The organism is Shinella sp. JR1-6 (assembly GCF_004284735.1).
In the GTDB taxonomy this organism is placed as follows: domain Bacteria; phylum Pseudomonadota; class Alphaproteobacteria; order Rhizobiales; family Rhizobiaceae; genus Shinella.
Genome location: NZ_SHMI01000008.1, coordinates 110,831 through 224,683, shown reverse-complemented (window position 1 = coordinate 224,683; position 113,853 = coordinate 110,831). Strand labels below are relative to the sequence as shown.

The 113,853-nt window shown below is 64.0% G+C and carries 104 protein-coding genes, 1 tRNA gene and 2 riboswitches (2 of these 107 only partly in view); of the genes, 51 read left to right on the top strand and 54 right to left on the bottom strand.

What is annotated here, in order from left to right:
• Positions 1–215: the 3' portion of a sensor histidine kinase gene (locus EXZ48_RS16865; protein ID WP_130517169.1), read on the top strand. It extends 1,177 nt beyond the left edge of the window; only the last 215 of its 1,392 coding nucleotides appear in the window; the start codon falls outside the window, past its left edge; the stop codon is at positions 213–215.
• 134 nt (positions 216–349) lie between these two features.
• Here the strand turns inward: EXZ48_RS16865 and EXZ48_RS34905 are convergent, their stop codons facing one another.
• Positions 350–511: a hypothetical protein gene (locus tag EXZ48_RS34905; protein ID WP_165909366.1), complete on the bottom strand. Its 162-nt coding sequence runs from the start codon at positions 509–511 to the stop codon at positions 350–352.
• On the opposite strand from EXZ48_RS34905, the gene EXZ48_RS16860 reads away from it, so the two are divergent.
• Entirely contained in the window at positions 510–995 is a 486-nt protein-coding gene (locus EXZ48_RS16860) for a MarR family winged helix-turn-helix transcriptional regulator (protein ID WP_023517325.1), read from the top strand. The genes EXZ48_RS34905 and EXZ48_RS16860 overlap by 2 nt on opposite strands.
• Positions 992–2,209 carry a multidrug effflux MFS transporter gene (locus EXZ48_RS16855; protein ID WP_023517326.1) on the top strand — a complete coding sequence of 406 codons (1,218 nt, stop codon included), beginning with the start codon at positions 992–994 and terminating at the stop codon, positions 2,207–2,209. The genes EXZ48_RS16860 and EXZ48_RS16855 overlap by 4 nt, the downstream gene beginning before the upstream one ends.
• A gap of 72 nt (positions 2,210–2,281) precedes the next feature.
• Here EXZ48_RS16855 and EXZ48_RS16850 read toward each other — a convergent pair whose 3' ends face one another.
• Positions 2,282–3,505, bottom strand: coding sequence for an argininosuccinate synthase (locus EXZ48_RS16850; protein ID WP_024271254.1), 1,224 nt, complete (start codon positions 3,503–3,505; stop codon positions 2,282–2,284).
• 186 nt (positions 3,506–3,691) lie between these two features.
• Between EXZ48_RS16850 and EXZ48_RS16845 the strand changes: the two genes are divergently transcribed.
• Both EXZ48_RS16845 and EXZ48_RS16840 read left to right on the top strand, forming a co-directional pair.
• Complete coding sequence (locus tag EXZ48_RS16845) at positions 3,692–4,543, top strand: SDR family NAD(P)-dependent oxidoreductase (protein ID WP_130517167.1); 852 nt, start codon at positions 3,692–3,694, stop codon at positions 4,541–4,543.
• Positions 4,544–4,710: 167 nt separating this feature from the next.
• The gene (locus EXZ48_RS16840) at positions 4,711–5,352 is read left to right on the top strand and encodes a LysE family translocator (RefSeq protein ID WP_023511976.1); all 642 of its coding nucleotides are present in this window, start codon (positions 4,711–4,713) and stop codon (positions 5,350–5,352) included.
• Between the two features lie 6 nt (positions 5,353–5,358).
• On the opposite strand, the gene EXZ48_RS16835 is transcribed toward EXZ48_RS16840, so the two are convergent.
• The 10 genes from EXZ48_RS16835 to EXZ48_RS16790 form a co-directional block, all read right to left on the bottom strand.
• Complete coding sequence (locus EXZ48_RS16835) at positions 5,359–5,970, bottom strand: DUF1287 domain-containing protein (RefSeq protein ID WP_050746110.1); 612 nt, start codon at positions 5,968–5,970, stop codon at positions 5,359–5,361.
• Between the two features lie 59 nt (positions 5,971–6,029).
• Entirely contained in the window at positions 6,030–6,824 is a 795-nt protein-coding gene (locus tag EXZ48_RS16830; RefSeq protein ID WP_023511978.1) for an ABC transporter ATP-binding protein, read from the bottom strand.
• Positions 6,824–7,702 (bottom strand): ABC transporter permease, encoded by an 879-nt coding sequence (locus EXZ48_RS16825; RefSeq protein ID WP_024271255.1) that lies wholly within the window; start codon positions 7,700–7,702, stop codon positions 6,824–6,826. The genes EXZ48_RS16830 and EXZ48_RS16825 overlap by 1 nt, the downstream gene beginning before the upstream one ends.
• Before the next feature lie 129 nt (positions 7,703–7,831).
• On the bottom strand, positions 7,832–8,785 hold the full coding sequence (locus EXZ48_RS16820; RefSeq protein WP_023511980.1) for an ABC transporter substrate-binding protein: 954 nt from the start codon (positions 8,783–8,785) through the stop codon (positions 7,832–7,834).
• 118 nt (positions 8,786–8,903) lie between these two features.
• Positions 8,904–10,133, bottom strand: a complete 1,230-nt coding sequence (rlmN, locus tag EXZ48_RS16815; protein WP_050746124.1) for a 23S rRNA (adenine(2503)-C(2))-methyltransferase RlmN — start codon at positions 10,131–10,133, stop codon at positions 8,904–8,906.
• 239 nt (positions 10,134–10,372) lie between these two features.
• Positions 10,373–10,876: an invasion associated locus B family protein gene (locus tag EXZ48_RS16810; RefSeq protein ID WP_024271256.1), complete on the bottom strand. Its 504-nt coding sequence runs from the start codon at positions 10,874–10,876 to the stop codon at positions 10,373–10,375.
• A 419-nt stretch (positions 10,877–11,295) separates the two neighbouring features.
• Positions 11,296–11,685: a YkvA family protein gene (locus tag EXZ48_RS16805; RefSeq protein ID WP_023511983.1), complete on the bottom strand. Its 390-nt coding sequence runs from the start codon at positions 11,683–11,685 to the stop codon at positions 11,296–11,298.
• A 71-nt stretch (positions 11,686–11,756) separates the two neighbouring features.
• Complete coding sequence (locus EXZ48_RS16800; protein ID WP_023511984.1) at positions 11,757–12,065, bottom strand: 4a-hydroxytetrahydrobiopterin dehydratase; 309 nt, start codon at positions 12,063–12,065, stop codon at positions 11,757–11,759.
• Positions 12,066–12,142: 77 nt separating this feature from the next.
• The gene (locus EXZ48_RS16795) at positions 12,143–12,868 is read right to left on the bottom strand and encodes a beta-ketoacyl-ACP reductase (protein ID WP_023511985.1); all 726 of its coding nucleotides are present in this window, start codon (positions 12,866–12,868) and stop codon (positions 12,143–12,145) included.
• A gap of 86 nt (positions 12,869–12,954) precedes the next feature.
• Complete coding sequence (locus tag EXZ48_RS16790; protein WP_130517165.1) at positions 12,955–14,136, bottom strand: acetyl-CoA C-acetyltransferase; 1,182 nt, start codon at positions 14,134–14,136, stop codon at positions 12,955–12,957.
• A 291-nt stretch (positions 14,137–14,427) separates the two neighbouring features.
• On the opposite strand from EXZ48_RS16790, the gene phaR reads away from it, so the two are divergent.
• Positions 14,428–15,006: a polyhydroxyalkanoate synthesis repressor PhaR gene (gene phaR / locus EXZ48_RS16785; protein ID WP_024271257.1), complete on the top strand. Its 579-nt coding sequence runs from the start codon at positions 14,428–14,430 to the stop codon at positions 15,004–15,006.
• Positions 15,007–15,039: 33 nt separating this feature from the next.
• Here the strand turns inward: phaR and EXZ48_RS16780 are convergent, their stop codons facing one another.
• The 4 genes from EXZ48_RS16780 to mtgA all read right to left on the bottom strand — a co-directional run bounded on the left by EXZ48_RS16780 (position 15,040) and on the right by mtgA (position 17,429).
• Positions 15,040–15,447, bottom strand: a complete 408-nt coding sequence (locus EXZ48_RS16780) for a hypothetical protein (RefSeq protein ID WP_024271258.1) — start codon at positions 15,445–15,447, stop codon at positions 15,040–15,042.
• A 171-nt stretch (positions 15,448–15,618) separates the two neighbouring features.
• The gene (rpmF, locus tag EXZ48_RS16775) at positions 15,619–15,804 is read right to left on the bottom strand and encodes a 50S ribosomal protein L32 (RefSeq protein WP_024271259.1); all 186 of its coding nucleotides are present in this window, start codon (positions 15,802–15,804) and stop codon (positions 15,619–15,621) included.
• A 147-nt stretch (positions 15,805–15,951) separates the two neighbouring features.
• A complete protein-coding gene (locus tag EXZ48_RS16770) occupies positions 15,952–16,599 on the bottom strand; it encodes a glutathione S-transferase family protein (RefSeq protein WP_130517163.1) in 648 nt (215 codons plus the stop codon).
• 74 nt (positions 16,600–16,673) lie between these two features.
• Positions 16,674–17,429 (bottom strand): monofunctional biosynthetic peptidoglycan transglycosylase, encoded by a 756-nt coding sequence (mtgA, locus tag EXZ48_RS16765; RefSeq protein WP_371687662.1) that lies wholly within the window; start codon positions 17,427–17,429, stop codon positions 16,674–16,676.
• Between the two features lie 135 nt (positions 17,430–17,564).
• On the opposite strand from mtgA, the gene EXZ48_RS16760 reads away from it, so the two are divergent.
• The 3 genes from EXZ48_RS16760 (at position 17,565) to EXZ48_RS16750 (ending at position 20,298) form a co-directional block, all read left to right on the top strand.
• On the top strand, positions 17,565–18,482 hold the full coding sequence (locus tag EXZ48_RS16760; RefSeq protein WP_130517161.1) for a polyprenyl synthetase family protein: 918 nt from the start codon (positions 17,565–17,567) through the stop codon (positions 18,480–18,482).
• 4 nt (positions 18,483–18,486) lie between these two features.
• Positions 18,487–19,542: a histidinol-phosphate transaminase gene (gene hisC / locus EXZ48_RS16755; RefSeq protein WP_130517159.1), complete on the top strand. Its 1,056-nt coding sequence runs from the start codon at positions 18,487–18,489 to the stop codon at positions 19,540–19,542.
• Between the two features lie 111 nt (positions 19,543–19,653).
• Positions 19,654–20,298, top strand: coding sequence for a LysE family translocator (locus EXZ48_RS16750; protein WP_023514624.1), 645 nt, complete (start codon positions 19,654–19,656; stop codon positions 20,296–20,298).
• Between the two features lie 19 nt (positions 20,299–20,317).
• Here EXZ48_RS16750 and ispG read toward each other — a convergent pair whose 3' ends face one another.
• From ispG to EXZ48_RS16710, 8 genes are all read right to left on the bottom strand, one after another.
• Positions 20,318–21,571 (bottom strand): flavodoxin-dependent (E)-4-hydroxy-3-methylbut-2-enyl-diphosphate synthase, encoded by a 1,254-nt coding sequence (gene ispG / locus EXZ48_RS16745; protein ID WP_130517157.1) that lies wholly within the window; start codon positions 21,569–21,571, stop codon positions 20,318–20,320.
• 137 nt (positions 21,572–21,708) lie between these two features.
• Complete coding sequence (locus EXZ48_RS16740) at positions 21,709–22,902, bottom strand: MFS transporter (RefSeq protein WP_130517156.1); 1,194 nt, start codon at positions 22,900–22,902, stop codon at positions 21,709–21,711.
• Positions 22,903–22,935: 33 nt separating this feature from the next.
• Positions 22,936–23,709, bottom strand: coding sequence for a DeoR/GlpR family DNA-binding transcription regulator (locus tag EXZ48_RS16735; RefSeq protein WP_130517154.1), 774 nt, complete (start codon positions 23,707–23,709; stop codon positions 22,936–22,938).
• Between the two features lie 155 nt (positions 23,710–23,864).
• Positions 23,865–24,725: an RNA polymerase factor sigma-32 gene (locus EXZ48_RS16730; RefSeq protein ID WP_023514620.1), complete on the bottom strand. Its 861-nt coding sequence runs from the start codon at positions 24,723–24,725 to the stop codon at positions 23,865–23,867.
• 262 nt (positions 24,726–24,987) lie between these two features.
• Complete coding sequence (locus EXZ48_RS16725) at positions 24,988–25,557, bottom strand: CarD family transcriptional regulator (protein WP_024271261.1); 570 nt, start codon at positions 25,555–25,557, stop codon at positions 24,988–24,990.
• A 369-nt stretch (positions 25,558–25,926) separates the two neighbouring features.
• Positions 25,927–26,265: a ferredoxin FdxA gene (gene fdxA / locus EXZ48_RS16720; protein ID WP_037408747.1), complete on the bottom strand. Its 339-nt coding sequence runs from the start codon at positions 26,263–26,265 to the stop codon at positions 25,927–25,929.
• A 192-nt stretch (positions 26,266–26,457) separates the two neighbouring features.
• The gene (locus EXZ48_RS16715) at positions 26,458–26,877 is read right to left on the bottom strand and encodes an RNA-binding S4 domain-containing protein (RefSeq protein WP_023516900.1); all 420 of its coding nucleotides are present in this window, start codon (positions 26,875–26,877) and stop codon (positions 26,458–26,460) included.
• A gap of 4 nt (positions 26,878–26,881) precedes the next feature.
• On the bottom strand, positions 26,882–29,932 hold the full coding sequence (locus tag EXZ48_RS16710) for a helicase-related protein (protein WP_165909365.1): 3,051 nt from the start codon (positions 29,930–29,932) through the stop codon (positions 26,882–26,884).
• A gap of 376 nt (positions 29,933–30,308) precedes the next feature.
• Between EXZ48_RS16710 and EXZ48_RS16705 the strand changes: the two genes are divergently transcribed.
• Positions 30,309–30,629 (top strand): low molecular weight protein tyrosine phosphatase family protein, encoded by a 321-nt coding sequence (locus tag EXZ48_RS16705; RefSeq protein ID WP_024271263.1) that lies wholly within the window; start codon positions 30,309–30,311, stop codon positions 30,627–30,629.
• Positions 30,630–30,725: 96 nt separating this feature from the next.
• Here EXZ48_RS16705 and thpR read toward each other — a convergent pair whose 3' ends face one another.
• Entirely contained in the window at positions 30,726–31,307 is a 582-nt protein-coding gene (gene thpR, locus EXZ48_RS16700) for an RNA 2',3'-cyclic phosphodiesterase (RefSeq protein ID WP_024271264.1), read from the bottom strand.
• Positions 31,308–31,389: 82 nt separating this feature from the next.
• On the bottom strand, positions 31,390–32,034 hold the full coding sequence (locus tag EXZ48_RS16695; protein ID WP_130517149.1) for an arylesterase: 645 nt from the start codon (positions 32,032–32,034) through the stop codon (positions 31,390–31,392).
• Positions 32,035–32,093: 59 nt separating this feature from the next.
• On the opposite strand from EXZ48_RS16695, the gene EXZ48_RS16690 reads away from it, so the two are divergent.
• From EXZ48_RS16690 to EXZ48_RS16680, 3 genes are all read left to right on the top strand, one after another.
• Positions 32,094–32,810 (top strand): ABC transporter ATP-binding protein, encoded by a 717-nt coding sequence (locus tag EXZ48_RS16690; RefSeq protein WP_130517147.1) that lies wholly within the window; start codon positions 32,094–32,096, stop codon positions 32,808–32,810.
• A complete protein-coding gene (locus tag EXZ48_RS16685) occupies positions 32,807–35,359 on the top strand; it encodes an ABC transporter permease (RefSeq protein ID WP_130517145.1) in 2,553 nt (850 codons plus the stop codon). The genes EXZ48_RS16690 and EXZ48_RS16685 overlap by 4 nt, the downstream gene beginning before the upstream one ends.
• Positions 35,360–35,538: 179 nt before the next feature.
• Positions 35,539–36,282, top strand: coding sequence for a Bax inhibitor-1/YccA family protein (locus EXZ48_RS16680; protein WP_024271266.1), 744 nt, complete (start codon positions 35,539–35,541; stop codon positions 36,280–36,282).
• A 72-nt stretch (positions 36,283–36,354) separates the two neighbouring features.
• On the opposite strand, the gene EXZ48_RS16675 is transcribed toward EXZ48_RS16680, so the two are convergent.
• From EXZ48_RS16675 to EXZ48_RS16650, 6 genes are all read right to left on the bottom strand, one after another.
• Positions 36,355–37,791: a M48 family metalloprotease gene (locus EXZ48_RS16675; protein WP_245290249.1), complete on the bottom strand. Its 1,437-nt coding sequence runs from the start codon at positions 37,789–37,791 to the stop codon at positions 36,355–36,357.
• A gap of 232 nt (positions 37,792–38,023) precedes the next feature.
• Positions 38,024–38,743 carry a thiamine ABC transporter ATP-binding protein gene (thiQ, locus tag EXZ48_RS16670; protein ID WP_130517141.1) on the bottom strand — a complete coding sequence of 240 codons (720 nt, stop codon included), beginning with the start codon at positions 38,741–38,743 and terminating at the stop codon, positions 38,024–38,026.
• A complete protein-coding gene (gene thiP / locus EXZ48_RS16665; RefSeq protein WP_371687663.1) occupies positions 38,736–40,358 on the bottom strand; it encodes a thiamine/thiamine pyrophosphate ABC transporter permease in 1,623 nt (540 codons plus the stop codon). The genes thiQ and thiP overlap by 8 nt, the downstream gene beginning before the upstream one ends.
• 4 nt (positions 40,359–40,362) lie before the next feature.
• On the bottom strand, positions 40,363–41,370 hold the full coding sequence (thiB, locus tag EXZ48_RS16660; protein WP_130517139.1) for a thiamine ABC transporter substrate binding subunit: 1,008 nt from the start codon (positions 41,368–41,370) through the stop codon (positions 40,363–40,365).
• A 38-nt stretch (positions 41,371–41,408) separates the two neighbouring features.
• Positions 41,409–41,523, bottom strand: a riboswitch (TPP riboswitch).
• 91 nt (positions 41,524–41,614) lie between these two features.
• Positions 41,615–42,922: an FAD-binding oxidoreductase gene (locus EXZ48_RS16655; protein WP_130517136.1), complete on the bottom strand. Its 1,308-nt coding sequence runs from the start codon at positions 42,920–42,922 to the stop codon at positions 41,615–41,617.
• Positions 42,922–44,271, bottom strand: coding sequence for a glutamine synthetase family protein (locus EXZ48_RS16650; protein ID WP_023516110.1), 1,350 nt, complete (start codon positions 44,269–44,271; stop codon positions 42,922–42,924). Before EXZ48_RS16650 ends, EXZ48_RS16655 begins: the two co-directional genes overlap by 1 nt.
• Positions 44,272–44,448: 177 nt before the next feature.
• Between EXZ48_RS16650 and EXZ48_RS16645 the strand changes: the two genes are divergently transcribed.
• Both EXZ48_RS16645 and EXZ48_RS16640 read left to right on the top strand, forming a co-directional pair.
• Entirely contained in the window at positions 44,449–45,102 is a 654-nt protein-coding gene (locus tag EXZ48_RS16645) for a GntR family transcriptional regulator (protein WP_050746122.1), read from the top strand.
• A 76-nt stretch (positions 45,103–45,178) separates the two neighbouring features.
• A complete protein-coding gene (locus EXZ48_RS16640; protein WP_130517134.1) occupies positions 45,179–46,432 on the top strand; it encodes an FAD-binding oxidoreductase in 1,254 nt (417 codons plus the stop codon).
• Between the two features lie 132 nt (positions 46,433–46,564).
• On the opposite strand, the gene EXZ48_RS16635 is transcribed toward EXZ48_RS16640, so the two are convergent.
• Positions 46,565–47,005 (bottom strand): Lrp/AsnC family transcriptional regulator, encoded by a 441-nt coding sequence (locus EXZ48_RS16635; protein WP_165909364.1) that lies wholly within the window; start codon positions 47,003–47,005, stop codon positions 46,565–46,567.
• Positions 47,006–47,117: 112 nt separating this feature from the next.
• Between EXZ48_RS16635 and EXZ48_RS16630 the strand changes: the two genes are divergently transcribed.
• Positions 47,118–48,218, top strand: coding sequence for a saccharopine dehydrogenase family protein (locus EXZ48_RS16630; protein ID WP_023517112.1), 1,101 nt, complete (start codon positions 47,118–47,120; stop codon positions 48,216–48,218).
• A 155-nt stretch (positions 48,219–48,373) separates the two neighbouring features.
• Here the strand turns inward: EXZ48_RS16630 and EXZ48_RS16625 are convergent, their stop codons facing one another.
• Genes EXZ48_RS16625 through EXZ48_RS16610 form a run of 4 tightly spaced genes read right to left on the bottom strand, consistent with a single transcriptional unit; the run spans position 48,374 to position 53,986 of the window.
• Positions 48,374–49,606 (bottom strand): pyridoxal phosphate-dependent aminotransferase, encoded by a 1,233-nt coding sequence (locus EXZ48_RS16625; protein WP_130517132.1) that lies wholly within the window; start codon positions 49,604–49,606, stop codon positions 48,374–48,376.
• 6 nt (positions 49,607–49,612) lie between these two features.
• Positions 49,613–51,136, bottom strand: a complete 1,524-nt coding sequence (locus EXZ48_RS16620; protein ID WP_050746091.1) for an aldehyde dehydrogenase family protein — start codon at positions 51,134–51,136, stop codon at positions 49,613–49,615.
• Between the two features lie 22 nt (positions 51,137–51,158).
• Positions 51,159–52,577, bottom strand: coding sequence for an FAD-binding oxidoreductase (locus tag EXZ48_RS16615; RefSeq protein WP_130517130.1), 1,419 nt, complete (start codon positions 52,575–52,577; stop codon positions 51,159–51,161).
• Between the two features lie 11 nt (positions 52,578–52,588).
• Positions 52,589–53,986 carry a VOC family protein gene (locus EXZ48_RS16610; RefSeq protein WP_050746089.1) on the bottom strand — a complete coding sequence of 466 codons (1,398 nt, stop codon included), beginning with the start codon at positions 53,984–53,986 and terminating at the stop codon, positions 52,589–52,591.
• A 168-nt stretch (positions 53,987–54,154) separates the two neighbouring features.
• Here EXZ48_RS16610 and EXZ48_RS16605 point away from each other — a divergent pair, with 168 nt between their 5' ends.
• The 3 genes from EXZ48_RS16605 (at position 54,155) to EXZ48_RS34900 (ending at position 56,749) form a co-directional block, all read left to right on the top strand.
• Positions 54,155–55,051, top strand: coding sequence for a LysR family transcriptional regulator (locus tag EXZ48_RS16605; protein WP_024271269.1), 897 nt, complete (start codon positions 54,155–54,157; stop codon positions 55,049–55,051).
• Between the two features lie 122 nt (positions 55,052–55,173).
• Positions 55,174–56,457: an FAD-binding oxidoreductase gene (locus tag EXZ48_RS16600; protein ID WP_130517128.1), complete on the top strand. Its 1,284-nt coding sequence runs from the start codon at positions 55,174–55,176 to the stop codon at positions 56,455–56,457.
• A 115-nt stretch (positions 56,458–56,572) separates the two neighbouring features.
• Positions 56,573–56,749: a hypothetical protein gene (locus EXZ48_RS34900; protein WP_156334041.1), complete on the top strand. Its 177-nt coding sequence runs from the start codon at positions 56,573–56,575 to the stop codon at positions 56,747–56,749.
• 69 nt (positions 56,750–56,818) lie between these two features.
• Here EXZ48_RS34900 and EXZ48_RS16595 read toward each other — a convergent pair whose 3' ends face one another.
• Positions 56,819–57,982 carry a GTP-binding protein gene (locus tag EXZ48_RS16595; protein ID WP_130517126.1) on the bottom strand — a complete coding sequence of 388 codons (1,164 nt, stop codon included), beginning with the start codon at positions 57,980–57,982 and terminating at the stop codon, positions 56,819–56,821.
• 66 nt (positions 57,983–58,048) lie between these two features.
• Positions 58,049–59,164 (bottom strand): D-alanyl-D-alanine carboxypeptidase family protein, encoded by a 1,116-nt coding sequence (locus tag EXZ48_RS16590; protein ID WP_050746086.1) that lies wholly within the window; start codon positions 59,162–59,164, stop codon positions 58,049–58,051.
• Between the two features lie 131 nt (positions 59,165–59,295).
• On the opposite strand from EXZ48_RS16590, the gene EXZ48_RS16585 reads away from it, so the two are divergent.
• The gene (locus tag EXZ48_RS16585; protein WP_130517124.1) at positions 59,296–60,456 is read left to right on the top strand and encodes a M20 aminoacylase family protein; all 1,161 of its coding nucleotides are present in this window, start codon (positions 59,296–59,298) and stop codon (positions 60,454–60,456) included.
• A 46-nt stretch (positions 60,457–60,502) separates the two neighbouring features.
• Positions 60,503–60,579 (top strand) — tRNA-Arg (locus tag EXZ48_RS16580).
• A gap of 443 nt (positions 60,580–61,022) precedes the next feature.
• Here EXZ48_RS16580 and EXZ48_RS16575 read toward each other — a convergent pair.
• Both EXZ48_RS16575 and EXZ48_RS35485 read right to left on the bottom strand, forming a co-directional pair.
• Positions 61,023–61,403 (bottom strand): hypothetical protein, encoded by a 381-nt coding sequence (locus EXZ48_RS16575; protein WP_023512680.1) that lies wholly within the window; start codon positions 61,401–61,403, stop codon positions 61,023–61,025.
• Positions 61,404–61,432: 29 nt separating this feature from the next.
• Positions 61,433–62,149, bottom strand: coding sequence for an META domain-containing protein (locus tag EXZ48_RS35485; protein WP_023512681.1), 717 nt, complete (start codon positions 62,147–62,149; stop codon positions 61,433–61,435).
• Positions 62,150–62,339: 190 nt separating this feature from the next.
• Between EXZ48_RS35485 and dxr the strand changes: the two genes are divergently transcribed.
• Positions 62,340–63,515, top strand: coding sequence for a 1-deoxy-D-xylulose-5-phosphate reductoisomerase (gene dxr / locus EXZ48_RS16565; protein ID WP_130517120.1), 1,176 nt, complete (start codon positions 62,340–62,342; stop codon positions 63,513–63,515).
• A 20-nt stretch (positions 63,516–63,535) separates the two neighbouring features.
• Here the strand turns inward: dxr and hemA are convergent, their stop codons facing one another.
• The 4 genes from hemA to EXZ48_RS16545 all read right to left on the bottom strand — a co-directional run bounded on the left by hemA (position 63,536) and on the right by EXZ48_RS16545 (position 68,753).
• Positions 63,536–64,750: a 5-aminolevulinate synthase gene (hemA, locus tag EXZ48_RS16560; RefSeq protein WP_023512683.1), complete on the bottom strand. Its 1,215-nt coding sequence runs from the start codon at positions 64,748–64,750 to the stop codon at positions 63,536–63,538.
• A gap of 242 nt (positions 64,751–64,992) precedes the next feature.
• Positions 64,993–65,790, bottom strand: coding sequence for a xanthine dehydrogenase family protein subunit M (locus EXZ48_RS16555; RefSeq protein ID WP_130517118.1), 798 nt, complete (start codon positions 65,788–65,790; stop codon positions 64,993–64,995).
• Between the two features lie 11 nt (positions 65,791–65,801).
• A complete protein-coding gene (locus EXZ48_RS16550; RefSeq protein ID WP_130517116.1) occupies positions 65,802–68,153 on the bottom strand; it encodes a xanthine dehydrogenase family protein molybdopterin-binding subunit in 2,352 nt (783 codons plus the stop codon).
• 108 nt (positions 68,154–68,261) lie between these two features.
• On the bottom strand, positions 68,262–68,753 hold the full coding sequence (locus EXZ48_RS16545) for a (2Fe-2S)-binding protein (protein ID WP_024271108.1): 492 nt from the start codon (positions 68,751–68,753) through the stop codon (positions 68,262–68,264).
• Between the two features lie 464 nt (positions 68,754–69,217).
• Between EXZ48_RS16545 and EXZ48_RS16540 the strand changes: the two genes are divergently transcribed.
• The 5 genes from EXZ48_RS16540 (at position 69,218) to EXZ48_RS16520 (ending at position 78,803) form a co-directional block, all read left to right on the top strand.
• Positions 69,218–69,481 (top strand): YMGG-like glycine zipper-containing protein, encoded by a 264-nt coding sequence (locus EXZ48_RS16540; protein ID WP_024271109.1) that lies wholly within the window; start codon positions 69,218–69,220, stop codon positions 69,479–69,481.
• A gap of 266 nt (positions 69,482–69,747) precedes the next feature.
• Positions 69,748–71,673 (top strand): autotransporter assembly complex family protein, encoded by a 1,926-nt coding sequence (locus EXZ48_RS16535; protein ID WP_130517114.1) that lies wholly within the window; start codon positions 69,748–69,750, stop codon positions 71,671–71,673.
• Positions 71,674–71,777: 104 nt separating this feature from the next.
• Complete coding sequence (locus tag EXZ48_RS16530; protein WP_130517112.1) at positions 71,778–75,947, top strand: translocation/assembly module TamB domain-containing protein; 4,170 nt, start codon at positions 71,778–71,780, stop codon at positions 75,945–75,947.
• Between the two features lie 207 nt (positions 75,948–76,154).
• Positions 76,155–76,631 (top strand): chemotaxis protein CheW, encoded by a 477-nt coding sequence (locus EXZ48_RS16525; protein ID WP_024271110.1) that lies wholly within the window; start codon positions 76,155–76,157, stop codon positions 76,629–76,631.
• Positions 76,632–77,033: 402 nt separating this feature from the next.
• Entirely contained in the window at positions 77,034–78,803 is a 1,770-nt protein-coding gene (locus EXZ48_RS16520; RefSeq protein ID WP_130517110.1) for a PAS domain-containing methyl-accepting chemotaxis protein, read from the top strand.
• A 60-nt stretch (positions 78,804–78,863) separates the two neighbouring features.
• Here the strand turns inward: EXZ48_RS16520 and EXZ48_RS16515 are convergent, their stop codons facing one another.
• The 7 genes from EXZ48_RS16515 to EXZ48_RS16485 all read right to left on the bottom strand — a co-directional run bounded on the left by EXZ48_RS16515 (position 78,864) and on the right by EXZ48_RS16485 (position 86,240).
• On the bottom strand, positions 78,864–79,133 hold the full coding sequence (locus EXZ48_RS16515) for a formate dehydrogenase subunit delta (RefSeq protein WP_130517108.1): 270 nt from the start codon (positions 79,131–79,133) through the stop codon (positions 78,864–78,866).
• 9 nt (positions 79,134–79,142) lie between these two features.
• Positions 79,143–79,976 carry a formate dehydrogenase accessory sulfurtransferase FdhD gene (gene fdhD / locus EXZ48_RS16510; protein ID WP_130517105.1) on the bottom strand — a complete coding sequence of 278 codons (834 nt, stop codon included), beginning with the start codon at positions 79,974–79,976 and terminating at the stop codon, positions 79,143–79,145.
• Between the two features lie 9 nt (positions 79,977–79,985).
• Positions 79,986–82,865, bottom strand: coding sequence for a formate dehydrogenase subunit alpha (fdhF, locus tag EXZ48_RS16505; protein WP_050746075.1), 2,880 nt, complete (start codon positions 82,863–82,865; stop codon positions 79,986–79,988).
• A 54-nt stretch (positions 82,866–82,919) separates the two neighbouring features.
• Positions 82,920–83,135: a DUF4287 domain-containing protein gene (locus EXZ48_RS16500; protein WP_130517104.1), complete on the bottom strand. Its 216-nt coding sequence runs from the start codon at positions 83,133–83,135 to the stop codon at positions 82,920–82,922.
• Positions 83,132–84,688, bottom strand: a complete 1,557-nt coding sequence (locus EXZ48_RS16495) for an NADH-quinone oxidoreductase subunit NuoF (protein ID WP_130517102.1) — start codon at positions 84,686–84,688, stop codon at positions 83,132–83,134. Before EXZ48_RS16495 ends, EXZ48_RS16500 begins: the two co-directional genes overlap by 4 nt.
• On the bottom strand, positions 84,685–85,164 hold the full coding sequence (locus EXZ48_RS16490; protein WP_130517099.1) for a formate dehydrogenase subunit gamma: 480 nt from the start codon (positions 85,162–85,164) through the stop codon (positions 84,685–84,687). The genes EXZ48_RS16495 and EXZ48_RS16490 overlap by 4 nt, the downstream gene beginning before the upstream one ends.
• Positions 85,165–85,346: 182 nt before the next feature.
• Positions 85,347–86,240, bottom strand: a complete 894-nt coding sequence (locus tag EXZ48_RS16485; RefSeq protein ID WP_023515337.1) for a LysR family transcriptional regulator — start codon at positions 86,238–86,240, stop codon at positions 85,347–85,349.
• Between the two features lie 96 nt (positions 86,241–86,336).
• Here EXZ48_RS16485 and EXZ48_RS16480 point away from each other — a divergent pair, with 96 nt between their 5' ends.
• The gene (locus EXZ48_RS16480) at positions 86,337–87,332 is read left to right on the top strand and encodes an MDR family oxidoreductase (protein WP_130517097.1); all 996 of its coding nucleotides are present in this window, start codon (positions 86,337–86,339) and stop codon (positions 87,330–87,332) included.
• 23 nt (positions 87,333–87,355) lie between these two features.
• Here EXZ48_RS16480 and EXZ48_RS16475 read toward each other — a convergent pair whose 3' ends face one another.
• A complete protein-coding gene (locus EXZ48_RS16475) occupies positions 87,356–88,126 on the bottom strand; it encodes an SDR family NAD(P)-dependent oxidoreductase (protein WP_130517095.1) in 771 nt (256 codons plus the stop codon).
• Between the two features lie 146 nt (positions 88,127–88,272).
• Between EXZ48_RS16475 and EXZ48_RS16470 the strand changes: the two genes are divergently transcribed.
• The 8 genes from EXZ48_RS16470 to EXZ48_RS16435 all read left to right on the top strand — a co-directional run bounded on the left by EXZ48_RS16470 (position 88,273) and on the right by EXZ48_RS16435 (position 96,855).
• Positions 88,273–89,043: a DeoR/GlpR family DNA-binding transcription regulator gene (locus tag EXZ48_RS16470; protein ID WP_024271114.1), complete on the top strand. Its 771-nt coding sequence runs from the start codon at positions 88,273–88,275 to the stop codon at positions 89,041–89,043.
• 113 nt (positions 89,044–89,156) lie between these two features.
• Positions 89,157–90,674, top strand: coding sequence for a glycerol-3-phosphate dehydrogenase (gene glpD, locus EXZ48_RS16465; RefSeq protein ID WP_023512859.1), 1,518 nt, complete (start codon positions 89,157–89,159; stop codon positions 90,672–90,674).
• 40 nt (positions 90,675–90,714) lie between these two features.
• Complete coding sequence (locus tag EXZ48_RS16460) at positions 90,715–91,797, top strand: ABC transporter ATP-binding protein (RefSeq protein ID WP_130517093.1); 1,083 nt, start codon at positions 90,715–90,717, stop codon at positions 91,795–91,797.
• A 10-nt stretch (positions 91,798–91,807) separates the two neighbouring features.
• Positions 91,808–92,878 carry an ABC transporter ATP-binding protein gene (locus EXZ48_RS16455; protein WP_130517091.1) on the top strand — a complete coding sequence of 357 codons (1,071 nt, stop codon included), beginning with the start codon at positions 91,808–91,810 and terminating at the stop codon, positions 92,876–92,878.
• 2 nt (positions 92,879–92,880) lie between these two features.
• A complete protein-coding gene (locus EXZ48_RS16450) occupies positions 92,881–93,747 on the top strand; it encodes a carbohydrate ABC transporter permease (protein ID WP_023512856.1) in 867 nt (288 codons plus the stop codon).
• An 11-nt stretch (positions 93,748–93,758) separates the two neighbouring features.
• Positions 93,759–94,640: a carbohydrate ABC transporter permease gene (locus EXZ48_RS16445; RefSeq protein ID WP_023512855.1), complete on the top strand. Its 882-nt coding sequence runs from the start codon at positions 93,759–93,761 to the stop codon at positions 94,638–94,640.
• On the top strand, positions 94,640–95,059 hold the full coding sequence (locus EXZ48_RS16440; RefSeq protein ID WP_023512854.1) for a DUF2160 domain-containing protein: 420 nt from the start codon (positions 94,640–94,642) through the stop codon (positions 95,057–95,059). Before EXZ48_RS16445 ends, EXZ48_RS16440 begins: the two co-directional genes overlap by 1 nt.
• Positions 95,060–95,133: 74 nt before the next feature.
• Positions 95,134–96,855 (top strand): ABC transporter substrate-binding protein, encoded by a 1,722-nt coding sequence (locus EXZ48_RS16435; protein WP_024271115.1) that lies wholly within the window; start codon positions 95,134–95,136, stop codon positions 96,853–96,855.
• A gap of 143 nt (positions 96,856–96,998) precedes the next feature.
• On the opposite strand, the gene EXZ48_RS16430 is transcribed toward EXZ48_RS16435, so the two are convergent.
• On the bottom strand, positions 96,999–97,628 hold the full coding sequence (locus tag EXZ48_RS16430; protein WP_130517089.1) for a TetR/AcrR family transcriptional regulator: 630 nt from the start codon (positions 97,626–97,628) through the stop codon (positions 96,999–97,001).
• A gap of 150 nt (positions 97,629–97,778) precedes the next feature.
• Between EXZ48_RS16430 and EXZ48_RS35265 the strand changes: the two genes are divergently transcribed.
• From EXZ48_RS35265 to EXZ48_RS16355, 15 genes are all read left to right on the top strand, one after another.
• Positions 97,779–98,288 (top strand): SDR family NAD(P)-dependent oxidoreductase, encoded by a 510-nt coding sequence (locus EXZ48_RS35265; RefSeq protein WP_207900436.1) that lies wholly within the window; start codon positions 97,779–97,781, stop codon positions 98,286–98,288.
• 72 nt (positions 98,289–98,360) lie between these two features.
• Positions 98,361–98,687 (top strand): hypothetical protein, encoded by a 327-nt coding sequence (locus EXZ48_RS35260; protein WP_207900434.1) that lies wholly within the window; start codon positions 98,361–98,363, stop codon positions 98,685–98,687.
• Complete coding sequence (locus EXZ48_RS16420; protein ID WP_130517087.1) at positions 98,684–99,250, top strand: class I SAM-dependent methyltransferase; 567 nt, start codon at positions 98,684–98,686, stop codon at positions 99,248–99,250. The genes EXZ48_RS35260 and EXZ48_RS16420 overlap by 4 nt, the downstream gene beginning before the upstream one ends.
• Positions 99,251–99,368: 118 nt before the next feature.
• Positions 99,369–100,643 carry an aspartate kinase gene (locus EXZ48_RS16415; protein ID WP_023513159.1) on the top strand — a complete coding sequence of 425 codons (1,275 nt, stop codon included), beginning with the start codon at positions 99,369–99,371 and terminating at the stop codon, positions 100,641–100,643.
• 86 nt (positions 100,644–100,729) lie between these two features.
• Positions 100,730–102,997, top strand: coding sequence for a phosphoenolpyruvate--protein phosphotransferase (gene ptsP / locus EXZ48_RS16410; RefSeq protein WP_050746067.1), 2,268 nt, complete (start codon positions 100,730–100,732; stop codon positions 102,995–102,997).
• 23 nt (positions 102,998–103,020) lie between these two features.
• Positions 103,021–104,103, top strand: coding sequence for a peptide chain release factor 1 (gene prfA / locus EXZ48_RS16405; protein WP_130517085.1), 1,083 nt, complete (start codon positions 103,021–103,023; stop codon positions 104,101–104,103).
• Positions 104,100–104,972 carry a peptide chain release factor N(5)-glutamine methyltransferase gene (gene prmC / locus EXZ48_RS16400; protein WP_130517083.1) on the top strand — a complete coding sequence of 291 codons (873 nt, stop codon included), beginning with the start codon at positions 104,100–104,102 and terminating at the stop codon, positions 104,970–104,972. Before prfA ends, prmC begins: the two co-directional genes overlap by 4 nt.
• A 330-nt stretch (positions 104,973–105,302) precedes the next feature.
• On the top strand, positions 105,303–106,028 hold the full coding sequence (locus tag EXZ48_RS16390; RefSeq protein WP_130517081.1) for a DUF4167 domain-containing protein: 726 nt from the start codon (positions 105,303–105,305) through the stop codon (positions 106,026–106,028).
• A gap of 252 nt (positions 106,029–106,280) precedes the next feature.
• Complete coding sequence (gene clpB, locus EXZ48_RS16385; protein ID WP_130517079.1) at positions 106,281–108,887, top strand: ATP-dependent chaperone ClpB; 2,607 nt, start codon at positions 106,281–106,283, stop codon at positions 108,885–108,887.
• Positions 108,888–109,032: 145 nt separating this feature from the next.
• Positions 109,033–109,692, top strand: coding sequence for a thiamine diphosphokinase (locus tag EXZ48_RS16380; protein ID WP_130517178.1), 660 nt, complete (start codon positions 109,033–109,035; stop codon positions 109,690–109,692).
• Between the two features lie 3 nt (positions 109,693–109,695).
• The gene (locus EXZ48_RS16375; RefSeq protein WP_130517077.1) at positions 109,696–111,525 is read left to right on the top strand and encodes an ABC-F family ATP-binding cassette domain-containing protein; all 1,830 of its coding nucleotides are present in this window, start codon (positions 109,696–109,698) and stop codon (positions 111,523–111,525) included.
• A gap of 130 nt (positions 111,526–111,655) precedes the next feature.
• Entirely contained in the window at positions 111,656–111,901 is a 246-nt protein-coding gene (locus EXZ48_RS16370) for a hypothetical protein (RefSeq protein ID WP_023514141.1), read from the top strand.
• Positions 111,902–112,002: 101 nt separating this feature from the next.
• Positions 112,003–112,080, top strand: a riboswitch (SAM riboswitch).
• Positions 112,081–112,140: 60 nt separating this feature from the next.
• Complete coding sequence (gene metA / locus EXZ48_RS16365) at positions 112,141–113,064, top strand: homoserine O-succinyltransferase (RefSeq protein WP_024271116.1); 924 nt, start codon at positions 112,141–112,143, stop codon at positions 113,062–113,064.
• A 3-nt stretch (positions 113,065–113,067) separates the two neighbouring features.
• Positions 113,068–113,520: a GNAT family N-acetyltransferase gene (locus EXZ48_RS16360; protein WP_130517075.1), complete on the top strand. Its 453-nt coding sequence runs from the start codon at positions 113,068–113,070 to the stop codon at positions 113,518–113,520.
• Positions 113,521–113,617: 97 nt separating this feature from the next.
• Positions 113,618–113,853 carry the start of an aldose epimerase family protein gene (locus tag EXZ48_RS16355; RefSeq protein ID WP_130517072.1) on the top strand. Its footprint extends 781 nt past the window's final position, so 236 of the gene's 1,017 nt are visible here — the first part of the coding sequence; its start codon is at positions 113,618–113,620; its stop codon lies off the right edge, out of view.

The window sequence follows — 113,853 nt, the reverse complement described above, 5'->3', positions numbered from 1 at the left end:
TGGAGGACAACGGCCCCGGTATTCCTCCCGAGCGCCGCGGCCTCGTGCGCCAGCGCTTTTCCCGTGGCGAGCATCGTGATGCGCCGGGCATGGGCCTTGGCCTGCCTATCGTGGAGGAAATCGCCGCGCTGTTCGATGCGACGATGACGCTGGACAGCGGCGCGAACGGGCGAGGCCTCCGCGTGACGATCTGCTTTCCCGGGATGGACGGCTAGCGTCGTTGCTACCCCCGGCAAGGTCAGCCATGCCCGCGGCCTGCTGCGTGTTGTCCTTCCACCATAGAGCCGGGAGTGTCGAGCGGGAAGCAGGGCAGCCATGACGGTGTGGAATAGCAGGTCGTGATATACGGCTATCCAATTGATTTCTTGATTATTCTTTTTGATTTCATCCATGTTTTTCCGGCATGTTCTGCCGTTCGCAAGGCAGCCATGCGTGGCAGTCGTGGCTTGGTGGTTGTTCCTTCCTGCAATGCATAGTAAGCTCCCCTTACAATAAGCCAGAAAGTGAACATGTCCCCTCGTCCCGATCCCGACGCCCTCGGTTTCGTCCTCATCGACGTTGCCCGCATGCTGCGTAGCGCCTTCGAGCGCCGCATTGCCACCGCCGGTCTCGGCCTCACGCCGGGCGAGGCGCGGACCCTCGTGCGAATCGCCACGCTGGAGGGCAGCCGCCAGTTCGATATCGCCCAGCGCATGGGCATCGAGCCGATGACGCTTTCGACCTATCTCGACCGCCTGCAGAGCCTCGGCCTCATCGAGCGCCGCCCCGATCCGGCCGATCGCCGGGCCAAGCTGATCTTCACCACGCCGACCGCTGGCGCTCTCATCGCCAGTATCCGCACCGAGCAGATCGAGCTGATGGAGCATGTGACCAGCGGCATCGGTCCGGAGGAGCTGGAGCTGATGCGCGACCGGCTGAAGCGGCTGCGCGCGAACCTTTGCGCCCTTGAGGAAGACAGTGCCGCGCCGGCGCTGGCAAAGGAAGCCGGCCGATGACGACGGCGCGCATGAGCGAGCGCCGCACCAGCATCATCGCCGCCTTCCTCGTTGCGCTCGGCCCCGTTTCCATGGCGCTCTACACCCCGGCCATGCCCGAGCTGGTGCGCGCCTTCTCGTCGACGGAATCGGCGATCAAGCTGACGTTGTCGCTCTATTTTGCCGGTTTCGCGCTGTCGCAGCTCGTTTCAGGTACGATGTCGGACGTGCTCGGCCGGCGGAAGACCACGCTGATCTTCATGACGGTCTATCTCGCCGGCAGCCTGATGGCGGCCTTCGCGCCGAGCGTTGGTGTTCTGCTGGCCGGCCGCCTCGTGCAGGGCATCGGTGCATCGGTCGGCATGACGGTCTCGCGCGCCATCGTGCGCGATCAGTTTACCGGGACCGAGGCCGCCCGCATCATGAACATGGTCGGCATGATGCTCGCCATCGGCCCGGCCGTTTCGCCGACCCTCGGCGGCTTTGCGCTCGGCGTGTTCGGCTGGCAGTCGATCTTTTTCCTGATGGTAGGCTTTGCGTTGGCGGCCTGCGGTGCGGTCTATGTCTGCATGGCCGAGACCACGGTGCCGGATCCGGCGAAGGGCCGCGTCGGTCCGATCCTTGCGGGCTATGCAGCGCTTGCCACGAGCCGCCGTTTCGTTTCCGCCACGCTTGTCATGGCCGGCGCCGTCGGGGCGCTCTACGGCCAGGCGACCATGTTGCCCTTCGTCCTGATCGGTACGGTTGGCCTGACGCCGACGGAATTCGGTGTCGGCATGCTCATGCAGTCGGGTTTCTTCTTTGCCGGCACGGTCTGCGTGCGCCTTTTGATGCGCAAGGTCGCCCCTGCCCGGATCGTCCTGCCAGGCCTGTGTTTCATCGGCATCGCGAGCATCCTGATTGCGCTCGCCTCGCATCTGGTGACGCCGAGCTTCCTCAGTGTCATGGGGCCGGTCGGTATCTACGCCTTCGGTATCGCCTTCGTCATGCCCTACATGATGACGGCGGCGATGGAACCCTTCCCCGAGATCGCTGGCTCTGCTTCCGCCGCCATGGGCTTTATCCAGATGGGGGCCGGCTTCCTTGCAGGCCTGCTGGCCGCGGCCATCGGCATGCCGCTTTTCGCCTTCGGCACGATCATCCCGGCCATGGGTCTGATGGCGATCCTGTCCTATGTCTGGTATCGCGCGATCTGCAGCCGCGATGCACAGCTTGCCGCCGAGCCGGCGGAATAAACAGTCACCGGACACGAAAAGGCCCGCTGCCGAGAACGGCAGCGGGCCTCTTGTCTGACGGTGATCAGGCGATCAGCCGCGGCGCTTGCGGGCGGCGAGCGTGCGCAGGCGCAGCGCGTTCAGCTTGATGAAGCCGGCGGCGTCCTTCTGGTCGTAGGCGCCCTGGTCGTCCTCGAAGGTGACCAGCTTGTCGGAATAGAGCGACTTGTCCGACTCGCGGCCGATGACCATGACATTGCCCTTGTAGAGCTTGAGCGTCACTTCGCCCTCGACATGTTCCTGGCTCCTGTCGATCAGCGCCTGCAGCATTTCGCGCTCCGGCGAGAACCAGAAGCCGTAGTAGATCAGCTCGGCGTAACGCGGCATCAGCTCGTCCTTGAGATGCGCGGCGCCGCGATCGAGCGTGATGCTCTCGATGGCGCGGTGCGCGGCAAGCAGGATCGTGCCGCCGGGCGTCTCGTAGACGCCGCGCGACTTCATGCCGACGAAGCGGTTTTCGACAAGGTCGAGACGGCCGATCCCGTTGTCGCGGCCGTAATTGTTGAGGGTCGCAAGCAGCGTTGCCGGCGACATGCGCACGCCGTTGATGGAGACGGCATCGCCGCGCTCGAAGCCGACCTTGATGACGGTCGCCTTGTCGGGCGCCGATTCCGGCGAGATGGTGCGCATATGCACATATTCCGGCGCTTCGACGGCCGGATCTTCCAGCACCTTGCCCTCTGAAGAGGAGTGCAGGAGGTTCGCGTCGACCGAGAAGGGGGCTTCACCCTTCTTGTCTTTCGCAACCGGGATCTGGTGCTGCTCGGCGAACTCCAGAAGGTGCGTGCGGCTCTTGAACGCCCAGTCGCGCCAGGGTGCGATGATCTTGATGTCGGGGTTCAGCGCATAGGCGGAGAGCTCGAAACGGACCTGGTCGTTGCCCTTGCCGGTCGCGCCGTGGGCGATGGCGTCGGCGCCGGTCTTGGCGGCGATCTCGATCAGGTGCTTGGAGATCAGCGGACGGGCGATCGAGGTGCCGAGCAGATAGACGCCTTCATAGACCGCATTGGCGCGGAACATCGGAAAGACGAAATCGCGCACGAATTCTTCGCGCACGTCCTCGATGAAGATCTCCTTGATGCCGAGCATCTCGGCCTTCTTGCGCGCCGGCTCCAGCTCTTCGCCCTGGCCGAGATCGGCGGTGAAGGTGACGACCTCAGCGTTGAGTTCGGTCTGGAGCCATTTCAGGATGATCGAGGTGTCGAGGCCGCCCGAATAGGCCAGCACGACTTTCTTCACGTCTTTGTATGATGCCATGGTGATGAGGTCCGTTGCATGAAGGGGCGCGGCAAACCCGCGGAGGCCCGGTATCGCGGCACTTTTAGCGAGATTGGCGCGTGACGCAAGGGCGCGCGCTGATGCAGGGTGGCGTGCAGGCGGATTTGACAGGGCCGGATGGCGACCCATATTCGCCGCAGCGAACCCATGGAAGGAGGCGAAGCCATGACGACCCTTCGAGACATCATCAAGGAAGCCAATGTCGCCGTCATCACGGGCGGCGGTGCCGGCATCGGCCTTGCCGCCGCGCGGCGCTTTGCCGAGGCGGGCATGAGCATTGCCATCGCCGACCTCAATGCCGACCGGCTGGGCGAGGCGCGCGCCGAACTCGAAGCTATCGCCGGCGAGGCGAATGTCATGGCCGTGGAGACGGACGTCGCGCACCGGCATGAGCTGGAGGCGCTGGAGCGCGCCGTGCTGCAACGCTTCGGCCGTGTCCATGTGCTGATGAACAATGCCGGCATCCAGCCGGACACCTCCATCTTCAGCGCGGAGGCCAACTGGGACCATATCCTCGCCGTCAACCTGATGGGCGTCATCCACGGCACGCAGGTCTTGGGCCCGAACATGCTGGCTCATGGCGAGGCGGGCCTCATCATCAATACCGGCTCCAAGCAGGGCATCACCACGCCGCCCGGCAATCCCGCCTACAATGTCTCCAAGGCGGGCGTGAAGGTCTTCACCGAAGCGCTCCAGCACGAGTTGCGCAACACGGCGGGCGCAAAACTCTCCGCCCATCTCCTGATCCCAGGCTTCGTCTTCACCGAGTTGACGAAGGGGGACCGCACGGAAAAGCCGGATGCCGCCTGGACGCCGGCGCAGACCGTCGATTTCATGATGGACAGTCTGGAGCGCGGCGATTTCTACATCCTGTGCCCCGACAACGATGTGCCGCGGGCGCTCGACGAGCGCCGCATGGCCTGGGCGATCGGCGACGTCATCGAGAACCGCCCGCCGCTCTCGCGCTGGCACAGGGACTTTTCCGGGAAGTTCCGGGCTTTCGTCGAAGGGGCGTGATGCCGCAGGCCCTGCTGCGAGCACTCCACCACAGTCGGGTGAGGTCCGATGATGAGGGAGACAAGTGCGCGGAAATCCGCTGTAACAGCGCATCATAGACTTTGATTGGCATTTTCCGGGAAGCCGGATTAGAGGTTTCCATCCTCACCGGCTTTCAGGGCTTTGCCATGGACTTTCTGCCCACCCTTCCGACGCTTCTCGCCTTTGCGGCCGCCAGCCTGCTCCTTGCGATGACGCCCGGCCCCGACATGACGCTGTCGATCAGCCGTGCGCTTTCGCAGGGGCGCGGACCGGCGCTCTTCGTCGTGGCGGGCACGAGCCTTGGCATCGTCGTGCACACGTTGCTGGTTGCCTTCGGCATCTCCGCCCTCATCACGGCGTCGCCGACCGCCTTCCTGATCCTGAAAACCGGTGGCGCCGCCTATCTCCTGTGGCTTGCCATCCAGGCGATTCGCTACGGCTCCAACCTCTCGGTCAAGGCGACGGCTGGGCCGCGCGGCACGGCGCTTGCCAATATTTCCAGCGGCTTCTGGGTGAACCTCCTGAACCCGAAGGTCATCATCTTCTTCATGACCTTCCTGCCGCAGTTCATCAGCGCGGGTGATCCCGATATCACCGGCAAGCTGATCTTCCTCGGCCTGTTCTTCATCGTCGTCGGCATTCCCGTGAACATCCTGGTGATCCTCGCCGCCGACAAGCTCGCGTCCTGGCTCCAGCAGAATCCCAGGGTGCTGCGCGGCATCGACTACACCTTTGCCGGCGTCTTCTCCGTCTTCGCGGCAAAAATCCTGTTCACACAGGCGCGCTGAGCGGGATCACACACGGTAGCGGTAGTGCCCGGTGAGGGGGTAGGCGAAGAGCACATCCTCCAGCCGCGCGCCGGCGCCGATATTGTGCACAAGGAGGGGGCGTGCGCCGTCAGCGCTGCGGGCGTCCGCCACGATGCCGATATGCGGCAGGTTGCCCGGCAGCATCTGCGAGACGATATCGCCCGGCCGGTAGTCCGCGCCGTCCTTGCTGACCGGCAGGGCGGCACCCTGCCGCTTGAGGAAGGCCTGCAGGTTCGGCACACGGCGATGGTCGATGTTGCGGTCGGTGCGTTTCAGGCCCCAGAGTGGCGGATAGGCAGAAAAGGCCCTGCGCATGTCCTCGTGCACGAGAACCTGGAGATCGATGGCAAGGCCGTCGCGATAGGCGCGCACGATGACATCGGTGCAGACGCCCCGCGCCCGCGGCACGTCGCCGCCGGGATAGTCCAGCCGGGAATAGGCGGGATCATAGGTCAGCGTCACGCCGATCTGCTGCCGTGCCGCTGCTACGAGTTTTTGTGCGTCGTCTTCGGCCGGCTGCGCCCGCAAGCTTGCCGGTAAAACGAAGGCGGCGCCCGAAACCAGGCCGCCTGCAAGCAGCGCGCGACGAAACAGCATGAACGCCTCCTTCTCCGATGCAGCAAGCTGCGGAGAGAATCGGGCGCTTTGTTGGCGCCTCAGCCGATCAACAGCGCATCGTCGTCCAGCGTCTGGCCACGCATCTTGCGGAACATGGCGATGAGGTCCTCGACCTGCAGCGTCTTGCGGCTGTCGCCGGCGACATCGAGAACGATCTCGCCGCCATGCAGCATGACGGTGCGGTGGCCGTAGTCCAGCGCCTGCCGCATGGAATGCGTCACCATGAGCGTCGTCAGCTTGCGCTCGGAGACGATTTTCTGCGTGAGGTTCATGATGAACTCGGCCATGCCGGGATCGAGTGCTGCGGTGTGCTCGTCGAGCAGCAGCACGTCGGAGCCGGCGAGCGTCGCCATGACGAGGGAGACTGCCTGGCGCTGGCCGCCGGAGAGCAGGTCCATGCGATCGCGCATACGGTTTTCGAGGCCGAGATTGAGCTCGGCGATGCGCTCGCGGAAGACCGTGCGGCGCTGCGGACCGAGCGCGGAGGCAAGCCCGCGCCGTTCGCCGCGGCGGGCGGCAAGCGCAAGGTTTTCCTCGATGGAGAGGGCGCCGCAGCTGCCCGTCAGCGGGTCCTGGAACACGCGCGCGACGCGGCCGGCGCGGGCGGCGGTGCCCTGGCGGGTCACGTCCGTCGTGCCGATCCTGACCTGGCCTTCTGTGGCGATGACATCGCCCGCGAGAACGCCGAGCAGGGTCGACTTGCCGGCGCCGTTCGAACCGATGACGGTAACGAACTGGCCTTCCTCGATGGTGAGGCTGACGCCGTTCAGCGCCTGTTTCTGCAGCGGTGTGCCCTTGCCGAAGACGACCTTGATATCGGAAACGGAGATCATCAGGCGGCTCCCCCGCGGCGAAGGCGCGGCAGGACGAGCGCCACGGTGACGAGCAGGGCCGTCACGAAGTTGAGGTCGGAGGCTTGGAGGCCGAGCACATCCGAGGAGAGCGCCAGCTGGATGGCGATGCGGTAGAGGATCGAGCCGAGCACGCAGCCGATCAGCGCCATGAGGATGCCCCTGGTGCCGAACAGCGTCTCGCCGATGATGACGGCGGCAAGGCCGACAACGATGGTGCCGACGCCTGAGGTGACATCGGCAAAACCGTTCGTCTGGGCAAAGAGCGCGCCGCCGAGCGCCACCAGCGCGTTGGACAGCGCGATGCCGAGATAGATCTGCCGGTTGGTGTCGACGCCCTGGGCGCGGGCCATGCGGGCATTGGCCCCGGTCGCGCGCATCGAGAGGCCTGCATCGCTTTCCAGGAAGCGCCAGACCAGCACGACGGCGATGACGACCAGGATGCCGACGAAGAGCGGGCGGACATAGAAATCCCGAAGGCCGAGGCCGAAGAACGGACTGATCATCGTATCGGCATTGATCAGCGCGACGTTCGGCTTGCCCATGACGCGCAGGTTCACCGAGAAGAGCGCAATCATGGTGAGGATCGAGGCGAGCAGGTTGAGGATGCGGAAGCGCACGTTCAGCATCGCCGTGACGAGGCCGGCAACGGCGCCCGCCATCATGGCGACCAGGGCCGCGATCCACGGGTTGACGCCTGCAATGATCAGTACGGCCGCGACGGCGGCGCCGAGCGGAAACGAGCCGTCCACCGTCAGGTCGGGGAAATCCAGCACGCGGAAGGCAAGGTAAACGCCGATCGCGACGAAGGCATAGACCAGCCCCAGTTCGACGGCACCCCAGAAGGCAATCAGGCTCACGGCTCTTGGCTTTCTCTCTTCACCCATTTCCCGCGGGTTCTGCGGGAGGGGTCTTCTTAACAGATCAACCGCTGCCGGGCGATCCGGCAGCGGTTGATTCCGATTGGAAATGTCCGGAACGTCCGGGGATTATTCGATCACGCGGGTGGCGCGGCCGACGAGAGCTTCCGGCAGCGTGACGCCCATCTTGGCGGCGGCGCCCTTGTTGACGACGAGGTCGGTGCCGGCGGCAACCTTTACGGCGATGTCGCCCGGGTTCTCACCCTTGAGGATACGCACGACGATTTCGCCCGTCTGCTTGCCGACGTCCTTGTAGTTGAAGCCGAGGGCTGCGATGGCGCCGCGCGAGACGGAATCCGTGTCGGCGGTGAAAAGCGGGAGCTTGGCTTCCTCGGCGACGGCGACCGCGCCTTCGAGGGCGGAGATGATCGTGTTGTCCGTCGGGATGTAGATCGCATCGGCACGGCCGACGAGCGCACGGGCGGCGCCCTGCACTTCGGCGGACTTGGTGGCGGCGGATTCGACGACCGTCAGACCGGCCTTCTCGGCTTCAACCTTCAGCACGGCGAGCAGCGACACGGAATTGGCTTCGCCCGAATTGTAGAGATAGCCGATCGTCTTGGCGTTCGGCAGGATTTCCTTGATCAGCGCGATATGCTCGGCAACCGGCGACAGGTCCGAAAGACCGGTGACGTTGCCGCCGGGCTTGTCCATGTTGGTGACGAGCTGCGCACCGAGCGGGTCGGACACGGCAGTGAAGACGACCGGAATGTCCTTCGTCGCGGAAACGACGGCCTGCGCGGACGGCGTGGAGATCGGCACGATGACGCTTGGATCTTCGCCGGCGAACTGGCGGGCGATCTGGGCGGCCGTCGCGGGGTTGCCCTGCGCCGATTCGTAGAGGAACTTCAGGTTCTCGCCTTCCTTGTAGCCGGCCGCTGCCAGCGCTTCCTTCACGCCGTCGCGGGCAGCGTCGAGCGCCGGATGTTCGACGATGGCGGTCACGGCAACCGTGACCTCTTCGGCCTTGGCCGGCAGCGTAATCGCGAGCGTTGCCGCGAAAGCAAGCAGAAGGTGGCGCATGGATGGTCTCCCTAGAATGATTTTAGGCTGTTTCTAGGCAAAACGGGCCTTCAAATCAATTCTCGGAATCGGCTTCATCAATCACAATTTCTGATAGGAAGCCGCGGCGGAACGGCTTTCAGTCGTCCTCGCCGTGCCCGACAATCATCATTGCCTCGAACGCCATGCGATCGACCTTGCGCATGCGCTCGGATTCCGATTTCAGCTGGCCGCAGGCGGCGAGGATGTCGCGGCCGCGCGGGGTGCGGATCGGCGAAGCATAACCGGCCTGGTTGATGAAGTCGGCAAAGCGCTCGATCTGCTCCCAGTCGGAACACTGGTAGTTGGTGCCCGGCCAGGGGTTGAAAGGGATGAGGTTGATCTTCGCGGGAATGCCCTTCAGCAGCTGGATCAGCAGCTTGGCGTCCTCCAGCGTGTCGTTGACGTCCTTCAGCATCACATATTCGAAGGTGATGCGCCGGGCATTCGACAGGCTCGGATAGGCGCGGCAGGCGTCGAGCAGCTCCTTCAGCGGGTACTTCTTGTTGATCGGCACCAGCATGTCGCGCAGGTCGTCGCGCACGGCATGCAGCGAAATCGCCAGCATGACGCCGATTTCCGAGCCGGTGCGATAGATTTCCGGCACGATGCCCGAGGTCGACAGCGTCACCCGGCGCTTGGAGAGCGACAGGCCGTCGCCGTCGGTGGCGATCAGCAGCGCGGTCTTGACGCTTTCGAAGTTGTAGAGCGGCTCGCCCATGCCCATCATGACGATGTTGGAGACCTTGCGGCCTTCCGCCGGAACGATGGCGCCGGCCGGCGTGTCACGGTCCGGGAAGTCGCCCAGCCGGTCGCGGGCGAGTAGCAACTGCGAGAGAATTTCCTCCGATGTCAGGTTGCGCACCAGCTTCTGCGTGCCGGTATGACAGAAGGAGCAGGTGAGCGTGCAGCCGACCTGGCTGGAAATGCAGAGCGTGCCGCGGCCTTCCTCGGGAATGTAGACGGTTTCGATCTCCACCGGCCGGCCTGCACCGCGCGGGGGAAAGCGCAAGAGCCACTTGCGTGTGCCATCGCTGGAAATCTGCTCGTCGACGATCTCGGGACGGGCAATGGTGAAATGCGTCTTCAGCATTTCGCGCATGTCCTTGGAGACATTGGTCATGTCGTCGAAATCGGAGACGCCGCGCACATAGAGCCAGTGCCAGAGCTGGCTGACGCGCATCTTCACCTGGCGCTCGTTGACGCCTTTTTCGACGAGCGCCCGGCCCATCTCTTCGCGTGTGAGGCCGATCAGCGACGGCTTTTCGGCGGCGGGAAGGGTGCGGATGGCCGGCGCCTTGACGGGCTCGGCCGTGTTGAGAAAGTCCATGCTTGCTGCCATCGGGTCATCCTCAAGAACAGGGCGCGCCGGCGCAGGCTTTTGCGCCACAAGCGGTCCATGCTCGACAGAAGTTCATTGCGGGCCTGCCGGTGCCGCTCGATGCGGCGCAAGGCCCAGTTGCCGGCCCTTTAGCACTGTTCCGGCGCAAAGTCACCTGCCCGCCCGGTTGTGCAAACGAAAAGGCCGGCGAGGGCGCCGGCCTTTTCCGTTTCTGTCCGCCTCGAGACTCAGCGGCAGCTTTCAATTTGCTTCAGCGCTGCCGAAATGCCGGACAGCGAATAGGAGTAGGACGTGCCCGTGCCACGGCGGGATTTCGCCTCGACCCGCATGTCCTTGCCGCCCTTCATGGCGGCGACGAGGGCCGGCTCTTCGGCGGCGTTCTCCACCCAGGCCGAGTTGCCCTTGGTGAACATCACGAAGGTGCGGCCGTCGATGACGACGTTGACCTTGGAGGCTTCCTGCAGCGGATAGCCCATCATCGCCTGCGGTTCGTAGCTGATGTTCTGGCCCGGGCGCTGCGAGACGAGGAAGAAGACGTCGCCGTGGTCTACGCCGGCCGGGTTCTTTTCCTTCGGCACCGACAGCACGTAGCAGACCTTGCCACCGTTCGCCTGGTAGGAATAGGCGCCCCAGGCATTGAACTGCTGAATGCGCGTCGGCGACTGGGCCGAGGCAACGCCTGCGGTCACGACGACGAGGGCGAGTGCGGTTGCGAGCTTTCTTACGAACATGTTTTCCTGCCGGTTGTCTTGCCAAGTGATTGCCCGGCCGAAGGCGGCGCCTTCGATGCCGGTGTCGGCCACGCATGATGACGATTTGATTTATTTTGACTTAATTCAGGTTACCAAACCGTCAACATGCACGCATTTTACTAAGGTCTTCCGCGCCGCACCGGGACAAATTTGCGTCGAAACACGCCGCTGCCTTTCAGGTGTTTTTGCCATTCGCAAAGACACTGTCGTTCTTCGTCGGCACAACTCCACATGCAAAGCTGCCAAGCCTGTTTGCGGGAAGTGCCGAGAACGGCGGGCGTGCCCAGTCCCCATGTGGTGAGATTGAACCTGTCGAAGCCATTTAAGGCATAAGGAATAGGGCAAGAATTTGACTTCTCGCCCTTGGGTCGAGAACGGCAAGGGCTGCAGCGGGAGGCTCAGCCAGCCGGCTGTGCGTCCGGCTCGTCCGCAAGAGCCTTGTCTGCAGCCACATAGTGGTCTTCGCGGATATGTCCGCGGATGGCGGCGAAGGCGGCCGTCAACACGGCGATGTCGTCGGAAAAGCCGACGAGAGCGAAGAAATCGGGTACGCCGTCGAGCGGCAGCACGAAATAGGCGAGCGCAGCGAGCAGGATGCCGCGAACCTTGGTCGGCGTGCGGGAATCCAGGGCGCAATAGTAGGCGGCGACGAGATCGCGGGAGAACGGCACCTGCCGCATTGCACGCTTGAGGACCGGCCAGAACCGCTTCTTCACGCGGCCCTCCTGACGCTCCTGCTCGTCCTCATCTCCCGGCAGAAGGATCTCGCCGATCTTCACGTCATCCATGCATGGCCTCCTTCAGGTGGCGATGCCGGAAAAACCCGGCGCGAAACATATGGGAACGGCTTCACGGGTCTTCAACTCTTCGTGCGCAGAGCCGCCGCCTTGTCCATTGCGGTCGCCAGCTTGAAGTCCAGCTCCGTCAGTCCGCCCGCATCATGGTTCGTCAACCGCACCTCGACGCGGTTGTAGACGTTGAACCATTCAGGATGATGGTTGAATTTTTCCGCTGCGAGCGCCCCCTCGGTCATGAAACCGAACGCCTCGCGGAACGATGCGAACTTGAATTTCCTCTCGATGGCGATGCCGTCTTCCGATCGGGCCCAGCCGTCAAGGCTTGCCAGCGCTTCGGCGATCGCCGCGTCGTCGAGCTTTTCCTGTTTCATGGCGTCGTCTCCTTCTCCGCACTCTACCATAGAAAACGGCGCCCGAAGGCGCCGTGTTCCGTTTGCCGAAAGGCCGGTCAGACGAAGAACTGGCCGCCATTCGCCGAGATGGTCGAGCCGGTGATGAAGCCGGCGTCGTCGGAAGCGAGGAAGACGACGATGCGGGCGATCTCGTCCGGCTCGCCGAGGCGGCCGACGGGGATCTGCGGGATGATCCGCTCGTTCAGCACCTTTTCCGGGATGGCGCGCACCATTTCCGTACCGATATAGCCGGGGCATATGGCGTTGACCGTAATGCCCTTTGCGGCGCCTTCCTGGGCGAGCGCCTTGGTGAAGCCGAGGTCGCCGGCCTTGGCGGCGGAATAGTTCGCCTGGCCCATCTGGCCCTTCTGGCCGTTGATCGAGGAAATGTTGATGACGCGGCCGAAGCTGCGGTCGCGCATGCCGGTCCAGACCGGATGGGTCATGTTGAAGAGGCCGGTGAGGTTGGTGTTGATGACCGCGCCCCACTGCTCCGGCGTCATCTTGTGGAACATCGCATCCTTGGTGATACCCGCATTGTTGACGAGGATGTCCACCGGGCCGAGGTCGGCCTCGACCTTGCCGATGCCTTCGACGCAGGCCTCGTAGCTCGCGACATCCCATTTGTAGACCGGAATGCCGGTCTCCGCCTTGAAGGCGTTCGCGGCATCGTCATTGCCGGCATAACTTGCAGCCACCTTGTAGCCGGCCGCCTTCAGCGCTACCGAAATGGCAGCGCCGATGCCCCGCGACCCACCCGTTACCAATGCTACCCTGCTCATGTGGCTCACTCCCCTAGAACTGTTTTTGAGTCGACCCGTCGCCCTGCCGGCGGCAGGTCATGGCAAAGCAGCCCGTAAGCTGATGCTTACATGCTCTCAACGCACATCGCCACGCCCATGCCGCCGCCGATGCAAAGCGTGGCAAGGCCCTTCTTTGCGCCGCGGCGCTTCATTTCGAAGAGCAGCGTGTTGAGGATGCGGGCGCCCGACGCGCCGATCGGGTGACCAATGGCAATGGCGCCGCCGTTGACATTGACGATGGACGGATCCCAGCCAAGGTCCTTGTTGACCGCGCAGGCCTGGGCCGCGAAGGCTTCGTTGGCTTCCACAAGATCGAGATCGCCGATTTTCCAGCCGGCGCGCTCGAGCGCCTTGCGGGAGGCCGGGATCGGGCCGGTGCCCATGATCTTCGGGTCGACGCCGGCCGTTGCCCAGGAGACGATGCGGGCGAGCGGCTGGATGCCACGGCGCGAGGCTTCCGCTTCGCTCATCAGGAGCGCGGCAGCGGCACCGTCGTTGAGGCCGGAGGCGTTGGCGGCGGTCACGGTGCCTTCCTTGTCGAAGGCGGGGCGAAGCTTGGCCATCGATTCGAGCGTCGCCCCATGACGGATATACTCGTCGGCATCGACGCTGACGTCACCCTTGCGGCCCTTGACGATGAAGGGAACGATCTCGTCCTTGAAGCGGCCTTCCTTCTGCGCGGCCTCGGCCTTGTTCTGCGAGGCGACGGCGAAGACGTCCTGCTCGTCGCGCGAAAGCTGCCACTGCCTGGCGACGTTTTCGGCGGTGATGCCCATGTGGTAGCCGTAGAAGGCGTCGGTCAGGCCGTCCTTGATCATCGTGTCGATCATCTTGAAATCGCCCATCTTCACGCCGCCGCGCAGATGCGCGCAATGCGGCGCCATCGACATGGATTCCATGCCGCCGGCAACGATGATACCGGCATCGCCCGTGGCGATCTGCTGCATGCCGAGCGCGACGGCGCGCAGACCCGAACCGCAGAGCTGGTTCATGCCCCAGGCGGTCGCTTCCTGCGGAATGCCGGCCTTCATGGCAGCCTGTCGGGCCGGGTTCTGGCCTTCACCGGCCGGCAGGACCTGGCCGAGGATCACCTCGTTCACCTCGCCCGCTGCCACGCCCGCGCGCTCCAGAACCGCCGAAATGACCGTCGCCCCGAGCTCGTGGGCAGGCGTGTTGGCGAAGGCTCCATTGAAGGATCCGACCGCGGTGCGGCCGGCGCTGGCGATGACGATGGATGGGGTGCTCATATGTGCTTCCTCAGTTCTGACAACCTTGCGGTCGGCCTTGGAACCAGGCCCGGCGCACGAACGGCGCGAGCGTGGCGGTTCTCCCGAAATCAAAACTGGCAAAGCGGAGGGGGAGAGTCAAACGGGATATCCGGCGCCGCTAAAATTTCATGGAAGCGGCGTGCAGTATGAAAATCCATGTTGCGCAGCATTGCTCGCCGCATTGCACAATTCGATTGTCAGCGCGCGTCTTTTTGCCGATACTCGCGAGGACCAAAAAAGAAATGGAAATACGGGGATGAGGAGACCCTAATGGCCAGGAACGACGGTCAGATCGTCATCAAGAAATATGCGAACCGGCGGCTCTACAACACGGGCACGAGCACCTATGTGACGCTGGACGATCTCGCGGTCATGGTGAAGAAGGGCGAGGAATTCACCGTGCAGGATGCCAAATCCGGCGAGGACATCACCCATTCCGTACTGACGCAGATCATTTTCGAGCAGGAATCGAAGACCGGCAACACGCTTTTGCCCATCTCGTTCCTCCGTCAGTTGATCTCCTATTATGGCGATCAGATGCAGATGGTGGTGCCGAGCTATCTCGAGCACTCCATGCAGGCCTTCACCGAGCAGCAGTCGCAGATGCGCGAACAGATCAACAAGACGTTTGGAGATACGCCGCTCGGCAAGAACCTGCAGGTGCCGATGGCGCTGATCGAGGAGACGACGCGGCGCAACACGGAAATGTTCCAGCAGGCGATGAAGATGTTCTCGCCCTTCGCCAATGCGACGCCGCCGAAGGAGACCCGCAAGGCGGAGCCCAAGGACCTCGACGAGCTGAAGGAACAGTTGCGCGCGCTCCAGACGAAGCTCGACAATCTCAGCTGAGAAAACCGGCCAGCGCGGGCTTGTCCCGCGCTGCTACAGCCCGATCGAAAGGTCTCGGCTCGCCGTGCGGATCGACACGGCAAAACCCGCGATGACATCGATGAACGTGATCGTCATCAGGATGAAGAAGATTTGTGTCGCCGCGCCCTGCACGAGCAGGAATTCGACGAGAAACACCACGAACAGCACCATCGACAGCATGTGATCGAGCAGCGCGCGCGAACCCGGGCGTGTGGCCTTCAGGATTTCCACGAAGAGCAGAACGAGCGCGATGAGGATCAGGAGATCGCCGAAGGCCATCGTCCAGGTCGTGCCGGACAGCATGTTGACCGCTATCACCTCGCTGTCGAGAACGGCGACGCCGCCATCGCCGAAGAGACCGGTCATGGCAAGGTTGTAGAGGGCGAAGGGGATGATCAGCAGCGGTATGGCCAGAAGCATGGGCGGCGGTCTCCTAACGGCCGTCTTCGCACGAGCGGCCCTATGGCCCTCTTAGCCCAAGAATCGGCACAAGAAAATGTCGCTGCGTCGTCGGCCAAGCCTTTCGGGACGTCTGGCCAAAAGAAAAGGGCCGGCAAGCCGGCCCCTGATCTCAGCTGATGCCGAAAACGCTTATGCGCTTTCCTTCGGCGTCAGAACCTGGCGACCGCGGTACATGCCGGTCTTCAGGTCGATGTGGTGCGGACGGCGCAGTTCGCCCGAGTTCTTGTCTTCGACGTAGGTCGAACCCTTCAGAGCGTCTGCGGAACGGCGCATACCGCGCTTGGACGGGCTCGTTTTTCTTTTCGGTACAGCCATTTCACTAACTCCACTTATCGGGCAAACACATCCACAGGCCACCGGATGGGCGACAGGGACATGTCTTTATCTCGGAAATTGGGCCGGCTTATACACAGCAAAATCCCGCTTGACCAGTCCCCGGGCGGTTTTTTTCGATTCCGCCGGTCAGGCCTCGTCTTCGGGCACGATCCACGGTTCGGCGAGCGCCGCCGTCTGCCACTTCTGCCAGGCCGGGTGCGCCTTCATGCGCGCCATGTAGGCCAGCACGGTTTCGTCGCGGGTCAGGCAATAGGCTTCGAACCGGTTGACGACCGGGGCATACATCGCATCGGCGGCGGAAAAGGCGCCGAACAGGAACGGTCCGCCGGAGCGCGCGAGCGCCGTCTTCCAGATCGTCTCGATGCGGGCGACGTCATCCATGACGCCGTCGGGCAGCTTGATTTCGCTCGGCTTGCGACGGATGTTCATCGGGCAGGCATTGCGCAGCGCGCGGAAGCCGGAGAGCATTTCCATCGATATCGCCCGTGCTTCGGCCCGTGCCGCTGTGTCTTTTGGCCAGATACCAGCGCCGGGAAAGAGCTCGGCGACATATTCGATGATCGCCAGCGATTCCCATACCCGCACCGCGCCGTGGTGCAGAACCGGCACCTTCCCGCTTGGCGAGATCTTGATGAATTCCGGGTTGCCGGCGGGAAAGTCGAAGGGGATGACCTTGTCCGTGAACGGCACGCCGGCTGCCGCCATGGCGATCCAGGGCCGGAAGGACCAGGAGGAATAGTTCTTGTTGCCGACATAGAGGATGAGGTTCGACATGGTGTTCCTGCGCTTCTGAGATGACGCAGACCCTAGGCCTTCACCGGAGCCTTCACCAATGAAAAGGCCTGAACCTACTCATAAAGGCATTTGATATATTCGCCCGATCGGCTGGCGCGCCGCTCGATGAGGCGGGCGAGACGCTGCAGACCACGACCCGGTTTTCCGGCGTTGCGCTCATAGGGGTTCGGCAGCGAGACGGCGAGAAGCGCGGCCTGCCGGCGTGAGAGCTTGGCGGCCGGTACCTTGAAATGGTGCTGCGCCGCGGCCTCGATGCCGTAGATGCCGGGACCCCATTCGGCGATGTTGAGGTAGATTTCCATCAGCCGCCTCTTGCTCCAGACAAAGTCTGCCGCGACGGCAAGCGGCAGTTCCATCGCCTTGCGTACGAAGGAGCGGCCGTTCCAGAGGAAGAGGTTTTTCGCCGTCTGCATCGGGATTGTGCTGGCGCCGCGGGTCTGCTCACCGGCCAGCGCCTCGTTGACGACGGCGCGCATCTCGCCCCAGTCGACCCCGCCATGGCGGCAGAACTGGCCGTCCTCGGACATCATGACGGCCTGCACGAGATTGGGTGAGATGTCGTCGAAGTCCACCCACTGCCGGTCGTAGCCGCGCAGGAGCGCGAGATCGCGCAGCATCAGCGTGGAAACCGGCCGCACGAATTCGACCGTGTAGAGCAGGATCAGCACATAGGGCAGCGCGACGATGGCGAGGACGATGAGCACGAGGCGACGCCAGTTCCGGCGAAGCCGGCTCATCCAGCCATCCTTCTCACCGGCCTCTGTCTCCGTGTTGACCGCATCTGCGCGTGTTTCCGGTACGATGTCCAAGAGCCGGCGTCCGTCCTTCCGTCGTTGGGCCTTCATACCGTTACGGCTCGGCAAAAACCAGTCTGCGCCGCGATTCTTTGAAGCAGCCCAGGCATGGCCGTTGCTTCGGCCCGGAGCCCATGCCAAAGAGCGGCCATGAGCGAACGTTACCAGGAATTCCAGTCTCTCCTGAAGGGCAATGCCGAAGCGGTGGAAACACTGCTTGCCACGCTTTTGTCCGGCACTGTCGCGGCGGATGAGATCGCCCGTCCCGAGCGGCTGCTCGCCGCCATGCGCCACGGTGTGCTCAACGGCGGCAAGCGGCTGCGGCCCTTCCTCGTCATCGAATCCGCCGCGCTCTTTCCGGGCGTGGAGCGCATGGCGGCGTTGCGCGTCGGTGCGGCGCTCGAATGCATCCATTGCTACTCGCTCGTGCATGATGACCTGCCGGCCATGGATGACGACGACCTGCGCCGCGGACAGCCGACCGTGCACATCGCTTTCGACGAGGCGGCCGCGATCCTTGCCGGCGACAGCCTGCTGACGCTTGCCTTCGACATCGTCGCGGCACCCGAAACGCATCTGCCCGATGCCACCAGGACGGCGCTGGTGCTGGCACTCGCCCGTGCCGCCGGTATCGGCGGTATGGCCGGCGGCCAGGCGCTCGACCTTGCGGCCGAGACCGAGGCGCCGGACGAGGCGGGTATCGTGACGCTGCAGAAAATGAAGACCGGCGCGCTGCTGCGCTTTGCCTGCGAGGCCGGTGCGATCGTTGCGGGCGCTTCGGCTGAGGAACGGATCTCACTGCGCCGCTACGGCGAAACGGTCGGCCTTGCCTTCCAGATCGCCGATGACCTGCTCGATCTCACTGCCGATGCCGCGACCATGGGCAAGGCGACTGGCAAGGACGCCGATCGCGGCAAGGCGACGCTGGTCGCCCGGCGCGGCCAGACCTGGGCGGAGAACCGATTGCGCGAACTCGTTGCGGAGGCCGAGACGCTTCTTGCGCCGTTCGGCCATCGCGCCGGCATCCTCATCGAAACCGCCCATTTCATCGCCAATCGCAGGAACTGACGCCATGAGCAAATTCTGGTCGCCGATCGTCGCCACGCTCAAGCCCTATGTCGCCGGCGAGCAGCCGCGCATCCAAAACCTCATCAAGCTCAACACCAACGAAAACCCCTACGGCCCTTCGCCAAAGGCGATCGCCGCCATGCAGGCCGCCGTCGCCGACAGCCTGAAGCTCTATCCGGATCCGGGTGCGCTGGCGCTGCGCCAGTCGATCGCCCGTTTCCACGGCGTGGATGCGGATGAGGTTTTTGTCGGAAACGGTTCCGACGAGGTTCTGGCGCATGCCTTCGTCGCGCTTCTCAAGCACGACAAGCCGCTCGTCTATCCCGATATCACCTACAGCTTCTACCCGACCTATTGCCGGCTCTTCGACATCCGGGCGGAGGAGATTGCGCTGAAGGACGATTTTACCATCGACCTTTCGGACTACGACCGGCCCTGCGGCGCCATCATCCTGCCGAATCCGAATGCCCCCACGGGCATCGGCCTGCCGCTTTCGGCGATCGAAAAACTGGTCGCCGGGCACCCGGACCAGCCCGTGGTGGTGGACGAGGCCTATATCGATTTCGGCGGTGAGAGCGCGATCCCGCTGACCCGGAAATACGACAACCTGCTCGTCATCCACACACTGTCGAAGTCCCGCTCGCTGGCGGGTCTGCGCGTCGGCTATGCCATCGGCCGGCGCCCGCTGATCGATGCGCTGGAACGTGTCAAGGACAGCTTCAACTCCTATCCGCTCGACCGTGTCGCGCAAGCCGGTGCCGCCGCCGCGATCGACGACCGCGAATGGTTCGACGAGACGCGGGGAAAGGTCATCGAAACGCGTGAACGCATCACCGGAGCGCTCCGCCAGCGCGGTTTCGAGGTGCTGCCCTCGCAGGCGAACTTTGTCTTCGCCCGTCATCCCGGCCATAGCGGCGAGGCGCTGGCGAAGGGGTTGCGCGAGCGCGCCGTGCTGGTGCGCCACTTCGCCAAGCCGCGTATCTCTGATTTCCTGCGCATCACCATCGGTACGCCCGAGGAATGCGACCGGCTGATCGCGGCGGTCGAGGAGATCGTCTGACGTTTTCGGACGATACCCGCCTCCGCCGAACACGGGGACATGTGGTGCAATTCTCCCGCTAGGCGGTGAAAAGGCGATCGGCTATCGTCTGCCGATAGCCACCGGTGCCTCATGACCGATCTCACACCCTACCTGCCGCAGCTCGCCGTCGCCTGGACGGCCTATTTCATCGCCACGGCGTCGCCGGGGCCGGCGATCATCGCCATCATCGCGACCTCGATCAGCCGGGGCCGACGGGCCGGACTGGCACTGGCCTGCGGGGTGCTGACGGGATCCTATATCTGGGCCATCCTCACGGCTTCCGGCCTTTCCGCCCTCATTCGTACCTATGGCGAGGCGATCGTCGTCCTGAAGATCGTCGGCGGCTGCTATCTGCTCTGGCTGGCGTGGAATGCCTGGCGTGCGGCGCGCCGGAGCGAGGAGGTCTATCGCATGCAGATGGCCGCAATGCCCGCGCTGTCGCCGCGCCGGCAGTATCTCAAGGGCCTCGGCATCCACATCACCAATCCAAAGGCGATCTTCAACTGGATCATGCTGACGTCGCTCGGCATGCCGCCGGGCGCGCCGGGCGAGGTCATGGCGACGTTCATTGCCGGCTGCATGGCAATCGGGGTCTGCGTCTTCCTCGGCTTCGCGCTGGTCTTTTCGCTCGGCCCGGTGCACCGGGCCTATCTCAGGGCGCGCCGCGCCATAGAGGGCGTCATGGCCGCCTTCTTCGCCTTTGCCGGCTTCAAGCTGCTGACGGCACGGCTGTGATCGCGCAAGGGCAGCCCGCCTATTCGGCGGCTGCCTGGCCCTGGCCGTAGCGCTTTTCGATATAGTCGTTGACCAGCGTCTCGAATTCGCCGGCGATATTGGTGCCGCGCAGCGTCATCGCCTTCTTGCCGTCGACATAGACGGGGGCGATCGGCAGTTCGCCGGTGCCGGGCAGCGAGATGCCGATATCGGCATGTTTGCTTTCGCCGGGCCCGTTGACGATGCAGCCCATGACCGCGACCTTCAGCCCCTCGACGCCCGGATATTTCTCCCGCCAGACCGGCATGTTCTTGCGGATATCGTCCTGGATCTTCTGGGCGAGCTCCTGGAAGACCGTGGAGGTGGTGCGCCCGCAGCCCGGACAGGCGGCGACGACGGGAATGAACTGGCGAAAGCCCATGACCTGCAGCAGTTCCTGCGCCACCTGCACCTCGCGGGTGCGGTCGCCGCCGGGCTCGGGCGTCAGCGAGATGCGGATCGTGTCGCCGATGCCCTGCTGCATGAGGATGCCCAGCGAGGCGGAGGAGGCGACGACACCCTTCGTGCCCATGCCGGCCTCCGTCAGGCCGAGATGCAGCGCATGGTCGGAGCGCGCCGACAGCATCGCATAGACGGCGATGAGGTCCTGCACGTTGGAGACCTTCGCCGAGAGGATAATATGGTCGCGGGCAAGGCCGATCTCTTCGGCAAGCTCGGCGGACAGCAGCGCGGACTGGCAGATCGCCTCGCGCATCACCTGCTGGGCGGTCAGGGGAAAGCCCTTGTCCTGGTTCTCGTCCATCAGCCGGGTCAGGAGTTCCTGGTCGAGGGAGCCCCAGTTGACGCCGATGCGGACCGGCTTGTCGTGGCGGATCGCCGTCTCGACGATCGCGGCGAACTGCTTGTCTTTCTTGTCCTTGAAACCGACATTGCCGGGATTGATGCGGTATTTCGCCAGCGCCTCGGCGCAGGCCGGATGATCGGCGAGCAGCTTGTGACCGATATAGTGGAAGTCGCCGACGAGCGGCACATCCATGCCGAGCCTGAGCAGGCGCTCGCGGATCTTCGGCACCGCCGCCGCGCTCTCGTCGCGGTCGACCGTGATGCGCACGATCTCCGAGCCGGCGCGGTGAAGGGCCGCGACCTGCGCCACCGTCCCGTCGATATCGGCCGTATCCGTATTGGTCATCGACTGCACGACGACAGGTGCGCCACCGCCGACGAGCACGCCGCCGACATCGACGCCGACGGACCGGCGCCGCGGCTTCGGTTCAAAGTCGAAGGAGAAGGACATTCGGGAGCCTCTTGCTCGAAAACCGGCCGCATGCGGCATCGCGCGTGCGGCCTTTGCCCTCAGGTGGATCAGGAAACCGGGCTTGTCAACCGTCGGGGCCGGAACGCGCGACGATTTGATCGCCGCGCGTCCTGCGTTCAGGGGCGTTCGCGCACGTCGGCATGCGCGGCGTGGTGCGAGAGCAGCAGCACAACGATGAAGAGCACCGGCAAAAGGGCGAAGATGATGGAAAAGCCCGTATGTTCGGCGATGAAACCGATGACGGAGGGGGCGAAGAGCGAGCCGGAATAGCCCATCACCGTCGCGACGGAGAGTGCCACACCCTGGGCAAAGCCCGGCAGGTTGCCGGCGGCGGAAAAGGCGATCGGCACCATGTTGGAGATGCCGATGCCGCAGATGGCGAAGCCGAGCATGGCCATATAGGCATTCGGCGCCAGCCCCGCGACCACCATGCCGATCATCGCCATGACGGTGCAGAAACGCAGCGTCTTCACTGCGCCGAAACGGTCGCGCACATGGTCGCCGGCAAAGCGCATGGCGGCCATGGTGAGCGAGAAGGCGCCGAAGGCGAAGCCCGAGAGCACCAGCGAAGCGCCGAGTTCGTCGCGCATGTAGAGCGCGCCCCAATCAAGGATCGCGCCTTCCGGCACCATGGAGAACAGCGCCATGAGGCCGATCATCCAGGGCAGCAGCGTCATCGGCAGGCGCACCTTCTGGCGCTCCTCGTTCGGATGCGGCGCATCGTGCAGCACGAAGGGCCAGGTAACGGCGAGTGTGGCGGCGCCCAGCACGGTCAGCAGGACCGCATGGCCCAACACGCCGAGCGTCTCGATGAGAAAGCCGCCGGTTGTGGCGCCGATGAAGGCGCCGAGGCTCCAGAAGGCATGGCAGGACGACATGATCGCGCGCCGCATGGATTTTTCGACCTCGACCGCATTGCCGTTCATCGCCACGTCCATCGCGCCCATCAGGCCACCGAAGAGGAAGATGGCGAGTGCGCCGAGCGGAATGGTCGGGGCAAGGGACAGCAGAATGAGGGGCAACAGGAAGAGGACGGATGCTGCCTTCACCGTACGGGTGGTGCCGTAATGTGCGATCAGGAAACCGGCGATCGGCATCAGCACGAGCGAGCCGATGCCGAAGCACATGATCATCAGACCGAGGCCGGATTCGGAGAGCGACAGGCGGCTGGCGAATTCCGGGATCTTGGGTGCCCAGGCGCCGGCGAAGGTGCCGTTCAGCAGGAAAAGGCTGGAGACGGCCAGCCGTGTCGGCGGGAAGGCGGTTTTCGCAAAGCTGCTGCCTTTGATGGCATTTTCGGGCGTCGTCATGGGAGGTCCGTTTCAGGATGCTGGGAGAGGCGCCTATCCGGCCCGCAGGGTGTCGATGCCGGCGGCGGCGAGCACCGCCGCCTCCGTTTCCCCCGCATCCGCCTCGATCACGGCGCTTGCCACGCGGGACAGGGGGGCGACCGAATAGGGAGCTGCGGTGAAAAGCTTGTCATTGGTGACGATGACGATCACCGTCCGGCTGCGGGAGGCGACGAAGCGCTTGAATTCCGCCTCCTCGAAGCTGTCGGCTGTGACGCCGGCCTCGGGATCGATGCCGCAGACGCCGAGCACCAGCACGTCCGGCCGAAGGGCCTCGGCGTCCCGCATCGCCTTGGCGCCGATCGCCGCGCCCGAGCGGGCATCGATCAGTCCACCAAGCTGGATCGTCGTGATGTCGTGCTCGAGCAGCGCCGCTGCAATGGCCGGCCCGTTGGTCGCGACGGTGAGGCCTGCGGCCTGTGGCAGGGCGCGGGCGAGCGCGACATTGGTGCTGCCGGCATCGAGAAAGACGGTGGCGCCGGCGGGGATGAGGCCGGCGGCGGTGCGGGCGAGCGCTGCCTTGCGCTCACCGGCGATCGCCATGCGCTCGTTCATCGTGGTGGAGGCGTGCGTCATGCGCAGTGCGCCGCCATAGACCCGGCGGCAGAGGCCGGAGGCGGCCATTTCACGCAGGTCTCGCCGGATCGTGTCTTCCGACACGCCCAGCTCCTGCGCCAGTTCCGCCGCGATGACCCGTCCCAAAAGGTCGAGCCGCGCGCGGATCAGGTCTTGTCGTTCCCCGAGCAGAAGAAGGTCCTGTCCAGACATTACCGAATCCAATCGTGCATGATTGCGTAGCAATGCGCACAAATCGGCAGAAACGTCAATGAACGGGGACAATCACATTTGATTGCTGTCCGAAACGGGGCGGTTTTACAGAGGGGGCCGGAAACGAGCGGAGGCCCCCTTGGGGAAGCCCGCCGTCAGGCGTAGGCGAAGTCCGTGGTCTTGCCGACCAGAACGGAGCGTAGCTTCTCCAGCGCGCGGTTTTCGATCTGGCGCACGCGTTCCTTGGAAATGCCGAGCACGGCGCCGAGTTCCTCGAGCGTTGCTCCGTTTTCCGCCAGTCGCCGGGCACGAATGATCTTCATTTCACGCTCGTTAAGCTGGCCGAGGGCGGCGTGTAGCCAGTGATGGCGGCGTTCGCCGTCGATGCTGCCTTCCGCCTGCTCGTCGGGAAGCGGTGCGTCACTGGTGAGAAAATCGAGCCGGTTCGAGCCTTCGCCTTCGGCGGAGGAGATTGGCGCCTGGAGCGAAACATCGGAGGAGGAAAGGCGGGCATCCATGGTGCGCACGTCGGCGGTGCTGACCCCGAGCGCGGCGGCGATCTCCTGATGCATCGCCTCGGCGGTGAGGTGGGTGTCGCCGCGCGCAAGGCGCGCGCGCAGGCGTCGCAGGTTGAAGAAGAGCGCCTTCTGCGCCGAACTGGTGCCGCCGCGTACGATCGACCAGTTGCGCAACACATAGTCCTGGATGGAGGCGCGGATCCACCAGCTGGCATAGGTGGAAAAGCGGACCTGCCGTTCCGGTTCGAAACGGGCGGCCGCCTCCAGAAGGCCGATGTAGCCTTCCTGCACGAGGTCACCCAACGGAAGGCCGAAGTTCCGGAACTTTCCGGCCATGGAAACCACCAGCCGCATATGGGCCATGGCGATGCGGTTGCGCGCTTCCTGATCCTTGTTGTTCTTCCAGGCCTGGGCGAGTGCCTGCTCTTCGTCCCGTTCGAGATAGGGCGCGGACATTGCGAGCTTGATCATGCGGCGGTCTGCGGTCGTCGTAGCCATGGGGGTCTCTCCACGTTAACCGAACCGGCACAAGGAGGCCTGTTTCTGCCTCTGGTCTTGCGCCCTGCTTGATGATGACGTTTCGGAAAGGCCGGCGGATCGCTCGAAATCGGCTTTCAAGAAAATAAAGTGGCAAGCCACCTCCGCGGCCGCCCGAAGCCGGTCGTCCTCGGGGTGGAAAACGACCCAGGGCCGGAAAAGTTCCCATAAAAAAACCCGGCTGTTGCCAGCCGGGCTTTAAAATCGAACGTACTGCCCTAGATCAGGCCGCCTCGTCCTGCGAGTCGTCCTCGTCGATGGTCTTGCCGCGCTTCGGACCCTTGGCGAGGTTCGTTTCAACGAGGCGAACGGCTTCGGTTTCCGACATCTTGTTGACGGCGGCGATTTCACGGGCCATGCGGTCGAGCGCGGCCTCATAGAGCTGACGCTCGGAATAGGACTGTTCCGGCTGATTTTCCGCGCGGTAGAGGTCACGGACCACTTCGGCGATCGAGATCAGGTCGCCCGAATTGATCTTGGCATCATATTCCTGCGCGCGGCGCGACCACATGGTGCGCTTCACGCGGGCCTTGCCCTGGACAACCTTCAGCGCGCGTTCGACGAAATCGGTCTCCGACAGTTTGCGCATGCCGATCGAAACGGCCTTGGCAACCGGCACCTTGAGACGCATCTTGTCCTTTTCGAAATCGATGACAAAGAGCTCAAGCTTCATGCCGGCGACTTCCTGCTCCTCGATGGCCACAATCTGGCCAACGCCGTGAGCGGGATAGACGATCGATTCACCGGTCTTGAAACCCTGGCGCGTGGAAGATTTCTTCTGCTGGGTCGTCATTCTGTTCAAATACTCCCTGTTACGCTCCCGGCATGGCCGGGTGGGTCCGGGGACCCGGGAAAGACGGGGGCACCGTTGCGGTGTCACCACTCTGGTCCGTCCGCCATGCGCAAAAAAGGTCCCTGGCGACGCGTTCACATTTGAGCAACCGGAGCTGCCTATGGGAGGTGAGCGGCGTTGAGGGATCGTTTGCTTTCGTGGTGGTGTTCGGGCACGCAAAATGCCGCGATGTGGATCAGTGTCCGGACCCTACCACAAAAAAGTGCCGAAATCAATAATTTGCTTCGCATGGGTCATCAAGCCTGTCCCATCGCCTTTTGACGGGAGCACGCTTTTTTCCCCAGCTTCGGTTGCCGCCCTATGCGGCGATCAATCGCCCTGGCCCGGATTGGGAGAGAAGTATTTCTCGTACTTGCCTTCCTCTCCGTCCATTTCCTTCGCTTCCGGCATCGCATCGCGCTTGACCGTGATGTTGGGCCAGACGGCGGCGAATTCCGTGTTGATCTTCAGCCATTTGTCGAGGCCCGGTTCGGTATCCGGCTTGATCGCCTCGGCGGGACATTCCGGTTCGCAGACACCGCAGTCGATGCATTCGTCGGGGTGGATGACGAGGAAATTCTCACCCTCGTAAAAACAGTCGACCGGGCACACTTCCACACAGTCCGTGTACTTGCAGCGAATGCAGTTGTCGGTCACGACATACGTCATGAGGAACTCCAGAATCGTCATAAGGCGGGCGCGGACGAGACCATCCGTCACCGCAGGATCCGTCACGCGATCGGCTTGCCGGACAAGGGAGACCGCGCGTATCGAGGGCCGCCCGGAGGCTGAGGTAAAGGCTTTGCGGGCGGTTTGCAAGCGTAATACATGCGCCGCCGGGCGCTTGCGAGGTATAGAATTCTAATCCTCGTCGTCGCCGGGAAAACCGTGCAGGCGGTCTGTTTCGCGGCGTTCCCGCTTGGTGGGCCGGCCTGCGCCGCGCTCGCGTGTCGCCTGCTCGAAAAGTGAGCGTTCCTCGCGCGGCGGCGGGGGCGGCGTCATGTCGCTGTAGAGAAGGCGGGCCTCCTCGTAGGGTCCGCGGCGTTCGCCCGAATGCAGCACCTTCACGACCATGTCGTGTCGGTCGAGCGAGATCAGCACGACATCGCCGGGGTGCACTATATGCGAGGGCTGGCGGATTTTCTGGCCGTTGATGCTGACATCGCCCGCTTCCACGGATTTCGCCGCTAGCGAGCGGGATTTGCGCAGCCGCGCGAAGAACAGCCACTTGTCGATGCGCTGTCGCGCCTGACCCGCCGGCTGTTCCTCGTTGCGTGCCATCGGCTTACTTCTTCAGCTGCTCCTTGAGCGCTGCGAGCTTGGCGAAGGGAGAATCCGGGTCGATCGGCTTTTCCTTGCGGGGCGGCCGGGCCTCGAACTTCGCCTGCTGCGGCTTGCCGCCGCGATCGTTTCGATCGGGGCGGTGCTCGTTTCGATCGGGGCGGTTTCCGCCCTGCGGCTTTCCGTCGCGGCCCTTGGCCTGATCGGGGCGGCCGCGGCCGCCGTCACGCCGCTCGCCGCGTTCGCCGGCCGGCTGGCCGCGATGGCGATCACCGCCGCGCCGCTCGCCCTGACCCTGACGCTCGCCCTGGCGATCCCCATGGCGCTCGCCGCCTTGGCGATGACCTTGGCGCTGGTTGTCGTGGCGAGAGCCCGGGCGCCAGAGCAGCACCGGCTTCACTTCGACCGGTTCGCTTTCGACGGTACCTTCTGTCGGTGCTTCCGCGCTCTCGGTGGCCGGAGCCTCCGTCGGTGCAGCCGAAGCCTCTGCGGCAGCGACAGGTGCGTCGTTGTCGCTCTCCGCTGCGTCGGCATCGTGTTCGTCGGAGATTTCCGCGCTTGCCTCGGCCGGGGCTGCAGCGGCGGCATCGGCCGGTGCCTGCGCGGCGAGATGGGCGGCGACCTCTTCTGCCTTTACGCTATCAGCACGGTAGCCGAGGCCCTTCAGGATTTCTTCCATGTCGTCCGGCGTCGCACCGAGAATGGAGAGCATGGCGGTCGTCGCCATGAAACGGCGGCCGTCATAGGCGCCCTCGGGGCGCGGCGTGCCCGATTTCCACTGCAGCAGCGGGCGGATGAGGTCGGCAAGGCGTTCGAGAATGTCGATGCGCACGGCCCGCTTGCCGAGGAAGCGGAAGCCGGCAAGCTTGTAGAAGGCGCGCTCGAAGCTCGGATCGGTGACGACCGAGGTGCGGCCGGCGGCGAGCACCGGGATGAGGTCGCCGTATCCCGGCTTGTCGAGGCCGTCGTTCTTCAGCGCCCAGAGCAAGGTGATGAGTTCGGCCGGGGCGGGCTTCAGAAGCGCCGGCATGAAGATATGGTAGGCGCCGAAGCGGATGCCGTGCTTGCGGATCGATGCGCGGGCTTCCTGGTCGAGCGACTTCACGTCTTCCGCCACGTCGCGGCGGAAGAGCACGCCGAGATTTTCGACGAGCTGGAAAGCGAGGCCCTTGGCGAGGCCCTGCAGGTCTTCCGCGCGCGAAAGGTCGTCGAGCGGCTTCAGCACGGTCGCGATGTGGTGGTTCACGAAGCGCTCGATGCGGGCGGCGACGTGGTCGCGCGCATTGCCGGTCAGCTGCTCGTCGGAGAGAAGGATGACGCGCGGACGCATGACATGGTCGCTCGCCGTCAGGCGTGCGACGGGATCGCCGAGCCAGCGCACGGTGCCGTCGGAGCCGAGCGCGAGGTCGCCGTTGCCGGCAGCATGCAGGCGTGCGGCCCGGGCTTCGAACTCCAGCGCGAGCGCCTTCTGTGCAGCCGTCTGCACGGCCTTCGCATCGGGGCCTTCTGTTCCGGAGGCCAGCGTAAACCGGAAACCGGCCAACTGCCCGACATGATGTCCCTCTACGAAGACATCGCCATTCACACTGATTTCAGCTTCCAGCATCGCATTCTCTCTCAGGCGCTTCATGAGCACAGATGTCCTGCGATCAACAAAGCGTTTCGTCAACCGTTCATGTAGCGCATCGGACAATCGGTCTTCGATTTCCCGCGTCTTTTCCTGCCAGTGTGTCGGATCGGCAAGCCATCCGGGCCGATTCGACACATAGGTCCACGTCCTTATCTGTGCGATTCGCGCCGAAAGCGTGTCAATCTCGCCATCGGTTCGATCGGCGCGGCGCACCTGATCGGCCATGAAATCTTCGTTAACCGTGCCGCGCTTTACCAGATCCGCGTAGAGCGTCGAGATGAGGTCGGCGTGCTGGGCGGGGGTGATGCGGCGGTAGTCGGGAAGTGCGCAAGCCTCCCAGAGCTTTTCGACGCGCTCGGGTGTCGTCGCAAGGTCGCGGACGTCGGGGTAACGCGACAGGTGCTCCAGTGCCTGCTGGTCGACGGCCGGCAACGCCCGCGTCAGCCCGCCGATCGGCGGCGGGGCATCGAGCGACTTGCGCAGGTTCACGAGGGAAGAATAGTCGAAGCGGGGCGTGCGCCATTGCAGCACGCGCACAGGGTCGAACTGATGCGTCTCGATGCGCTTGACCAGCTCGTCGTCGAAGGGATCGACACGGCCCGTCACGCCAAAGGTGCCGTCGCGCAGGTGCCGCCCGGCGCGGCCGGCGATCTGGGCGAGTTCGGCGGGATTGAGGTTGCGGAACTGGTAGCCGTCGAACTTGCGGTCCTGCGCGAAGGCGACATGGTCGACGTCGAGGTTCAGACCCATACCGATCGCATCGGTGGCGACGAGATATTCGACGTCGCCTTCCTGGTAGAGCGCGACCTGCGCATTGCGGGTGCGGGGCGAGAGCGCGCCGAGCACGACGGCTGCTCCGCCACGCTGGCGGCGGATCAGCTCGGCGATCGCATAGACCTCGTCGGCCGAGAAGGCGACGATGGCCGTACGCTGCGGCAGGCGGGTGATCTTCTTGGAGCCGGCGTAGAAGAGCTGCGACAGGCGCGGGCGCTCCACCACATGGATGCCCGGCAGGAGCTGCTCCAGAATGGGCTTCATGGTGGCCGCACCGAGCAGCAGCGTCTCGTCGCGCCCTCTCAGATGCAGGACCCGGTCGGTGAAGATGTGGCCGCGTTCGAGATCGCCGGCAAGCTGCACCTCGTCGATCGCCACGAAGGAGGCGCGCGTCTCGCGCGGCATCGCCTCCACCGTGCAGACCGAATAGCGCGCCATATGCGGCGTGATCTTCTCCTCGCCGGTGACCAGCGCCACATTGTGCTGGCCGACCTTGTCGACGAGGCGCGTGTAGACCTCGCGCGCGAGAAGGCGCAGAGGCAGGCCGATAATGCCCGTCTCATGTGCCACCATGCGTTCGATTGCGTAGTGGGTCTTGCCCGTATTGGTCGGGCCGAGCACCGCGGTGACCCCGCGGCCGCTCAAGATCATCGGTGCTTGCGACAAGTCACGCCCCGGCAGGTTTCCATCTCCGCCGGACGCATCCGGCAGGCAACAGATGCCCATCGAGACGCCCGATGGCAAGGGGCAAGGCGAAAAGCGCCGCTTTTCTCGCGCTTCTGCGGCCTTTGCGGAACAGTCTGCGAACGAATCGGAGACGAATCGCTGACTCCGGATGATTCAGGGTTTGTTCACCACAAGGGATTGACGTGATTCGGGTAGGTGCCGCGAAATGCTGAATCGGAACAAGGGGGACGAAGGCGGTCCAGCGGAGACCCATTCCGGCCGTGTTCATTCCGTGTTCTTGCGTGGACACCCGCATTTTCCGGGTGCTATCGCTGCGCGAGAGGCAGAAGAAAGAAAAAACATGCGCAATGTTCTCTTTGTGTGCAGTCAGAACAAGCTGCGAAGCCCGACGGCCGAACAGGTGTTCGCAAGCTGGCCGGACATCGAAGTTTCCTCCGCCGGCACAAACAACGACGCGGAAAATCCGCTCTCGGCAGAAGAGATCGGCTGGGCGGACATCATTTTCGTGATGGAGAAAGCCCATCGGAGCAAGGTCCAGGCAAAGTTCCGGTCCGCTCTCAAGGGTAAACGGCTTATCTGCCTGGATATTCCGGATGACTACGCGTTCATGGACCCCGCGCTGGTCCAGTTGCTGAAGACAAAAGTCCCTCAGCATCTATAGGTGTTGCGGCGGGAGCACTAAAGGCCGGTTTGCCGGGCTCGGCTGCGGCAAAGGCCGTCTCAGGCCCGGGCCGATTGCCCTATGATAGCTTGCCGATCAAATCAGGTGATCGCGCAGGTCCGCGCTATCCCAGCCGCCGCCGGCCTCGTAGAGTGGGAAAACCTCTTCCGTGAGGTATGGCCCGCCACCGACGGATTCTTTCGAGGACATCAGCACGAAGCGGTTCACGGTGAAGGGGGCGGTGTAGAAATTGCCACGACCGGAAAGATAGTGGGCGACGTCCTCGGTGCGGGCATTGCGCAGGCGCGCGAGCGTGACGTGGGGTGTGAATTTGCGCGGATCGGCGGGAAGGCCGAGGCGCTGGCAGATGCGCTCGATCTCGCCCTGGAGGGCGTACATTTCCGGCGCCTGCGTCACCCCGGCGAAGACGGAATGCGGTTTCTTCGAGCCGAAGGAGCCCATGCCCGACAGGGCCAGCTGGAATTCCGGGCGTTCTATGCGGTCGAGCTTGTCGACCACCTCGTCGGCGGTGCGGCCGTCGATGTCGCCGATGAAACGCAAGGTAATGTGGAAGTTCTCGACATCGATCCAGCGGGCCCCGGGAAGTCCGCCTCTCAGCAAGGAGAGGCTCATGGCAGCATTGCGCGGCACTTCGAGGGCGACGAAAAGTCTCGGCATGGCGACTTCTCCCTGCTGGAATGTACTGTCAGCGAATCACGCAATGGATTTTTGCGCAACCCTTATTTCGCACCCGCGAAAACTACTCCTTCGCCGGTATCGATTTGATGAACGCTTCGGCGGCGGGAAGAATCGTCGCAACCATCACGTCCACCCCTTCGGAATTCGGATGCATGCCGTCCTCGAGCTGCAGGTTCGCCTTGGTGACGACCCCGTCCAGGAAAAAAGGATAGAGCGTGACGCCGTGTTTTTCCGCCATGCGCTGGTAGATGCCGTTGAAGCGCTCGCCGTATTCGGGCCCCATGTTCGGTGGTGCCAGCATGCCGGCAAGCAGCACTGCGATGCCGCGCTCCTTGAGACGCGTCAGCATGGCGTCGAGGTTCTTTTCCGTCTCTTCCGGTGGAATCCCGCGCAGCGCGTCGTTGGCGCCGAGCTCCAGAATCACACCCTGCGTGCCTTCGGGGATCGACCAGTCGAGCCGGGCAAGGCCGCCGGAGCTGGTGTCGCCGGAAACGCCGGCATTGGCGATCTCGATCTCGTAGCCATTTTCGCGCAGCGCCTTTTCCAGCTTCACCGGAAAGGCATCCGCCGCGGGCAGTTGGTAGCCGGCCATCAGGCTGTCGCCGAAGCCGACGAGCTTCACCGGTTCCGCCCGGGCGCTGCCCACGGATAACAAAGCTGTGATTGCAAGTGAGGCGAAAAATGAAAGCGCCGCTTTAAACGACATGTCGCTGATCCTAGATTGCTGGCATTCCGGTTGTTTGAAGACATATAGGGCAGAATTCCTTGGCCAAAACCATCATCGATCTCAAAAAAGCCGATCTCACCCTCGGCCGGGCGGCCGCCTCCGTGCATGTGCTGAAGGGGATCGACCTTGTCATCGATGGCGGCGAATCGGTCGGTATCGTCGGCCCGTCCGGTTCGGGCAAGTCGACGCTCCTGATGGTGCTGGCCGGGCTCGAGCGGCTCGACAGCGGCGAGATCCATATCGACGGCGCGGGCCTGCACGGCATGAACGAGGACCAGGTGGCCGATTTCCGTGGCCGCAATGTCGGTATCGTCTTCCAGTCCTTCCATCTCATTCCCAACATGACCGCGCTTGAAAACGTCGCGGTGCCGCTGGAACTCGCCAATGTGCGGGACGCCTTCGAGATCGCCCGGCGGGAGCTGACGGCGGTCGGCCTCGGTGAGCGCCTGTCGCACTATCCCGGCCAGCTTTCGGGCGGCGAGCAGCAGCGCGTGGCGATCGCCCGGGCGCTCGCACCCTCGCCGAAGCTCTTGATCGCCGACGAGCCGACCGGCAACCTCGATACCGAGACGGGCCGGCAGATCGCCGACCTTCTTTTCGCCAAGCAGGCCGAGCGCGGTATGACGCTGGTGCTGGTGACGCATGATCCCTCGCTTGCCGCCCGGTGCAGCCGGCAGGTCGCCATGCGCTCCGGCGAGATCGTTTCCGGCGCGGCGCCCGTCAAGGCGGCACTGGCAGAGGCGGTACCCGCATGAGGGTCGGCGCGGTCCTCAGGCAGGTTCCAATGGCGCTTCGCCTGGCGCTGCGCGAAATGCGTGGCGGCCTCAAGGGGTTCTACATCTTCCTCGCCTGCATCGCGCTCGGAACGGCGGCGATCGCGGGCGTCAATTCGGTGTCGAGCGCCATCACCCAGGCGATCGCCTCGCAGGGGCAGACCCTGCTTGCCGGTGACGTGCGCTTCGAATTCAACAATCGTTTCGCAACCCCGGAAGAGCTGAAGCACTTCCAGGGGCTCGGCGATGTTTCTCTCTCCTCCAGCCTGCGCTCCATGGCGCGCCTGCCCGATGGATCCGACCAGACGCTGGTCGAGGCCAAGGGTGTCGATGGCGCCTATCCGCTCTACGGCACGCTGGGAACCAGCCCGCAGCAACCGTCCGCTACGCTCTTCGCGAAAGAGGGCGAGCGCTATGGCACGGTCGTCGCGCCGCTGCTGCTCGACCGGCTCGGCATCGCCGTCGGCGACGAGATCCTGCTCGGCACGGCCCGTCTGAAGGTGACGGCGACGCTGGTTCGCGAGCCGGACGCGGTTTCGGAAGGTTTCGGCTTCGCGCCGCGGCTGATGGTCTCGGAAGAGGCCCTGCAGGCGAGCGGTCTCGTACAGACCGGCAGTCTCGTAGAGAACGCCTATCGTATCCGGCTTGCCGATACCGACGTTTCGCTGGCGAAGGTGCGGGCGGATGCCACGAAAGCCTTCCCGAAGGCCGGTTGGTCGATCCGTACCTCCAACAGCGCAGCCCCTTCGCTGACCAACAACATCACGCGCTTCTCGCAGTTCCTGACGCTGGTCGGTCTGACGGCACTGATCGTTGGCGGTGTCGGTGTCGCCAATGCGGTGCGCGCCTATCTCGATTCCAAGCGCTCCGTCATCGCCACCTTCAAGTGCCTCGGCGCACCGGCCTCGCTGGTCGCGCTGGTCTATCTCGCGCAGATCGCCCTGATCGCCGCGGTGGGCATCCTGATCGGCCTCGTGGCGGGTGCGCTGATGCCGATGGTGGCGATGCGCTTCCTCGACGGCGTGCTGCCGGTGCCGGCCGAGGCGACGATCTATCCTTCGGCGCTGCTGCTTGCCGCCGTCTTCGGTTTGCTGACGGCGCTCGCTTTCGCCATCATGCCACTCGGGCATGCCCGCGAGGTACCGGCGACGGCGCTCTTCCGTGAGCAGGGATTCGAGACCGGCCGCCTGCCGAGCTGGCCCTATGTCGCGGGTGCGGCGGTCTTCCTTGCGGCGCTGGCCGGGCTCGCCATCGTCACGGCCTATGACCGCTACATCGCCATAGTCTTCCTCGGGGCAATTGCCTTTGCCTTCGTGGTCCTGCGTGTCGTTGCCATGCTGATCACCGCGATCGCGCGGCGCAGTCCGCGCGTCAATTCGCCGTCGCTGCGGCTTGCCATCGGCAATATCCATCGGCCCGGGGCGCTCACCTCGTCCGTCGTGCTGTCGCTCGGCCTCGGTCTTGCGCTCCTCGTCACGCTGACGCTGATCGACGGCAACCTGCGCCGGGAACTGACCGGCAATCTGCCGGAGCGCGCGCCGAACTTCTTCTTCGTCGATATCCAGGGCAGCGAACTGGACGGGTTCCGCACCGTGCTCCAGTCCAACATGCCCGACGGCAAGATCATCGAGGTGCCCATGCTGCGGGGCCGTGTCATGGAGCTGAACGGCGTCGAGGTCTCGAAGGTCAAGGTGCCGCCCGAAGGGCAGTGGGTGCTGCGCGGAGACCGCGGCATCACCTATGCCAAGCGCACGCCGGAAAACTCAACGCTTGCCGAGGGTGAATGGTGGCCGGAGGATTATTCTGGCGAGCCGCTCGTTTCCTTCGCCGCCGAGGAGGGCCGCGAGCTCGGGCTCAAGATCGGCGACAGTGTGACGGTCAATGTGCTCGGCCGCAACATCACGGCGCGCATCGCGAACTTCCGCAATGTCGAATGGGAATCGCTGTCGATCAATTTTGTCATGGTCTTCTCGCCGAACACCTTTGCCGGCGCGCCGCATGCGTGGCTGTCGACGGTGATTGACCCGCAGGCAACCGCCGAGCAGGAGGCGGCGACCCTGAAGGCAGTCACCAATGCCTTCCCGACGATCACCAGTGTGCGTGTCAAGGATGCGCTCGATGTGGTCAACGAGCTGGTCGGCCAGCTCGCCACTGCCATCCGGGCGGCGGCCGCCGTCGCGCTCATCGCCTCGATCCTCGTGCTCGCCGGGGCGCTTGCGGCCGGCAACCGGGCGCGCGTGCACGATGCCGTGGTGCTCAAGACGCTCGGCGCGACACGCGCTACGCTGATCCGTGCCTTCAGTTACGAATATCTGATGCTGGGTCTGGCGACGGCGCTCTTCGCGCTCTTTGCCGGCGGGGTGGCGGCCTGGTTCGTGGTGAGCCGCATCATGACGCTGCCATCGAGCTTCCTGCCCGACGTCGCCGTCATGACGGTCGTTACAGCCCTCGTCATGACCGTCGGCATCGGCCTTGCCGGGACCTGGCGCATTCTGGGGCAGAAGGCCGCGCCCGTGCTGCGCGAACTCTGACGATGCCGGGATCCGCGGTCCGCGAGGGGCGCGGGTCTTGTACGAGACACAATTCATGCGCATATTGTTTACAGGCAAGCTGGAGCCCCACAGCGGTTGCCCGGGCTTTCGTGCCGAACCCTCGGCGAATAAACGGGAACCCGACACCGTCATCACAGGGGGCTTTACGAGAGGAAAACATGGCTGATCTCCGCAACTACCAGACCCGAACGGCCAATGCCGGCGCTCAGGCCGGCGCGGTCGTCGACGAAGGCCTTCGCGCCTATATGCTCCGGGTCTACAACCTGATGGCTCTTGGTCTCGCGATCACCGGCGTGGTGGCTTATGCTGCTTCGCAGGCCGCTTTCGCCGACGGGCAGCTCACCGCCTTCGGCCAGGCGATCTATGTGAGCCCGCTGAAGTGGGTCGTGATGCTCGCCCCGCTGGCGCTGGTCTTCTTCCTGAGCTTCCGCATCCACACGATGAGCGTTGCGGCCGCGCAGGCGACCTTCTGGGTCTATGCCGGCTTGATGGGCCTGTCGCTGTCGTCGATCTTCCTGGTCTATACCGGCGCCAGCATCGCGCAGACCTTCTTCGTCTCCGCCGCCGCCTTCGGCGCCCTGTCGCTGTTCGGCTACACGACGAAGCGGGACCTGTCCGCAATGGGTTCGTTCCTGATCATGGGCCTGTTCGGCCTGATCATCGCCTCGCTCGTTAACCTGTTCCTACAGTCCTCGGCGCTCGACTTCGCGATCTCCGCGATCGGCGTGCTGGTCTTCGCAGGCCTGACGGCCTGGGACACGCAGAAGATCAAGGAAATGTATTTTGAAGCCGACGACGTCGCCGTGGCCGGCCGCAAGGCCATCATGGGCGCACTGACGCTCTACCTCGACTTCATCAACCTCTTCCTGTTCCTGCTGCGCTTCCTCGGCAATCGCGAGTAACGATGGCAGCCGGATGCGGCTGAACAAAAAAACCCCGCCGGAGACGGCGGGGTTTTTGTTTGGGAGAAGCGATTACTCGCTGATGATCTTGAATTTTTCACCGGTGCGGACGGTGCTCGCCGCCGTCATCGCGTTGATCAGGCGGAAGAGGTCGAGTTTCCGATCCGTGCCCATCATCCGTCCGGCGAGCGAGGCGACGGTGTCGCCGGCCCGTGCGGTAACGACGCGTATGCGCAACGGCTTCAGCGAGGTGACTTCGGCCGGCGTCAGCTTGCGGAACGAGGCCTTGAGGATCGCCGCAGTCGGTTCCAGCGCCTTCGAGCCCATCGGCACGGCAGTCAGGAAGCGGTAGATCTGGTTGTCGATGCGCACGACCGTGACGTCGAACTCCCAGCGGTCGGCCGCGGCCTTGGCTGTAGCCGCCTCCAGCCCGTTGATCATGACGGGCTGGATCGTCTCCGGTCTGAGGCCGGTCACCCAGCCGCTCGAAATGTAGTTCACGAGGTCCTGCTTGCGGCTGTCGGCAACACCGTCGAAGCGGATCGCGACATCGCCGGGACCCGTCGCCAGCACCGCGTCGGCCTTGTTGTCGATCTGGAAGCCGGCCGGCACGTCGAAGCGGATGCCGAGTTTGCCATGCAGGAAGGTCTGGCCGCGCACATAGCCCTCTTCGGGCGCATCGCCGTAGAGCAGACCGTCGATGCCGGCGAGGTAGTAGTCCCGGCCGCGGTCGCCGATCGCGCCTTCCGCGCCGAAGGCGCGGGCATGCAGGCGCGCCAGCTCCACGCGCTGCGGTGCATTCGGGTGGCTCGACAGGAAGTCGAGGCTCTGGTCGGAATCGGGGTCGACGGCGGTGAAGCGGGCATAGGCCGCCATGGAATCGAGGAAGCGCGCCGCCGCATAGGGGTCGTAGCCCGCCTCGCCCAGCATGCGCACGCCGATCACGTCGGCCTGGAGTTCCTGGTTGCGCGAGAAGGCGGCGAGGCGCATCTTTCCGCGCGCCAGGGCCTGCTTGCCGGCGATGTTGCTGGAGAGCACCTCGGCCACGACGCGGCTGGCGATGACCTCGGCCTCTTCCTTCTTCTGCCGCTCGATGCCGTGGTTGGCGGTGACGTGCGCCATTTCATGCGAGAGCACGGCCGCGACTTCCGAGGCGTCGTTGGCAAGCGCCAGCAGGCCGCGGGTGACGTAGAGATAGCCGCCCGGCAGCGCGAAGGCGTTGATCGCGGGCGAATTCAGGATGGTGATACGATAGGACTGGTTCGGGTTTTCCGAAACGAGCGTCAGCGCGCCGGCAATGCGCGCGACGAGCCGCTCGGTCTTGGCGTCCTTGTATTCGCCGCCGTAGCTGGCGACGATGCGCGGGTGCTCGCGGGCGCCCATCTGGGCGCGCGGGTCGTTCTTCTGCACCTCGTCGACGATCTGCGGGTTGGACGAGGGCGAGATCGTCGGTTCATAGGTCTGTTCGATGATGGACTGGCAGCCGGCAAGCAGCGTGCCGGCGAGCATCAGCACCGCAAGGGGTCTCAAAACCCCACGTCCGCGTACCGTTGCAGCTTCCTGCGTTGCTCTCGCCATATCTCTTGCCCACAGCCCGAACCGGGTCCTCGAATGGATGAGATAGACGCACCATACCCGGCCGGCAACTCCCGATTCGACAAACGCTTCCCTTGTGGCTCCGGTGACACAGGGGGGCGTCCAAATTGTGGCGTGTCGCCGGGGCGCCAAACCGGGTGTTCCGCTAAAGCGTGGAATGGCCGAGGAATTTTGCAACGGCTGGTGGCTCCCGTCGAGAAAGGAAATCCACGACCGGCTCCTGGAGAAGGATTGTGCCTGCCTCCAGGAACATGACCCGGTCCGCCAGCCGGCGGATGTCTTCCGGCTGGTGGGTGATGAAGAGCATCGTGCTCTTCGTCTCGTTGCGCAGCTCCGTCAGAAGTTTCGCCATCTCCGCCCGCATGGCCGGATCGAGCGCGGCGAACGGTTCGTCGAGCAGCAGGATCGGCCGGCGCCGTACGAGGGCGCGGGCAAGCGCCACGCGCTGCCGCTCGCCGCCCGAAAGCGAGCCCGGCAGGCGCTGCTCGTAGCCGCCGAGGCCGACGCGCGCGAGCGCGGCAAACACGCTCTCTCGCGCCGCCGCATCCAGCCGCAGCGCTGGATCGATACCGAGGCCGACATTGTCGGCAACCGTCAGGTGCGCGAAAAGATTGTTGTCCTGGAAGATGATCGAGACCGGCCGTTCCGCGGGATCCTGCCCTGCCATGGTTTCGCCGAGCAGCCGGACATCGCCTGAGGCCGGCGCCTGGAAGCCGGCGATAACGTTGAACAGCGTCGATTTTCCCGCGCCCGAGGGGCCGACGACTGCGACCGCGGCACCGGCTGGAATGGCGCAGTCGAAGGATAGCCGCTTTTCCCCGAAGTGCACGGCGACATCTGTGAGGTGGATGGCAAGGTCAGGCATCGGTGCTTGGTCTTTCAGTCGGGCGCTCCGCCGCGGTCGAGGGCAGCGTCAGGAGAAGGCATATTGCGCCGAGCAGCAGGGCGATGCCGGCGGCATCCGCGGTGCGATAGCTCGCCATGCGGGAGTAGAGCAGCCACGGCAGAGTGGTGAACCCTTCCGCACCGAAGATGGCGACGGCACCGAGATCGCCGAGCGACAGCGCCATGGCGAAGGCAAAGGCGGTGAGCAGCGGTTTCCTGAGGGCGGGCAGGTCAATCCATCGCAGGCGATGCATTCCGGTGACGCCCAGGCTGAGCGCGAGCCGGGCGGTGCGGATGAGATGGGTGCGGTAGGCTGGCTCCAGCACGCGCACGACGAAGGGCAGCGCCATCAGCGCGTTGAGCACGGTGACGACGGCGGGGGCGAAGCGTCCGGTCTCGCCGAAGGTTCTCAGCAAGAGGAACCAGCCCGTAGCGACGACGACCGGCGGCACGAGCAGGATCAGCGAACCGACCGCGGGCAGAGCACGAGCCATCAGCCGTGTGGCGAGGTCGACCTTGCCCGTCTCGGCCAGCCGCGGCACGAGCACGATGGGCAGCGCGATCGAAAGGCTGAGGCAGGCCGAGGCGAAGGAAACTGCAAGGCTGGTGACGAGCGCCCGGTGCAGCAGCGGATCGAGCGCCAGCCGGCCGAGATCGGCGGAAAGGCCTGAGACGAGGGTGGCGACGAGAGGCGCTGCGGTGAAGAGGGTGAAGAGGAGGATGACCAGGCCATCGGGAAGGCGGTGCCGGCGGCCGTCGAAACGGCGGATGGCGCGGCCTGTCGTCATGCCCTCTTCGGGTGGCTTGCCGAACAGCGAGATCAGCCAGAGCAGGCTTGCCGTGACGAAGATCTGCAGGAAGGCGAGCAGGACGGCGCGTTCGGGATCGAAATCGAAGCGCAGCGCCTGGTAGATCGCCACCTCGATCGTCGTTGCCGCCGGCCCGCCGCCGAGCGTCAGCGCGATGGTGAAGCTCGTTGCGCAGAGCATGAAGACGAGTCCGGCGATCCCCGGCAGGACCCGCCGGATGACGGGCCATTCGATAAGCCGGAACACCGCGCCGCTGCCCATGCCGAGATTGGCGGAGGTCAGCCAGTATTCGGCCGGAATGCGCTCGAGGGCCGCCAGCAGGAAGCGTGCGGCGAGCGGCAGGTTGAAGAAGACATGGGCGATCAAGATGCCGGCAAGCCCGTAGACGCTGACCGGGTTCTGCAGCCCGGCGAGCCCGAGCAGGTCGTTGACGACGCCCTGCCGGCCCCAGACCTCGATGACGCCGAGGGCGGCGACCAGCGCCGGCAGGCCGAGCGGTACGACGGACAGCCGGATGATCCAAACGCGGCCGGAAAAATCCCGCTGTCGGGCGAGCGCCCGGGCGACCGGAATGGCGAGCAGGACGGACAGGAGTGTGGAGAGTGTCGCCTGCAGCAGAGTGAACTGCGCGACGCGCCCGATATAGGCATCGAGGAGCGGCGCGCCGGAGCCGGGGCCGGCATGGGCGAGAAGCACGGCGGTCGCCGCACCGACGAAGACCAGCACGGTGCCGAGGGCGAGGCCCCCGGCGACACGCAATGTCCGTCGCTCGGTGCGGGCGAAGATCACGTTACTTGGCGCTCATCGCCGCGAGCCATTCGTCGATCCAGGCCTTGCGGTTGGCTGCAACCTCGTCCGACGACATCAGGAAGGTCTTTTCCGGCTTCACCAGCGCGTCGAAGGCGGCAGGCAGCGGGTCCTTCGTCTTGGCGGCCGGCATCATCCAGTTGGTTTCCGGAATGATCGACTGGAAATCCGGGCCGGTCATGAAGGTCAGGAACTGGCGGGCCAGATCCTTGTCGTCAGCGGTGCGCGTCAGGCCGGCGACTTCGATCTGCACGTAATGGCCTTCGGAGAAGGCGGCGGCCTTGTAACGCTCGGTCTTCTCCGCGATGACGTGGTAGGCCGGTGAGGTCGTGTAGGACAGCACCATCGGCGCCTCGCCCTTGGTGAAGAGGCCATAGGCTTCCGACCAGCCGGGCGTGACGGTCAGCACGCGATCCTTGAGTTTGCCCCAGGCCTCGCCCGCCTTGTCGCCATAAACCGACTTCACCCAGAGCAGCAGGCCGAGGCCGGGCGTCGACGTGCGCGGGTCCTCGATGACGATTTTTTGCGACGGGTCGCCTTCGACGAGGTCCTTGAGGCTCGTCGGCGGGGTCTTCAGCGTCTCGCTGTCATAGACGACGGCGAAATGGCCGTAGTCGTAGGGCAGGAATGTGTCGTCGGAGAAGCCGCCCGGCACGGTGAGGTCCGCCGGCGAAAGGCCATGCGCCTCGAAGAGGCCAGTCGCCTTGGCCTCGGTGATGAGGTTGGTGTCGAGGCCGAGAACGAGGTCGGCCTTGGTGCTTTCGCCTTCGAGCTTCAGGCGCGTCAGAAGTTCCACGCCATCGGCGACGCCGACCCATTCGACCGTGCAGCCGCAGGTCTTCTCGAAGGCTTCCTTGACCTTCGGGCCGGGGCCCCATTCGGCGACGAAGCTCTCGTAGGTGTAGACGGTCAGCGTCTTTTCCTGCGCGAGCGCGGGAAGGGCGAGGGAAACGGCCAGTGCCGCGATGGTGGAGAAAAGTGTCTTGCGCATCCGCGCCTCCTTGTTGTTCACAAAACGGGAGTAGGGCGCAGGATGTGCCGTCTAATCCCTCCGCCGGTACGAGCCGGATCAGGTTCTTCGGGTTGGCGAGACCGCCTCTCAGCCAGTGGAAAAAAAAATCCGCTGGCACCCCGTTAGAGCAAGGCAAGGCATAATCCCGCTTGTGACAGTACGCAAGGGGCAAGCAAAAGGCCGGCGCAAGCGCCGGCCCTGCCGTTCTAAAATGTGTCGGGCCTTAGAGGCCGAAGGCGTCCTTGAACTGATACCACCAGGAGCCGATGGTGGAATATTGCGCACGGAACATGCGCCCACCCGGGAAGGGAATCCAGGGCAGCTTTTCGAACTGGCTGAAGCGCGAGAGATCGCCGTCGACCGCTTCCGAGAGGATGCGGCCGAAGAGATGCGAGCCGGTGACGCCGTGGCCGCTGTAGCCGTGGGCAAAATAGGTGTTCTTGCCGATCTTGCCCATCTGCGGCACGCGCGAGAAGGAGAGGGCGAAGTTGCCGCTCCAGGCGTAGTCGATTTTTACGCCCTTCAGCGAGGGGAAGACCTTTTCGAGGTTTGGGCGGATTTTTGCGCGCACGTCCGCCGGGTCGGTGCCGCCATAGACGGTGCCGCCGCCGAAAATCATGCGCTTGTCGGCGGAGAGGCGGAAGTAGTCGAGGATGTAGCGGACGTCCTCGACGCACATGTCGCTCGGGATCAGCGCATCGGCGCGCTCGGCGCCGAGTGGCTCGGTGGCGACCATCTGGGTGGAGACGGGCATGACGCGCGAAACCAGCTTCGGCACGACATGGCCGAGATAGGCATTGCCGCAAAGCACGGCGACCTTGGCGGTGACGCTGCCCTTCGCCGTGTGGATGACGGGCTTTTCCGCCTCGTGCTCGACGCGGGTGACGGGCGACTGTTCGTAGATCACGCCGCCAAGCGATTCCAGTGCCTTGGCCTCGCCGAGGGTGAGGTTGAGCGGGTGCATGTGGCCGCCGGTCGTGTCCAGCATGCCGCCGATATAGGCGTCGGTGTTGACCAGTTTGCTGATCGCCGCCTTGTCGAGTATCTGGTGGTCGTCCATGCCGTAGCTCTTCCAAAGGGCCTTCTTGTGCTCGAGGTCCTTCATGTGGGCGGGCGTATAGGCGGCATAGATGTTGCCGGTCTTCATGTCGCAATCGATGTCGTATTGCGAGACGATGCGGCGGATAATCTTGCCGCCTTCCTGCACCAGGCCGCCGACGAAGGCGCCGGCCTGATCGCCGTAGCGGCGCTTGATCGTGTCGAGGCTGGCATTGAGACCGTTGACGATCTGCCCGCCGTTGCGGCCCGAGGCGCCCCAGCCGATGCCGGCGCCCTCGACCATCACAACCTTGTAGCCCTTTTCGGCAAGGTGGATGGCGGTGGAAAGGCCGGAATAGCCGGCGCCGAGCACGGCGACGTCGGCGGTGACAGCGCCTTCCAGCACTTTCGGCGTGCGGATGATGTTGCGGGAGGCGGCGTAGTAGCTGTCGGGATAGGCGCCGTTGCCGGCATAGGACTGGGTATTGGCCATCAGACGATTTCCAGGTAGGCGCTGAATTCGAAGTCGGTCACCTGTTCGGCAAAACCGGCGATTTCCTGCCGCTTGCAGGCGATCAGCATGGAGCGGAGATCCGTATCGAAGATCTCCGAGACGATCGAGCCGTTCTCGAAGGCGGTGACGGCAGAGCCCCATTCCGAGGGGATGCGCGGCAGCTGCGAGAGATAGGCCCGGCCCGAGACCGGTGCCGGCGGCTCCCACTTGTTGCGGATGCCGACAAGGGCGGCGCCGAGAATGCCGGCCATGACGAGATAGGGGTTGGCATCGGCGCCGGCGACGCGGTGCTCGATGCGGCGCGCCTTGTTGCTGCCGCCGGGAATGCGGATGGCGGCGGTGCGGTTCTCGTAGCCCCACGAAACGGAGGTGGGAGCATGCGTATCCGGGCGCAGGCGGCGGTAGGAGTTGAAATGCGGCGCGAAGAGCAGCGTCGATTCCGCCATGCCGCGCGTCAGGCCCGCGACGGCATGTTTCATGATGTCAGAGCCCTCGGGCGTGTCGTTGTCGAAGACGTTGTTGCCGTCCTCGTCGATCAGGCTGAAATGCATGTGCATGCCGCTGCCGGAGCGCATGCCGTAGGGCTTTGCCATGAAGGTGGCGGCAAAACCATGCTTGCGCGCGACGCCCTTGATGATGCGCTTGAAGAACAGCGCGTCGTCGGCGGCCTTCAACGGGTCGTCGGAATGCATCAGGTTGATTTCGAACTGGCCGATACCGTTTTCGGCGACGGCCGAATCCGCCGGCACATTCTGCCGTTCGCATTCCGCATAGACGTCGGAAAAGAACTGGCCGAAATCGTCGAGCTCGTCGATGGAGAGGATGGCGTCGGAGTCGAGCCGCTTGCCGGTATAGGGCGAGATCGGCGGCTGTGCATGGTCGGGCTCGGCGTCGATCAGGTAAAACTCCATTTCCGAGGCGACGACGGGGCGCAGGCCGAGTTCGTGGTACTGGCGCACGATATTGGCGAGTGCCTGGCGCGGGTCGGCAAGGAACGGTGTGCCGTCCTCCTTGAACAGCCAGAGCGGCACGACGGCTGACGGCTTCAACGTCCAGCTGACGGGGAGCGCGCCACGACCGGTTGCGGCGCAGATGCCGTCCATGTCGCCCGAGGCGAAGACATGGCTTGAGCCGACGATGTCCTCACCCCACACGTCCACGCCCACGATGGACAGCGGCATGCGAATGCCGCCCTTCAGCACCTTTTCCGCCTGCCCGACGGGCACGCGCTTGCCGCGCAGGATGCCGTTCAGGTCGCAGACCACGGCCTGGATGCTCTCCACGCCGTCGGCATTGATCAGCCAATTGGCATCATCGTTCGGAGTCATGGTTCCCTTCCGTATCACATAATTATTTTTGTGATCACATTTTCAAAATATGCACACTTTCTTGTCGGGGGTCAAGCTGCTAGAACCTGTCACAAAGCATAGGATAGCATCTGCAGCCTTTCGTGGAGGGATGGATTGGGCAATTTGGCGCTTGAGCCGCTGGACCGGCCGGACGGGATGACGACGCATGAATATGCGCATCGGCGCCTGCGCCAGGCGATCATGGTCGGCTCGATCCGGCCGGGGGAATCGTTGACGATCCGCGGCATTGCCGAAGCGATGGAGAGCAGCCCGACGCCGGTGCGCGAGGCGCTGCGCCGCCTTTCGTCCGAAGGGGCGCTGCGCGTGCTCGACAACAGGCGCATCATGGTGCCGCGCATGACGGCGGACCGGTTCAGCGAGCTCGTCTCGCTGCGTTCCGTGCTGGAGCAGCACGCCGCGCGCCGGGCGGTACCGCATATCACAGAGCGCCGGATCGACCGGCTGGAAGAGATCGATAAGGCGCAGGATGAGGCGATCGGGCGCAAAGACAATGCGAACGCCCTGCTCCTGAACCAGGAATTCCATCGCACGCTCTACACCGCCAATCCCGAGCAGGTGATCATGCCGATGGTGGAGAGCATCTGGCTCCAGCTCGGCCCCTTCCTCGGTATCGCCATGGAACATGTCGCCCAGCTCTACTTCGTCGATCGCCACCAGGAGGCCATCGAGGCGCTACGCAAGCGCGATGAGGATGCGGTGGCGGCGGCGATCAAGGCCGATATTTCCGAGGGCATCGGCGGTTTCGAGCGGGCGGCGATCGAGAACCTGTTGCGGCTGGCAGGCCAGTAGCCGGCGCTGCGGGCGCCTTGTCTTGCCGGTGCACGCATGCATTGATGTGCAAACGAAAGATCCTTGGGGCAGGCATATGAAGACGGATGTCATCGTTCTCGGCGCGGGTGTTGTGGGTATTTCGACCGCGATTCATCTGGCACGGCGCGGCAAGTCGGTGGTGCTCGTCGACCGGCGCGGGGCTGCGGAAGAGACCTCCTACGGCAATGCCGGCCTCATCCAGCGCGAGGGCGTTTTCCCTTACGGCTTCCCGCACGATTTCGGTGCGCTCTTCCGTTATGCGTTGAACAACACGATCGACGCGCACTACCATCCCTCGGCAATCCCCGGCATCATCCCGTTCCTTGCCCGCTACTGGTGGCATTCCGGTTTTCGCCAGCACCAGAGCATCGCCCATCTCTATGCACCGTTGATCGAGAACTCGATTTCCGAGCATGCCGACCTCATCGCCGCCTCGGGCGCTGAAGACCTCATCCGCAAGGACGGCTGGATGAAGGTGTTTCGCACCGAGAAGGAGCGTGACAAGGCCTATGCGGATGCGGAAAAACTCTCCGCCAATTTCGGTGTCAACCACCAGAAGCTGACGACCCGGGAGGTCGCCGAGGCCGAGCCGTCCATTTGCGTGGAGCTCACCGGCGGCCTGCGCTGGACCGATCCCTGGTCGATCCTCGACCCGCAGAGCCTGCTGAAACGCTACCTTGCCTATTTCCAGTCGCTCGGCGGCGCGCTGAAGTCGGGTGATGCGGCGACCATCGAACATGTGCTTGAAGGCGAGGGCTGGCGCATCGCCACGCCGGAGGGACCGCTGGAAGGCAAAGAGGTCGTCGTGGCGCTCGGTCCTTGGGCCGATACGGTGACGCGCAAGCTCGGCTACCGCTTCCCGCTGGCGGTGAAACGCGGCTATCACATGCACTACGGCACGGAAGACGGTGCGAAGCTCAACAATTGGGTACTCGATGCTGAGCGCGGCTACTTCCTCGCGCCGATGCAACGTGGCATCCGCCTGACGACCGGCGCCGAATTCGCCAAGCGCGACACGCGCAAGACACCGGTGCAGCTTCGCAGGGCGGAAAAGGTGGCGCGCGAATTCTTCCCGCTCGCCGAGCGGCGCGACGAGGAGCCCTGGATGGGCGCCCGCCCTTGCACGCCGGACATGATGCCTGTTATCGGCAAGGCGCCGCGCCATTCCGGCCTCTGGTTCGCCTTCGGCCACGCCCATCACGGCATGACGCTGGGCCCGATCACCGGCCGTGTGCTGGCGGAAAAGATGCTGGGCGAGCGCACGGTCATCAATATCGGGCCTTACCGACCGGAGCGGTTCATCGCCTGAGGCGGTTGCACGACGAATCTGCCGCAGTGCGGCGTAGCTTGAGTTTGTGGTATGGATCCTCGGCTCAAGGTCGACGATGACCGCGGAGAGGTGGAGAGCCTTGGTTGGGGGCGCCTGGTCCGATGTGGCAGCCTATCGCCTGATCCGCGTCGACAGGATGATCGACGACAGTGTGCGTTCCACGCCGTCGATAGCGCCGATGCGGTCGATCAGGTGATCGAGTTCGGCGATCGACGTTGCCTCGACCACGGCAATCAGGTCGAAACTGCCGCTTACCGAATGTAGGGTGCGTACGGCCGAGATGGCGTGCAGTTCCGTGGTGATGCGCGCCAGCGTCTTCGGCGCGATGGTGATCAGTACATGCGCCTTCACCATACCGCTCTCATAGGCGTCCGAAAGCTTGACGCCATAGCCGGCGATCACGCCGTCCCGCTCCAGCCGGTCGATTTTTGCCTGCACGGTCGTGCGTGATAGACCCAGTTTGCGGGCGATCGTGGCTGTCTGTTCGCGGGCGTTCTCGCTGAGGATGGCGAGAAGTTCGCGATCCTTGGCACCTAGCGTCGAAATGCTCATTTTAACCGTCATTCTGCCGATATTGATGATTGATTATGCCGGATATGGCGCTTTAAATCGACAGTCTTCCCTCTCAAAATAAACGCATCAATTCATGCCGGAGGGAAATCACATGAAGGACATCGTCGTCATCGGCGCGGGCAAGATCGGCTCCACCATCGCCCGCATGCTGGCTCACAGCGGGGATTACCGCGTCACCGTCGCGGACCGTTCGGACGAGCAGCTTGCCGCCATCGAGCGCCACGATGCCGTTTCGACCGCCGTGGTCGATATCGCCGACGGCGCCGCGCTCCGCGCCCTGCTCGCCGGCAAGTTCGCCGTCCTATCCGCTGCGCCCTATCATCTGACGGTCGCCATCGCGGAAGCCGCAGCAGACGCGGGCCTGCACTATCTCGACCTCACGGAAGACGTCGAATCCACCCGCCAGGTCAAGCGCATCGCGGAAAACGCCAAGACGGCCTTCATCCCGCAGTGCGGCCTTGCACCGGGTTTCATCTCCATCGTCGCCAACGATCTCGCCAGCCGCTTCGATTCGCTCGAAAGCGTGCGCATGCGCGTCGGCGCGCTGCCGCAGTACCCGTCCAACGCGCTCAACTATAACCTGACCTGGAGCACGGACGGCGTTATCAACGAATATATCGAGCCCTGCGAAGCCATCGTCGAAAGCGCGCTGATCGAGGTTCCGGCCCTCGAAGAGCGCGAGGAATTCTCGCTCGACGGCGTCACCTATGAAGCCTTCAACACCTCGGGCGGCCTCGGCACGCTCTGCGAGACGCTGAAGGGCAAGGTTCGCACGCTGAACTACAAGACGATCCGCTATCCCGGCCACGCCGCCATCATGAAGGCGCTCTTGAACGACCTCGGCCTGCGTCACCGCCGTGAAGTTTTGAAGGACATTTTTGAAAACGCCCTGCCGACCACCACGCAGGACGTCGTCATCATCTTCGTCACCGTCTCGGGTCGCAAGGGCGGTCGCCTGATTCAGGAAACCTACGCCAACAAGGTTTACAGCGCGCCGGTCGCCGGCGCCCTGCATTCGGCCATCCAGATCACCACGGCCGGCTCGATCTGCGCCGTGCTCGACATGCTCGCCGACGGGTCGCTGCGCGCCGAAGGATTCGTTCGCCAGGAAGAAATCGCCCTCGACGCCTTCCTCGCCAACCGTTTCGGTCACTACTACGCCCAGGAGCACCACGGCGCCCGCGCCGCTTGAGTTTCCAAACCCATTAAACGCCCCGGTCGAAGGCCGGGGCGTTTTCGCATCTGTGGCTCAGCCGCGGGGAAGTAGAGAACGCCACAAGGCGCGAACCCATAAAAATGGGGCCTCTTGCGAGGCCCCTTTTCTTTTGCCGATTTTTGCTTTGCCGCTCAGACGAGCCGGGCGCAGGCGTCTGCGATGCGCTTCAGCGCTTCCGCCAATTCGGCTTCCGACGTGGCGTAGGAGATGCGGAAATAGGGCGAGAGGCCGAAGGCCGAACCCGGAACGACGGCGACATGGGCGTCTTCGAGGAGATAGTCCGTGAAGTCGCTGTCTGCCTCGATGCGCTTGCCCCTGGGTGTCACCTTGCCGATCACGCCAGCGCAGCCGGCGAAGGTGTAGAAGGCACCCTCGGGCGTGCGGCAGGTGAGGCCGGGGATCGCGTTCAACGCGGAGACGACGAGATCGCGGCGGTGCTTGAAGCTCGCCTGGCGGTCCTTCAAGAAGTCCTGCGGGCCGTTCAGCGCCTCGACCGAGGCGGCCTGGCTGACGGAGGAGGGGCAGGAGGTCGCCTGGCTCTGGATCACCGCCATGGCCTTGATCAGCGCCTTCGGGCCACCGGCATAGCCGATGCGCCAGCCGGTCATGGCATAGGCCTTCGAGACGCCGTTGATGGTGAGCGCACGGCTCTTCAGCCGCGGTTCGATGGCAACGGGGGTGACGAACTTGAATCCATCGTAGACGATGTGTTCGTACATGTCGTCGACCATCAGCCAGACATGCGGGTGTTTCAGCAGCACGTCGAGCAGCGGGCGGTAGTCGGCTTCGCCATAAGCGGCGCCCGAGGGGTTCGAGGGCGAGTTGAACAGCACCCAGCGGGTCTTCGGCGTGATCGCTTTTTCGAGTTGCTCGGCCTTCAGGCGAAAACCGGCTTCGGCGTCGCAGGGGATCAGCACCGGCACGCCGCCACAGATCTCCACGATGTCGGAATAGGACGTCCAGTAGGGCGTCGGGATGATCACCTCATCGCCCGGATTGACCGTCGCCATGAAGGCGTTGAACAGGATCTGCTTGGCGCCCGTCGCGACGGTGACCTCGTCGAGCGCGTAGTCGACATTGTTTTCGCGGCGAAATTTTTCGGCGATCGCCTTTTTCAGCTCGGGCGTGCCGTCGAGCGCGGTGTACTTGGTGTCACCACGGTCGATGGCGGCCTTGGCGGCAGCTTTCACGTTATCGGGCGTGTCGAAATCCGGTTCGCCCGCGCCGAGAATGATGACCGGCAGGCCATCCTTCTTCATGGCAGAGGCGCGGGCGCCGATCTGCAGGATTTTGGAGACGCCGATGGCGGCGATGCGCGAGGCGGGCTGGAAGCCCGCCTCCTCGGTTTTGGATTGGTTATCCATGGCTGCTTACTCGATATCGAAGGAGACGCCCTGGGCGAGCGGCAGGGCCTTCGAATAGTTCACCGTGTTGGTGGCGCGGCGCATGTAAGCCTTCCAGGCGTCGGAGCCGCTCTCGCGGCCACCGCCGGTTTCCTTCTCGCCGCCGAAGGCGCCGCCGATTTCGGCGCCGGAGGTGCCGATGTTGACATTGGCGATGCCGCAATCCGAACCGTCGACCGACAGGAAGCGTTCGGCTTCCTGGACGTTCAGCGTGAAGATCGACGACGAGAGGCCGGCGGCGACAGCGTTGTGATCGTCAAGAACGGCGTCGAAGTCAGAATATTTCATGACGTAGAGGATCGGCGCGAAGGTTTCTTCGAGAACCGGGCCGGCCTGCTTCGGCATTTCGACGATGGCCGGCTTCACATAGTAGGCCGTGTCCTTGCCGGCGTCGGCAACGCGCTCGCCACCAGTGACGGAACCGCCTTCGGCCTTGGCCGCTTCCAGCGCCTTCTGCATGCCGTCGAAAGCCTGCTTGTCGACGAGCGGGCCGACGAGGGCCGAGGTTTCCAGCGGGTTGCCGACGGAAACGCTGGTATAGGCCTTCTTCAGGCGCGGCACGAGCTGGTCGTAGACGCTGTCATGCACGAAGAGGCGGCGCAGCGTCGTGCAGCGCTGGCCGGCGGTGCCCATCGCACCGAAGGCAATCGCGCGCAGCGCCATGTCGAGATCGGCCGAGGGGCAGACGATGCCGGCATTGTTGCCGCCGAGTTCGAGAATCGAGCGGGCGAAACGCTTGGCGAGACGCGGGCCGACTTCCTTGCCCATGCGGGTGGAGCCGGTGGCCGAGACGAGCGCGACCTTGTGATTGTCGACGAGGGCTTCGCCGATGGTGCGGTCGCCGATGAGGACGATCGACAGGTTTGCCGGGGCATCGCCGAAGCGGGCGAGGGCGCGCTCGAAGATCGCCTGGCAGGCAAGCGCCGTCAGCGGGGTCTTTTCGGAGGGCTTCCAGACGATGGAATTGCCGGCGACGAGGGCGAGTGCGGCGTTCCACGACCAGACGGCGACCGGGAAGTTGAAGGCCGAGATGATGCCGACGACGCCGAGCGGGTGCCAGGTTTCCATCATGCGGTGGCCGGGACGCTCGGTGGCGATCGTCAGGCCGTAGAGCTGGCGGGAGAGACCGACGGCGAAATCGCAGATGTCGATCATTTCCTGCACTTCGCCGAGACCTTCCGAGGTGATCTTGCCGGCTTCGATGGAAACGAGGCGGCCGAGATCGGCCTTGGACGCGCGTAGTTCTTCGCCGAGCAGGCGAACGAGTTCGCCGCGCTTGGGTGCGGGCACGAGCCGCCAGGCCTTGAAGGCGTCGTGGGCGGCGTCGATCGCCTTGTTTGTGTCGGTGGCCGAGACGGTCTTCAGCTTGCCGATCTCCTCGCCGCTGACGGGGCTGTAGGAGGCCATGTCGCCGCCCTGCCAGGCGCTGCGGGCAACGCCGAGCTTGTCGAGAAGGGCTGCGGTTTCCTGTTTCACGTCGACGTTCGTCATGGGGTGTCTCCCTGTCGGTTTCTTAAAAGGTGATCGCGCCGAGCGGGCCCGGCGAGGTGATGGTCTTCAGTCCGGCCGCGAGCTCGCGGAGCTTTTCCGGGGTGTATCTGTCATAAAAAACCTGGTTCTTGCGGCCGATGGCGTGTTCCGCGCTGAAGCTGCCACCGAATTGCTCGACGGCGACGGTGAAGACCCATTCGCGCAAATCCGCTTCGAAATCGGGATCGGCGAGCCGAGGATCATCCTTCGCGACGACCAGATTGAAGTGCACGCCGCCGTCGCCGATATGGCCGAAGTCGCAGATCGTGACGTCCTCGAAATGGTCAGGCATGTCCGCCTTCATATGGGCGAGGAAGGGCATGATGTCACCCCGGCGGAAGGACAGATCGAAGGCGATCAATCGCCCACGATGCTTCACGCCTTCGGACAGTGCATGGCGCAGCGCCCAGATCTCGTGCGGCGGGCCGACGAATGCGTCGGCGAGCGGCGCATCCTCGCGCTCCCAAATCGCGGCCAGCACCTCCTCCAGCACCGCATCAAGCGGCTGCTCACCCTCGCGCGGCGGGCTTGAACGGGAGATCTCCGCAAGGATGACGAAGTCGGGCACCACGCCACCCTGGAAAGGGTTGCGCAGCGACGGCACATGGTCGAGCGCGGCGGCGACCGCGTTGCCGGACATGCCTTCGAAAGCCGAGAGGTAGCTGCCGAGCGCGTCTTCCATGGCGACGAGCAGCGTTGCCACCTGCTCTGCCGAGGCGGGCACGAGCAGGGCGGTGGCAGACTGTTTCGGTGCCGGTTCGAGGTTCAGCACGCATTCGGTGACGATGCCGAAAGCGCCCGACGTACCGATGAAAAGCTGCTTCCAGTCGACACCGGTATTGTTCTTGCGCAGATCCGAAGACAGGTCGAGCACGGTGCCGGCCTCGTCGGCGAGCACCACGGTGAGGCCGAGAACGTTGCGGCGCACGTCGCCGTAGCGCAGGAAGCGCGAACCGCCGGTGTTCGTCGCGATCATGCCGCCAAGACGCGGGTCGGCGCCGAGGTCGATCGGAAAGAACAGGCCGCTCTCTTCGAGCCGGCCGTTGAGGTCGGAAAGGCGCAGACCCGCTCCGGCCGTGACGGAACGGTTTATCCGGTCGAGGTCGAAGGGCGCGTTCAGGCGGTCGAGGCTGAGCACACCCTGAAGGCCGCTACCGTCAGGCGTCGAGCCGGAGACGAGACCGGTATTGCCGGATTGCGGCACGAGGGCGATGGCGTTCCTCACGCAGTAGGAGACGACGGCAGAGGCCTCTGCCGTCGTGGCCGGACGCGCGACGAAAGCGGCGCGGCCCTTGTCATAGCGCGCGCCGGTCTCGTAGGCAGCCATGTCGGCTTCCTCGGTGAGAAGGCCCTTCTCGCCGGTGATGCCTTTCAGTACTTCGATATGGCGTGCCTCGATCATGCGTTCTTCCGTCACTCCGCAGCGGCAGCCATGTTCACGATGCCGAGGCACATTTCAAGCGACGCGCGCTGGATGGCGGCATAGTGCGCGAATTCGTCGAGCACGGCGGCGCCGAGATCGCGCTCGAACATCACCTGGTTCGGGCTTGCGACGAAGTCCTGGGTCGCGTCGTCGCCAAGGTTCGACTGGAAGATGCCTGCGGCACTGACCGGCAGGAAGTCCTCGTAGACGATCGGATCGAAGCGGATGAGGCCGGCTTCGATCGCCGTTTCGAGATCGGCGTTGCGGCCGGTGACGGCCTTGCCCTTCTGTGTCAGGGAGTAGGTGAAGTAGCCGAGGCCTGCCTTGCGGATGCCGTCCCAATCATCGGGAAAGGTCTTGAAGACGTCGGAGAGAGCGGCTTCGTATTCGTCAGCGTTAGAGCCGTCAGCGGCAGGACGTACGCGGGCGCGCGTCTCGGTCAGCAGCCCGTCATAGAGCGCGCGGCCCTTCGGCGTCAGCGCCACGCCGCGCTGCTCGATCTCGCCGAAGCGGGCCGTGTGGGAGCCTTCCTGCCAGGTGCCGTCGGCGCCGATGAAGGAGACGGCCTCTTCCAGGGCCTTGAACGAGGTCTGGCGCAGGAGGATCGGGCAGGTTCGGGTCGGCGGACCTTCGACGACGGCCTTAGGGGCGATGCCCTCTTCCGGCATGCGGGCCTGCACCTTGTCGATGTCGAGCGTGCGCGGCGTCAGGTGGTTGATGTGCGGACCCTTGAAGGAGACGACGTCGGCGATCAGACGATGCGCATCGTGCAGGCGCTTGTACATACCGGTGCTGACGATGGCCTGATCGTGCCAGCGGAAGGTTTCCAGCAGTTCGGTGACGAAACGGGCGGCATCGGCCGCATCGAGGCCGCCGTCGCGTTCGGCCTTCTCGATGAACCTGACGGCTTCGTCGGTGAAGATCTTTCGCGCGGCGAGCACGTCGGCCGCTTCCTCGCGCAGCGTCTCGTCGGCGATGAGATCGAGGCGCAGCAGCGAGGTGAAGACGCGGAAGGGATTGCGGTTGAGGCTTTCCTCGCCGACCGGGCGGAAGGCGGTGGAATGCACCGGCACGCCCGCGGTGGAGAGATCGTAGTAGCCCACCGGATACATGCCCATGACGGCAAAGGCGCGGCGCATCATGGAAAGCTCTTCCGGCGTGCCGAGGCGGATGGCGCCGTGGCGTTCCTCGGAGATGCGCTCCAGCGTGTCCGTCGCCTCGAGACGTTCCTTGAGGACGGGGTCGGCGGCGAGCGTCTCGGCGTTCACATCGGCCACCAGCGCCATCAGCGTGCCATAGGCCGGAACCTCGGTGCGATACATGGCGGACATGGCGGTGGAGAAGTCCGCGCGGATCGTGTCGGCGGAAACGTGCGAATTTGCTTTCATGGTGAGTGATCTCATCTCGGTGTTGCGCAATTCCAGGAAAACCGCTTCACACTTTTCGTGGAATTGCTTTAGAAGGGTGGGAGGCCCTGATCATTCTCAAAACGGATCATACCGGATCGTTTCTTCCCGCGATTGCGACCGTTCTGACTATGTTGATGCGAGGAAAGAATGAAGCTCAGTCGAAGGCTGATTCCTGACGTCACCACGCTGCAAGCGTTCGAATGTGCTGCCCGTCATGGCAGCTTCACGCAGGCGGCCCATGAGCTGAACCTCACCCAGAGTGCCGTCAGCCGCCAGATCAAGGACCTCGAGGAACAGCTCGGCGTGCTGCTCTTCGAGCGTGTGCGCCAGCGCGTGGTGCTCTCCGACGACGGCCGCCGTTTCCTGCCGGAAGTACGCAAGCTGCTGCATCAGACGGAAGAGACCATGCTGCGCGCCATGGCGTCGGCCTCTTCCGAGCACAGCCTTTCCATCGCGACGCTGCCGACGTTCGGAAGCCGCTGGCTGACGCCGCGCATTCCGGGTTTTCTTGCGGAAAATCCGGGCACGATCGTCAACATCGCCTCGCGCTCGGCGCCATTCGATTTCGACGAGGAGAATTTCGACCTTGCGATCCACTACGGCCAGCCGGTCTGGGCGCGGGCGGCCTGCTCCTACCTGTGCAGCGAGGTCATCCTGCCCGCGGCGAGCCCGGAACTGGTAAAATCCTGGAACCTTGCCGAGCCGAAGGACCTGGAAAGAGCACCGCTCCTGCATCTTGCGACGCGGCCGAAGCTCTGGGCACAATGGTTCGAGCTGAACGGTGGCTCGGCGGATACAGCCTATCGCGGCCACCGCTTCGACCAGTTCTCCATGGTCATCGAGACGGCCGTCGCCGGGCTCGGCTTCGCGCTCCTGCCGTATTATCTGATCGAGCAGGAGCTGGCGAACGGCCGGCTTGCCGTCGTTTTCGACCGGCCGATGGAGACGGAGAACAGCTATTATCTCGTCGTGCCGGAGGGAAAGCTCGAAAACCCGCTGAGTCAGGCATTTCGCGCCTGGATCTCCAAGCAGGTCCCGGCGTAGGATTTCCGCGACCGATCATGCGGCGGGGGCATGACCCCGTTCTCATTTTTTGCTTTAGTCGTCGTGCCGCATGGCCGATTGTGCGGCGAGAAATCCTCCTCATCCGGAAAAGACTGACGCCCATGCTCAACGATCCGCGCTCCCATGGCCTTTGGGAGATGACCGCTCCGCCCGCCCCCGAAACCGTTGCCTTTTCCGGCAAGGCGGAGGCGGATGTCGTCATCGTCGGCGGCGGGTATACCGGCTTTTCGGCGGCGCTGCATCTGGCCGGGCGCGGCACGCGGGTCATCCTGCTTGAAGGGGCGGAGATCGGCTATGGCGGCTCGGGCCGCAATGTCGGCCTCGTCAATGCGGGCATGTGGGTCATGCCGGACGAGTTGCCGGGCGTGCTCGGCGACGTGCACGGCGGCCGGTTGCTGGAACTTCTCGGCAATGCGCCCCGTGCGGTGTTCGATCTCGTCGAAAAGCATGCCATCGACTGCGAGATCAATCCGGCGGGCACGCTGCATTGCGCCGTCGGAAAGGCGGGTCTCGACGAATTGAAGCAGCGCGCAGAGCAGTGGGCCCGTCGCGGCGCCCCGGTGCGCCTGCTGGATGCCGCCGAGACGGCGGCGAAGGTGGGCACCGAGGCTTATGCCGGCTCGCTTCTCGACATGCGCGCCGGCACGATCCAGCCGCTGGCCTATGCGCGCGGCCTTGCCCGTGCGGCGATTGCAGCGGGTGCCCAGGTCTTCACGGCAAGCCCGGTGACGGGCGCAGAGCGGACCGGAAAACGTTGGACGGTGAAGACCGCGCGCGGCTCCGTCACGGCGGACTGGGTGGTGGTTGCGACCAACGCCTATACGGTCGCGCCCTGGAACGAGGTGCGCACCGAGCTCGTGCATCTGCCCTACTTCAACTTCGCCACCGTTCCGCTTTCGCCCGAGATGCAGGCAAGGATCCTGCCGGAGCGCCAGGGCGCCTGGGACACGAAGGAAGTGCTCTCCTCCTTCCGCTTCGACAAGCGTGGCCGGCTGGTGTTCGGCAGTGTCGGTGCGCTGCGCGGCGCGGGTACAGGCATCCACAAGGCCTGGGCGCGGCGCGCGCTGAAAAAGCTCTTTCCCGCTATCGGCGACGTCGCTTTCGAGGCGGAATGGTACGGCAAGATCGGCATGACCACGGACAACCTGCCGCGCTTCCACCGTCTTGCCGACAACGTCATCGGCTTTTCCGGCTACAACGGCCGCGGCATCGCGCCGGGCACTGTCTTCGGCCGCACGCTGGCGGAGCTCGTTTCCGGCGAGATCGCCGAACGGGACCTGCCGTTGCCGGTAAGCGAACCCGAAGCGCAGTCCTTCCGCTCGATGCGCGAGGGCTATTACGAACTCGGCGCGCAGATCGCCCATTTCGCCGGCGCCCGCTTCTGATTTCAGAGGAGAGAGCCCGCCTGTTTCCTGCGGAACAGCGGGCGGCGGGGCGATGTGCGATCTTCTGATCACCGGATGAGAGAGGCTCATCCATACCAGAGATCAGGAGAGACCCATGCGCAAGATCATCGTTTCCGCCACCGTTGCCCTCGTCGCCGCCGTCTCCTTCGCGGCCCCTTCGCAGGCAGGCTACTACAGCTACGGCTACGAGCCCTATTGCTTCATCAAGAAGGTGAAGTCCTACGACTACTACGGCAACGTCATCATCAAGAAGATCAAGGTCTGCAAGTAAACATCGCCCAGACTGACCTCCCCAAAGACCCGGATGTCCCCTGCATCCGGGTCTTTTGCCGTGCTGCGGTCAGAGGCGCAGGCCCGGAATGGCGAGCGGGTTGTCGGAAAGCGCGGCGCGGTCCGGCCGGTCGATCCTGGGAGTGCCGGTAAACGCATCGAAGAGGTCGCGCACGAAGGCTTCCGGCAGGTCCTTGGTGATGAGCACCAGTCGTGTGCGGCGGTCCGCCGGGTCGGGCCAGGCGGAAAGGCGCTCCGGCGGATGAAAGACGCTCTGCACACCCTGCAGCACCAGCGGCCGCTCCGGCGTGTTCGACATCAACACGATGCCCTTCATGCGCAGGAGCTTTTCTCCGTGCGCGGAGCGCAGCAGGTCGATGAACATTTCCAGCGCCATCGGATCGACCGGGCGGTCGTGCACGATGCTGAAGGAGCGGATCGTCGCGTCGTGGCGGGTCACGTCATGGGCGTGCTGGTGGTCGTGGTGGTGATGCCCGTGATCATGCCCATGGTGATGGTGCTCATGATCGTGGTGGTGCCCATGATCATGGTGGTCATGTGTTTCCTCTTGCAGCCAGCGGCGGACGTCAGGAATCTTGCTGCCGGGATCGTAAAGTCCATTGGCGAGGAGGGCGGGGCCGACGAGACCGGGCGTGTCGATATCCACGATGCTTGCCCGTGGATTGAGTGCGGCAATCTCCCGCTTCACCGCCTCTACCGTTGCGGCATCTGAAAGCGAGATCTTGCTGATCAGCACGCGGTCGGCGACAGCGATCTGCTTGACGGCTTCCGGATGGTTGGCGAGCGTCGACAGGCCGTTGACGGCATCGACCACTGTTATCACGCCGTCGAGGCTGAAGGACTGGCTGAGCACGGGATTGCCCATGACGGATTGCAGCACCGGCGCTGGATCGGCAAGGCCGGTGGTCTCGATCACCACACGCTTCAGCGGCTGGATCTTGCCCGTCTGCATGCGATCCATCAGGTCGGCGAGCGTATCGACCAGTTCGCCGCGGATGGTGCAGCACAGGCACCCGTCGGAAAGCTCGATGACGCCGTCGCTCGACTGTTCGACGAGCAGATGGTCGATGCCGACCTCGCCGAATTCGTTGATGATGACGGCCGTGTCCGTGAGTGTCGGATCCTTCAGCAGGCGGTTGAGCAGGGTCGTCTTGCCCGCGCCCAGAAATCCGGTCAACACGGAAACCGGCACGCGCCGCTCAGCAAGGGTCATGGTCTTTCCAATCAAATGGGGCCAATCAAATGGGGCCAATCAAACGGGCCAGTCAAAAGGGGCCGTTCAGAAGGTCGTGGGACGCGGAATCGGGATCGGCACATTGGCAAGGCCGCCGGTATCGCCGACGGCGACCTGCTCGTTGCCGGCAGGCTTCGCCGTGTCGCCGCCCATGAGGCCGGCAAAGACCAGCTTCAGCGGCCGGTTGAGCTCATGGATGTAGGGTGACACGAGCTTCTGGCGTCCGGCCTCGTCACGGCCTTCGCTGCGCACCTTGGCTGCGTGCTTCGAGCAGATTTCCTGCGACACGTCGGTGACGATGTCGCGAGTCTCGCCATAGGGGCGAAGCTGGCCGAGCGTCGGTACATTGCCCGCCCGCATCGTCAGGCCCTTTTCCAGCATGCCGGCGGAAATGTCCGCCCGTGCGCCGAGGCTGTCGGAGCCGAGCACGACGGAGACGACGCTGCGGCCGTTGCGGGTGGCCGAAGACACCTGGTTGAAGCCGGAGGCGCAGATGAAGCCGGTCTTCATGCCGTCAGCGCCGTCAAACCGGCCGATCAGCATGTTGAAATTCGGATACTGCTTCTTGCCGGTAGTGAAGCCTTCCAGCGCGAAATAGGGGGCGTATTGCGGGAATTCTCGCTTCAGCGTTACCGCAAGGACCGCAAGGTCGCGTGCCGTCGTGTACTGGCCCTTGCCGGGCAGGCCGTTGGGATTGATGAAGCGCGAGGAGCTCATGCCGATGCGGGCCGCCTCTGCGTTCATGCGGTCGACGAAGGCCTGCTCGGAGCCGGAGATCGTCTCGCCGATGGCGACGGAAACGTCGTTGGCCGACTTGACGAGGATGATCTTCAGCGCGCTGTCGAGCGTCATCTTCTGACCGGGCTTGAAGTACATCTTGCTCGGCGGCTCGGCGGCGGCATGCTTGCTCATGACGACCGGGCTTTCCAGCGTCAGCTCGCCGGCCTTGACGGCGCGGAACACGGTATAGGCCGTCATCAGCTTGGTCAGCGAGGCCGGATACCAGCGCTGGAAGGCATCCTCATGCTCGATGACCTTCAGCGTGTTGACATCCACCAGGATGCGCGGGGCGGCGCTTGCCGCGTTCGCCAGAAGGGAGGCTGCGAGCAGCAGGCTGGAGCCCAATAGCCATGCGCTCCGGCGCGTCGTTCGTCCGTTCATCTGCAAGGGTCTCACCTCGAAATCGGGAGTTGTCTCGAACCGTCGCCCTATTTAACCTATATGGCACCGTGATGGCAAAGCCATCGAATGCAGTTGGCCGCTTTCGCGGCCGAAATGACAGGAAGTGTTGCATGCCCATCCTCAACCGCGCCGCAGAGATGCAGGATGAAATCGCCGAATGGCGCAGGCACATCCACCGGGAGCCGGAAATCCTCTTTGCCGTGGAAAAGACCGCGGCCTTCGTCGCTGAAAAGCTGCGTGAATTCGGTGTCGACGAAATCGTGACCGGCATCGGCCGCACCGGCGTCGTCGGCCTTATCCGCGGCAAGGGTGCGGGGCGCACCATCGGCCTTCGTGCCGACATGGATGCCCTGCCCATCGAGGAGACGAGCGGAAAGCCCTGGGCCTCGACCGTCAGGGGCAAGATGCATGCCTGCGGCCATGACGGGCACACGGCCATGCTGCTCGGCGCGGCGAAGTATCTCGCCGAGACGCGCAGTTTCTCCGGCAATGTCGCGGTCATCTTCCAGCCGGCCGAAGAGGGTGGCGGCGGCGGCAACGAGATGGTCAAGGACGGCATGATGGAGCGTTTCGGCATTGCCGAAGTCTACGGCATGCACAATCTGCCCGGCATGCCGGTCGGCTCCTTCGGCACGCGCCCCGGCCCGATCATGGCAGCGACCGACGAGTTCAACATCACGGTGAAGGGGCGCGGCGGCCATGCCGCCCTGCCGCACAAGACGGTCGATCCGATTGTCATCGGTGCGCAGGTGGTTTCCGCGCTGCAGACCATCGTCTCGCGTGTCGCCGATCCGATAGCCTCCCTCGTCGTCTCTGTTACCAAGTTCAACGCCGGTTTCGCCCACAACGTCATCCCGGAGACGGCGCAGCTTGCCGGTACGGTGCGCACCCTGAGCGCCGAGATGCGCCACGAGGCCGAAGCCCGGATCCGCCAGATCTGCAGCGGCCTTGCCGCCGCGCATGGTGCTGAGATCACGGTCGGCTACCACCGCAACTACCCCGTCACGGCCAATCACCCCGACGAGACTGACCACGCCGTTGCCGTCGCGCGCGAAATCGCCGGCGAGGCTGCGGTCGATCCCGCACTGGACCCGATGATGGGCGGCGAGGATTTTTCCTACATGCTGCTCGCCCGCCCCGGTGCCTTCGTCTTCCTCGGCAACGGCGACAGCGCGGGCCTGCATCACCCTGCCTACGATTTCAACGACGACGCGATACCCCATGGCGTGAGCTATTGGGTCAAGCTTGCCGAAAGCCGCCTCGCCGCCTGAAAATCGCTTGGCTAAAAGCCCCGGCTTTTGTATGGGTTCAGTCAGTGGTCCCGTAGCTCAGCAGGATAGAGCACCAGATTCCTAATCTGGGGGTCCCGCGTTCGAATCGCGGCGGGATCACCATTGCCTTGATGCTCCTGCCGTCACTTCCGACAAGTATCCGGATACTGCTCTCCGCACGCGGACCTGCATGCAAATCCGGACATGGTCGCTGGCGGCATCGAATGAGAATTTCGACGCTCCACTCGACGATTACGATCAAAAATTGCAGCTTGGAGTAGGGGTTTCCGGGAGGAGATATGAAGAACCGGCAGAACGAGAAGGCTAAGCTGACCGCGCGCTATCTCAATGGCATTGCCATCGCGGTTGCTTTGGCGGGGCCTTGACGCCCACCCTGGCAGGGATTCAGGAAAATCCGGGTCCGATAAACTGGACGACCGCTGGTATCGTGGCGATCTGCATGGTCGTTTCGGTGTCGTTCCACGCAATGGCGCGTCGGGCGTTGAGTTACCTGCTGGACTAGGTCTGGCCCAAGCGTTGGGGGCCATCGCCCCGATTTGGAGGGATCAGACGTCCTCCTTCTCACGCTCCGGCGTGACGACGCGCGGCTTGGGGCGAATGGAGGGGATGGCGGAGGGTTTGGTGACGACCTTCGGCTGCGGGGCTTTCAGGCCGAGCATGCTGCGGATCCGGTCGCTGACCAGGGGGCGGAAGCGGGTGGCGCGGAAGGGCATGTCGTCGGCCCCGTAGCCTTCCGGGCCGTCGTCCTTGCCGCGGTAGAGTTCGACCAGCTTGATGCCGTAGAAATCGCCATCGACATAGTGGCGGTAGTGGCCGGTCCAGCGGACCGTATAGACCTGCCCCTTGCGGATGCCCTGGTCGATCGAGACATTCTTGAAGCGGTCGTTGATGCAGACGACCTTCTGGCCGACACGGAACGTGGGCATGCGATGGTCCCCTCCAGTGACCGGCCGGATCAGCCGGTCTTGCGGCAGTTGACGCCTGGTGCGTTCTCGCCCTTGGTCAGGTCGTAGAGCGTCGCCTCGTCGCCCTTCGTCCACCATTCATACTGGCCGCCGGCATATTTGGCGCCGGAGGCGGACAGGACGTTGGCGGCGATGACCGTCTCTTCGCCGATCTTCAGCACGGCAAGCGAATTCGTACCGGCATTGATATATTCGACGACGACGCGCTGCTCGGCGTCGCACTGGTAGTTGATCGTCTCGCGCGCCACGCTCTGTTCGGGTCCCGGCAGGCGGATGACGATGTCGGTGTTGTTCTTGAGGCCGGCAAGGCGGATCGCCGGGGCGCCTTCCTTGCCCGTCAGGTGCAGGATGCCGTTTTCGAGCTTCCACGAGGTGACGGTGCCGAGCGCGTCGAAGAATTTCTGTTCCTGGTCCATGATGGCCGGCGCGCACATTTTGCGCGTCGCGGCAGCGGGGGCAAAGGCGATGTTGCCGTTCTGCACCTTCAGCTTGCCACGATAGGTGTTGCAGCCGCCATTGCCGCCATAGGAGCCGTCCGGCTTGATCTCCAGCGTCGTCTGCAGGTCGTCGATGACACCATTGCCGCCGATATCCTCGGCAAGCCAGGTGCCGCCGAGACCACCCGGGACCGGCTCGTCGGCATAGGCCGGAGCTGCCGCCATGAAGGCGAGGCAGGCGAGGGTCCATACTCTCAGGCGTCGGTACACAGATTTCTCCAATCGCGTCAGGGCGGAAGACCGCTTTGCCGGGACGTTATGGCCGTCCGGGTGAAAAGGTCAAGCCGCGGGTTTGCGAAGACTGGCGCAGCCTTCGCTTTACAGCATTTCCATGACTTGTTGCAGGCGTCTTTCGCCTGTAGAGCCTTTTGTCGATAACAAGAAAATCGCGGACTTCACCATGGCTCCCGACGCGCGGCAAAAGCGCCGTATCACCATTCTCGGCTCGACAGGCTCCATCGGCACCAGCACGCTCGACGTGGTGCGCCAGCTCGGCGGGCAGGATCGCTACGAGGTGCTGGCGCTGACCGGCAACGGCAATGTCGACCTCCTCGCGGCGCAGGCGAAGGACTGCGGGGCGAAGATGGCGGTGACGGCGGACGAAAGCCGCTACAGTGCGTTGAAGGAAGCCCTTGCCGGCAGCGGTATCGAGGCGGCGGCGGGGCGAGCGGCGCTGCTGGAGGCAGCCTCCGGCGAGGCCGACTGGGTGATGGCGGCGATCGTCGGCACGGCAGGCCTTGCGCCGACGCTGGCTGCAGCAAGGAAGGGTGCGGACATCGCGCTCGCCAACAAGGAGTGCCTCGTGTCGGCGGGCGACCTCTTCGTCCGGGCCGTCGCCGAGGGCGGCGGGCGGCTGATCCCCGTCGACAGCGAACACAGCGCGATCTTCCAGGCGCTGGAGGACGACCAGCGTCATGCGGTCGAGCGGATCGTCCTGACGGCTTCCGGCGGACCGTTCCGCACCTGGAGCCGGGCGCAGATGGCCGATGTCACCGCCGATATCGCCCGCGCCCACCCCAACTGGTCGATGGGGCTGAAAATCTCGATCGGCAGCGCCTCCATGTTCAACAAGGCGCTGGAGATGATCGAGGCGAAGCACCTCTTCGACGTCAGGCCGGAGCAGATCGAGGTGGTGGTGCATCCGCAGTCGATCATCCATTCGATGGTCGGTTATGTCGATGGATCGGTGCTGGCGCAGCTTGGCGCGCCGGACATGCGCACGGCGATCGGCTACGCGTTGACCTATCCCGAGCGTTCGCCGCTCAATGTCGACCGGCTGGATTTCGCAAGGCTGTCGCGGCTCGATTTCGAGGCGCCGGATGAAGAACGCTTCCCGGCGCTGCGGCTGGCCCGCACGGCGCTGACGCGCGGCGGCCTGCAGGGTGCGGTGATGAATGCGGCCGAGGAGGTGGCGTTCCACGCCTTTGTCGGCGGGCGCATCGGCTTCCTTGCCATGGCCGATATTGCCGAGGCGGTGATGGACAGGCTCACCCATCTGCCGCCGGCCGCGTCCATGGACGATGTCTTTGCCGCGGACGAAGAAGCCCGGCGGGTGGCCGCCGGGCTCATCGGATAGTCCTGGCTTACGCCACGCTGTCAGGCGACGGCGCGGGCGAGCGCACAGCGCGACCAGAGCGAATGCAGGGCGCTTACAAGATGCTCGATATCGGCATCCGTGTGCAGCGGGGTCGGCGTGATGCGCAGGCGTTCGGTCTTCTTCGGCACCGTCGGGTAGTTGATCGGCTGGACATAGATGCCGAAATTGTCGAGCAGCAGGTCCGAGATCCACTTGCACTTGGCCGCGTCGCCCACCATGACCGGCACGATATGGCTCGGATTGGGCATGTGCGGGATGCCGTTGCGGTCGAGCAGGCTGCGCAGCTTGCGCACGCGCTCCTGGTGGGCAAAGCGCTCGACCTGGCTTTCCTTGAGATGGCGGATGGCAGCAGCCGCGCCGGCGGCGATCGTCGGCGGCAGCGAGGTCGTGAAGATGAAGCCGGAGGCGAAGGAGCGCACAAAGTCGCAGAGCGCCGCAGAGCCGGCGATGTAGCCGCCCATGACGCCGAAGGCCTTGCCGAGCGTGCCCTCGATGAGAGTGAGGCGGTGCATGAGGCCGTCGCGTTCGGCAATGCCGCCGCCGCGCGGGCCGTACATGCCGACGGCGTGCACTTCGTCGAGATAGGTCATCGCGCCATATTTGTCGGCGAGGTCGCAGATCTCCCTGATGGGGGCGATATCGCCATCCATGGAGTAGACCGATTCAAAGGCGATCAGCTTCGGCGCCTTCGGGTCGGCGGCGGCAAGCTTGGCTTCGAGATCCTTGAGGTCGTTGTGCTTCCAGATCACCCGCTCGCATTTCGAGTGGCGGATGCCTTCGATCATCGAGGCGTGGTTTCCGGCATCGGAAAAACAGATGATGCCGGGGATCTTGGAACAGAGCGTGCCGAGCGCGGCCCAGTTGGACACATAGCCCGAGGTGAAGAGAAGCGCCGATTCCTTGCCATGCAGGTCGGCGAGCTCGCGTTCGAGGAGGACGTGGTAGTGGTTGGTGCCGGAGATGTTGCGGGTGCCGCCGGCACCGGCGCCACAGTGATCGATGGCGAGCTTCATCGCCTCGGTCACCTTGGGGTGCTGGCCCATGCCGAGATAGTCGTTCGAGCACCAGACCGTGACGTCCTGTGGGCCGTTCGCCGTATGGCGGGTCGCTTTCGGGAAGTTGCCCTTCTGGCGTTCCAGGTCGGCGAAAACGCGGTAGCGGCCTTCCTGATGCAGGCCGTCCAGCTCGTTCTTGAAGTAGGTCTCGAAGTCCATCCAGAGTCTCCTGTCCGGCGGGAACCCGGACATCATCGTCGTTGGCGGTCGTTCAATCGGCTATATCAGGCGCCCGTTTCCCGCAACGGGATGCGCTGCGGCAAATCGGCGCCACCTTTGAACCATTCCAATGTATCATAAGCCCCCAAAGGCCATTTCCTGTTGATGCATGTCAAGTCTGCATGAAAAAAGGACGGCCTCAACCGTCCTTTTAATCGAACAGTTTCACGTTTTTCGAGGGGTCAGGCGGCGGCGACGGCGCGCTTGGCCATGACTTTCACGAGATTGGCGCGGTATTCCGCGCTGCCGTGGATGTCCGAGAGCAGCTCGCCGGCATCGACGGTCATGCTTGCTGCGGCATCGGGCGACCAGTTGGCGGACAGCGCTGCTTCCAGCCCGGCATGGCGGAAGACGCCGTTGGAGCCGGCACCCGTCACCGCCACCCGCACGCCGCCATCCCCCGCCTTCGCCACGAAAACGCCGGCCATGGCGTAGCGCGAGGCCGGGTTGGGAAATTTGGAATAGGCGGCTCTTGCCGGTGCGTCGAAGGTCACGGCTACGACGATCTCACCGTCTTCCAGTGCGGTCTCGAAGAGGCCGGTGAAGAAGTCGTCGGCGGGGATCTCCCTGGCATTGGTGACGATCGTCGCACCCAGCGCCAGCATGGCGGAGGGATAGTCGGCGGCGGGGTCGTTGTTGGCGATGGAACCGCCGATCGTGCCCATATGCCGCACATGCGGGTCGCCGATATGGGAGGCGAGCTGGCAGATCGCCGGGCAGACGGCTTTCAACTCCGCCGAGGTCGAGACCTCGTAGTGCGTCGTGCCGGCGCCGATCCTCACCCGGCCGCCGTTGACGGAAATCCCCTTGAGGTCGGCTATGTGACGCAGATCGACGAGGTCGGACGGTGCCGCCAGCCGCTGCTTCATGGTGGGGATGAGCGTCATGCCGCCGGAGACGTACTTCGCCTCGTCGGAGGACGACTGCAGCTTGACGGCCTCGGCGACCGAGGAGGCGCGATGGTAATTCGTGGCGTACATGGCTTCCTCCGTCAGTTGCCAGCTGCCAGCGCCGCTGCCCAGACCTTCTGGGGCGTTGCCGGCATGGTGAGGTCGTTGTTGCCGATAGCGTCGGTGATGGCGTTCATCAGCGCCGGCGGCGAGCCGATGGCGCCGGCCTCGCCGCAGCCTTTGATGCCGAGCGGATTGTTCGGGCAGGGCGTCACCTGGTGGGAGACCTGGAAAGAGGGCAGATCGTCGGCGCGGGGCATGGTGTAGTCCATGTAGCTCGCCGTCAGCAGCTGGCCCGTCTCCGGATCGTAATGCACGCCTTCGAGCAGGGCCTGGCCGATGCCCTGGGCGATGCCGCCATGCACCTGGCCCTCGACGATCATCGGATTGATGATGTTGCCGAAATCGTCGGCGGCAACGAACTGGATGATCCTGGTCTTGCCGGTTTCCGGATCGACCTCGACCTCCGCGATGTAGCAGCCGGCGGGGAAGGTGAAGTTGGACGGATCGTAGAAGGCGCCTTCCTTCAGGCCCGGCTCCATGCCGGAGGGCAGGTTGTGCGCGGTATACGCGGCAAGGGCCATCTGGAACCACGGCACCGACTTGTCCGTGCCGGCGACCTTCAGCGCGCCGTTCTCGATGACGATATCGCTCTCGTCAGCCTCCATCAGGTGGGCGGCGATCTTCTTGGCCTTGGCCTCCACCTTGTCGAGCGCCTTGACGACGGCGGACATGCCGACGGCGCCGGAGCGCGAGCCGTAGGTACCCATGCCCATCTGCACCTTGTCGGTGTCGCCGTGCACGATGGAGACGCTGTCGATCGGCACACCGAAGCGCTCGGCGACGAGCTGGGCGAAGGTCGTCTCATGGCCCTGGCCGTGGCTGTGCGAACCGGTCAGCACCTCGATCGTGCCGACGGCGTTGACGCGCACCTCGGCCGATTCCCAGAGGCCGACGCCGGCCCCGAGCGAACCGACCGCCGCCGACGGGGCGATGCCGCAGGCCTCGATGTAGCAGCTCATGCCGATGCCGCGCTTCATGCCACGGCTTGCGGCCTCCGCCTTGCGGGCCGGAAAGCCGTTCCAGTCGGCAGCCGCCATGGCGGCCTCGAGCGAGGCTTCGTAGTCGCCGGCATCGTAGTTCATGATGACGGGCGTCTGGTGGGGGAAGGAGCGGATGAAGTTGATGCGGCGAAGCTCTGCCGGCGAAACGCCGAGTTCGCGCGCCGCTGTCTCCATGGTGCGCTCGAGCAGGTAGGTGGCTTCCGGTCGTCCGGCGCCGCGATAGGCGTCGACGGCGACCGTGTTGGTATAGACCGCGCGCACATTGGCGTGGATCGCCGGGAAATCATACTGTCCGGAGAGCAGGGTTGCGTAGAGATAGGTCGGCACGGCCGAGGAGAAGAGCGACATGTAGGCGCCGAAATTGGCGATGGTATCGACCTTCAGCGCCGTGACGCGGTTGTTCGCATCGAAGGCCATCTTGACGGTCGAGACGTGATCGCGGCCATGCGCATCCGTCAGGAAGGCCTCGGTGCGGTCGCTCGTCCATTTTACCGGCACGCCCGAGCGCTTCGAGGCCCACAGACAGACGATCTCTTCCGGATAGATGTAGATCTTCGAGCCGAAACCGCCGCCGACGTCGGGCGCGATGACGCGCAGCTTGTTTTCCGGCGCCACATTGTAGAAGGCGCTCATGACGAGACGCGCGACATGCGGGTTCTGGCTCGTCGTGTAGCAGGTGTAGTGGTCCTCGGCCGAATCGTAGATGCCGAGCGCGGCGCGCGGCTCCATCGGGTTCGGAGCAAGCCGGTTGTTGACGATCTTCATCTCCGTGACATGGGCGGCCGCGGCGATGGCCGCATCGGTGGCGGCGCTGTCGCCGATCTCCCAGTCATAGATGAGGTTGCCGGGGGCTTCCGGATGGAGCTGCGGCTGGCCGGCTTCCAGCGCCTTCACCGCATCGGTGACGGCCGGCAGCACCTCGTAGTCGACCACCACGGCTTCGGCCGCATCGCGTGCCTCGCCCACACTGTCGGCGACAACGACGGCGACGGCATCGCCGACATAGCGCACCGTCTCGTGCGCGATCGGCCGCCAGGCGCCCATCTTCATCGGCGAACCGTCCTTGGAATGGATCATCCAGCCGCAGATCAGGTTGCCGATGCCGTCGTCGAGCATCTGCTTGCCGTTAAGCACGGCGATGACGCCGGGCATGTCCGCCGCCGCTGCCGTATCGATGCTCTTGATCTTCGCGTGTGCATGCGGCGAGCGCACGAAGGCCGCATAACGCATGCCCGGCACGGACATGTCGTCCGTGTAGCGGCCCTGGCCCATGAGAAACCGCTTGTCTTCCTTTCGCGCGACGCGCGCGCCGATGCCTTCGACACCCATCTTCATCTCCTCCAGAGAAATGAGGCAGCAGGTTTTGGCCAAGGGGCGTTCGGGCTTTCACCGTCGCACAATTGGCCGCCCTGCTGGCTTCTGCCTATTGCGTAACGCCTACTGCGCTGCCTGCTGGCCTGCCGCGCCCATTTCCTCGGCGGCGGCCAGGATGGCCTTGACGATGTTGTGGTAGCCGGTGCATCGACAGATATTGCCTTCGAGGTTGTCGCGCACCGTCTGTTCGTCGAGTTTCGCGCCGTAGCGGTTGATCATATCGACCGCGGTCATCACCATGCCGGGCGTGCAGAAACCGCATTGCAGGCCATGGTTGGCCTTGAAGGCGGCCTGGACGGGGTGCAGCTCGCCATTGGCCGCAAGGCCTTCAATGGTAAGGATCTCGGCGCCGGCGGCCTGGGCCGCGAGGATCGAACAGCTCTTCACCGCCTTGCCGTCCATATGCACGACACAGGCCCCGCACTGGGAGGTATCGCAGCCGACATGGGTTCCGGTAAGACTGAGCTGGTCGCGGATGAAATGGACAAGCAGCGTGCGGTCCTCGCACTCGCGGCTCACCTTTCGGCCATTGACGGTCATTGCCACTTTCGCCATGCGTTCCTCCCTGGCGGTTCATTGTCCGCTGGAACGATCGATCCGACGTCACATGCAGCTGGCGTCCTCGCGACGCGGGCCTGGGATCAAACGACACCAGCATTGTCTCTTCGCGTGCACTGCATTCGTAGCGGGATGCCGCCCGGCTGTTCCTCCAACCGCCGGTGCGACATCAACAATCATATCATTTGACGTTTTGCGGCGGCGATCAACCGGTACTTTCAGGCAATTGCGAAATTTCTCGTGACCGGTCGAAGTGTCGGGACCAATCAAACGAAACGGAAACGATATTTATTCGCGCGCCAAAAAAATACTTCAACGCCATGGACTTCCCGATTTCCGGGTATATTTTCGATCTCGGACAAACCTCACCGTTGAAGACGGCCGCGGTATGTTGCCTGAGTAGAAGGGGATAGGGCGGACCCGGCAAACGCGGCCGCCGCTCAACTTTGGAGAACATCTTCATGAAGAAAGTCATTGCGCTCGTTCTGGTCGGTCTGGCCGTGGCCGGCTGCACGCAGACGGAAAAGGGTGCGGGTATCGGCGCCGTCTCCGGCGCGATCATCGGCGGTGCCATTACGGGCGACGTTCGCGGTGCAGCCGTCGGCGCGGCCATCGGTGGCGTTTCGGGTGCCGTCATCGGGTCCGTCGCAGAACAGCCGGGCCAGTGCTACTACCGTGACCGCTACGGTCGTCGCTATATCGACCGTTGCCCGTCAGGTTACTAAGGCCTAGACTTGCAACCTATGCGAAGCCCCGGAGTGTCTCCGGGGCTTTTGCTTTGACGAGTGTGGCGTAAAATCACCGCTCCAGTGCTTCAAATCTTGTTTCCATCCGTGTAAAACCGCCGTTAACATTACGGAAAACCTAACGCGTTAGGGTCTTTTCCTGCCTGAAAGCTCCGTATGAGACGGGGCGCCTGAAGTTTGTGACGGAAGCTGTCGGTTTGCCGCGCGCACCGCACCTGAAGGAGAAAGGCGACGGATAGCTGCGGATGCGGGATAAAGTGAACCGGCCGGAAAAGAGTTTTGCGTTTCTGAGAGCTGGCACCGCGCTTGCGGTTGCGGCCTCCCTGCTGTGCGGCCCCTTGTCTGCCGGGCCAGCCTCTGCCTTCGAAATTTTCGGCATGAAATTCTTCGAGGACGACGAAGAGGCGGCCACCGCCGTCATCGATCCCGTGAACTACACGCTGACGTTCGATCCCGGGACGGATGATGACGACCTCAAGGACGCGATCGAGAACACCGCGCGCCTGAAACAGGACGAGGGCAAGCCGGTGTCCGGCGATCTCGGCCTTGTCATCAAGGCCCGCGACGACCGCGACCGCATCCTCGCGGCGCTTTATGAGAAGGCGCGTTATGGCGGCGTTGTGAATGTGACGGTCGCCGGCCAGGATCTCGATTCCCTGCCGCCCAACCCCGAATTCAACCACAGCGGCGCCATTCCGGTGACAATCACCGTCCAGCCCGGCCCGGCCTTCACCTTTGGTGACGTCGCCTTTGCCGGCGACGCAGAGGGGCGCAATCCGGCCGACTATGGACTGGTGCCCGGTGCGCGGGCCGATTCCACCCTCATCCTGAAAGCAGGCGAGAAGGTCGTCGTCGACCTGAAGGCCGAAGGCCGGCCGCTTGCCAGGCTCGTCGAACGCAATGCGACGGCGGACCACAAGACGCAGACCGTCGATGTCGTGATCTCGGCCGAAGGCGGACCGGTCGCGCCCGTCGGCGAAGTCGGCGTTTCCGGCACCAAGACGGTCGATCCGGCCTTTGTGCAGCGTTATTCGCGCATCAATGCCGGCCAGCCCTATTCGCCGGAAGCGCTCAACAAGGCGGCGGAGCGGCTGCGCACGCTCGGCGTCTTCTCCAGCGTGACGATCCGCGAGGCCGACAAGCTGGCGCCGGACGGTTCGCTACCGATGACCATCGAGGTCTCCGAAGGCAAGCACCGCTATTTCGGTGTCGGCGCACAGTATTCGAATACGGACGGTCTTGGCCTACAGGGCTACTGGGGCCACCGCAATCTTTTCGGCGAGGCCGAATCCCTGCGTCTTGAAGGATCGGTCAACCGCATCGGCGAGTCGGATATCAGCAATCTCGACTATTCGGCCGGCATCCTCTTCTCCAAGCCCGGCGCCTTCGGGCCGGCCTCGACCTTCAATGCCAGCCTCAAGGCCTCGATCGTTGATCCCGACGCCTACAAGGCGTTCACCACCACGGCGGCGGCCGGTGTCACCATCGAGCTTTCCGACAGGGACACGGTCAGCGCGGGCGGCGAGGTGATGTGGAGCGATGTCGAGGACGCCTTCGGCAACAACAACTATCTCACCGTCGCCATCCCGATCGAATATGTACGCGACACGCGCGACGACAAGCTGAATCCGACGGAAGGCTATCGCGCGATGATCAACGCGAAGCCCAGCTACGAGATCGATCGGGGCACCTTCTTCTCCAGCTTCGAAGGCGCGATCACCGGCTACCAGGCATTCGGCGAGGAAAAGCGCTTCGTTTTGGCCGGGAAGCTCGCTGCCGGCACGATCATCGGTGGCGACGAGCTATCCGATATTCCGGCGACGCGGCGCTTCTTCCTTGGCGGCGGCGGCACGGTGCGTGGTTACGGCTATCAGGAGATCTCGCCGCGTGACGGCCGCAACAAGCTGCTCGGCGGCCGTTCCTATGTCGCGGCCACGGCCGAGGCGCGCATCGGCGTCACCGAGACGATCGGCGTCGTGCCCTTCATCGATGTCGGCACGGTCTCGACAGACGAAGTGCCCGACTTCAAGGATATCAGGGCTGGCGCCGGTATCGGCCTTCGCTATGCGACGCCGTTCGGCCCGCTGCGTCTCGACGTCGCGGTGCCGCTGAAGAAATATCCCGGTGGAACGTCCTTTGGGGTCTATGCCGGTATCGGCCAGTCCTTCTGACTGTCGCCCCAATTTTCGTCTAGACTCTTGATTGCTCGCGCGATTCGGATTCAAGACGTTGTGGAGCGACCCCGGCGCTCCCCCGCACGCGAAATGGATGACGCATGAACAGGCTGTCCCGAATTCTCCGCGCCACGCTCCGTTTTATCGGCTATGGCCTTGCCGTTCTTGTGGTTCTTCTTGCCGGTCTCGTCGGTTTCATCGGTTTTACCGATGCGGGTGCGCGTTTTGCCGTGTCGCAGGCGGAGAAGATCGCCGCTGCGAGCGGTCAGGTGATCTCGATCAGCGAACCCTCCGGCCTTCTCACCGGCAAGCTCCGCGCCGGCTCGATCGCGCTTGGCGATGCCAGGGGCACCTATGCGGAGATCCGCGACCTCGCGGTCGACTGGTCGCCGCTCCAGCTTTTCTTCTTCAGCTTCGAAGCCGAACGTGTCTCCGCCTCTTCCGTCTCGCTCCTGCGTCTGCCCGAGCCAAAGGCGGATGCGGAGCCTTCCGACACGCCGTTCACCCTGCCCGTGGAAGTACATGTCGGCGCGCTTGACGTACCGGAACTCTTTGTGTCGGGTACGGTCGTCGGCCGGGACCAGCGTATCGTCGTCTCCGGCAGCGGTGATGCGACGGCCGAAAGCGTCGCGGTCAAGCTCTCCGCTTCGGAAAAGGCGCGGCCGGATGCACGCGTCGCCGCCGATATCGTCTTCAACCCTGCCGACAACGAGCTTCGTCTTGAGGCCGATGTCGCCGAGCCGAAGGGTGGGCTGCTCGCGGCGCTGCTCAAGCTGCCGAACGACCCTGCCGTCACGATCCGCCTGACGGGCGACGGTCCGCTTTCCGAATGGACGGGCCGGCTGTCTGCTGCGCTCGACGGCACGGAAATGCTGCGGGTCGACGGACGCCACGACCTTGCGACGAACGGCCTGCACACGATCGCCCTCAGTGGCGGCGGCACTTTCGACGCGCTGATGCCGCCGCAGCTTCGCCCGCTCTTTGCCGGTGAAACGGGCATCGACGTCGTCGCCGCCTTCGACGGTTCGGACATGTTGCGCATTGAGAAGGGCTCGATCTCGACGGGCGCCATGACCCTTGCCGCCTCGGGTACGGTCAGCGCCAAGGGTGCCAACGACCTCGACGTCAAATTTTCGGGCAAGGACGGGCCGGTCGATTTCCGTTGGCCGCTCGCCGAGGGCGATGCGCGCGTGCTGATCGAAGGTGCCGATCTGTCGCTGACGGGCGAGGCGACCGCGGCAGCGCTCAAAGCCAATGCGACGGTCGTTTCGGCCGAACTGCCAGCCGGGCGGGTGGAGAACATCCGCCTGACGGCAAAAAGCGAAGCGTTCAATGTGGCGAGCCAGTCCGGCCGTATCGATGCCGTGCTCGAAACCGGCATGACGGCCTTTGCCAGTGCTGATGTCGACCGTACGGTGAAGGGGCCGGCGAAGCTGGTAGCGACGCTCACCGTCTCGCCTGACGAGATCGCCTTCGATCCCGCCACGCTCGAAAGCGCCAGCATCGGCGGTACGCTGTCGGGCCGCTATGGGTTGAAGAGCCGTGAGGCCGATGTCAATTTCCGTCTCTTCGCGCTGCCGGCCGTGCTGCCGCCGGCGCTGGCCGGCAAATTCGACACGACGATTGCGATGGAGGGACGGGTCCAGCTGGCGGGCGATGGTGCCGTTCAGGTTTCCGGGCTTCAGGTCAAGTCCGGTACGCTGGAGACGGCGGGCACGATCTCGCTCGGCAACGGTGCGCTCGATGCCGCTTTGACCGGCAAGGTACTTAACCTTGGCAAGCTGCTCGCCGATGCGGCGGGCGAAGCGGCCTTCGAGCTTTCCGCCACCGGTCCCGTTGCGGGGCTCGATGTGTCCGCCAAGGTCACGTCGAGCGGGGCAACCCTCTCCGGCCGCACGCTCAGCGATCTCGTGGTCACGCTGACCGGCAAGGCCGTTGCCGACAGCCCGTCCGGCGAATTGACGGCGACCGGTGCGCTTGATGGCCAGCCGATCAACGTGCGCTCCAGCATCACCTCCGAAGGCGGTCGCATTGCCGTGCCGGTGCTGGAAGCGGAAATCGGTCCCAACACGCTGAAGGGCTCGCTCGCGCTGGCGGACAACTTCATGCCTGACGGCACGATCCGCTTTGATTTTCCTGATCTTGGCTTGCTCGCCGCCATGGCTGGCCAGAAGGCGGCGGGCGATCTCTCCGGGCAGGTGGAAATCGCGACCGGCAATGGCCGAACGTCGGCGACCATCCAGGCCTCCGGTTCCGCCATCCGCCGCGATGCTCTCAGCATCACCAAGCCGGCGGTCGATCTCACCATCGCCGACCTCGCCACCGCGGCGATTACAGGCACGGTGCGCGCCGAGCGGGTGGCCTCGGGTGAGAACCGGCTCGAAGCGCTAAAGCTCGGTTTTTCGCGCGAAGGGCAGGCGACCAATTTCGATCTGACCGGCCGCCTCGACGGTGCGCCGCTTCTGACGAAGGGCAAGGTCATCCAGCGCGACGGTGGGCTGGATGTCGCCCTGCAGGCCTTCGAGGCCGCACCGCGGCGCATTGCCTTGAAACTGGCCAAGCCGACGACGATCGGCGTCACCAACGGCGTCGCCTCGCTCGACGGGCTGACGATCCAGGCCGGCCGCGGCTCCATTGCGGTCACGGGCCGCGCGGGTGAAGCGCTCGATCTGTCCGTTCGCCTCTCCGCGCTGCCGGCTGCGCTGGTCAACAATTTTGCCGACGGCCTTGGTGCGGAAGGCACGATCGGCGGCATGGTTACGGTTAAGGGACGCGCGGCGGCGCCCGTCGTCAACTACGCGCTGGACTGGGGCGGGGCGGTAACGAGCCAGACCCGCGGCGCGGGCATCGGCGCGCTCACCATCACTGCCAAGGGGGAATTCGCCAACAACCAGCTCCGGCTCGATACGGTGCTTTCGGGCGGTGGCGGTTTGTCCTTCCGCGGCGGCGGTACGGTCGGCATCGGCGGGGCGACGCCGCTCGGGCTCAAGTTCAACGGCACGGTGCCGTTCGGCCTGTTGCAGGGTCAGCTGTCCGCCCAGGGCTTCGTCCTGACCGGCAATGCCAATGTCGATCTCTCCATCGGCGGTACGGCGGCCACACCCTCGATTACCGGCAGCATCACGGCCGGCGGCGCGCGGCTCGTCGATGTGCGCCGCAACCTCGCGGTGGAGAACCTGACGGTCCGCGTTACGATGGACGGGCGGCAGGCAGTGATCGAGACGGTCTCCGGCAAGCTTGCCAGCGGTGGCCAGCTGTCGGCCAGCGGGCGCGTCGGCATCGACCCGGCGAGTGGCTTTCCGGTCGATGTCGCCGTCAAGCTCGGCGACATCACCTATGTCGACGGCACGCTGGTGACGGCGAATGTCGCAGGTGACCTGACGCTGAAGGGACCCGTGGCGGGGCTTTCGCTCGGCGGCAAGGTGCGCATCAACAAGGCGAACATCACCATTCCCCAAAAGCTGCCGGCCTCGCTCTCCGAAATCGACATCAAGCACCGCAATGCGCCGGCCGACGTCAAGCGCATGACGGCGGACGTGCAGCGCGACCAGGGCAGCAGCGGCGCTTCGCGCGGCATCGCGCTCGACCTTACCATCGAGGCGCCGGGCCAGCTCTTCGTGCGCGGCCGCGGCATCAATGCGGAACTTGGCGGCAGCCTGAAGATCACGGGTACGTCCGCCTCGCCGGTCGTTTCCGGCGGTTTCGAATTGGAGCGTGGACGCATGGAGATCCTGACGCGCCGTCTCGATTTCACCAGTGCCCATATCGGTTTTGCCGGCGGCCTTGTGCCGACGGTCAATCTGGTGGCCGGCAGCACGGCCGGCTCGACGGAAATCACGGTGACGGTGGCGGGCCTTGCCAACAACCCGACCGTTACCTTCGCCTCTTCGCCTTCGCTGCCGCAGGACGAAATCCTGGCGCAGCTGATCTTCAACCGCTCCATGTCGAACCTCTCGGCGGTGCAGATCGCCCAGCTTGCCTCGGCCGCCAGCCAGCTCGCCGGCGGCAGTTCGACCGGTCTGCTTGACAGCCTGCGCAGCAAGCTCGGCGTCGACGATCTCGACATCACGACGGATGCGGAAGGCCGGGCGGCGGTCTCGGCGGGGAAGTATCTCAACGAGCGGACCTATATCGAGTTAAAGCAGGACCCGGAGACGAACGGCGCCAAGGCGGTCATCAACCTCGATGTCGGCCGTGGCCTGAAGCTGCGCGGCGAGGCGGGCAGTGGCGGCAGCGCAGGCGCGGGTATCTTCTACGAGAAGGAATATTGAGGGCATTGCCGAGGCTGACGGGCGCTCCCGCCTGGATGGGATGATTGCCGGCTCCTGCAAATGGTAGGGTCGGAAAAAGTGCAAGGCTCCGTGGCGACGCGGAGCCTTTTGCATGCAGGGCGCAACAAATCGCGGCGCGTTTGAAAGATTTTAACCAGAGCGTGCATAGGATCGGGACACGAAGCAGATGAAACTGGAAAGATCCCGATGTCCTCCATCAAGACGACCGGCTTTGCCGGCGACACGCTCGAAATCATCGCATTCCGCCTGCACGATCAGGAATTCTGCGTGAAGACGACCACGATCCGCGAAATCCGCGGCTGGGCGCCGTCCACGCCGATCCCGCACTCGCCGCCTGACGTCATCGGCGTGATGAACCTGCGCGGCACGGTGATCCCGATCATCGACCTTGCTCACAAGCTCGGCATGAAGAGCACCGAGGCAAACGAGCGCAGCGCCATCGTGGTCGCCGAAGTGCACAGCATGGTCGTCGGCCTCGTCGTCGATCGGGTCTCCGACATCCTCACCATCCGCAGCGAGCAGATCCAGCCGGTGCCGGAAGTGACGACCTCCTTCGACAAAGTCTATGCGGAGGGCATCATCGCCCATGAAAACGGCATGATCTGCTTCCTCAACCTTGCGCGCATGTTCAAGGAGCGCGAAGTGGAGGACATGGCGGCCTGATCCGCCCGCTTTATCGCTGAAATCCTGAGACCGCCGTACGATTGTACGGCGGTTTTTTTATGTTTCTCGGCTTGTGCAACTTTTGCGTGTTTCAAGACTCGCCGTCTGGAGCGCCTACCTGACGTTACGTAAGCATCATGTTTTAAGATATTCTATAAGTCATTGTTATATAATAGATCTAAAATATCGCTGTTTGTTTTTCATCAATTCTTAAGTCTGTGTCGCCATCTTTGATTGCAGATGCGCATTCCGTCGCTCTGGCATGATGCCTCTCGCGAAGATTGTACTTACCGTTGCCAGCGTATGACCGTTAAAGCGGGTCATATCTGGGCATCAACACACGACGATCACCACGCGCACAATTTTGAAGAAGACCGTGGTCATCGCACAGAGGGACAGGTCATGCTTTCATTTGCGAAATCCATGGATGCGGGCCACATCTTCGACGCGCTGTCGCGTTCACAGGCCGTGATCCAGTTTGATCCCAAGGGAACCATCCTCACCGCCAACGAGAATTTCTGCCGGGCGCTCGGCTACGACTTGAAGGACATCGTCGGTCAGCACCATCGCATGTTCTGCGAGGCGGCCTACACGGCCAGCGAGGAGTATCGCCAGTTCTGGGCACATCTCGGACGTGGCGAATACGATTCGAACAGCTACAAGCGCCTGCGCAAGGACGGCAGCGAGATCTGGATCCAGGCCACCTACAATCCGGTCTTTCGCGGCGGCAAGCCCTACAAGGTCGTCAAGTTCGCCAGTGACATCACCGAAGCGAAGAGACGTGCGGCGGAGGATGCGAGCAAGCTCGACGCGATCTCCCGTTCGCAGGCCGTGATCGAGTTTACGCCCACCGGCGAGATCCTGCACGCCAACGAGAATTTCTGCACCGCGCTCGGTTATGATCTGTCCGAAATCCGCGGAAAGCATCATCGCATGTTCTGCGATCCGGCCTACGTGCAGACCGCGGCCTATGCGGATTTCTGGAAGAGCCTTGCCGAGGGCCGCTTCATCTCCAACGAGTTCGTGCGTTACGGCAAGGGTGGTCGCGAGATCTGGATCCAGGCGGCTTACAATCCGATCCGCGACCTTTCCGGCCGGGTCTACAAGGTGGTCAAGTTTGCCACCGATGTCACCGAGCGCATGTCGGCGATCAAGGCGCTCGGCATGGCGCTGAAGGCATTGGCCGGGGGCGATCTGACGCAAAATCTCGCAACGCCTTTCGTGCCGTCCATGGAAACGGTGCGCAGGGACTTCAACGAAGCTGTCGCCGGCCTTCACGATGCCATGCGCACCGTCGAGACCAATGCCAATGCGATCGCGTCGGGCGCACAGGAAATCCGCTCTGCCGCCGACGATCTGGCAAGGCGCACCGAGCAGCAGGCGGCCTCCGTGGAGGAAACTGCGGCCGCTCTCGACGAGATCACCACCACGGTCGGTGATTCGAGCCGGCGGGCCGATGAGGCAGGAACGCTGGTAAGCAAGACACGGGCGGGTGCGGAAAAATCCGGCGTGGTCGTCCGCAAGGCGATCGACGCGATGGGGCAGATCGAGCAGTCCTCGCGTGAAATCTCCAACATTCTCGGCGTCATCGACGACATCGCCTTTCAGACCAACCTTCTGGCGCTGAACGCCGGTGTCGAGGCGGCGCGGGCGGGCGAGGCGGGCAAAGGCTTCGCCGTCGTGGCGCAGGAGGTGCGGGAACTGGCCCAGCGATCGGCCAGCGCCGCCAAGGACATCAAGGCCCTGATCGCCACATCGGGCGAGCAGGTCAGGAGCGGTGTGGCGCTGGTCGATGAGACCGGACGGGCGCTTCAGGAGATCCTGGCGCAGGTCCAGGACGTGCACACCAACGTGGCGGCGATCGTCGAGGCGTCGCGCGAGCAATCGACCGGGCTTCGAGAGATCAACCAGTCGGTCAATGCGATGGACCAGGCGACGCAGCAGAATGCGGCCATGGTCGAGGAAAGCACGGCCGCCAGCCATGCCATGGCGCGCGAGGCGGATGCGCTGCATGCGCTCATCCGCCGGTTCCAGCTTGCCGGCAACACTGCCCAGCCGGTCCAGCGGGCACCCACGCCTGCACAGGTATCACAACTTCATGCCGTGGCCCGCACCCTGCGGGCGCCGCGAGGCTCCACGGCGCAGGCAGCGGAGAACTGGGAAGAGTTCTAAGCGGCCCGCGGCATGAAAAACGGCCGGCAGCGATGCCGGCCGTTTGCGTTTGAGGATTGGTCAGGGGGCTGTTGGAGCGTTCGCTCCGGCCGCAGCCGGGATTTCGGCTGGCGGCGGGCGGTGGATCATCGGCACCGCCGCGAGGACGAGGGAATCAAGGCCTTCGCCGGCGTGGTTGTCGACGATATCGAAGAGTTGCCGGCGCATGCGCGGCTCCCAGAACTTGTTGATATGGGTCGCCACGCCGTTCGGGCCCTCGCTCTTGGGCTGCGAGTGGAAGAAGGTGGCGATCTGGTTCGCCATCCTGGGAATCTTGCTGCCTTCCGACATTCCTGTCTCCTAACCGTTGCTGACCTGGCGTTCCGCACCGGAGAGGATGCGCTCCGCGCCGGTGAAAATCTCGAATTCTTCGCCCCGCACCAGCGCGACCAGCGTCATGCCGGCGTCCTCGGCGGTGCGGATGGCGAGCGCCGTCGGCGCGGAAATGGCGATGATGAAGGGGCTGCCGATGACTGCCGTCTTCTGCACCATCTCGACGGAAACGCGGCTCGTCACCACGACGGCGCCGGTGCCGCCTGCATGGCCTGTGCGCCGTGCCGCGCCGACGAGCTTGTCGAGCGCATTGTGCCGGCCGACATCCTCGCGCACGGCGATAAGGCCTTTGCCCGGGACATAGAACCCGGCGCCATGCACGGCGCGCGTCACCATATGAAGCGGCTGTTGACCGTTCAGGAGGCGCACTGCCTCCACCACGTCCTCCGCGCCGAGCGTGAGGGACGACGCCCGCACCGAGGGCGTCACGCGCACGGCCTGCTCGATCGATTCGATACCGCACAGGCCGCAGCCGACCGGGCCGGCCATGTGGCGCCGGCGGGTGGTCAGGGCGTCGTTCTGTGCGTCCGCCAGCTGGATCTGCACATCAATACCCTTGTCTTCGGCCAGCACCTCGATGGCCTCGATCTCGCAAGGGTCGGTGATGATGCCCTCCGTCAGGCTGAAGCCGATGGCGAAATCCTCGAGGTCGGCGGGCGTTGCCATCATGACCGCATGGGTCGAGCCCGCATAGGAGAAGGCAACCGGGGCCTCCTCCGGCACGAAGCGCTCGCTTTCCGCGAGCCGCCCGTTGCGGCGGGCGATCTCGGCAACCTTGGTCGTGGTGGAAAAATCCGGCACGCCGCTATCCTACTCCGCTGCCTCCAGCTTACCCCTGATCCGGCGCGAGCGGCGGGCCAGTTCGTCATATTCGACCTGCCAGTCGGATGGGCCGTTCGACGGCGAGATCTGCACGGCGGTCACCTTATACTCCGGACAGTTGGTCGCCCAGTCGGAGAAATCGGTGGTGATGACGTTTGCCTGCGTCGTCGGGTGGTGGAAGGTCGTGTAGACGACACCCGGTGCCACGCGGTCGGTGACGAGGGCGCGCAATGTCGTCTCGCCGGCGCGGCTGGCGAGACGCACCCAGTCGCCATCGCGGATCCCGCGGTTTTCCGCATCGTGCGGGTGGATCTCCAGCCGGTCCTCCTCGTGCCAGACGACGTTTTCCGTGCGCCGCGTCTGGGCGCCGACATTGTACTGGCTGAGGATGCGGCCGGTGGTAAGCAGCAGCGGGAAACGCGGGCCGGTCTTCTCGTCCGTTGCGACATATTCCGTGCGGATGAACTTGCCCTTGCCGCGCACGAAGCCGTTGATGTGCATGATCGGCGAACCTTGTGGGTTCTTCTCGTTGCAGGGCCACTGCACCGAGCCGACCTTTTCCAGATAGTCGTAGGAAACGAGGGCAAAGCTCGGCGTCGTTGCGGCGATCTCATCCATGATTTCGGAGGGATGGCTGTAGTTCCAGGCAAGGCCCATGGCCTTGGCGAGGTTCTGGGTGACCTCCCAGTCCGCATAGCCGTTCTTCGGCGTCATCACGCGGCGCACGCGGTTGATGCGGCGTTCGGCATTGGTGAAGGTGCCGTCCTTTTCGAGGAAGGTCGAGCCCGGCAGGAAGACATGGGCGTAGTTCGCCGTCTCGTTGAGGAAGAGGTCCTGCACGACGACGCATTCCATCGCAGCCAGGCCGGCCGAGACGTGCTTGGTGTCCGGGTCGGACTGGAGAATGTCCTCGCCCTGGATATAGATGCCTTTGAACGTGCCTTCGACGGCGGCGTCCAGCATGTTGGGGATACGCAGGCCCGGCTCGTTGTTGAGCGTCACGCCCCACAGCTTCTCGAAGATCTCGCGCGTCGCATCGTCGGAGATGTGGCGGTAGCCCGGCAGTTCGTGCGGGAAGGAGCCCATGTCGCACGAGCCCTGCACGTTGTTCTGGCCGCGCAGCGGATTCACGCCGACGCCTTCGCGGCCGATATTGCCGGTCGCCATGGCGAGGTTGGCGATGGCCATGACAGTAGTCGAGCCCTGGCTGTGTTCGGTGACGCCGAGGCCATAGTAGATCGAGCCGTTGCCGCCGGTGGCGAACAGGCGGGCGGCGCCGCGCAGCGTTTCCGCCGGCACGCCGGTGAAGGCTTCGGTTTCCTCGGGGCTGTGGCGCGGCTCGGCGACGAAGGAGGCCCAGTCCTCGAATTCCGACCAGTCGCAGCGCTCGCGGATGAATTTTTCGTCGAAGAGGCCCTCCGTCACGATGACATGGGCGAGCGCCGTGACGACGGCGACGTTCGTGCCGGGCTTCAGCGGCAGGTGATAGGAGGCCTTGATGTGCGGCGAGGAGACGAGATCGATGCGGCGCGGATCGATGACGATCAGCTTGGCACCCTGGCGCAGGCGCTTCTTGAGGCGCGAGGCGAAGACCGGATGGCCGTCCGTCGGGTTGGCGCCGATGACGATGACGACGTCGGTGTGCTCGACGCTGTCGAAGTTCTGCGTGCCGGCGGAGGTGCCGAAGGCCTGACCAAGGCCATAGCCCGTCGGCGAATGGCAGACGCGGGCGCAGGTATCGACATTGTTGTTGCCGAAACCGGCGCGGATCAGCTTCTGGACGAGGAAGGTCTCCTCGTTGGTGCAGCGCGAGGAGGTGATGCCGCCGACCGAATCACGACCGTACTGGTACTGGATGCGGCGGAATTCGGCGGCGACATGGGCATAGGCCTCATCCCAGGTCACCTCGCGCCACGGGTCCGAGATCTTCTCGCGGATCATCGGGTTGAGGATGCGCTCCTTGTGGGTCGAGTAGCCGTAGGCGAAGCGGCCCTTGACGCAGGAATGGCCGCGGTTCGCCTGGCCGTCCTTCCAGGGCACCATGCGCACCAGTTCCTCACCGCGCATCTCCGCCTTGAAGGAGCAGCCGACGCCGCAATAGGCGCAGGTGGTGACGACGGAATGCTCCGGCTGGCCGATCTCGATGACGGATTTTTCCGTCAGCGTCGCCGTCGGGCAGGCCTGCACGCAGGCGCCGCAGGAGACGCATTCGGATTCGAGGAAATGCTCGTGCATGCCGGGCGAAACGCGGCTGTCGAAGCCGCGGCCCTCGATGGTCAGCGCGAAGGTACCCTGAACCTCCTCGCAGGCCCGCACGCAGCGCGAGCAGACGATGCATTTCGACGGATCGTAGGTGAAATAGGGATTCGATTCGTCCTTCGGCATCCAGCGGGCATTGGCTTCGCCATTGTTGCGTGCCTTGACGTGGTTGTCGCCCTCGTAGCCGTAGCGCACGTCGCGCAGGCCCACGGCTCCGGCCATGTCCTGCAGTTCGCAGTCGCCATTCGCCGCACAGGTGAGACAGTCGAGCGGATGGTCGGAGATGTAGAGCTCCATCACGCCCTTGCGGATGTCCTTCAGCCGGCCCGTCTGGGTGTGGACGACGAGGCCGGGCGCCACCGGGGTCGTGCAGGAGGCCGGGGTACCGTTGCGGCCCTCGATCTCGACGAGACAGAGCCGGCAGGAGCCGAAGGCATCCACCATGTCGGTGGCGCAGAGTTTTGGCACCTGGATACCGGCCTCCATCGAGGCGCGCATGATGGAGGTGCCCTCTGGAACGGTGATCTCGTTCCCGTCGATGGTGAGCGTCACCATCTTTTCCGAGCGGGAGGCGGGAGTGCCGAAGTCGATTTCTGGAACGAGGGGCATGAGAACCTCCGGGTCAATCCGTTGCGCCGCTGATGGCGGCGACTTCATTTGTTGCTACGACTTCGTCTCGGCGAGCGTCGCCGCGACGAGTGCATTGGCATGGCCATGGCCGAGACCGTGCGCTTCCTTGAGGAACGCGACGATCTGCATGTGCGCCTTGCCGTCCTGTGCGCGGATGATCTCCTTCCAGTGCTCGATCGGCTGACCGTAGGTCTTCTCGATCGAAGGGAAGTAGGATGCCGGGCCTTTGACCTTTTCCGGTGTGCTCATTCCGCCGCCTCCACCATCGGGGCCGGGGAAAAATCCTCCGGGAAATGCGTCATGGCGCTCATGACAGGATAGGGCGTGAAGCCGCCGAGCGCGCAGAGCGAACCGAACTTCATGGTGTTGCAGAGGTCGGCGAGCAGTTCGCGGTTCTTCTCCGGCTCGATGCCCTGGGCGATCTTGTCGGCGGTCTCGACACCGCGCGTCGAGCCGATGCGGCAGGGCGTGCACTTGCCGCAGCTTTCGACGGCACAGAATTCCATGGCGAAGCGTGCCTGCTTCAGCATGTCGACCGTGTCATCGAAGACAGTGATGCCGGCATGGCCGATGAGGCCGTCCTTCGCGGCGAAAGCCTCGTAGTCGAAGGGCGTGTCGAACAGGGCGCGCGGGAAATAGGCGCCGAGCGGGCCGCCGACCTGCACGGCGCGAACCGGCCGGCCGGTGGCGGTGCCGCCGCCGATGGCGTCGACGATCTCGCCGAGCGTCAGGCCGAAGGCGGTTTCATAGAGTCCGCTATGCTTGACGTTGCCGGCGATCTGGATCGGGATGGTGCCGCGCGAGCGGCCCATGCCGAAATCGCGGTAGTAGGCGGCGCCTTTGTCCATTACGATCGGCACGGAGGCAAGCGAGATGACGTTGTTGACCACGGTGGGGCGGCCCATGAAGCCCTGCAGGGCCGGCAGCGGCGGCTTGGCGCGCACGATGCCGCGCTTGCCCTCCAGGCTGTTGAGCAGTGCCGTCTCCTCGCCGCAGACATAGGCGCCCGCGCCGACACGGATCTCCATGTCGAACGCCCTGCCGGAGCCGAGCACGGACGGACCGAGCACGCCGGCGGCGCGCGCGACGATAACGGCGTCGTTCATCATGGCGATGGCGTGTGGATATTCGGAACGGGTGTAGACGTAGCCCTTGGTGGCGCCGGTGGCGAGGCCGGCGATCGCCATGCCCTCGATCAGAACGAAGGGATCGCCCTCCATGATCATGCGGTCGGCGAAGGTGCCGCTGTCGCCCTCGTCGGCATTGCAGACGATGTATTTTTTGTCGCCGGGGGCATCGAGCACGGTTTTCCACTTGATGCCTGTCGGGAAGCCTGCGCCGCCGCGGCCGCGCAGGCCGCTATCGGTGACTTCCTTGACGACATCAGCAGGAGCCATCGCGATGGCCTTTTCGAGGCCTCGCAGACCGCCATGGGCCCTGTAGTCCTCAAGCGAGACGGGATCGATGACGCCGCAGCGCGCGAAAGTGAGGCGGGTCTGGTTCTTCAGGAACGGAATCTCTTCCGTTCCGCCAAGACAGAGCGGGTGGGCCTTGCCGTCCAGCAGGCCGGCGTCGAGCAAGGCGGGCACGTCGGCGGGTTTGACGGGGCCGTAGGCGATGCGGCCTTCAGCCGTCTCGACCTCGACCAGCGGCTCCAGCCAGTGCATGCCGCGCGAGCCGTTGCGCACGATCGTGATGTCGAGCTTGCGGGCCTCCGCCTCACGGGAAAAGGCCTGGGCGACGCGGTCGGCGCCAAGCGCCAGCGCAGCGGCATCGCGGGGAACATAGATGCGAACGGTCATCGGCGTGCCTCCGCGACGAGTTCCTTCGCCAGATCCGCATCGACCCGTCCATGCACCTCGCCGTCGAGCATTGCGGCGGGTGCGCAGGAACAGAGCCCGAGACAGTATATGGGTTCGAGCGTGACGGCGCCGTCCAGCGTCGTCTGGTGGAAATCAATGCCGAGCAGCGCCTTCACGCGCTCCGCCAGTTCATCTCCGCCCATCGATTGACAGGCCTCGGCGCGACAGAGCTTCAGCACATGCCGTCCGGTCGGGTGGTCGCGGTAGTCGTGGTAGAAGGTGACGACGCCATGCACCTCGGCACGCGACAGGTTGAGCTCGCGGGCGATCACCGGCAGGCTCTCGTGCGGCACGAAGCCGAACTCCGCCTGAATTTCGTGCAGGATGGGAAGAAGCGGCCCTTCGAGCCCCTTCAGTTCGCTGACGATCGCCAGCGTTCTTGCGCCGACATCGCTGCCGGATACGTGCACATTCATCGTCAGGCCTCCCAACCGACACGAATGAACCGCAAGGTGTCAGGGGTTCCATCGCGCCGATACCATTGAAACTGCTCGGCGAAGACCGGAACCCTGTCGATCCACGCGCTTGTTCTAACAGCTTCTCAGCCGGGAGACGACCGGTCAATAAAGCAAAGCCGTTGGCCGATAGAAAAATCCTATCAATCGATCCCCTTTTCCGCCAGCACACGGGCTTCGTGCAGCAGGGCGGATACGAGCGGGGTAAAGGGCTCACGATGGGTGGCGACAAGGCCGACGGTGTGGTGCGGCTCGGGATCGACGAGGGAAACTATACTTATTTCGTCAGGAAATCCAAATGATTTTGCAACATTTCGCGGCATGATGCTCGCCCAGCGCCCCGTGCGCACATGGGAGAACAGCACGATCATCGAATTGGCCTCCAGCGAGGGCTCCACCGAAACGCCGGCTTCGGCGAAGTGCCGGTTGATGATGCGACGGTTCTGCATGTCGGCGGTCAATAGGCAAAGCCGAACGCTTCCGGCCTCCTGCCAGGTCACGGTCTTGCGATCGGCAAAGGGCGTGCCGCGGGCGGTGACGAGGCAATAGTGCTCGTGCAGCAGTGGTACGCTGGTAACGCGGCCGAGCGGCTCGTTTTCGAGATAGGTGAGGCCGGCGTCGATCTCCAGATTCTCCAGGAGGCCGAGGATCTTGATGGAGGTGGTGGAAACGATGGAGAAGGTGACGTCCGGGTGCTTTTCCTGGAAGGGTGCGGTGATGCGGGGCACCATGGCGAGCGTCGTCGGAATGGCGGCAAGGCGGATATGGCCGGAAAGACCCTTGCGCGCCGCGCGCATCTCCTCACGCATGGTGCGCGTGTCGCCGACAATGCGGCGGGCCCATTCGAGCACGCGCTGGCCTTCCGGCGTCAGGCCCTGGTAGCGCGAGCCGCGCACGACCAGCATCACGCCCAGCTGGTCCTCCAGCTGGCGGATCGCCGCCGAAAGCGTCGGCTGCGAGATGCCGAGTTCTTCCGCCGCCCGGGCGAAATGTTTCTCGCGGGCGAGCGCAATGAAGTATTCGAGCTTGTCTATCATCCCGTCCCTCCGCGTCCTTGATACAAAAGAACAGTGGCGGCACCAATGCCCCGCGCCCTATATCTGGGGCGAATGGATGCGCACGAGGAGAAAGCGATGACGTTCCAGGCATTGTTGGTGGAAAAGGGGGCGGATGGCGCGGTTTCCGCATCGATCCAGGACCTGGAGGATTCGCGGCTTCCGGCCGGCGATGTCACCGTTGCCGTCGAATATTCGACGCTCAACTACAAGGACGGGCTCTGCATCACCGGCAAGGGCGGTCTGGTGCGCAGCTTTCCGCACGTGCCGGGCGTCGATTTCGCCGGCACCGTCGAAGCCTCCGATGATCCGCGCTACCGGCCAGGCGATCGTGTGGTGCTGACCGGCTGGCGGGTCGGCGAGATCTGGTGGGGCGGTTACGCGACGCGCGCGAAGGTCAAGGCCGACTGGCTGGTGCCGTTGCCGGCGGAGCTTTCGACCCGGCAGGCCATGGCGATCGGCACGGCTGGGCTTACCTCCATGATGTCCGTCATCGCGCTGGAAAAGGCCGGGCTCTCTCCGCTGAAGGGCGAGGTCCTGGTAACGGGTGCGGCCGGCGGCGTCGGCTCGGTGGCGGTCGCACTGCTGGCGCGGCTCGGCTATTCGGTCGCCGGCGTGACGGGGCGGCCGGAAACGGCGGACTACCTCAGGGAACTCGGCGCCGAAACCATTGTCGACCGCGGTGAATTGTCTGAAGCGGGTAGCAAGCCGCTCGAATCGGAGCGCTGGGCCGGCGCCGTCGACGCGGTCGGCGGCGAGATGCTGTCGTGCGTGCTCAAGCAGATGAAATATGGCGGTGCGGTCGCCTCGGTGGGCCTTGCGGCCGGCGCGGCGGTGCCGTCCTTCACGGTCATTCCGTTCCTTTTGCGCGGCGTCAGCCTGCTTGGTATCGATTCGGTCATGCGGCCCTATGACCAGCGTGTCGACGCCTGGAACCGCATCGCCGCCGACCTTCCGATGGACAAGCTGGAGGCGATGGTGGTGGAGCACCGGCTCTCCGACCTGCCGGCGCTGGCCGGCAGGATCCTTGAGGGTAAGGTGAAGGGCCGCGTCGTCATCGATCTCAACGCCTGACCGGTGCCAACGGCCGGCTGGCTTCAGCAGATCAGCTGGCCGCCGTTCACTTCCAGTACCTGGCCGGTGATGTAGCCGGACAGCGCCTTCGAGGCCAGGAAGAGATAGGCGGGGGCGCAATCCTCCGCGGTGCCGAGCCGCTGCAACGGGATGGTCTTTCGCGTTGCCTCGAGCTTGTCAGCCGACGAGTAGCGTGAATGGAAGTCGGTGGTGATCGTACCCGGCGAGACGCAATTGACACGGATGCCATCAGGCGCGAGCTCGCGCGCCAGGCCCTTGGAATAGGTCGAGACGAAAGCCTTGGTTGCCGAATAGATCGCCGATCCGGGGCTGCCCCCGGTCAGCGCCGAGATCGAAACCGTGTTGACGATGGCGCCGCCCGGTGCCCGGCGCAGCGATGGCAGCAGCGCGCGCGTCACCTCGACGACGGAGGTCTGGTTGAGGCGCACGACGGTTTCGTACTGCTCGTCCGTCAATTCGGCGGCGGGGAAGCGGCCGACCATGGTGCCGGCATTGTTGATGAGCACGTCGATATGCGGGAAGAGGCTGTCCACCCGCTGCAGGATCGCGCCGATGCCGCCTTCGACGAGGAAGTCGGAATAGACGATGTGGGCACGGGCTTCTGCGACGGCGTTTTCCAGGAAATCGGGCAGCGGGCCGGTCGGCGCTCGCCCGCCATGCAGCAGCACATGGGCGCCGCAATCGAGGAACTGCCGCGCGATCTCCAGACCGATGCCGCGCCCTGCACCCGTCACGACGACATTGGCGCCCTTGAACAAGGCTGGATGAAACATGTGCTTTCCTCCTGATGCTGGCCGCAACCTGCTGCCTGCCCAGTATCACAAAAAGTGGGGCGCACTCCAAGAAGGCGCGGCAGATCAATTGATGTGCTTTCGTTTTTGCATATTATGAAAACAAACGAAAGCAATGGGAGGAGCCGATGTTTCTGACAGGTCGCCAGGCGGAGATCCTCGATCTCGCCAAGGCCGAGGGCCGCGTGCTCGTGGAGGACCTTGCGGCGCGCTTCTCCGTGACGCCGCAAACCATCCGCAAGGATCTCAACGATCTCTGCGACAACAAGGTCCTGACGCGCATCCATGGCGGGGCGTTGTTCCCGAGCGGCAACGAGAACGTCAAATACGAGGCGCGCCGCTCCATCGCTGCGCCGGAAAAACAGGCGATCGGCCGCGCCGCCGCCGCCATGATCCCGGACAATTCCTCACTCTTCATCAATATCGGCACGACGACGGAAGCTGTGGGGGAGGCGCTGCTCGAGCACAAGGAGCTGATGGTCATCACCAATAATATCAACGTCGCCAATCGCTTGCGCGTCTATCCCTCGATCGAGGTGGTGATCGCGGGCGGTGTCGTGCGTGGGGCGGATGGCGGCATCGTCGGCGAGGCGGCGGTCGATTTCATCCGCCAGTTCAAGGTGGATTACGCGGTCATCGGTGTTTCCGCGATCGACGAAGACGGTGCGCTGCTCGATTTCGACTATCGCGAGGTGAAGGTGGCGCAGGCGATCATTGCCAATGCACGCCACGTCATTCTGGTTTCGGATTCGACGAAATTCGAAAGAACAGCGCCGGTCCGCATCGGCCACCTCTCGCAGGTCCATACCTTCATCACGGACAGCTGTCCTTTCGAGGGTATTCGCAGCATTTGCCAGGAGCATGACGTGCGTCTCGTGGAGACGGCTTCTCCCCATTGAACGGGGAAATGGCGTTTTCGCCCGCATTCGTTTGACATTCGAAATGTTTTCGTTTTAACTCCACTGGCTTTCGCAACTGCGCAAATTTGTGCGATGCGAAATGGGAGGGGACTTTGAACGGCGACGTGATCCGCGATATTTTCGTTATCGGTGGCGGCATCAATGGCTGCGGCATCGCACGCGATGCGGCGGGCCGTGGATATTCGGTCGTGCTTGCCGAGATGAAGGATTTCGCGTCGGGCACGTCCTCGGCCTCCACCAAACTCATCCATGGCGGCCTGCGCTATCTCGAACACTACGAGTTCCGTCTGGTGCGTGAGGCGCTGATGGAGCGCGAAGTGCTCTGGGCCATGGCGCCGCACGTCATCTGGCCGATGCGTTTCGTGCTGCCTTTCCAGAAGGGCGGTCTGCGTCCCGCCTGGCTCATCCGCCTCGGCCTGTTCCTTTATGACTATATTGGCGGGCGCAAGCTTTTGCCGGCCACCCGCACGCTCGACCTAGCGAAGGACCCGGCGGGCGGGCCGCTGAAGAAACTCTTCCGCAAGGCTTTCGAATATTCCGACGGCTGGGTGGACGATGCGCGCCTCGTTGTCCTGAATGCCCGCGACGCTGCCGATCGCGGTGCGGATATCCGCACCGGCACGAAGGTCGTCACTGCCCGCCGCGAAAACGGCCACTGGAATGTCGAGACGGAGAATGTCGAGACGGGGGCGCGTGAAACCGTCCGCGCGCGCATGCTGGTCAATGCGGCAGGTCCCTGGGTCGACAAGGTTCTCTCCTCTGCCTTCGGTCGCAACGACGTGCACAATGTTCGCCTCGTGCAGGGCAGCCACGTCGTCGTGAAGAAGAAGTTCTCCGATCCGCGCGCCTACTTCTTCCAGAACCCGGACGGGCGTATCATGTTCGCCATTCCCTACCAGGAAGAATTCACGCTGATCGGCACGACCGACCGGGACTATCAGGGCGATCCCCGAGATGTTCGCATCAGCGACGCGGAAATCGATTATCTTTGCGCCTCGGCGAGCGAGTATTTCGCCGAACCCGTAACGCGGAACGACATTGTCTGGACCTATTCCGGCGTGCGTCCGCTCTTCGACGACGGCGCCAGCAAGGCGCAGGAAGCGACACGCGACTACGTACTGAAGGTCGAGGGCAGCGATGGTCAGGCACCGTTGCTCAACATCTTCGGCGGCAAGCTCACCACCTACCGGCGTCTCGCCGAATCGGCGCTGGAAAAGATCGGGGATGCGATCGGCGTGAAGGGGGATCGCTGGACGGCCGGCTCGCGCCTGCCCGGCGGCGATTTCAAGGCCGACGGGTTCGATGCCGAGGTGAAGGCGCTTTCCGCGCGGTTCGCCTTCCTCACTCCGGCCCATGCCCGCCGGCTCGTGCGGCTTTACGGCACGCGGGCGTCGGTGATGCTGGATGGTGCAAAAGGGATCGACGACCTCGGGCGGCATTTCGGCAGCGATCTCTATGAGCGCGAAGTGCGCTGGCTGATGACGGAAGAGTGGGCCCGGCATGCCGAGGACGTGCTGTGGCGGCGGACCAAACGCGGATTGCATCTGACGGCTGACGAAGCGGCCGCGCTGGAAGAGTACATGGCGGTCGCACAGGCGGCCCCCCACTAGCGGCCTTTTCCGGTGGCTGGGAGGAACGACGGAGACAGGAATGCTGGAACTTAAGAACATCACGAAGGTGGCGGGGGCGGAAACGCACATCCATCCGACCAACCTCGTGCTCGAGCGCGGCTCGCTCAACGTGCTGCTCGGCCCGACGCTGTCGGGCAAGACCTCGTTGATGCGGCTGATGGCCGGCCTCGACAAGCCGACTTCCGGTTCCGTCTGGTTCGACGGCAAGGATGTGACGGGCGTGCGCGTGCAGGATCGCGGCGTCGCCATGGTCTATCAGCAGTTCATCAACTACCCGGCGCTGACCGTCTATGAGAACATCGCCTCGCCGATGCGCATCAAGGGTGCGGATACGGCGACGATCGATCGGGAAGTGCGCAAGGCGGCGGATCTTCTGAAGCTGACGCCGTATCTCGACCGCACGCCGCTCAACCTCTCCGGCGGCCAGCAGCAGCGCACGGCGCTTGCCCGCGCCATCGTCAAGAATGCCAGCCTCGTGCTGCTCGACGAGCCGCTCGCCAACCTCGATTACAAGCTGCGCGAGGAATTGCGCCTCGAACTGCCGAAAATCTTCGCCGCCTCCGGCGCGATCTTCGTCTATGCGACGACGGAGCCCTCCGAGGCGCTACTTCTCGGCGGCAACACGGCGGCACTCGCGGAAGGTTGCATCACCCAGTTCGGCCGCACCATCGACGTCTATCGCCGCCCGAACGATCTTCTGACCGCCCGTACCTTCGCAGACCCGCCGCTCAACACGATGCAGGTGCTGAAGACCGGCGACCGGTTCGAGATCGGCGGCAAGCCCGTGCTGCCGGTGCCGGCGCATCTTTCCGCCCTGCCGGATGGCCCCTGCACCATCGCTTTCCATCCCCATCATCTGGCGCTCACCAGCCAGCATCCGGCATCCGCAAGCCTTCAGGTGCGCACGGCGATCTCGGAAATCGCCGGCTCGGAAAGCTTCATTCACATCGAGTTCGAGGGCAGCCGCTGGGTCATGCTCTCGCCGGGCATCCACGACATCGAGCCGGACGCGGTCATCGCCGTCCATGTCGACACGCGCCACCTGATGGCGTTCGGCACGGATGGCAGGGCGATCGCGGAACCTGCGGCCGCGGCGGCCTGAGGAGGAGACCATGGCACGCATTACCCTTGACCATATCCGTCACGCCTACGGCGAAAAGCCGAAGTCCGAGGCGGACTACTCCCTGAAGGAAGTCCATCACGAGTGGAACGACGGTGGCGCCTACGCGCTGCTCGGTCCTTCGGGTTGCGGCAAGACCACGCTGCTCAACATCATCTCCGGCCTGTTGCAGCCGTCGGAGGGACGCATCCTGTTCGATGGCAAGGATGTCACGTACCTCTCGACGCAACAGCGCAACATCGCGCAGGTCTTCCAGTTCCCGGTCATCTACGACACGATGACGGTCTACGACAATCTGGCCTTTCCGCTGCGCAATCGCGGCGTTGCGGAGCCCGAAGTCGACCGCCGCGTGCGTGAAATTCTGGAAATGATCGATCTCGCCGGCTGGGCGAAGAAGACCGCGCGCGGCCTTACCGCAGACCAGAAGCAGAAGATCTCACTCGGTCGTGGCCTCGTACGCAACGACGTCAACGCGATCCTCTTCGACGAGCCGCTGACCGTCATCGACCCGCACATGAAATGGGTGCTGCGCTCGCAGCTGAAAAAGCTGCACCGGCAGTTCGGCTTTACCATGGTCTATGTCACGCACGACCAGACCGAGGCGCTGACCTTCGCCGACAAGGTGGTCGTCATGTATGACGGCCAGATCGTGCAGATCGGCACGCCGGCCGAGCTTTTCGAGAAGCCGAGCCACACTTTCGTCGGTTACTTCATCGGCTCGCCGGGCATGAACGTGCTGCCGGCCGTCATCGACGGCAGCAGCATCAAGGTCGGTGAACAGACGCTTGACCTCGACTACAAGCCGCAGGTCGCTGCTGGTGCAAAAACCGAACTCGGCATCCGCCCGGAGTTCATTTCGTTGTCGCGGGACGGCATGCCGGTTTCGATCAGCAAGGTCGAGGATATCGGCCGGCAGAAGATCGTGCGTGCCGAATTTGCCGGCAAGCCGATCGCCATCGTCGTCCCTGAAGACGGGGAAATCCCGGCCGAGCCGCGCGTGACCTTCGATCCTGCGGCCATCAACATCTACGCCGATTCGTGGCGTGTCGGCAGGGAGGGCTGACGATGAACAAGACCTGGAACAACAAGGCCTGGTTCATGGTCCTGCCGGTCCTGCTGCTCGTCGCCTTCTCGGCGGTGATCCCGTTGATGACGGTGGTGAACTATTCGGTTCAGGACACGTTCGGCAACAACCAGTTCTTCTGGAACGGCGTCGGCTGGTTTTCCGACGTGCTGGAATCCGATCGCTTCTGGCAGGCGCTCGGCCGCAACCTGCTGTTCTCCGGCATCATCCTGTCCATCGAGATCCCGCTCGGCATCCTGATTGCGCTCAACATGCCCAAGAAGGGGCTTGGCGTACCGGTCTGCCTCGTGCTGATGGCGCTACCGCTGCTCATCCCGTGGAACGTCGTCGGCACGATATGGCAGGTGTTCGGCCGCGTCGATATCGGCCTGCTCGGCCGCACGCTCGATGCGCTCGGCATCAGCTACAACTACGTCAACAACGTCTTCGACGCCTGGCTGACGCTGATCGTCATGGACGTCTGGCACTGGACGAGCCTTGTCGTGCTCCTGTGCTATGCCGGCCTCGTCTCGATCCCGGAGGCCTACTACCAGGCGGCCAAGATCGACGGCGCGTCGCGCTGGGCCGTGTTCCGCTACATCCAGCTGCCCAAGATGAAGCGCGTCCTTTTGATTGCCTTCCTGCTGCGCTTCATGGATAGTTTCATGATCTATACGGAGCCCTTCGTCGTCACCGGCGGCGGCCCGGGCAACTCGACGACCTTCCTGTCGATCGACCTCGTCAAGATGGCGATCGGCCAGTTCGACCTCGGCCCGGCCGCGGCCATGTCCATCATCTACTTCCTGATCATCCTGCTGCTGTCGTGGATCTTCTACACGGTCATGACCAGCAGCGACGAACAGGCGTGAGGGAGGAAACCATGACCTCACAGGCAACCACTGCAAGCTCCATCCAGGCAAGCGCCACAACCAGCGCCGGTGCAAAGGCCGGGGCCGGCTCGAAGCGTAGCCTCTCCTGGCTCGTGCCGACGCTCTACATCGTCTTCCTGATGCTGCCGATCTACTGGCTCGTCAACATGAGCTTCAAGACGAACCAGGAAATCACCGGCGCCTTCTCGCTCTGGCCCCAGTCGCCGACGCTCCGGAACTACGCGGTCATTTTTACCGATCCGGCCTGGTACAACGGCTATCTCAACTCGATCATCTACGTGGTCTTGAACACGGTTATTTCGGTCGCCGTGGCGCTGCCGGCGGCCTACGCCTTCTCGCGTTACCGCTTCCTCGGCGACAAGCACCTGTTCTTCTGGCTGCTGACCAACCGCATGGCGCCGCCAGCCGTCTTCGCGCTGCCGTTCTTCCAGCTCTATTCCGCCTTCGGCCTGATCGACACGCATATCGCCGTTGCCATCGCGCACTGCCTGTTCAACGTGCCGCTCGCCGTCTGGATTCTTGAAGGCTTCATGTCCGGCGTGCCGAAGGAAATCGACGAGACCGCCTATATCGACGGCTACTCGTTCCCGAAATTCTTCGCCAAGATCTTCGTGCCGCTGATCGCATCGGGCATCGGCGTCGCCGCCTTCTTCTGCTTCATGTTCTCCTGGGTCGAGCTGCTGATTGCCCGCACCTTGACGACGACGGACGCCAAGCCGATCGCCGCCACGATGACGCGTACGGTTTCGGCTTCCGGCATGGACTGGGGCGTGCTCGCTGCCGCCGGGGTTCTGACCATCATTCCCGGCGCGCTCGTCATCTATTTCGTCCGCAATTATATCGCCAAGGGCTTTGCCCTGGGGAGGGTCTGATGGCCGCTGTCGTAAGCCGCACCAACCGCTGGCCGGTGGCGCTTGCCGCCGTGCTTGCCACCTACGCCGTCCTCACCGGCCTCCTCGTCATGGCGATCCCCGTCAAGGACGGCGCACGCGACTGGTTCGCCTCGCTCATTCCAGGCGGCTGGATGGCCTGGTCGTTCCCGACGGCCATGTTCTTCCTGACGATCTTCACGCTGATCGCGCTGATGGCAGTGTGGGAATATGCCCGCCCGGGCGGATCCCCGCGCGTCGGCATCCTGCGCTTCGAGACGACCCGTGGCGACCGGCTCTTCGTGTCGCTGCTCGGCTCGGCGTTCATTCATCTCGCATGGCTGGGGCTCGTCGGCCCCAACCTGTGGTGGGCTCTTGCCTTGTCTGTGGTCTACGCCATCGGCGTTTTCCGCTTCGTCTAGGCAAAGAAAATGGGGGCCCCGGGGAGATAGGGGCCTTCGCAGATGCAATCGCAAAACCCCAAGGGAGGATCAATATGCGAAAGCAACTTCTGACGACGACGGCAGTCATGCTGCTGGCGTTCACCGGCTCCGCATTCGCGGACATGGATGCCGCGAAGAAATTCCTCGATGCGGAAATCGGCGACCTGTCCACGCTCGACCGTGCCGGCCAGGAAGCGGAAATGCAGTGGTTCGTCGATGCGGCAAAGCCGTTCGCCGGCATGGAGATCAAGGTCGTCTCCGAAACGATCACCACGCATGAATACGAATCGAAGGTCCTTGCGCCGGCCTTCACCGCCATCACCGGCATCAAGATCACCCACGACCTGATCGGCGAAGGCGACGTCATCGAAAAGCTCCAGACGCAGATGCAGTCGGGCGAGAACATCTACGACGCCTATGTCAACGACTCGGACCTGATCGGCACCCATTGGCGCTACCAGCAGGCCCGCTCGCTGACCGATTTCATGGCGAACGAGGGCAAGGACGTCACCAACCCGACGCTCGACCTTGATGACTTCATCGGCAAGTCCTTCACGACCGCGCCTGACGGCAAGCTCTACCAGCTGCCCGACCAGCAGTTCGCGAACCTCTACTGGTTCCGCTACGACTGGTTCAACGACGAGAAGAACAAGGCGGACTTCAAGGCGAAGTATGGCTACGATCTCGGCGTTCCGGTCAACTGGTCCGCTTACGAGGACATCGCCGAGTTCTTCACCGGCCGCGAGATCGACGGCAAGAAGGTCTATGGCCACATGGACTACGGCAAGAAGGACCCGTCGCTTGGCTGGCGCTTCACCGACGCCTGGCTCTCGATGGCCGGCAACGGCGACAAGGGCATTCCGAACGGCAAGCCCGTCGACGAATGGGGCGTCAAGGTCGATGAGAACTCCCGTCCGGTCGGTTCGTGCGTTGCCCGCGGTGGTGACACCAACGGTCCGGCTTCCGTCTACGCCATCCAGAAGTACCTCGATTGGCTGAAGGCCTACGCACCGGCAGCAGCCGGCGGCATGACCTTCTCCGAATCCGGTCCGGTTCCCTCGCAGGGTGAAGTCGCCCAGCAGATGTTCACCTATACGGCGTTCACCGCCGATTTCGTGAAGGAGGGCCTGCCGGTCGTCAATGCGGACGGTACCCCGAAGTGGCGCTTTGCCCCGTCGCCCCATGGCGTCTACTGGAAGGACGGCATGAAGCTCGGCTACCAGGACGTGGGTTCCTGGACGCTCTTGAAGTCGACGCCTGACGATCGCGCCAAGGCCGCCTGGCTCTATGCGCAGTTCGTCGTCTCCAAGACGGTCGACGTCAAGAAGAGCCATGTCGGCCTGACGTTGATCCGTGAATCCTCGATCGCCCACAACTCCTTCACGGAGCGGGCGCCGAAGCTTGGCGGTCTCATCGAGTTCTATCGTTCGCCGGCCCGCGTTCAGTGGTCGCCAACCGGCACGAACATCCCGGACTACCCGAAGCTGGCACAGCTGTGGTGGCAGGCGATCGGCGATGCATCCTCGGGTGCCAAGACCGCGCAGGAAGCCATGGATTCGCTCTGCGCCGAGCAGGAAAAGGTGCTGGAGCGCCTTGAGCGCGCCGGCGTCATGGGCGACATGGGTCCGAAGCTCGCCGAAGAGCACGATCTCGAATACTGGAACAAGGATGCCGTCGCGAAGGGCAACCTTGCGCCGCAGTTGAAGATCGAGAACGAGAAGGAAAAGCCGCTCACGGTCAACTACGACGAACTCGTCAAGAGCTGGCAGAAGTAAGGCGAACCGGCCGCGGGCGATCTTTTTACCCGCGGCCTATCCTTTCTGGCGTTTCCGGCACGGTCGCGATGCGGCCCTGCCGGGCGTGCCGTATCATCCGATCCCCTTTGCCCGCGTGCCGAAAGGTGTGCGGGCCTTTTCGTTCAGCCGAGCCGTTTCACCCAGAGCGTATCGATGATGGAGGGGAAGAGCGTATCCAGCATGTCCGTCTCGCTGGCGCATTCCGCAATGCGGGAAAGCTTCTTGTCGAGCGTCAGGTGGGCAAAGCCGTGCGCCGTCGACCAGATGCCGATCAGCATGGCCTCGCCCTCGGCATCGAGTTCCTCGCCTTCCTTCTGGCCGCGCAGCGCGAGCACGGTTCGCGCGAGTGCATTCCAGGCTGCTCCTGTCTCCTGGTCGAGCGAGGGTTGGTCGTGCAGCAGCATGTCGTGGCGGAACATCAGGTGGAAGCGTCCGGGAAAATCCACGGCAAAGCGCACGTAGGCGGCGCCCTGGGCCTTGAGGCGCTCGGCTGTGCTGCCGGTTTCGCCGGCAGTCGCCAGACGGCGCGCAAGCTCCGCCCAGCCGAGGGCGGCAACTTCGGTGAGAAGGCCGGCGGCGCCACCGAAATGGTGCGAGGGTGCGGCGGGTGAAACCCCGGCCCGCCGGGCCGTTTCGCGCAAAGTGAACCCTTCGAGGCCGCGTTCGGCAAGGAGTTCGTCGGCGGCGCGGATCAGCGCGTCGCGCAGGTCGCCGTGATGGTAGCCGCGCTCGGCAGTTTTTTTCTCGTTCATGGCAGGCCTCACAGATATGTCATCTTTACAGTGTAAAGATTGCGCGCTAGCACAATGTAAACACTGTTCAGATTTCTGCGAGGTATCATAGTGCGTGCAGCCGATGTGGCAATCGCCGAGACGAGGCGGGAACCATGGACCCTTTCGCAGATGCCGGATCAGGCCGGTCGCCTTGCCGTGGTGACCGGCGCCAATAGCGGCCTCGGTTTCCTGACCGTTCGGGAGCTTGCGAGGAGAGGCGCCGACGTGGTGATGACCGCGCGGGATTCGGACCGGGGGGAGCGGGTGCTGACCCGCCTTCGCGCCGAGCTTCCCGGTGCCAAGGTCGTGCTCCGCCGGCTCGATCTTGCCGATCTCGCCAATGTCGCGGCCTTTGCTGACTGGCTCGCCGCCGAGGGCCGGCCAGTCGATCTCCTCGTCAACAATGCCGGTGTCATGATGCCGCCGCGCGGATTGACGCGGCAGGGCCACGAGACCCAGTTCGGCGTCAATCACCTTGCCCATTTTGCACTGACGCTACACCTGCTGCCGCTGCTTTCTGCGGCGCCCGGTGCACGCGTCGTCACCGTCAGTTCCGAGCTGCATCGCCGCGGCCGTATCCATTTCGAGGATATCAAGGGCGAGAAGACCTATGGCCGCCTCGCCTTCTACGCCCAGTAGAAGCTTGCCAACGTACTTTTCGCGCTGGAGCTCGATCGCCGGCTCAAGGCGGCCTGCCTGCCGCTCCTCAGCGTGCTCGCCCATCCCGGTTACTCCAACACCAATCTCCAGACCAATGCGACATCCGGCGCGCTGCGTCTTTTCATGCGTATCGGCAACCGATTCCTCGCGCAGAATGCAGAGCAGGGTGTGCTGAACCAGCTCCATGCGGCAACGGCCGCTGGTCTTCGCGGCGGCGAGTTCATCGGCCCGGATGGGTTTCGCGAGATGCGCGGTGCGCCCTCGCATGTGCATCCGCTGCCTGCCGCGACCGATCCCGCCCTTGCCGCGCGGCTGTGGCGGTTGTCGGAAGACCTTACCGGCCTCATCTTTCCTTCTGTTGTGGAGCACCGGCAATGACCGCCCTGACGATGGACGCCTATCACTTCTTCCGCGCCTGGATGCGCGATCCGCTGCGGGTCGCCTCGGTCACGCCGTCCGGCAAGGCATTGGCGGATCTCATCGTGCGGGAGATCGGGCCGCAGACCGGCCGGGTCATCGAGCTTGGGCCCGGAACGGGCGTCTTCACGCGGGCGCTGCTGCGGCGCGGTGTTGCGGAGGAGGATATCGTCCTCGTCGAAATGGGGGTGGAATTCGCGGCGCTGCTGCAGCAGCGCTTCCCGAAGGCGCAGATCGCCTGCACGGATGCGGCGCGCATCGCCCGGTTCTGCCCCGTGCCCGCGGGTGCGGCGATCAGCGGCCTGCCGCTGCTCTCCATGCGGCCGGAGAAGGTTTTTGCAATCCTGGCCGGCACCTTCGCGCGGCTTGGCGAGGGGGCTTCGCTCTATCAGTTCACGTATGGCCTCCGTTGCCCGGTGCCGCGCGCCGTGCTCGACAGGCTTGGCCTCTCCGCTGTCCGGATCGGGGGCACGCTGCGCAACGTTCCGCCTGCCTTCGTCTACCGGATCGGCCGCAAGGCTTAGATCTACGAAAGACCGTTTGCCGGATTCCATGCATTGCGCAGCGCGGGGTCTTCCGCTAAGAGACCCCGCGGTTTCTCCCGCGCGCTCGCGCGATTATTTGGAATAGCGGTATACACTCATGGCACGCATCGTGATGAAATTCGGCGGAACGTCCGTCGCTGACCTCGACCGTATCCACAATGTAGCCCGCCACGTGAAACGTGAGGTCGATGCCGGCCATGAGGTCGCGGTCGTCGTTTCGGCCATGTCCGGCAAGACGAACGAGCTCGTCGCCTGGGTGCAGAACATGCCGAAGGTCACGGGTGCCAACTCGCCCTTCTACGACGCGCGCGAATATGACGCGATCGTCGCCTCCGGTGAACTCGTCACCGCCGGCCTTCTTGCTATCGCACTCCAGTCGATGGGCATCGATGCCCGATCCTGGCAGGGCTGGCAGATCCCGATCAAGACCGACAACGCCCACGGCGCTGCCCGCATCCTCGACATCGAAGGCGCGGAAATCATTCGCCGCATGGGTACCGGCCAGGTCGCTGTCGTCGCCGGCTTCCAGGGCCTCGGCCCGGACAACCGCGTCGCGACGCTCGGCCGCGGCGGTTCGGACACGTCGGCCGTCGCCATCGCCGCTGCCGTAAAGGCGGATCGCTGCGATATCTATACCGACGTCGACGGCGTCTACACGACGGACCCGCGCATCGAGCCGAAGGCCCGCCGCCTCAAGAAGATCGCCTTCGAGGAAATGCTCGAAATGGCCTCGCTCGGGGCGAAGGTTCTGCAGGTGCGCTCGGTCGAGCTTGCCATGGTGCACAAGGTACGCACCTTCGTTCGTTCCTCTTTCGAGGATCCCGATGCGCCGGGCATGGGCGATCTTCTGAACCCGCCCGGTACGCTGATTTGTGATGAGGATGAGATCGTGGAACAGGAAGTCGTAACCGGCATCGCCTATGCCAAGGATGAAGCGCAGATCTCGCTCCGCCGCGTCGCCGACCGGCCGGGTGTGTCGGCCGCGATCTTCGGCCCGCTCGCCGAGGCGCATATCAATGTCGACATGATCGTCCAAAACATTTCCGAGGACGGCTCGAAGACCGATATGACCTTCACCGTTCCGTTCGGCGATGTGGAGAAGGCGCTCAAGGTTCTCGACGGCGCCAAGGAGAAGGTCGGCTTCGACGTGATCCAGCACGAGACGGGCCTCGTCAAGGTTTCCGTCATCGGCATCGGCATGCGCAGCCATGCGGGCGTTGCCGCCTCGGCTTTCCGCGCGCTCGCCGAGAAGGGCATCAACATCAAGGCGATCACCACGTCCGAGATCAAGATTTCCATCCTGATCGACGGTCCTTATGTTGAACTCGCCGTTCGGACTTTGCATTCCGTCTACGGTCTCGATAAGAAGTAAGGACCGGCCGACTCGGCGCCGATCCATGGGATCGCCGGCGTAGCCCGCGCCGGCGGAGTAACGTCATTTTCGGGAGACGCCACGCGATGAGAGACCTCTCCGCGGGTCCGCGCGTTCTTCTCAAGCGGCTGCGCGAACTCATGGCGGAGCCGCTTGAGCCGCAGGAGCGCCTTGACCAGATCGTGCGCCAGATCGCGCAGAACATGGTCGCGGAAGTGTGTTCCGTCTACGTGCTGCGCTCCGATGGCGTGCTCGAACTCTATGCGACCGAGGGTCTCAATCCCGGTGCCGTCCACCTTGCTCAGCTCAAGATGGGCCAGGGCCTCGTCGGCACGATTGCCGCGTCCGCGCGGCCCCTGAACCTTTCTGACGCGCAATCCCATCCTGCCTTCACATACCTGCCGGAAACGGGCGAAGAGATCTACCACTCCTTCCTCGGCGTTCCTATCTTGCGCACCGGCAGGGCGCTCGGCGTGCTTGTCGTGCAGAACAGGGCGAGCCGCACCTACCGCGAAGACGAGGTGGAGGCGCTCGAAACGACGGCGATGGTGATTGCGGAAATGGTGGCGACCGGCGAGCTGAAGAAGCTCACCAAGCCCGGCCTCGAGCTGGACCTGTCCCGCCCCGTCGCGATCGAAGGGGCGAGCTTCGGTGAGGGTATCGGTCTCGGTTATGTCGTGCTGCACGAGCCGCGCATCGTCGTCACGAACCTTTTGAACGAGGATTCCGAACACGAGCTCGGTCGCCTCGCCGAAGCGCTGGGGTCCTTGCGCATTTCCATCGACGACATGCTGTCGCGCCGCGAGGTGTCGATGGAGGGCGAGCACCGCGAGGTGCTGGAAACCTATCGCATGTTTGCGCATGACCGCGGCTGGGTGAGGAAGCTCGAAGAGGCGATCCGCAACGGCCTGACCGCGGAAGCGGCGGTCGAGCGCGTGCAGAGCGAGACCAAGGCGCGCATGATCCGCCTGACGGACCCGTACCTGCGCGAGCGCATGCACGATTTCGACGATCTCGCCAACCGGCTTCTGCGCCAGCTTACCGGCTATGGTGCGAAACTCTCGGCCAGCAGCTTCCCGAATGATGCGATCGTCGTTGCGCGCGCCATGGGGGCCGCGGAACTGCTCGATTATCCGCGGGAGAACGTGCGCGGCCTGGTGCTCGAGGAGGGCGCCGTCACCAGCCATGTGGTGATCGTCGCGCGCGCCATGGGCATTCCGGTGGTCGGCCAGGCGGCGGGTGCCGTGGCGCTGGCGGAAAACGGCGATCCGATCATCATCGATGGTGACGACGGGCGGGTGCATCTGCGACCGCTGCCGGACCTCCAGCGCTCCTATGAGGAAAAGGTGCGCTTCCGCGCCCGCAGGCAGGAGCAGTACCGGGCGCTGCGCGCTGTCGAGCCCGTCACGAAGGACGGCCGCGCGATCAATCTCCAGATGAATGCGGGTCTGCTCGTCGACCTGCCGCATCTCAATGAATCCGGCGCATCCGGCATTGGCCTTTTCCGCACTGAGCTTCAGTTCATGATCGCCTCGACCATGCCGAAGGCCGAGGAGCAGGAGTCATTCTATCGCAACGTGCTGAAACATGCCGGCGGTCGGCCGGTGACGTTCCGCACGCTCGATATCGGCGGCGACAAGGTGGTGCCCTATTTCCGCGCGGCGGAGGAAGAAAACCCGGCGCTCGGCTGGCGGGCCATCCGCCTGTCGCTCGACCGGCCGGGCCTGCTGCGCACCCAGCTGCGTGCCATGCTGCGCGCTGCGGCGGGCGCCGATCTCCGGCTGATGCTGCCAATGGTGACCGAGGTTTCCGAATTGAAGGAGGTCCGCGACCTCTTGCAGAAGGAAATCCAGCGCCAGTCGAAGATCGGCGAGCAGTTGCCGAAGAAGCTGCAGTTCGGTGCCATGCTGGAAGTGCCGGCATTGCTCTGGCAGCTCGACGAGTTGATGGCGGAGGTTGATTTCGTCTCTGTCGGCTCGAATGATCTCTTCCAGTTCGCCATGGCGGTCGACCGTGGCAATGCCCGCGTCTCCGATCGGTTCGACACGCTCGGCCGGCCGTTCCTGCGAATCCTGCGCGATATCGTGCGCGCCGGCCTGCGCAACGACACGTTGGTGACGTTGTGTGGGGAAATGGCGAGCAAGCCGATCTCGGCCATGGCGCTGCTTGGCATCGGTTTCCGCTCGGTCTCGATGTCGCCGGCAGCGATCGGCCCGGTCAAGTCGATGCTGTTGTCGCTGGATGCGGCGAAACTCGAAGCGGTGCTGACACCGGCGCTCGACGATACCAGGCCGACGGCCTCGGTCCGCCAGATCCTTACTGACTTTGCGGCCGAGCACGGCGTTCCGCTTTGAATTTTTTGACGGGAGTTTGAACGGTGGCGAAGCTTCCCGTTGAAAAGATGCGTGAACTCGAGCGCCGTTTCGGCGAGATCGAGGCGCGCATGTCGGCGGGGCCGGATTCGGAGACCTATGTGCGTCTCGCCTCGGAATATTCCGAGCTCCAGCCGGTCGTGACGAAGATCCGCGAATACCAGAAGGTCAGCGGTGAGATCGCCGATCTCGACGTGCTGCTTGCCGACAAGGCGACGGACCGGGAGATGCGCGACCTTGCGGAAATGGAACTGCCGGAGCTGAAGGAGCAGTTGGAAGGCCTCGAAAAGGAGATGCAGATCCTGCTTCTCCCGAAGGACGCCGCCGACGAAAAGAGCGCGATCCTCGAAATCCGCGCCGGTACCGGCGGTTCGGAAGCTGCGCTTTTCGCCGGCGATCTTTTTCGCATGTATGAGCGGTATGCCGCGGCCCATGGCTGGAAGGTGGAGATCCTGTCTTCCAGCGAAGGCGAGGCTGGCGGTTTCAAGGAAATCATCGCGACGATCACCGGGCGTGGCGTTTTCGCCAAGCTGAAGTTCGAATCGGGCGTGCACCGCGTCCAGCGCGTTCCGGAGACGGAGGCGAGCGGGCGCATCCACACCTCGGCGGCGACCGTCGCCGTGCTGCCGGAAGCAGAAGAGATCGATATCGAGATCCGGCCGGAGGATATCCGTATCGACACGATGCGCTCGTCGGGCGCCGGTGGCCAGCACGTCAACACGACCGACTCGGCCGTGCGTATCACCCACCTGCCGACCGGCCTCATCGTGACGAGTTCGGAAAAGTCACAGCACCAGAACCGCGCCAAGGCCATGCAGGTGCTGCGCTCTCGGCTCTACGACATCGAGCGCCAGCGCGCGGAAAGCGAGCGCTCCGCCGATCGCAAGAGCCAGGTCGGTTCCGGGGACCGCTCCGAGCGTATCCGCACCTACAATTTCCCGCAGGGCCGCGTCACGGATCACCGCATCAACCTGACGCTCTACAAGCTCGACCGCATGATGGTCGGCGAGATCGACGAGGTGGTCGATGCGCTGGTCGCCGACTACCAGGCCGGCCTTCTGGCCCAGCTCGGCGAACAGGGCCGATGAGTGGTACGACGCTTGCCGAGGTCCTGGCCGCGGCGCGGCGCCGGTTGGCCGAAGCGGGGATCGTCGACGCTGCGGGCGACGCGCGAACGCTGCTTGTGGGCTTGCTGGGCCTGACGCCGACATCCTTCATAACGCGGGGTGATCAGCCTTTGGGGGAGGCCGAGCGGCAGACCATTGATGACGCGCTTGTCCGCCGCATCGCACGCGAGCCGGTCCACCGCATCCTTGGCCGCCGGGCCTTCTCGCGACTCGACCTGGTGCTGTCGCCGGAGACGCTGGAGCCGCGGCCGGATACCGAAGTCCTCGTCGATGCGCTGGTGTCGCATGCGGAACGGATCGTGCGCGAGATGGGCGGTTGCCGGATTCTCGACCTTGGAACCGGAACAGGTGCGATCTGTCTTGCCCTTCTGGATCTCGTGCCAGTGGCGACCGGGATCGGCGCCGATCTTTCGGTCGGTGCCCTTGAAACGGCGCGGCGCAATGCCGATATCAATGGCATCGCCGACCGGTTTGAGACGGTCGAGAGCGACTGGTTTGCAGCCGTGACCGGGGTGTTCGACATCATCGTGTCAAATCCCCCCTATATCGTCAGTTCCGTGGTCGAAACGCTGGACGATGAGGTCCGGCTCCACGACCCGATACTGGCACTGGATGGTGGAGACGACGGGCTCGATGCCTATCGCGTAATCGCTGCCGGCGCGGGCGTTCATCTAAAGGAAAACGGCCTGGTGGCCTACGAGATCGGCTACGACCAGAAAGATGCGGTCACGGCCATCATGCGCGAAAGCGGCTTCTCGCGGATCGACGCAATCCAGGATCTTGGCGGCAATGACCGTGTTCTTCTCTTTTCAAAGGCGGCCGCCCTGTAATTTTGCTGCACAAGCGCAGCAAATTCTGCGGCTGCAAAGAAAAGGCTTGGAATCGGGAAGGAAGCGGGCTAGGTTGCGGGCACGCACTGGGCAAGCGGTCATGACACAAAGGATTCGTTCCTGCATGACCCGATCGCGAGGATTGCTCTCTCGAAGAGTTGCTAGGGTTGAAGACTGCCTAGTGCGGGTACCTGTTAATTTGACGTCTTACGGCGACAGGACCACCGACCGGCGTGGTTTGCCCGCGGGTAAGGACGCTTGATCTGGCATGGCCTGATCAAGCGTGCAGACACATGATCATCAAGACACGATACGTTAGGTGAGTGACATATGAGGCCAGGACAGCAAAACAAGCGCGGCCGCGGGCGTAACAACAACAATAATAACAACAATAACAATAACAATAACAACAATAACCACCGCAAGGGTGGCAATCCCCTGACGAGGACCTACGACAGTTCGGGTCCGGACGTGAAGATCAGGGGCACTGCCCAGCATATCGCCGAGAAATATTCAGCGCTTGCCCGGGACGCCCAGAGCGCCGGCGACCGCGTCATGGCGGAAAACTATCTGCAGCATGCCGAACACTACAACCGCATCATCGCAGCCGCTCAGGCGCAGATGCAGGAGCGCTTCCCGCGGGATGAGCGTTCGGACAATGCCGAGCGGACCGACTTCAATGACCGCGATGGTTTCGACCGGGATTCCGACGAATTCGATTCGGCGCCCGTCGATGAGCCCGCACCCGTTGCCGTCGCTGCGCCGGCTCCGGTCGCCAAGGCTCCTGTTGCCAAGGCCCCTGCCGCCAAGGTCCCTGTCGCCGTCGAGCAGCCCGTTATCGATGGCACCGGCCCGCAGCCGGTGATCGAGGGTACGCCGGCTGAAGTTTCGCTCGAAGACGAAGCTGCAGCGCCTGCCACGGGCCGCGCGCCAGCCCGTCGCCGCAGCACGCCCCGCCCGCGCCGTCCGCGCCGCGGCGAGGCCGAGGCTGAGGCTGCCGGTGAGGGCGCACAGCCCGCCGGTGATGCCGCTCCGGCTCTCGAAGCCTCGGAATAACGGCGTTTCGATACGGTAGAGGAACCCGGCCCCGTGCCGGGTTCTTGCGTTTTGCAAGGCGCCTGCGAAAAATCTCGACCGGCGGCCTGACGCTCCCTTTAATTCGGAAAAACCTCCACCATATTCGCTTCAGGCGATTGACCGGTCGCAAGGCCGGGCGGGTCGCATGTATGAAAGGTTCGCCTTGATGGGAGCCTTATCCTGAATCATCGACCGGTGCCTTGATGGGCCGGCCGAGTCCTGGAGGTAATGATGAACATTGAAAAATACTCCGAACGCGTTCGCGGTTTCCTGCAATCCGCCCAGACAAAGGCGCTTGCCGACGGCAACCCGCAGTTCACGCCCGAACACGTCCTGAAAGTGCTGCTCGACGACGACCAGGGCATGGCAACATCGCTGATCGAGCGTGCCGGCGGCAATGCGCGCGAAGCGCGGATCGCCAACGACGCCGCCCTTGCCAAGCAGCCGAAGGTGTCCGGCGGCAACGGCCAGGTCTATCTCTCCCAGCCGCTTGCAAAGGTATTCTCCACCGCCGAAGAGGCCGCGAAGAAGGCCGGCGACAGTTTTGTCACCGTCGAGCGCCTGCTTCTGGCACTTGCGATCGAAAAATCCGCGGCGACGTCCGAGATTCTTGCCAAGGCCGGTGTCACGGCGACCAAGCTCAACCAGGTCATCAACGACATCCGCAAGGGGCGCACCGCCGATACGGCGAGTGCGGAGCAGGGTTTCGATTCGCTCAAAAAGTTCGCCCGTGACCTCACCGCCGATGCGCGCGAAGGCCGGCTCGACCCCGTCATTGGCCGCGACGATGAAATCCGCCGCACGATCCAGGTCCTGTCGCGCCGCACGAAGAACAATCCCGTCCTCATCGGTGAACCCGGCGTCGGCAAGACGGCGATCGCCGAGGGTCTTGCCTTGCGCATCGTCAACGGCGATGTGCCGGAGAGTCTCAAGGACAAGAAGCTGATGGCGCTCGATATGGGCGCGCTGATCGCCGGTGCGAAGTATCGCGGCGAGTTCGAGGAGCGTCTGAAGGCTGTCCTTGCCGAAGTGCAGGCGGAAGACGGCGAGATCATCCTGTTCATTGACGAGATGCACACGCTTGTCGGCGCCGGCAAGGCGGATGGGGCGATGGACGCCTCCAACCTGCTGAAGCCCGCGCTTGCCCGCGGTGAACTGCACTGCGTCGGTGCGACCACGCTCGATGAATACCGCAAGCATGTCGAAAAGGACGCGGCCCTTGCCCGTCGGTTCCAGCCCGTGATGGTGGACGAGCCGACTGTCGAGGACACGATCTCGATCCTGCGCGGCCTGAAGGAGAAGTACGAGCAGCACCACAAGGTCCGGATATCCGATTCGGCTCTCGTTGCCGCCGCGACCCTTTCCAACCGCTACATCACGGATCGCTTCCTGCCGGACAAGGCGATCGACCTGATGGACGAAGCCGCCTCGCGGCTGCGCATGCAGGTCGATTCCAAGCCGGAAGAGCTCGACGAACTCGACCGCCGTATCATTCAGCTGAAGATCGAGCGCGAAGCACTGAAGAAGGAAACCGACCGCTCGTCGCAGGATCGGCTCGAAAAGCTCGAGATCGACCTTGCCGCGCTGGAAGAGGAAGCCTCCGCGCTCACTGCACGTTGGCAGGCGGAAAAGTCGAAACTCGGCCGCGCTGCCGACCTCAAGCGCCAGCTCGACGAGCTGCGCAACGAACTCGCCATCGCGCAGCGCAAGGGTGAGTTCCAGCGTGCGGGCGAGCTCGCCTACGGCATCATCCCGAAGCTCGAAAAGGAGCTGGAGGAGGCTGAAGGTCGCGATGCCGGTGATGTCGATCCGATGGTGCAGGAGGTCGTGACCCCCGACAACATCGCCCATGTGGTCTCCCGCTGGACGGGCATCCCCGTGGACAAGATGCTGGAGGGCGAGCGCGACAAGCTCCTGCGCATGGAGGACGAACTCGGCAAGTGGGTCGTCGGGCAGGGCGACGCCGTTCAGGCAGTCTCCCGTGCCGTGCGTCGCGCGCGTGCCGGCCTTCAGGATCCGAACCGGCCGATCGGCTCGTTCATCTTCCTCGGCCCGACCGGCGTCGGCAAGACGGAGTTGACCAAGGCGCTCGCCCGCTTCCTCTTCGACGACGAGACGGCGATCCAGCGCATGGACATGTCGGAATACATGGAGAAGCACTCGGTGGCCCGGCTGATCGGCGCGCCTCCCGGTTATGTCGGCTATGAGGAAGGCGGTGCGCTCACCGAATCCGTTCGCCGCCGGCCTTATCAGGTCGTGCTGTTCGACGAGATCGAGAAGGCGCATCCTGACGTCTTCAACGTGCTCCTGCAGGTCCTCGACGACGGCCGTTTGACCGATGGCCAGGGCCGCACCGTGGACTTCCGCAACACGATGATCATCATGACCTCCAATCTCGGCGCGGAATATCTTACCGCGCTCGGCGAGAACGAGGACAGTGACAGCGTGCGCGACCAGGTCATGGATGTGGTGAAGATGGCATTCCGGCCTGAGTTCCTGAACCGGGTGGACGAGATCATCCTGTTCCATCGCCTCAAGCGGTCGGAAATGGGCGCGATCGTCGATATCCAGCTGGCCCGGCTGCGCAAGCTCCTGGTCGATCGCAAGATCGTTCTCGACCTTGACGAGGAGGCTGTGCACTGGCTGGCCGAAAAGGGGTATGATCCGGTCTATGGTGCACGCCCCCTGAAGCGCGCGATCCAGAAGCATCTTCAGGATCCGTTGGCGGAAAAGATCCTCGCCGGCGACATCCCCGACGGTTCGACCGTCAAGGTGACCGCCGGTTCCGACCGGCTGCTCTTCTCCCCGCGGGGTGCCGCGGTGAGCAACGCCGCCTGATACGGCTACGATCCTTATAAAATCGAAGCGCGGGTTCTGCCCGCGCTTCTTGCGTTTCATGTCCCTCCTGCTGGCTGCTCCCTGTCTTCGAATGCAAAATCTTTCCCTTTCTGGGGAACATGCGCTAAGGGCATCAGCCATGACCATGCCGGTATCGACAGACCCGAAATTCGTCGTCCTTCTAGGAGGCGCACTCGCCGTGACGCCGCGTCTTCGCGCGGACGTGGCGGGCGCGCGCGTTATTGCGGCGGATGGCGGCATGCGGCACGCGCAAAGCCTCGGCGTTGTGCCCGAACTCTGGGTGGGCGATTTCGATTCGACCTCGCCGGAGCTTGTCGCCGCCTGGCCGCAGGTCGAGCGCCAGCCCTATCCCGCTGCCAAGAACGAAACCGACGGGGCGCTTGCCGTTGCGGTCGCGACCGAGCGCGGGGCGCATACTATCCTGCTTGCCGGCGCACTCGGCGGGGAGCGCAGCGACCATGCGCTGATGCATCTCCTGCACGCCGTCTTCCTGGAAGAGCAGGGCTCTACCATCAAGCTCACGTCGGGCGAGGAGGAGGCCTGGCCACTGCTGCCGGGCCGCCGCGCCATTGATCTTCCGAAAGGCAGCCTCTTCTCCATTCTCGGCCTTGCCCCGCTTTCGGGCCTCACCATCGACAATGCGCGCTATCCGCTGAAGGACTTTTCGCTGCCCTTCGGTTCGTCGCGCACCATTTCCAATGTGGCGGAAGGTCCGATCCGCCTTTCGCTTGCGACCGGCCGCGCCATTCTCATCGCCCGGCCCTACGACCTTTCAGGAGCCTGACCCTTGGCACCGCCTATTCTCAAACTCGACGACATTTTCCTCAGCTTCGGCGGCACGCCGCTGCTTGCCGGCGCCAGCTTGCAGGTGGAGCCGGGCGACCGCATCTCTCTCGTCGGCCGCAACGGTTCGGGCAAGTCGACGCTGATGAAGATCGCCGCCGGCCTTGCCGAAGCGCAGTCCGGCGAGGTCTTCCGCCATCCTTCCGCGACGATCCGCTACCTGCATCAGGCGCCGGATTTCGACGGCTACGACACGGTTGCGGCCTATGCGGAGGCGGGCCTCGGGCCGAGCGACGATCCCTATCGCGTCACCTATCTGCTCGAACATCTGGGGCTCAACGGCAGCGAGGATCCCAAGTCGCTGTCGGGCGGCGAGGCGCGCCGGGCGGCGCTGGCCCGGGTGATGGCGCCCGAACCGGATATTCTCCTCCTCGACGAGCCGACCAACCATCTCGACCTTCCGACCATCGAATGGCTGGAAGGCGAGTTGCAGTCGACCCGCTCGGCCCTCGTCGTCATCTCGCACGACCGTCGTTTCCTCGAAAAGGTGTCCAATGCCACCGTCTGGCTCGATCGCGGCCAGTCGCGGCGGCTCAACCGCGGCTTCGGTCATTTTGAGGCCTGGCGCGACGAGGTGCTGGAGGCCGAGGAACTGGAGCAGCACAAGCTGGGCAAGGCGATCGAGCGCGAGGAGCACTGGCTGCGTTACGGTGTTACCGCCCGGCGCAAGCGCAACATGCGCCGCCTCGGTGCGCTTCACGATCTGCGCGCCCGCTATCGCGGCCACAAGGGGCCACAGGGGAGCGTACAGGCCAGCGCTTCCGATGCGCAGGAATCCGGCAAGCTGGTCATCGAGGCGGAAAAGATCACCAAGACCTATGGCGAGCGCACAATTGTCGCGCCGTTCTCGATCCGCGTCCACCGCGGCGACTGTATCGGTCTCGTCGGCCCGAACGGTGCGGGCAAGACGACGCTGCTCAAGATGCTCACCGGCGAGCTCGAGCCCGACAGCGGCACGGTGAAACTCGGCACGAACCTGGAAATCGCCACGCTCGACCAGCGTCGCGAGGACCTGAATCTCGACGACACGCTTGCCCATTATCTCACGGACGGGCGCGGCGAGACGCTGCTCGTCAATGGCGAGCAGCGGCACGTCACCGGCTACATGAAGGAGTTTCTGTTCCAGCCCGAGCAGGCCCGCACACCCATCCGCAACCTTTCAGGCGGTGAGCGTGCGCGCCTGATGCTGGCACGCATCCTGTCGCGGCCGACGAACCTTCTCATCCTCGACGAGCCGACCAACGACCTCGACATCGAGACGCTCGATCTGTTGCAGGAAATCGTCGCCGGTTTTGCCGGCACCGTGCTGCTCGTCAGCCACGACCGCGACTTCCTCGACCGCACCGTAACCTCGACCATCGCGCCGACCGACCCGGAAAACCCGGATGGCCGCTGGATCGAATATGCCGGCGGCTATTCCGACATGATGGCGCAGCGTCGCGGCGCAATCGAGGAGAAACGCAAGGCGGAAAAGGCCGAGAAGGCGAGGGCCGCCGAGACGTCATCCGCCGCGGCCCCGGCGGAAAGCAAGGGTAAGGCAAAGCTCTCCTACAAGCAGAAATTCGCCCTCGAGAACCTGCCGAAGGAAATGGAGAAGGCGGAGAAGGAGATCGCCGCGCGCGAGGCGAAGATGGCCGACCCGGCCCTCTTCACCAAGGATCCCGCCACCTTCAACAAGCTGGCGGCGGAGATGGAGAAGCTGCGCCATTCGCTGACGGCGATGGAAGAGGAATGGCTGGAGCTGGAGATGCTGCGCGAGGAGCTGGAGGGCTAGGAAACCTTGAAATCAGGAATGTCGGCGCCGTGTTCCATCCGAAACAGCGCTGCGTCCTGGTCCATGAGACAGTCTGATCACTGGATGAGAGGAGTTCATCCTGTAACCCGAAAGAGATCAGGAGAGTCCCATGCGCAAGTTCATCATCTCGGCCGTCGTCGCCGTCGTCGCAGCCGTTTCCTTCGCCGCCCCGTCCGAGGCCGGTTACTATGGCTACGGCCACAAGAGCTACGGCTGGAAGAGCTATGGCCACGGCCACCACGGCTACAGGAAGCACTATCGCGTCAAGCGCCACTATGGCCACTATGGCCATCGCTGGGGCGGCGACTGGGGCGGCAAGGTCTACTACAAGAAGCGCTACTACAGCTACTACTGAGCTGCCCGACTTCTCTCAAGCAGCAAGGCCTGGATGCCAGCCGCATCCGGGCCTTGCCCGTTTCCGGGCATGGATTGATTCGTGGCGCAAGGAGCGCTATTTAAACGCCTCGTGGTGATTTGGCCGGCCGGCTTGCAGCCACGTTAAACAAGTCGCTAAAGGGCCGCGCGAGGAAAAACCTTCCGTGGGCCGGTTGCGACACTGTTGCGGCCGGTTTTTGTTTTTCGATCGAGTGACACATGCCCATCAAGATTCCCGATACGCTCCCCGCCTTCGAAACCCTCGTTCACGAGGGCGTGCGGGTGATGACCGAGACGGTGGCGATCCGGCAGGATATCCGCCCCTTGCAGATCGGGCTTCTCAATCTCATGCCGAACAAGATCAAGACAGAAGTGCAGATGGCGCGCCTCGTCGGCGCCTCGCCGCTGCAGGTCGAGCTGTCGCTGGTGCGCGTCGGCGGCCACCGGGCGAAGAACACGTCGGAAGAACACCTGCTTGCCTTCTACGACACGTGGGAAGAGGTGCGGCATCGCAAGTTCGACGGCTTCATCATCACCGGCGCGCCGATCGAGCTGCTGGATTATGAGGACGTCACCTATTGGGACGAGATGAAGCAGATCCTCGACTGGACGAAGACCAATGTCCACTCGACGCTCAATGTCTGCTGGGGCGCCATGGCGGCGATCTACCATTTCCACGGCGTGCCGAAGCACACGCTGGAGGAAAAGGCCTTCGGCGTCTACCGTCATCACAATCGCAAGCCTTCCTCGGTCTATCTCAACGGCTTCTCCGATAATTTCGAGGTGCCGGTCTCGCGCTGGACGGAGATCCGCATCGAGGATATCCGGGCGGTGCCGGAGCTCGACATCCTGCTTGATTCCGACGAGACGGGTGTCTGCCTCGTGCGGGAGCAGGCTGGAAACCGCCTCTACATCTTCAACCATGTGGAATATGATTCCACCTCGCTCGCCGACGAATATTTCCGCGATGTCTCGGCCGGTGTGCCGATCAAGCTGCCGAAGAACTATTTCCCGCATAACGATCCGTCGTTGCCGCCGCAGAACCGCTGGCGCGGCCATGCACATCTGCTCTTCGGCAACTGGATCAATGAAATCTACCAGACCACGTCCTATGACCTGGAAAAGATCGGAACAGGAGCCTGACCCATGAGCGGTGTCGTCATTCGCCCATTGCACAAGGATGATGAAGGCGAATGGCGGCGCCTGTGGACCGCCTATCTCGCATTCTACGAGACGGTGCTGCCGGAAGAGATCTACGCCACCACCTTTGCCCGGCTGACGGGCGAGGGGGCGGAGGGCGAATATCGCGGCCTCCTCGCCACGCTCGACGGCAAGCCCGTCGGCCTTGCGCATTACCTGTTCCACCGCTCCTGCTGGACGGTCGGCAATGTCTGCTACCTGCAGGACCTCTTCGCCGATCCTGGCGTGCGCGGCTCCGGCATCGGCCGGGCGCTGATCGAGGGCGTCTATGCCAAGGCGAGGGAAGCAGGCTCGCCCGAGGTCTACTGGATGACGCAGGAGTTCAATGCGACGGCGCGCCAACTCTATGATCGCATCGCCGAAAAGACCCCCTTCATCATCTACCAGAAGTCCTTCTGAGCAGGGTGACAGAAAAGTCATACTTTTCGATTGCGAATGGAGGGGAATTGCAGCAGGTTGCCGTGCGAGACCGGGCGACCAGCGAAGGAGAGCGGGTGTGGGCAGCCGAAATGAAATCTTCGGGCGATTGGAGAACGGCGAACCGGTCGAGCGCATCCGTCTTGCCAGCGGCGGACTGAAGGCGCATGTCCTCACCTGGGGCGCCGTCATTCAGGATCTGCGGCTCGAAGGGCATCCCGCGCCACTGGTTCTCGGTTTCGAGGACCTTGCCGGCTATCTCGACCACTCGCCCTATTTCGGGGCGACGCCCGGCCGTTGCGCCAACCGTATCAA

Coding starts and splice junctions, on each gene's coding strand:
- EXZ48_RS16835 (WP_050746110.1), bottom strand. CDS start 5,970: ATGCTGTTTCGTCGCGCGCTGCTTGCAGGCGGCCTGGTTTCGGGCGCC.
- EXZ48_RS16705 (WP_024271263.1), top strand. CDS start 30,309: ATGCGCAATGTTCTCTTTGTGTGCAGTCAGAACAAGCTGCGAAGCCCG.
- EXZ48_RS16710 (WP_165909365.1), bottom strand. CDS start 29,932: ATGATCTTGAGCGGCCGCGGGGTCACCGCGGTGCTCGGCCCGACCAAT.
- EXZ48_RS16420 (WP_130517087.1), top strand. CDS start 98,684: ATGACCGCCCTGACGATGGACGCCTATCACTTCTTCCGCGCCTGGATG.
- metA (WP_024271116.1), top strand. CDS start 112,141: ATGCCCATCAAGATTCCCGATACGCTCCCCGCCTTCGAAACCCTCGTT.
- EXZ48_RS16800 (WP_023511984.1), bottom strand. CDS start 12,065: ATGAAACAGGAAAAGCTCGACGACGCGGCGATCGCCGAAGCGCTGGCA.
- EXZ48_RS16495 (WP_130517102.1), bottom strand. CDS start 84,688: ATGACCGTTCGCATCTATGTTCCCCGCGATGCCGCTGCGCTGGCGCTT.
- EXZ48_RS16595 (WP_130517126.1), bottom strand. CDS start 57,982: ATGACCCTTGCTGAGCGGCGCGTGCCGGTTTCCGTGTTGACCGGATTT.
- EXZ48_RS16380 (WP_130517178.1), top strand. CDS start 109,033: ATGCCGGTATCGACAGACCCGAAATTCGTCGTCCTTCTAGGAGGCGCA.
- EXZ48_RS16360 (WP_130517075.1), top strand. CDS start 113,068: ATGAGCGGTGTCGTCATTCGCCCATTGCACAAGGATGATGAAGGCGAA.
- thiQ (WP_130517141.1), bottom strand. CDS start 38,743: ATGCCTGACCTTGCCATCCACCTCACAGATGTCGCCGTGCACTTCGGG.
- EXZ48_RS16750 (WP_023514624.1), top strand. CDS start 19,654: ATGACCGATCTCACACCCTACCTGCCGCAGCTCGCCGTCGCCTGGACG.
- EXZ48_RS16685 (WP_130517145.1), top strand. CDS start 32,807: ATGAGGGTCGGCGCGGTCCTCAGGCAGGTTCCAATGGCGCTTCGCCTG.
- EXZ48_RS16675 (WP_245290249.1), bottom strand. CDS start 37,791: ATGCTCGCCGGCACGCTGCTTGCCGGCTGCCAGTCCATCATCGAACAG.
- clpB (WP_130517079.1), top strand. CDS start 106,281: ATGAACATTGAAAAATACTCCGAACGCGTTCGCGGTTTCCTGCAATCC.
- EXZ48_RS16780 (WP_024271258.1), bottom strand. CDS start 15,447: ATGCTTCTGGCCATACCGCTGCTGATCATCCCCTTCGCCCTCTACAAC.
- EXZ48_RS16760 (WP_130517161.1), top strand. CDS start 17,565: ATGAGCGAACGTTACCAGGAATTCCAGTCTCTCCTGAAGGGCAATGCC.
- EXZ48_RS16610 (WP_050746089.1), bottom strand. CDS start 53,986: ATGAAAGCAAATTCGCACGTTTCCGCCGACACGATCCGCGCGGACTTC.
- EXZ48_RS16480 (WP_130517097.1), top strand. CDS start 86,337: ATGACGTTCCAGGCATTGTTGGTGGAAAAGGGGGCGGATGGCGCGGTT.
- fdxA (WP_037408747.1), bottom strand. CDS start 26,265: ATGACGTATGTCGTGACCGACAACTGCATTCGCTGCAAGTACACGGAC.
- EXZ48_RS16455 (WP_130517091.1), top strand. CDS start 91,808: ATGGCACGCATTACCCTTGACCATATCCGTCACGCCTACGGCGAAAAG.
- EXZ48_RS16795 (WP_023511985.1), bottom strand. CDS start 12,868: ATGAGCAGGGTAGCATTGGTAACGGGTGGGTCGCGGGGCATCGGCGCT.
- EXZ48_RS16615 (WP_130517130.1), bottom strand. CDS start 52,577: ATGATCGAGGCACGCCATATCGAAGTACTGAAAGGCATCACCGGCGAG.
- EXZ48_RS16770 (WP_130517163.1), bottom strand. CDS start 16,599: ATGTCGAACCTCATCCTCTATGTCGGCAACAAGAACTATTCCTCCTGG.
- EXZ48_RS16645 (WP_050746122.1), top strand. CDS start 44,449: ATGACGACGCATGAATATGCGCATCGGCGCCTGCGCCAGGCGATCATG.
- EXZ48_RS16605 (WP_024271269.1), top strand. CDS start 54,155: ATGAAGCTCAGTCGAAGGCTGATTCCTGACGTCACCACGCTGCAAGCG.
- EXZ48_RS34900 (WP_156334041.1), top strand. CDS start 56,573: ATGCGCAAGATCATCGTTTCCGCCACCGTTGCCCTCGTCGCCGCCGTC.
- EXZ48_RS16840 (WP_023511976.1), top strand. CDS start 4,711: ATGGACTTTCTGCCCACCCTTCCGACGCTTCTCGCCTTTGCGGCCGCC.
- EXZ48_RS16435 (WP_024271115.1), top strand. CDS start 95,134: ATGCGAAAGCAACTTCTGACGACGACGGCAGTCATGCTGCTGGCGTTC.
- EXZ48_RS16450 (WP_023512856.1), top strand. CDS start 92,881: ATGAACAAGACCTGGAACAACAAGGCCTGGTTCATGGTCCTGCCGGTC.
- EXZ48_RS16415 (WP_023513159.1), top strand. CDS start 99,369: ATGGCACGCATCGTGATGAAATTCGGCGGAACGTCCGTCGCTGACCTC.
- fdhF (WP_050746075.1), bottom strand. CDS start 82,865: ATGCCCCTCGTTCCAGAAATCGACTTCGGCACTCCCGCCTCCCGCTCG.
- EXZ48_RS16440 (WP_023512854.1), top strand. CDS start 94,640: ATGGCCGCTGTCGTAAGCCGCACCAACCGCTGGCCGGTGGCGCTTGCC.
- EXZ48_RS16500 (WP_130517104.1), bottom strand. CDS start 83,135: ATGAGCACACCGGAAAAGGTCAAAGGCCCGGCATCCTACTTCCCTTCG.
- EXZ48_RS16490 (WP_130517099.1), bottom strand. CDS start 85,164: ATGAATGTGCACGTATCCGGCAGCGATGTCGGCGCAAGAACGCTGGCG.
- EXZ48_RS16620 (WP_050746091.1), bottom strand. CDS start 51,136: ATGACGAACGTCGACGTGAAACAGGAAACCGCAGCCCTTCTCGACAAG.
- thiB (WP_130517139.1), bottom strand. CDS start 41,370: ATGCGCAAGACACTTTTCTCCACCATCGCGGCACTGGCCGTTTCCCTC.
- EXZ48_RS16370 (WP_023514141.1), top strand. CDS start 111,656: ATGCGCAAGTTCATCATCTCGGCCGTCGTCGCCGTCGTCGCAGCCGTT.
- EXZ48_RS16850 (WP_024271254.1), bottom strand. CDS start 3,505: ATGGCATCATACAAAGACGTGAAGAAAGTCGTGCTGGCCTATTCGGGC.
- EXZ48_RS16740 (WP_130517156.1), bottom strand. CDS start 22,902: ATGACGACGCCCGAAAATGCCATCAAAGGCAGCAGCTTTGCGAAAACC.
- EXZ48_RS16810 (WP_024271256.1), bottom strand. CDS start 10,876: ATGTTCGTAAGAAAGCTCGCAACCGCACTCGCCCTCGTCGTCGTGACC.
- EXZ48_RS16575 (WP_023512680.1), bottom strand. CDS start 61,403: ATGCCCACGTTCCGTGTCGGCCAGAAGGTCGTCTGCATCAACGACCGC.
- EXZ48_RS16830 (WP_023511978.1), bottom strand. CDS start 6,824: ATGATCTCCGTTTCCGATATCAAGGTCGTCTTCGGCAAGGGCACACCG.
- EXZ48_RS16715 (WP_023516900.1), bottom strand. CDS start 26,877: ATGGCACGCAACGAGGAACAGCCGGCGGGTCAGGCGCGACAGCGCATC.
- EXZ48_RS16520 (WP_130517110.1), top strand. CDS start 77,034: ATGCTTTCATTTGCGAAATCCATGGATGCGGGCCACATCTTCGACGCG.
- EXZ48_RS16845 (WP_130517167.1), top strand. CDS start 3,692: ATGACGACCCTTCGAGACATCATCAAGGAAGCCAATGTCGCCGTCATC.
- EXZ48_RS35265 (WP_207900436.1), top strand. CDS start 97,779: ATGCCGGATCAGGCCGGTCGCCTTGCCGTGGTGACCGGCGCCAATAGC.
- EXZ48_RS16550 (WP_130517116.1), bottom strand. CDS start 68,153: ATGGGTGTCGAAGGCATCGGCGCGCGCGTCGCGCGAAAGGAAGACAAG.
- EXZ48_RS16725 (WP_024271261.1), bottom strand. CDS start 25,557: ATGACGACCCAGCAGAAGAAATCTTCCACGCGCCAGGGTTTCAAGACC.
- EXZ48_RS16470 (WP_024271114.1), top strand. CDS start 88,273: ATGTTTCTGACAGGTCGCCAGGCGGAGATCCTCGATCTCGCCAAGGCC.
- EXZ48_RS16640 (WP_130517134.1), top strand. CDS start 45,179: ATGAAGACGGATGTCATCGTTCTCGGCGCGGGTGTTGTGGGTATTTCG.
- thpR (WP_024271264.1), bottom strand. CDS start 31,307: ATGCCGAGACTTTTCGTCGCCCTCGAAGTGCCGCGCAATGCTGCCATG.
- EXZ48_RS16600 (WP_130517128.1), top strand. CDS start 55,174: ATGCTCAACGATCCGCGCTCCCATGGCCTTTGGGAGATGACCGCTCCG.
- rpmF (WP_024271259.1), bottom strand. CDS start 15,804: ATGGCTGTACCGAAAAGAAAAACGAGCCCGTCCAAGCGCGGTATGCGC.
- dxr (WP_130517120.1), top strand. CDS start 62,340: ATGGCTCCCGACGCGCGGCAAAAGCGCCGTATCACCATTCTCGGCTCG.
- EXZ48_RS16625 (WP_130517132.1), bottom strand. CDS start 49,606: ATGGATAACCAATCCAAAACCGAGGAGGCGGGCTTCCAGCCCGCCTCG.
- EXZ48_RS16805 (WP_023511983.1), bottom strand. CDS start 11,685: ATGGATGACGTGAAGATCGGCGAGATCCTTCTGCCGGGAGATGAGGAC.
- EXZ48_RS16635 (WP_165909364.1), bottom strand. CDS start 47,005: ATGAGCATTTCGACGCTAGGTGCCAAGGATCGCGAACTTCTCGCCATC.
- EXZ48_RS16855 (WP_023517326.1), top strand. CDS start 992: ATGACGACGGCGCGCATGAGCGAGCGCCGCACCAGCATCATCGCCGCC.
- EXZ48_RS16585 (WP_130517124.1), top strand. CDS start 59,296: ATGCCCATCCTCAACCGCGCCGCAGAGATGCAGGATGAAATCGCCGAA.
- EXZ48_RS16525 (WP_024271110.1), top strand. CDS start 76,155: ATGTCCTCCATCAAGACGACCGGCTTTGCCGGCGACACGCTCGAAATC.
- EXZ48_RS16485 (WP_023515337.1), bottom strand. CDS start 86,240: ATGATAGACAAGCTCGAATACTTCATTGCGCTCGCCCGCGAGAAACAT.
- prmC (WP_130517083.1), top strand. CDS start 104,100: ATGAGTGGTACGACGCTTGCCGAGGTCCTGGCCGCGGCGCGGCGCCGG.
- hisC (WP_130517159.1), top strand. CDS start 18,487: ATGAGCAAATTCTGGTCGCCGATCGTCGCCACGCTCAAGCCCTATGTC.
- EXZ48_RS16390 (WP_130517081.1), top strand. CDS start 105,303: ATGAGGCCAGGACAGCAAAACAAGCGCGGCCGCGGGCGTAACAACAAC.
- EXZ48_RS16655 (WP_130517136.1), bottom strand. CDS start 42,922: ATGGCCAATACCCAGTCCTATGCCGGCAACGGCGCCTATCCCGACAGC.
- EXZ48_RS16630 (WP_023517112.1), top strand. CDS start 47,118: ATGAAGGACATCGTCGTCATCGGCGCGGGCAAGATCGGCTCCACCATC.
- phaR (WP_024271257.1), top strand. CDS start 14,428: ATGGCCAGGAACGACGGTCAGATCGTCATCAAGAAATATGCGAACCGG.
- EXZ48_RS16590 (WP_050746086.1), bottom strand. CDS start 59,164: ATGAACGGACGAACGACGCGCCGGAGCGCATGGCTATTGGGCTCCAGC.
- EXZ48_RS16860 (WP_023517325.1), top strand. CDS start 510: ATGTCCCCTCGTCCCGATCCCGACGCCCTCGGTTTCGTCCTCATCGAC.
- EXZ48_RS16680 (WP_024271266.1), top strand. CDS start 35,539: ATGGCTGATCTCCGCAACTACCAGACCCGAACGGCCAATGCCGGCGCT.
- EXZ48_RS16545 (WP_024271108.1), bottom strand. CDS start 68,753: ATGGCGAAAGTGGCAATGACCGTCAATGGCCGAAAGGTGAGCCGCGAG.
- ptsP (WP_050746067.1), top strand. CDS start 100,730: ATGAGAGACCTCTCCGCGGGTCCGCGCGTTCTTCTCAAGCGGCTGCGC.
- EXZ48_RS16445 (WP_023512855.1), top strand. CDS start 93,759: ATGACCTCACAGGCAACCACTGCAAGCTCCATCCAGGCAAGCGCCACA.
- EXZ48_RS16430 (WP_130517089.1), bottom strand. CDS start 97,628: ATGAACGAGAAAAAAACTGCCGAGCGCGGCTACCATCACGGCGACCTG.
- EXZ48_RS16460 (WP_130517093.1), top strand. CDS start 90,715: ATGCTGGAACTTAAGAACATCACGAAGGTGGCGGGGGCGGAAACGCAC.
- EXZ48_RS16790 (WP_130517165.1), bottom strand. CDS start 14,136: ATGAGCACCCCATCCATCGTCATCGCCAGCGCCGGCCGCACCGCGGTC.
- EXZ48_RS34905 (WP_165909366.1), bottom strand. CDS start 511: ATGTTCACTTTCTGGCTTATTGTAAGGGGAGCTTACTATGCATTGCAG.
- EXZ48_RS16540 (WP_024271109.1), top strand. CDS start 69,218: ATGAAGAAAGTCATTGCGCTCGTTCTGGTCGGTCTGGCCGTGGCCGGC.
- EXZ48_RS16535 (WP_130517114.1), top strand. CDS start 69,748: ATGCGGGATAAAGTGAACCGGCCGGAAAAGAGTTTTGCGTTTCTGAGA.
- EXZ48_RS16555 (WP_130517118.1), bottom strand. CDS start 65,790: ATGTACGCCACGAATTACCATCGCGCCTCCTCGGTCGCCGAGGCCGTC.
- EXZ48_RS16515 (WP_130517108.1), bottom strand. CDS start 79,133: ATGTCGGAAGGCAGCAAGATTCCCAGGATGGCGAACCAGATCGCCACC.
- EXZ48_RS16695 (WP_130517149.1), bottom strand. CDS start 32,034: ATGTCGTTTAAAGCGGCGCTTTCATTTTTCGCCTCACTTGCAATCACA.
- EXZ48_RS16735 (WP_130517154.1), bottom strand. CDS start 23,709: ATGTCTGGACAGGACCTTCTTCTGCTCGGGGAACGACAAGACCTGATC.
- EXZ48_RS16730 (WP_023514620.1), bottom strand. CDS start 24,725: ATGGCTACGACGACCGCAGACCGCCGCATGATCAAGCTCGCAATGTCC.
- rlmN (WP_050746124.1), bottom strand. CDS start 10,133: ATGGACTTTCTCAACACGGCCGAGCCCGTCAAGGCGCCGGCCATCCGC.
- ispG (WP_130517157.1), bottom strand. CDS start 21,571: ATGTCCTTCTCCTTCGACTTTGAACCGAAGCCGCGGCGCCGGTCCGTC.
- EXZ48_RS16650 (WP_023516110.1), bottom strand. CDS start 44,271: ATGACTCCGAACGATGATGCCAATTGGCTGATCAATGCCGACGGCGTG.
- EXZ48_RS16475 (WP_130517095.1), bottom strand. CDS start 88,126: ATGTTTCATCCAGCCTTGTTCAAGGGCGCCAATGTCGTCGTGACGGGT.
- EXZ48_RS16820 (WP_023511980.1), bottom strand. CDS start 8,785: ATGCGCCACCTTCTGCTTGCTTTCGCGGCAACGCTCGCGATTACGCTG.
- hemA (WP_023512683.1), bottom strand. CDS start 64,750: ATGGACTTCGAGACCTACTTCAAGAACGAGCTGGACGGCCTGCATCAG.
- EXZ48_RS16530 (WP_130517112.1), top strand. CDS start 71,778: ATGAACAGGCTGTCCCGAATTCTCCGCGCCACGCTCCGTTTTATCGGC.